This is a genomic window from Microcoleus pseudofavosus SVA1_A4 (assembly GCF_036700565.1).
In the GTDB taxonomy this organism is placed as follows: Bacteria; Cyanobacteriota; Cyanobacteriia; order Cyanobacteriales; family Microcoleaceae; genus Microcoleus.
On sequence record NZ_JAUBPE010000021.1, the window covers coordinates 1 to 91,995 of the forward strand.

Genomic DNA, 91,995 nt, shown 5'->3' on the forward strand with positions numbered 1-91,995 from the left:
GGACTCTAATTTTCTGTTCATTGTTTTTCGTCAACTTTGCTCTCGATCGCTATATCATACATCAATTCAGCAACGCCCAAAAAAATTATGCCAATTGTAGCAGTTAAAACTTACATAGAGTATCGGAATGATGCCTATTGGGTTGAAGGAACTCGGATTTCTCTTGACTCGATCGCCTATGCTTTCCAACAAGGACTATCGCCCGAAAGTATTGTTCAGTCTTTCCCACTACTGACACTGGAACAGGTTTATGGGGCAATCGCCTTTTATCTAGGCAACCGCGCTGAAATCGACGCTTACTTAGCCGCCGAAGAAGCTGCATTTGATGCCATGCCTCAACCTCTACAAACCAGCGATCCAGCTTTGTACAACAAACTGATTGCAGCTAAAGCAGCAAGACAGCAGGTGCGATCGTGAATGTGCGCTATCAAGCTGATGCTGACTTAAATCAGGCGATCGTCACAGGATTACTGCGACGAGAATCTACAATCGACTTTCAAACTGCTTTTGCTGCTGGGTTAGAAGGCGTTAAAGATTTAGAAGTGCTGGCAATTCCAGCACAGCAAAGACGTGTTCTTGTCAGCCACGATCGCAAAACAATGCCATCGGAATTTGCTGAGTTCATTACTACTAATCAGAGTGCTGAAGTCATTATTGTTTCCCGAAAAATACCGATGGAAGCGGCGCACTGAGCGTAGTCGAAGTGTTGTCATCGAAGAACTACTCTTGATTTGGGCAGTATCTAGTGCAGAGGAATGGGTCGATCGTATTGCTAAGCTACCCCTTTGATGCACACTAAAATGGATATCGAAAGCGTTAAGCTAGAAACAGACAACAGAGAGCCAACCTACGCAAAAGGTTAATATCAATGATTGCGATCGCCCAAAAAACCCTTTCCTTCGAGGAATTTCTCAACTGGGATGACGACTCCGGTAGGTCATTCGAGCTAGTCAATGGAGTTGCCATGCCCTTGAGTGAACCCACAGCCAAACATGAGGATGTCGTCGATGGTTTATGTCGTCTCTTGGTGGATCATTGCCAATCCTTGAACCTTCCCTACGTTCCTCGACAAAGTAAACAAGTCAGATTGAACGCTATCCCTGGTGAAAGTGAATCGAGTCGTAAAGCCGACATTGTGGTGTTTGCCAAGGAAGAATGGGTCAGAATGCGTCAAAGTTCTGCCTCTGCTGCTGCCTATATTCCACCTCCGTTGGCGATCGAAGTTGTCAGTACGAATTGGCGGGATGATTACCGCATCAAATTGAATGAGTATGAAACTTTAGGAATCCTGGAGTATTGGATCGTTGATTATGCAGGGTTGGGAGGCGTTCAGTATATTGGCTCTCCAAAACAGTCTACGGTGACTATCAACCGCTTAATCGATGGTGAATATCAGGCACAGCGATATCAAGGAGAAGCCATTATTGTTTCTCCAACCTTTCCTCAGTTGGTATTAACGATCGCTCAAATCGTTGCGATGACACAAGTTTAGTGTTGGCAAATTATTAGACTTGCAATCGTTAGTTGACGAACTGTACGAGCAATTGGGATACAATTATTTCATCGATTACCATACCAATCCACCATCCCCTTGGTTAAAGTCAGAGATAACGGAGGTTTTGTCAATTGATGGGCGATCGCTATTATTTTAACTTGACTGAGATTCTAAGAAACCGGGTTTTTGACAAAATCTGCGGGCTGCAACGAAATATTGTCGTAAAAACCCGGTTTCTGGGGCCCATGATAAGATTAATTCGACTGAATCTGCGAATTCAAAACCTTAGAAATTCGATCGCGCGTTTCCTCCAAATGAGCCCGCGTATAAGCATCCGCATTCCGATCCAAATTCCGAATACTCTTGCTCAAACCCTCCCGCAACTGCCGCAACTCGTACCAAGCCAAACTCCGCGCATCCTCTGGAACATTCGTTTTTCGCAGCACCATTCCGATCAAAATCGCCAAATGTTCCCGCTGCAACGATCGCCTAAAAGTCGAAATCTCCATCTTTTTATTTGTCGGCTGCAAAACCTCTTGCCAAACATCTTTTTGCACGGTATCCAACACTTCCGGCAACTTTAAAGCTGTTTCCGGCGCTGATTTTAACTCCGCATCCCGCAGCCTCGCCAGCCGCACCGGAGATAGCAAAACCCGCAATACAAACCGCTGCAAAAAAGTAATTCGATCGCCGATCGGGTAATCTAGAGGAAACACCAAAGCCGGACTTCCCCAGTGCTCCCAGCGCGAAGGCGCCAATTTGTTGAGCAACTCCGGCGCAAAACTAAACGCATCCGGTGCAAAAACGTACTTATCTAATGTTGCTAATGCTTCTCGCTGCTGAGAAAGTTCGATCGGCACAAACGGCAACTTCGCATTAGTATCCCCAGGGCGAATCCGATTAAACGACTGCCCCCCGACGTACAAAGTCGTATTCATAACCTGATTGACATAATAGCCGAACACCGAATCAAACATTACCCGAAGTTCGTTATAACCCTCTTCCCCAGCCGGAATTCGCTTTTCTAAACGCTTCCACATCGCCCTAGCATTATCCAATTGCCATTGGGAATACTTCAGCATATTGCCGCTGAGATCGAAGGTATTCGCAGCGGGATCGAGATTGTCAACAGCATCCTCATCCGGCGCGTAAGCTAATTGCGGTTCCGCGGCGCGACTGGCAATTTGTTGCAGCGCTGGTAAGTCGCTGTTGGGGTTTACGCCGCCAATAACTTTGTAACCGTACTCGATCGCCCAATCGTCGTAAGGCCCTACAATCGTCGGATAATAGTCGCCCTGTACAGTTCCCGGAGGTGCCAAATTAATCGGCACATAATCCATCACCGACGCAATCATACCTTGCGTGCGAGTTACCTGAGTATTGTTCAAATCCTCCGGTTGCAGCATCGTACTCCCGTGAAAATTGTGCCTCAAACCGAGAGTATGACCGACTTCGTGGGCAGTCAAAAATCGGATATATTCATTAACATAATTGTCAATCGTCCCACTGCTAGGCGCTGCATTTTCCAACAGATCCATCGACATTGCCCCGATCGCAAACTGCCGGCTCGATTCCAACCCAAAACACATATCCGAACTCGACATCAACCGCGATAAAGGCGATCGCTTTTGCTCTTGGTATCTTTCTACCAAAGTCGGCAAATCATCAGCAATTCCACCTCGATCGTTTTCCCCGCTGCTTTTTCCTAAATCTCCATTTTCTAGCACCTGCAAATAGCGAGAATACATCCCGAACTGACAGGGATTGGTATTAGAACCGTTTTGCCCTTGAAAACTCTTAGATAGCGATCGATTTTGTTCCACCAAAGACCGATAGCCCTGTTTGATTTGCCGGACAATATTAGCATCCAAAAGAATGTCAGCATCCAAAATTTCCCCCGTCAGCGGGTTAGTGCGAGACGGGCCGATGCCCGCAAACTCAGGCTCAAAAGAACTCGACCAGCGAATAGTATTGTAGCGAACGTCAGCCGGGTCCCATTTAGCGTTGTCCGGCATTTGTTTGACCTGAATTGCCTCAGTAAAACCTGCTTTTTCAAAAGCTTTGTTCCACTCCAAAATGCCCTCGCGAATTGCGTTTCGGTATTCCACCGGCACATTATTTTCAATCCAAAAGATGATCGGCTGCACTGGAGGCGACATCGGCGCCGTGGGGATTTGCTTTTGCAAATGCCAGCGATTGATATAGCGCACAAAAGGCTCCCGGCTGCTCTTGTCAGAAAAGTCCTTATATGCTGTCAGAAAATAGCCCACTCGCTCGTCCGCAAGTCTGGGGCGGTAGCCGTTATTTAGCGGCACTTCCGAGAAACTGTAGTGAATGCGGAGGTTAAAAGCCCGACTGTCAGGAATCGAAGGTAAATAGTTAACTTCACTGTCATTATCGCTAGAAAAACCGTAAATAGAAGCAATTTCTACATTCAGCGGAAACGCTTTTACATCTTTAAAATAAGACTTGTCTTCATCGATCGAGTAAGAAGCGCCCAAAATCATCGGCAAAATCGCTTTTACCCCCGGTAAATCGCGCTTTTCGCTCATCAGCAAATCGCCTAAATCTATCAGCAGAGTTTGTCTTTGCGGATGAATGCTTTTGAGCGGCAGAGAATAGAGAATCGACTCGCTAAATGCCCTTTCCACCGAACCAGCTTGCGGGTCGCCCGGACTGGTGCGAAAATTGATATTTGGTATCACAAACTGCACGTTATTTTGGACTCGGCGCAGTTGAAACAAGAAATCGCCGATCGGCAATCCGCTAAAAATGCCCCCTTCCCCCAAACCCGAAGCCAATGTCACGAAACACAGGAACTTTTTGTCTAGTTGTTGCTGGGTAATTTCTAGATAAACTTTATTAGTTGCTTGATTGCGGTAAAGGGTAAATAGTCCCTCTAACTTTTGCGCGTCTTTGACAACCTGCTCGAATGGTTCCAAAGCTTGCTGTTCGCTACTTTGCTCCTTGCTGGGCGGCGGAGCTGATAAAGCCAAAGGTAAAAATAAACCTTTATACAAACTAAACAGGAAAAATGCTAGAGATAATATAAAAAATATCAAAGGCAGATTTTTTCGGGGAGTTTTTATCTGTTTATTTTTGCGATTTTCAGGAAATATCAATCTTTTCATTTTCAGTATATAAGCTGTTGTGCATTTAAATTGTCTATTTCAATTCCCGATCGTAACTCGTCAAATCCTGGAACCCTCCCCATCGAAGATAACAGACAATCTAGATGCGCGGCAGCTTAGCGACAGTTCTCAAGGCAGACAGCAGAGGGCAGAAGGCAGAATTAGAAAGTCTCCCACTCTCCCAATCTCCCCCTCTCCCTCATAGAGATTCTTCTACCCGGAAGCGAGTAACTCTACTTCTTTGCCGGCCAGGGAATCATGGGATCTTGAGCCAACCGCTTAGAAACTGCGATCGCCCCGTAGCGGTTGAGGTGGCTAGGATCGGAAAAAGATTCCCGCGCCTTCGGCCACAATAAACTATGATCTTGGAAAATCAAGTTTGTTTGAGCTGCTAATTGTTGCATATATTGCTGGAATTCTTGTTCGTAACCTGTCCGCACCGGGTCCAAATAATCTTCAGTTAGAGGCATATTGACAAAGACGAGATTGATGTTGCGAACCTTGGTAAATTCGATCAGATTTTTGAGTGCTACAGTTTGTTCGCCTATCAATTTAAAATCTTGATAGTCGGAGTCGTAATAGCCAGATACTTTCGGGTGATTCTGAAAGTAAGTATCGGGATTGAAGCGTATATCGATCGGCAAAAAGCCGTTTGGTTGAAATTCGCTGGTTGGTTTACTCGCAGCAGTTGGCTGGGCATTTTCCGTTGTTTCTGGGCCCAGGGCTGCGGTTTGGGGGATCTCGGTTGCAACAGGGGCTGATGGATTGGCGAGCGATCGCAAAAACCCTTTGAGCCGATCGCGCTTTTTATAAGTTGCAGAACCCTCCACCAACTTTTGACTCACCAATTGCTGAACGTTGGCTTGAGTTTGTTCCAAATTGTGCACCAATTCAGTGGCAGTCGCCACCGGATTTTTTGCGCTCGGATTCGATTCCTCGGGTTCTAATTGATTGGTGCGGATCGGAAAACTACCCCGGGCCAATTGCCTGTAACCTTCCGAAGAAGCGATCGCGCTAAAAGTCAAATCCGGCCGCCCGCTGTTGAGAGCCCTCGCCCCGTCCGCCAAAACTAGCAATTTCGGCAATTGTTGCGGCGGCAAAATCCGGCGGACGATCGAATCTACCACCTGGAGAGTAGCTCCGTTAACCCCAAAATTGTAAGCCGTCAGCCCTGGATAGCCCGAAGCTGCCAAAGCTGTTTCCAAAACCGCCGGGTCAATGCCCCGCAGCGCCCTAGAACTGCCGACAATTAAGATATCCGGCGGTTTTTTGTGCTGGCGGATGTACTCTTGGTAGCGCGCAATCTGCTTGTCAAGCTGCTCGCTCCTCAAAGTCGGGAACACGGGAGCAGCAGAAACCTCAGCTACAGGAACGCTAGTATTCCCCGGTTTCGTAAACCCAGAGCCATTGAAAGCCTCTTCCCGATTCGCTTCTGGCGATGGCTGCAACGGAATTTGAGGCAAATTCACCTCCTCAGAAGGGGGAACGGGGTTCGGGGTTTCGTCCGGCAGTCTGGCTGTAACGTCGCTCGGAGGCTTGGGGGATGAATTTTGACAATTTGGGGCGATGCAAACTTCTCCAGCGCTAGGAGCTTGACTGACCGCCGCAGATTGAAGAAATAGACCCAGCAACCAATCGGTATTGAAAGTCAGCAGACAGCCTGCCATCGCCCAAATCAATGCTATTCCCGCCGCGCGATCGGCTCTCACGCCCCCGGGTTCCTCCGCATTCGTTGACAAACCATCGTTGGGAACCAACAAACCCGAAGCGACAAGCGGTTGCACCGCAGCTTGAACTAACTGCTCGCCCAGCTTGTATCCGGGAAGTCTGATTTTGAAGCGCCGCCGCCAGGAGTCGGCCGCCTGCTCGTCAAGCTGCTCGCCCAAACCCGAAAAACTCCCATCTGCCGCCGACGCCGCAAACTCCGGCACCGGTTCCTTTTCCAGGACAGCCAGTTGCGAGGGAGCCGGTGCTGGAGCCGGCGCCGATCGCTCGTCAACCGCCGTTCTGAGGTCGATTCCGTAGCGCCACAGGGGCAGTTTCTGGCCGGCGCGCCGCCCGTAGACTCGCACCCCTGCGACTCCCGGAATTTGTAACTGCCGCAAAAATTTAGCCACCGGTGGCCCTACCTTCGACTGAGAAGGGCAAGTCAGAGCTTCAGTCATGACGTGCAGCACGTCGGCTTTGTGCAGCGCCACAGCCCGAATCCCCCCGGTTTCGAGCTTGCGGTTGAGATTGGGATTGAGCAACCTGTCGAGCAAAAAAGTCAAGGCTAATTGGTCGCCCTGGGCGGCTAATATTCTGGGGCTCGCAGCTAAGTCGGGGTGGTGGGCTGCCGGCAAGTCCACCCAGTCTATCCACACCGGCGACTCCGGCTCAGTCTTGCTGTCGGTGACGGGTTCTACGCCGTAGATTGTAGCTGCGCGGATGCCTTGGGGTGCGAAGGATGCTAACAAAGGGGCGATCGCGTCGGTGGTTTGCTGCTTGTCGGGGTATTCTTGCCGTTTAGGCTTTTGTCCTTTTTTGGCAGTTTTGCTGCAAAACAGGTGGAGGGTTGCTTCTTTGAGGGTTGCCCGCACTTCGACTCTCGATGCCGCCAAGTGTTGGTTTAGCAGTTTGGCGATCGACTGTACATCTCCCCAGCGGGCCCATGCTTTGAGCATTGTGTCCGGCGCAGTCAAATCGACCCGCAGCAGCCAGTCCGGCTTCGCTTCGCCGCTCACTTGGCTGCCGATCACAGCTTCCCGGAAATCCTCTAGTTTCAGTTTCCGCAGCCGGCCGGCGATCGGTTCTGCCAGCAAGGATGGGTCGGGGCTGTAAGCTGACTCGCACAGCACTAGCAGCCTGCGTTCCTTGGACTTGAGATTTTCTGGCGCATTCACGTCGAGGATTTGGCTGCTTTTGAGTTCTTTTTCGCGAATGCTGACTTTCACCGAAACTCCCATCGGCCCGAGGATTTCGCTGAGATAGCTGGCGATCGCATCTGGATAGCCCCGGCGCGCCAAAGTTTCCGCCGAAACCGCCAAGGTTCCGCCGCGATCGCTGTCGCCTGAGCCAGCTTCGGGGGATTGAATCAAAGCTACCGCGCCGCGGTTCGCTCTCTGCTGGGAAGCTGTTTCCTGTGCGCGCTGGGCAACGGGGGGACTGAAAGCTTCCCGCACCGCCGAAGTGTCGATCGTGACGGGGGAAGTTTCAAAAACTTCTGGGTATTCAATGCGGGAGGCGATAGGGAGACTTTCGCAGTCAAAATCGAGTTCTTCCCGCACCTGCGGCGGTTGGGCCGGTGTTTCTACTGGCCCTGGTGTCTGTTTGAGTTTATGGTTTTCATTTTTGAATTTGCCGAAAAATCCGCCTCTTTTATGACTTGCTGGCGGTTCGTCGGGATTCGTTGGCGGCACTTGGGAAAGTTTTGGTTCCGGTTGTTGTTGCTGTCGATCTTTACTGCTGCAATCGAGCCGGACTGTCCAGTCATTTTGTCTGGAACCGAGTTTGCGACCGCACAGAAACAACTGGTAAATTTTAGGTCGATCGGGCAGCAGTCGCGTTAAATCAGTTTGTTCGATCGCGCCCATGAATCTCGCCGTCACCAATTCCTGAGACGGACACTGTGCTGCTTCGCACAAAATATGCAGGTGATTTCCCCGCAAACGCGCTTGTACCTGAACTTCGGGAAGCCCTAAAGCTTCTTGCGCCCACTGCGACGCGGCCGATCGATTGTCTGCCAATATGCTCCCGTTCGCATTCAACATGGGACTTTAAATTTCGTCAAGGCTGGTTTTGTTTTCTACAGATAGCACAATTTACAGGTTTTACCTACAAGTATTTTATTTGCCGAGTTTAACCGTTTGGTGAGATTTAACTGTTGCTGGACTTACTGCGATCGCCCTGTATCCCCTCGGCCCCAATCGTTGGGAATAGTTTTTTGATACTACCTCGAATGTATTTTGGCACACTTAGGGCCAAGTTAAGCAAAGGAAAAAGTCATTAGTCATTAGTCAGTCAAGATTTTTATTTGACCTGTAAACTAAGGATTATGGACACAGGAGGAATTTATGTCGTCGGAAAACCAAGACTTGCCCAAAACTCAAACACCTAACACTCCAAAGTTGCCAGTTCCCTCAGATATTTTATTGAGCTTAGCCGCCTTACCCATGCTGGGCGGGTTGCTGGCGGCCTCTTCTGCTGCTAAGTTTGTGGCGTCGATCGGCGTTGAAAGCGAAGAAGTCTTTCGGGGCTCGCGCCTCCCGGTTCTCAACTTTCCTCAATCACAGAAGTAGAAGCTAATTTTTGTGACCGAAGAACTTGACAATGGGTAAAATCCGTGCAGTTATAATTTGTCTTTCCTTATACCTTGTACATAAGTTCCTTCTACGTTCTACCTTCCAATAAGTCTCAAATTTGACTGCAAACAAAAGTGTTTTAGGCGAAACTAAACCATACAATTTTCACAGACACCCGCAGCTATTGAGGAACAGCCCGATGAGTTCAGTCCTCCAGTCTTCAGAACAGGCTATTGATGCAACATCTATTTCCCATGTTCCCGCTTACTCAAAATCAGACCTGTTTCTGCGCAATCGCCTCAAAGTAGTAGAGGACTTGTGGGAATCGGTGCTGCGACAGGAGTGCGGGCAGGAATTGGTGGATTTGCTCCAACAAATGCGATCGGTCAATTCCGCCGAGGGACAGGCCACTCACTTTCGCGAGTCAAATGTCGTACAGCTAATCGAAAAGCTCGACCTCAACGCCGCCATCCGCGCCGCTCGGGCTTTTGCGCTGTATTTCCAGTTGATCAACATTGTCGAACAGCACTACGAACAGCGAGACCAACAGCTAGCTTACTCTAGCAGTAACGACGCTGGTGGGCGGATGTTTTCTAAGCTGCCCGGACAAGCCGCGGATGCCCCCGATCGCCCGCGGCACAGGGAAGGCCCCGGCCCCACCCAAACGGCTCTGAGCAATGCAGACAGCAGCGAGACGATCGCCCGAGACGCCGGAACATTTCACCAACTGTTCCCGATGCTGCTGCGCTTGAACGTGCCTAGCCAGCAAATCCAGCGCTTGATCGATCAGTTGGACATCCGCTTGGTATTCACCGCTCACCCGACGGAAATTGTGCGCCACACGATCCGCACCAAGCAGCGGCGGATGGCGAAGATTCTCCAACAGCTAGACCAAGTTGACGAGAAATTTCCGGTGTTCGGGGGCGACTCTCAAAGCCCCTACCCGGTTTCTTGCTGGGAAGCGGCCGCTCTCCAAGAGCAACTGATGGAAGAAATTCGCCTATGGTGGCGCACTGACGAACTGCACCAATTCAAGCCGACTGTGCTTGACGAGGTGGAGTACACTCTGCACTACTTCGAGGAAGTGCTGTTTGATGCTATCCCCGAACTCTACCACCGCTTAAAGCAAGCTCTGCACGCTTCTTACCCTTACCTGAAACCGCCTAGTTACAATTTTTGCAAGTTCGGTTCTTGGGTGGGCTCGGACAGGGACGGCAACCCTTCTGTGACTCCGAAAGTTACTTGGCAAACGGCTTGCTATCAGCGCCACTTGGTGCTAGAGAAGTACATCGGCGCGGTGAAGCGGCTGAACGAACTTTTGAGTTTGTCGCTGCACTGGAGCGATGTGCTGCCGGAATTGCTCGAATCTCTCGATCGCGACAGATCGGAATTTCCCGATGTTTACGAGCAGTGGGCGATCCGCTACCGCCAAGAACCTTATCGGTTGAAGCTGGCCTACGTGCTGCAGCGGCTGGAAAATACGCGCGATCGCAATTGGCGTCTCTACAAAGGAGACGAGTTGCAGCGGGAGCGCGAAGCTTTGTCGGAACATCCCGGAATGACCGGGCTTTATCGATCGGGCGCTGACTTTTTGACCGAGTTGCAGCTCATCGAGCACAATTTAGTGGAAACAGGTTTGAGCTGTCGGGACTTGGAAAATCTGCTCTGCCAAGTAGAAATTTACGGGTTTAATTTGGCTTACCTAGATATCCGCCAAGAGTCAACAGTACACTCCGACGCTTTGAGCGAAATTGCTGAATACTTGCAAATTTTGCCCAAGTCTTACAATGAAATGTCGGAAAGCGATCGAGTTATTTGGCTCGCAACTGAACTGCAAACTCGCCGCCCTTTAATTCCAGCAGAACTGCCCTTTTCTCCCAAAACTTGCGAGACGATTAATACCTTCCGAATATTGCGGCAAATGCAGCAGGAGTTTGGCCCGGAAATTTGCGAAACTTACGTGATCAGCATGAGCCACGATGTCAGCGATTTGCTGGCAGTTTTACTGTTAGGAAAAGAAGCAGGACTGTACGATCCGGCGACAGGAATTAGCAGCGTTCAAGTAGTTCCCCTATTTGAAACGGTGGAAGATTTGAAAAAAGCGCCGTTCGTAATGCAGCAAATCTTTGAACTGCCGCTTTATCGGGCTTTGCTAACAGGAGGATACGCGCAGGAAGTAGCGGAAAAAAGCGAAGAAAAGCTGCACTGCCCGATCCACAATATCAAATTGCAAGAGGTAATGCTGGGCTATTCTGACAGCAATAAAGATTCTGGTTTCCTCAGCAGCAATTGGGAAATTCAGAAAGCTCAAAAGGCTTTGCAAAGGGTTGCGGAAAAACACGGTGTGGAGTTGCGGATTTTTCACGGAAGGGGTGGTTCTGTAGGGCGTGGCGGCGGGCCTGCTTACAAGGCGATTTTGGCTCAGCCCGGAAAGAGTATTAGCGGGCGAATTAAAATTACCGAACAAGGCGAGGTTTTGGCTTCTAAATATTCTTTGCCAGAGTTGGCGCTTTACAATTTGGAAACTGTGGCGGCGGCGGTAATTCAAGCTAGTTTGCTGCACACTGGTTTTGACGGCATCGACCCTTGGAATGAGATCATGGAGGAGTTGTCGGTGAGATCGCGATCGCACTACCGCAATTTAATCTACGAACAGCCAGATTTAGTCGATTTCTTCCACCAAGTTACCCCCATTCAAGAAATCAGTCAGTTGCAAATCAGTTCTCGCCCTGCCCGGCGCGGCGGCAAAAAAGACATCAGCGGTTTGCGGGCAATTCCTTGGGTGTTTAGCTGGACTCAAAGCCGCTTTCTGCTGCCTTCTTGGTACGGTGTCGGCACAGCTTTGCAAGAGTTTTTGCTGGAGGAACCGGAAGAACACATGAAACTTTTGCAGTATTTCTACTTGAAATGGCCGTTTTTTAGAATGGTAATTTCTAAGGTGGAAATGACTTTATCTAAGGTGGATTTGCAGATTGCAGAACACTACGTGCGGGAGTTGGCATTGCCGGCTGACAAGGAGCGTTTTAAGGCTTTATTCGATCAAATTGCTGCCGAATTTCACTTGATTCGCGATTTGGTTTTAACTATTACCGGACACCAACGTTTGTTGGACGAAGATCCGGCATTGCAGCGTTCCGTGCAGTTGCGAAATGCGACGATTGTGCCTTTGGGTTTGTTGCAGGTTTCGCTGCTGAAACGCTTGCGGCAGCACGGTAGCGGCGCAGTTGCAGGGGTAATTCACTCGCGTTACAGCAAGGGTGAATTGTTGCGGGGAGCTCTGCTGACGATTAATGGAATTGCTGCGGGGATGCGGAATACGGGCTAGGGAAATAGTTTTGAGTTGTGAATTAGTGGTGAGGTGCGCGGCCCGGCGCACCCTACTACTGGTAGTTTGAGAATTCGCGCGATCGCCCATTGTAGTCACAGCATAGAAAACTATTCGCTATCCTACTAGCTGAGATTTTTGTCATGTCTAAACGCAAACAGTCTCAAGGCTGTCGCCCGATGCTGCGGCGCACTTTTTTATTTTTAACGGGCATAGCTTTGGCGCGGGTTGTGGCTGACTATTTTGCGATCGCCCAAAACCGAGATAGTTTCTTGACTCTCGCGGGTCAACTGTGGCAACAGTCACTCGCTTTTTTATCAAGTATACAATCAAATCAAACTCCTCAACCTCTGCCCAGTAATCCCATCGTTAAATCCGCGAAAACTCCTCAAACTCTGCCCAGCAATCCCATCGTTAAATCGCCATAAACTACTCAAAAAAACGCCACAAATTCTCCTTTTGTGCAGTCTAAACCTCAAATTATCAAACGTTCCGCTAAGCAACTAAAACCTATACAACCTATCGGCTGTTTTGAAGCGATGAATTTGGACGGGGGCGCTTCGGTGGGTTTGGCTCATCACGGGCAGATTTTATTGCCGCCGGGACGGAATTTGACGAATGTGCTGGTGGTTTACGATCGCGATAATCCATATCCTGCTCAATTAAAACAGTCTTGGGAACGCTTCCAAAAGGGCGATCGACCAACGCCTGACAAATCAGTATTTTTTGACTGAATCCGCCATTGCTATAATATGACATAAGCTTTTGCAGGTAAAGATTATGACAGCAACAAGAGAAAAAATCTGGACAGTCGCAGAATATCACCGCATGATTGAAGCTGGTATTCTCAATGAAGGTGATAAGATTGAACTGCTAGATGGGAGAATTGTTGAAATGAGCGCACAAACTCCACCCCATGCTGGTACAACTCAACGCAGCGATCGATATCTACAACACCTGCTAAGAGATTTAGCAGCAATTCGCGTGCAGTTGCCAATTACCTTAGCGACTTCAGAACCGGAACCAGATATAGCAGTTGTTCGTATCGATCCGGGAGATTATCGCGACCATCACCCCAACCCTAGCGAAATCTTGCTGTTAATTGAGGTTTCCTACTCGACATTACAAATTGACCGCCGGGAAAAAGCCCCGATTTATGCAAGAGCAAATATTGCTGAATATTGGATTTTAGATGTAGTTGGACGCGAGGCATATATTTACCGAAATCCTGCACCGGCAGGCTATCAATCGGAGATAGTTGTGGCAGATAATGCTGCGATTATAATGCTAGCTTTTCCTGAGATTGAAATTAGTTTTTCAGAACTGTTTTTGCGTGTTTAGTTTGTGTTTGAGCTTTAACCGCAGATGGAGCCGATAAACGCAGATGGACGCAGATAAAGAGTTAAAACCAAGATGTTTGGGAGTGGTTTAAATCTCAAGGTCGTGGTAAAATGGACAAATGAATTCAATGGCGTTTTATTTCAAATCTTGAATTATTAGGCAAACTTCGGCAGTTATCCCCTGCTGAGAAGTTTCAAATAATGCAGTTCTTAATGGCTGAGTTGGCGAAAGAAGAAATGTTAAAACCATTGGAAAATGGGGCGGATTATCGTGTTTGGTCGCCTTATAATTATGGTGATGCTGCTCAGAAATTAATGAGCTTATGAGAACAAGAAGAAGCCCAAGAAGAAAATGTGAAATGCTATTAGCTGTTGCACCAGAAAGCTCTAATTGAGGAAATTATTTGTAATGTCAGAATTCTCTTTAGAAAATCTTTCCGAAAAAATACATTACGGCCAGACAAAAAATTATTTTCAAGAAGTTCTATCTTCGTACCATAATGGCAACTATCGTTCCGCAGTGGTAATGCTTTGGTCTGTCGCTGTTTGTGACATAGTTTATAAACTTCAATATCTTGTTGATTTATATGAAGACGCAGTTGCAAAATTAATTCTTGATGAGCTTACAACATTACAAAACAGTGATTCCAAATCATCCTTTTGGGAAGTTAAACTGATTGACGATACCCATGCAAAGACAAATCTGTTGGATAACTCAGAATATGAAAATCTGCGATATCTTCAAAAGCAACGCCATTTATCCGCTCACCCTATATTAGACTCAGATAGAGAATTACATTCACCTAACAAAGAAACTGTGAGGGCGCTGATTAGAAATACTTTGGAGGATTTGCTTATAAAGCCACCTTTCTACACGAAAAAAATAACTAAGGAACTTTTAGAGGATATTGCGGAATCAGCGCCAGCACTTAATACTAGACAAAAAGTAAAAAGATATGTAGAAAGTCGATATTTAAGTAGACTTAAACCTGAAGTTGAACTTTCTATTTATAGAACTTTGTGGAACTTGGTATTTAAGGCGGACAACGAAGAGTGCATAAAAAACAGATATATCAATTTGCAAACACTTGAGGTAATCGGAAATCGGAATGCCGGAAGTATTCTAAACATAATAAAAGGAGAGAAAGACTATTATAGTAATGTTTCATCGCTTTCGCAACCTGTGGATTATTTAGTATTTTATTTGTCAACAAATCCTAAAATTTATGATCTTCTTAATGAAGATGCGAAACTTAAAATACAGCATAATGTTAAAACTACTCAGACAAGCAAAATCTGTGGATGGTTTGCGAAGGATAATTTAGAGGGACACTATGAAGACATCTTATCTTTAATAAAAAACGATATTAACTTCAATTTTAGGAAGGGAGAATTAAAATTTTTGCTTGAGACACCTGATACAGAAGAGTGGCAACATTTATTTTGTCGCATACTATCTAGTTATTACTGTGCTAGCAGAACTTATGATGAGGCAAACTCTCGATTTCAGGAAGCCATATCTCCTTACCTTAAAGTCTTTGATAAAGAGGCAATAGTGTTTTTGATTCACCAAATTGAACAAAATGATCAGGTATATGGGCGCCGAAAAGCAAAAGAAGAACACAAAGAAATCCAGAAAAAGCTTTTTCAATTACACGGACAGGAATTCGACTTGAACCGTTACCCAAATTTCCAGAGAAATGTGATGCCAGATGAATGCTAAGTCAGCTAACTAATCAAAAAATCTCCTCATCTGCCTTCGGAGGATAAACCCACGACCCAATCGGCGCGCATAACGTCTCTACTCAATAGTTTGTGGAGAAGTCCCGCATTACCTACGGAGAGTTTTCCCACTCGGCGGTAAGTTTGCGGAAATTGTATTTAGATGCACCGGGGTGACAAGTAACGCAACTGCTGATATTTGCGGGTTGTGACATTTTTACTTTGGGGTGCAGAGCTTTGAAATAGCGAGAACTGGCGACTCGGTAGGCGAGTTCTTCGTCTTTGGCTTCGGAACGGGAAAAAGTTTGCAGGTAGTTCCAGACTAGCAGGCGGGGCGGATCTACTAGCAGTTTGATGGTTTGTCCGTAGTGTTGGGAATCTTGCAGCAATCGGCGCCAGGTTTCTGTTGGTAATACTTGCGGCGGTAAACCGATGTGACAGGTGGCGCAGTTTTCTAGGTACAGTTGCTGTCCGAGTTGGTAGCGATCGGGAATTCGATCGACAGTTCCAGTATCCTCGATCGAAGACACTTGAGCAAGTCGCGCCGGAGTGCGAGAGTAGGCAGTCTGAGCTGCAACCCATCCGCCGCAGGTACAGCAGACAACTATCAACAGTAGCAAAGTTGAATAAAGTCCCCGCCAAACTACTCTGCGACTCTGACGGGGTTTTGCCTGTTTCATAATCAATTGATTTTTTTCCTAAATCACTGGTATGCTCATACCTTCCCGGGCCAAGCAGGCATTCGCGAAAACTTCCTGCACGTCTGCTTCCACCCGATCGAGAAAATTGTCGTCGTGCCCCGGATCGTGGTGAAACATCACGATCTTTTTGACTCCAGCAGCTTTCGCTATTTCTACTCCTGCTTGCCAAGTCGAGTGTCCCCAGCCGACTTTCGGGGTTTTGAAGTCGTAATACTCTTCGTTGGTGTAGTTGGCGTCGTAAATCAGCACGTCGGCGTCGCGAGCTAGGTGGACGACGTTTTCGTCCAAGCGATCGGGGAAATGTTCTGTATCGGTGCAGTAGACGGCTGTGTGCCCCTGCCAGGTGATTCGATATCCGATCGCGGTGTTGGGATGGTTGAGCAGTGCCGTTTCTATTTTTACATCGTCGAGTTCGAGAATATCCCCAGGCGTCAAATCGTTGAATTTGAGGTCTGACTGCATCACCTGGATAGGGACTGGAAAATTGGGGTGGTGCATTTGATCGGCAAGACGCTGTTTGATTGTAGTGCCGTTGGGGGCGATCGCTCCGTAAATGTGAAAGCAGTTCCCCGGGATAAAGGCAGGAGTAAAGAAGGGAAACCCTTGAATGTGATCCCAGTGAGTGTGACTGAAAAACATATGGGCTTCCACCGGCATTTGCCGGAGCAAGTTGAGACCGAGAACTCGCAGACCGGTGCCGCCGTCAAAAATCAGGCGTTTTTTGCCCAAGCGCATTTCTACGCAAGAGGTGTTGCCTCCGTAGCGAATTGTTTTGCTGCCGGGGGTAGCTATGCTGCCCCGCACGCCCCAAAACTGAACGACAAACTCGGTCAAAGGACTATTTTCCATAGTGGCTTTGCGATCGGAAGGCTGTGGATTGGCTTGAGAGGGTACGGAATCTGGCATCTTTTTTAGCTTTGGGCGCAGGAACTTGGGAGTTGATATCTTACTTTTTACTTTTTAGTTTTTAGTTTTTAGCAATCCGTACTATAAAACGCTTTACGGGGAAACCATCCGAGTACCGAACAAGGAAATCTCACTTACCGAACACTTGGGCTGTTAGAAGCCTAAACCGTACCGGGCCGATTGGTGTAGGAAATGTCACGCTTGAGAGATTATTTTTTTCACCCTGCGGGCTGTTGAGCGTGCGGAAGTGTTCTGAGATGAAGATAGCGTTGATGTCACTGTTCGGGTAAAATTTCCTCAAACGTAGAAAGCATTTGCCTGCTTGCTTAGAATTTGCGCTTAATCTTAGTCTACGAGTAGTATTTTTTTCCAGATTGCGGCCGGGACGGCTGTTTGAGGAATTCTGGAGGGTGATACCCTTTTAGATTTTAGATTAAAGAATTGAAGAATTGGGAATGAGTTACTGGATATGGGTTTGGGGCTTGCATAAAGTTGTATTTTTTTTCTGGTATGACTCGGCATTCACCAAGGATTATTTTACATTCTAGCCACCCGCTCCTCGACTGCATTCTCGACGTGCAGCGGTCGCCTTATGTTCGGCCTCCTGAATTTTTAGTCGGGTTGCTGTCGAGGAGTGCTGGCTAGGGGCTTATTTACGATCGGCTGCGATGCACTTTTCCACTAACGCCATTACTTGCTCGACATCTTGCCAGCCCCGAATTTCCGTGACTTTTTTCTCCAAATTTTTGTAGGTTCTAAAAAATTCGGCTATTTCGTCCAAGCGGTGGGGAGCTACGTCTTTGAGGGACTTATAGTGAGCGTAGCGGGGGTCTTTGTCGGGAACGCAAAGCAGTTTTTCGTCCCTGTCGCCTCCGTCGATCATTTCCAGCATTCCGATCGGACGGGCTGCGATTATGCACCCTGGAAATGTGGGCTCATCCATCATTACCATGCCGTCGAGGGGGTCGCCATCATCGGCTAAGGTATTGGGTATGAAGCCGTAGTCGCACGGATATTGGACTGAGGAAGAGAGCACCCGATCGAGAGCAAAGGCTTGCAAGTCTTTATCAAATTCGTACTTGTTTTTGCTACCGGCGGTAATTTCGATGAGGACGTTGAGCAGTCCTGGTTTCGGCTGTGCCGGAATTAGCGATAAGTCCACAACAATATCTCCAAGTTAACAGATGATCGGGATGAGTGCTACTTGCCAAATCCCTTTGATAGCATTTTACGGGCGATCGGGCCCGACGGCTGCATGAGATTGAGAGAAAGCGGTGGCGATCGGCGTTACACAATTTGAGGATGATGCTTGTGGGGTGTCCCGCCTGTTGGGAAAATACACTGGACGGGCGGGACGCCCATCCCACAGGTTGAGGGCGCAAGGCTTTGTTTTGGCGAGGGAGATATTTTCACATCGATATCTTCTTTTTACCGTCTGTCAAAGTTCTTTGAATTTTCAATCCCAACCACTGGCTTAGTTCTGTCGCTAACCACTCGATTTCTGATTCACTTAGTTCCTGCTTCACTCCTAGTTGATATTTTCGATCGCCTGCTTGAACAATCACCTGAGAACCTCTGTATTTAATTTGTTCAATTTCCAACTGGCAAATGTCCTGTCTGGGAGCTGGCCGGGAATAATACCATTTCAATCCGAGCAGATGGCTGCTATAGGAGATTTGCTGGCGATCGATTCTGAGACGCAATTTCCGAAATAGTGCAAACAGAAACATGACTCCTACCGCACATAAAAAACTTCCTGATATTAGTAGCATTAGCATAATAAATTGGTGCTTTATCCCTAAGTTATAGGTGGAAAACAAATTATCCAATAAGTAAATATTCGCAGGTACCGCCCCAGAAAGCAGGGCAATTAAACCAAAACCGATTCCTTGTGGCGGAATTACAATTTCTATAAACTCCGAATTTTTTGTTAGTTTAATATCGCTGCCTGGTGGCGGCTGCACCACCATAGGACTTTTGTGGATAGGGCGGGGATTTTTGAGCGCTCGCAATGCTTCCCCAGCCGAAGATAACCGTTTTTCCCAACTCGGTTCTGTCATCCACTCTAGCCAATCAATTAAATTAGAATTGAGATGCGTTACCCGATCGGCAAATTGAATTCTCAAATCCTGCTGCGGCAGTTCTGCGGGATGCAAACCCGTTACCAAATAAATTAAAGTTGCACCTAAACCGTAGAGGTCAGAAGCCGGAACCGAGCGCCCGCCAAATTGTTCTGGTGCCATATATCCGTAAGTTCCCACTACTGTAATTGTGCCGCCAAATTTTGCAGCTTGGTTCTGCACCGAACCGAAATCAACTAAATAAACTTGTCCCACCGAGTGACCTGATCTGCTGTGCAGTAAAATATTGCTAGGTTTAATATCGCGGTGAATGACAGGTGGATTTTGCTCGTGCAAATAAATCAAAATTTCTAACAACGATTTAGCTAATTCTTTCACCTCATTTTCGCTAAAAGTACGTCCCGACCGCAAATGCTCTTCCAAAGTTTTCCCCTCTACATAAGTCTGTACCAAGGCAAATCCTTTAGTGTCTGGTTCGTCAATTTCCAGGTAGTCGAGGTAGCGAGGAATTGCTGGGCGATCGAGTGCTTTTAAAGTTTCTGCTTCCCGTTCAAATAGCTTGAGGTCTTGCCATTCAAAATCGCTACCGAGGAATAGCTGTTTGATGACAACTAATTCTTGAGTTTGCAAATCACGAGCCAGCAGCGTTTGGCGACCAGTTTGTTTTCCTAGTTGTCGCTGCACTTCGTAGCGTTCTGCTAATATTTTGCTAGTCATGTTTTTTACATTAATTTGAATTTGAGGTGATCATCGGAACCCAGAAACCGGGTTTTTACAAAAATACTTCGTTGCAACCCCAACATTCGCCAAAAAACCCGGTTTATTTGCTCGGAGTGAGCCAGCGCTCTCTAAATTTTAGATTACAGTCCACTTTCTTTTTGATACCACCGGGCAATAGACTTGCTACTTCCCCCCATTGACAGTCCTGCAATTAGTGACGGTGCAAGCACCCCGAAAATCTCACCACCCAAATCATTTCGGTCATTCAAACCCATTATCCGAAAGAAGACGATGCTTGTCGAGGTACAGAGGACGATACTAATTACAGTTAAAACCTGTCGGTGAAGTTTGGGATTAGTTAGGGGAAAAAACCACAAGCGGGTCACAATTCCTACGATTATTCCGTTCACCAACCCCAGCAGCAAGCCGAGAAAAAGACCGATCAATCCTCCGATAATTGTCACCAGTACCGGAAAAAGAAAGGTGCCGTAAATTGCTGCACAAGCTCCTACACCTAGAGTTCCCATCCAAGTGCTGCGCCCGATCGCATTCCAGAACAAGCTAAAGGTATTCACGGTTTTTCCCTGTTTCAATGGTAGGGAATATTTATTTATTGTTTGTGGTTTTTCGAGAACTTCTTTTGCAATCTGAACTGAGGCGGGACGGCGCTCTAAACTCGGATGCGTCATCCACTTCAACCAATTGGTAAAACCTGGACTCAGTTGGGTGACTTGCTCGAATTCGATCTGCAAATCTTTCTGCGGTAAATCGGCTGGATGCTGCTTGGTAATTAAGGCGATTAATGTTGCTCCCAAGCCGTATAAGTCGGAAGCGGGAACGGCTCTCCCGCCAAATTGTTCGGGCGGCATATAGCCGTAGGTTCCGACAACGGTGACTGTTTTTCCTTGTTGGGTTGCTAGGGTTTGAACTGCACCGAAATCTACTAGGTAGACTTCGCCGACGCTGTTACCCGATCGATTTTTGAGTAAAATATTGCTGGGTTTAATGTCGCGGTGAATCACCGGAGGCTGTCGCTGGTGCAGGTAGGCGAGGATGTCTAATAATGCTGTGGCTAATTGTTTGACTTCGCTTTCGCTGAAGGTGCGGCCGTCTGAGAGATATTCTTGTAGGGATTTGGCTTCGATGTAAGTCTGAACTAGGGCGAATCCTTTGCGGTTGGGAGTGTCGATTTCAAAGGAGTCGAGATATCGGGGAATTGCGGGATGGGATAGGGATTTTAAGGTTTCGACTTCTCGCTCGAACAGTTTTAAGTCTTCCCAGTTAAAGTCGCTGCTGAATGAGAGGAGTTTGACTACTACTTGCTGTTGCGTTTTTAAGTCGCGGGCAAGTAAGGTTTGCCGTCCTGCTTGCTTGCCGAGCCGCCGATCGCACTGATAGCGATCGGCTAATATTTCTCCTGACAAATCGCCGATGTTTTGTCCGCTCATGTTCTCCTGCCCTAGAAGCGATTAAATCTAGTTTAGTTGACAAAAATACAATTGTCTGTACTTGTTTAAGCGATTTATCGTTGGGTGGGGCGGGTTTACGAGATGATTGGTTTTAGGCGGAAATTGTTGGTAAAAGCCGCCCCTAGCGATCGAATATTATTGTTTTTTTGGCGCCGATCTACTTAAGGCGATCGCCCACTGCGGAAGACGCCCCTGATTGAAGCTTGAATTTAACTTTGAATTTGCTTGTAAATTGACTGCACTACATCTAGCAGAGTCAAGACTTGCTGCCATTCGGGAGCGTCGGGTTTGTAGCTTTTGGCGCGCTGACTTTTTAAACTCTGGTGCAAAAGGTTCAGCAGCGCGTCTGGAGACTCCAAGGAAGTCTCATCTTCATCTGTTGGGCTGCCGGCTGCATTTTCTTCTATTGTTTCTTTGATGCTTTGTGCCTTATCTGCCAGACTCAAAGCTCGGCCCGCCAGGTTTTGCGGCATTTTTGGCCGCTCCGACAAAGACTCGCCGGTCAGTTCTTCGAGCAGTTGGCGGACTTGAGCCACCCATTCAATATCGTTTACCGAAAAGGAATCGGATTTAAATCCGTGCCCCTGTGGTCTTTGCTGAATGCTTTGTGATTTCTGGATCAGAGGAAGAGACTTTTGAGCGATGTTTTCGGGGATTCTGGGGATATCTGACAGCGAGCTGCGAGCAATCTCTAGTAATAGTTGGTAAACCTGATCTACCCACTCAATATCTCCCGACTGCGAATTCCAATTATCCATAACTGATGCTAGTAGTTTTCTATATCTAAGACAGGAACGTTGACTATCTGCTGAAAGCAAGCTGTTTTTAGGAGCCGCCAAAGTTATTAAGACTTACGCGCGCGGGTTCAAAAACCCGGTTTCTGAGCGGATGTTTCGTCGTCTTTCCCCAAGATTTTTGTCATAAACTGGGTAATGCGGGCGCAACTCCTAACTATTTTTTTAAGCTCTTCTCATGGTAGAAGTGCTTTGTTTGTTGTCGCAGGTAGGGCGAAACGCGGGCATCTGGCGCAAGCGAGTTAGGGAGTTCAAGTCCCCGTTATCTAACAATGATACCTGTTGGAGCTTATTTAAAATTGCTCCAACAGGATATTAAGGTTAATTGGTGGGATGGGAGGCGCACCCCCGATCGCCCGTTAACGAAGCTTGCAGCTATTGGATCGCCCCCGCCCGCCCCCTGTGGCCACCCCGAGCATTGGCTGCGGGCCACTGCTATTTTTCTGTGAGATTCCACACGCCGTCCCAGTTGAGTACGTCTGAAACACTATGCTTAAATAACATACAGCGATCGACGTGCAACTTAGCTGCCTTGTTTTTGGGATCGACTTTCAGAACAGCGTCAAATTCGCGTTTGGCGTCTGTAAAAGCTTGCTTGGCTTTTGGTTCTAAGGCTTTCTTAAACTCGCTCAGCAGTTTTTTTACCCGATCGAGTCCCAGATTTTCAAATTCCTCATCTAACATTTCTGCAACTGTCTCGGAGGCCCGACTTTTAATTTTAGCCTGCAATAGCCGCCTGATCTCTGCAGCTTTCAGCCTTTTGATTTGGGGATTTGATGGTTCTAAGATGTCTGCTTCCAACAGCTTTTTGACTTCGCCTTCTTCCAAGTATTTAATATCGTCTGCTGATAGCGGCTTGATTTTTGCTTGCAGCAGCATTTTGGCTTCGTCTTCGGAGAGGTTTTTAATTCCTTCCAATTTCAGCAGTCGGATTTCTGGCTGCAACAGCACGATGAGTTTGTCTGCTTCACAGAGGTTTTTCGGGTCGTACTCTGACAGCTTTTTCAGTTGATGTAACAGGTTCTTGAGTTCGTGTTCCAACTGTTCCTCGACATTGTATAACAGGTTCTTAATCTCTGCCTCTGGCATTTCGGCGACATCATTTAAGATGTTTTTCACCTCACTTTCTGAGAGTTTTTGGCTGACTGGAGTTTTGTAATGTTCGCGGCCCTTGTTGTAATGTTCTACAATTTTTTGTTGTGTTTCGGTTAGTGACTTGCCCACTGGCGAGTATCCCTCGCGGATGCCGACGAGTTCGTAAACGATTACGGGTTCGCTTTTGCCTTTGACGGTAATAAAGTCGAGTTCTCGCACGTAGAGCCGATCGGCATAATCTCTGTAAGTATTGTCACTGACGATCAAGTCGGTGCCGTACTGTTTGCTGGCGCCTTCTAAGCGAGAGGCGAGGTTTACGCCGTCTCCGATCGAAGTCAATTCCATGCGTTTGCTACTGCCGATGTTGCCGCTGACAACTTCATCGGAATTTACGCCCATACCGATGCCGATCGGCAGTTCGCCATTTGCCACGCGATCTTGATTGAACTCTGCCAGTTTTTCCCGCATTTTCACTGCTGTTTGCATAGCGCACCAAGCATGATCCTCTAGGGGTGCTGGAGAGCCAAAAACTGCCATCAGAGCGTCGCCGATGTACTTGTCGAGAGTGCCTCCGTACTCGAATACGACATCTACCATCACTTCAAAATATTTGTTGAGCATCACTATCACTTCTTCGGGTTGCAATTTTTCCGTAAGTGTGGTATAGCTGCGAATGTCTGAGAACAGCACCGAAACGTTTTTGCGCTTGCCGCCCAATCCTGTATCCCCTGAAGCTAACAGCGCTTCGGCTACTTCTGGGGTCATGTAGCGGTACATCAAGTTTTTGACTTGCTTGGCGCTGCTAATATCTTCCATGACGACTAATGCGCCGTTGACCTTGCTGGGGTCGGTAGCGTCGGTCATTGAGTTAATCGAGAGATTGATACTCTGCGATTTTCCTTCAAAGGAAAGCAAAACTTGATCGGGGTAATACTGCTGGCGGTCGTTATCATCTTCGGGAGACAAAGACGCATCGAACCATTTGGCAAAATCGCCTTTTTCTAACTTAATTAACTCGCGCAAAGATTGACCTTCGGCTAATTCGGCATCGCTGACACCCAGTAATTTTTTTGCACTGGGATTTGTCGCTACTATATGGCCTTTTTTATCGGTAGAAATCACGCCGTTAGTCAAGGCGTGCAGCATATCTTTTTGTCTTTGTTCTTGCTGTTTGACTTCAGCAAACAGTTTGGCGTTTTGCAGGGCGACTCCTGCTTGGATGTTAAACGCCTCCATAAATTCCATGTCGTTGCGATTGAAACTCGCTTTCCACTGTTCGGGGGCGTGCGGCCAATCTTCCGGGTTGTAGGGCGGGAATTCTCCTTGTCGTTTTTTATTAACTAATTGGGTGACACCAATCAATTTGTGGTCGGAGTTAAACACCGGCATACACAGCATACTGCAAGTGCGATACCCCGACTTTTGATCCACTTCTTTGGAAGTTGCAGCGCGGGGATCGTCGTACACGTCAAAGGGAATCAGCAGCGGTGCGCTGGATTGGGCGACGATGCCTGCGAAACCGGCTGTTCTGGGTATGCGAATTTCTTGAAGTTGACCTGCGATCGGGATTTTTGTCCACAGTTGGTTTCTATCTTCGTCAATTAGCCACAGGGTGCTGCGATCGGCGTTCATGAGTTGTTGGGCCTGATCCATCACCCTTTTTAGGGTATCTTCTAAGTCTAGACTGCTCTTAGAAAGAGCGGTGATGGCATTGATCAGCGCCGTGGCTGCCCGCTGTCTCTGAGTTGCTGCGTAGAAAGATTTGGACGATTCTAGAATTAGGCGAATCGAGAGAGCAAATTCTGTAAAAACTTGTTCGTCTTCTTTAGTAAATCCAGCCCGGTCGATTTGTTCGTCTAAAGTGGCGTAATTTTCGTGGTTCGGTTTTAGTTTATTAATCAGTTGAACGACTGCTACTAACTCTTTTGTTTCTTCATTTATCAGGGGCATTGCCAGCATTGTATAAGTGCGGTAGCCCGTTATTTCATCGGTTTTTTTTGCGTTAGCCGATCGTTCGTCGTTGTAAAAATCGTAAGGGATGTTAACCACTTTTTGGAACGTGGCGACCTCTCCTGCAATGCCTACGTGGGCGGGAACTCTGATTTCTAGGTTTTTGCCATTCTCATCTTTAGCGATTCTCGCCCAGAGTTCATTTTTTTCGTCATCTAATAAAAATATCGTGCTGCGATTGGCATTGAGCAATTCCCCTGTTTTGAGGGTAATAGACTCCAACATCTCGTTGAGAATAGCGTCAAATCCCTCACTCTCAAGGATATTGTCGAGCATTCCCAGGGTTTGATTGACAACCTTAAGTTTTTCTTCTACTTCCTTAACTACTACTCCGAAACTTTGCTTATTTAGGAGCGCGAGAATGCTGGAGATGTTTCCTTGGTGCAGGATAATTTCACTGCTCCTCAAGTCCGGGGGAGAATAGTGTTCCTGATGATGATTTTCACCGCCGACAACAGTGACATCTATCACGTTGTCCATAGAAGAGTAATTGGTGGAAGATGCAGATTTCATAGACCTTTACAGAAGCTTAAGTGTAAGGGTTAGTCTCTAAGCTAGGAGAGCGGGCAAGTTGATTAGGGGGTCACAGGTCGCACAATACTTGAGTATGTGTGAAAGTATTTCCCAGTTTACAGAACTCCGGCCACAGAACCGAGGAAATTCAGTTGGATTGCTGGTGAACCGAAGGTGGGAGGGTAACGCTGCTGTGGCATTCCTGCACTCTTTTTAGGGAATGCAAATCCTGTTTAAATGGTTTATTGACTGATTTTGACATTGTGCGTGCCTGGTTTAAGTAGGTTCTGCCTGTCTTCGCTCCGATCGCCCGCAGGAACATGAATGCGTACTGCAGGGAGGACTGCTGAAAGAGGGATGGCTTTGTGGGACTAGCCGCAATTGTGACACCAGCAGTTGCTAGTGATGTGTGCCCTTCTCTACACAATTGTGGTTTTTAACTAGAATTTCTCTCAATTTTGCTGCTCTTAGCTTTCATCCCACTAAATTCACGGGGTTTTCAGCTTTTTTTGTCAAATTTGCGGTTGATATTTTTAGTGTAACCTCCGGCTCTGAAAAAACTCCGCCTTTTAACCCCACGATCGGCTTGAGGGTGCGGTCAGGCTTTGGCCGACTGAGTTTGGCGCAATCCGGCGGCTTCGACGAGCAGGGATTCGGCGAAGGCGATGGCTTCTGTTGCTGAGCGGCCGCTGGCGAGTTGGGCGAGTTCTTCGCGCCGCTGCTCGCTGTTGAGGGCGGCAACTCTGACTACTGTGCGTTCAAGTGGTTCGGAGTCGGCTGCGGGTTCGCCGATACTTGGTTCTGCTTCGATCGTCTGTTTGTTGACGCGAAAATGAAAATCAGCCATCGCGGCGATCAGCGGCTGGTGGGTGACGCAGAGAACTTGGTGTTTGTCGGACAGTTGGTAGAGTTTTTTGGCGATCGCGCCGGCGACTCTCCCGGAGACTCCGGCGTCGATTTCGTCAAAAATCAGCGTACCGGCGCTTTCTATTTGAGAAAAACAGGCTTTGATGGCGAGCAGAAAGCGGCTCATTTCTCCCCCGGAGGCGATCGCGCCCAGGGGTTGCAGCGGTTCGCCCGGATTGGGGCTGAAACAAAAGGCGATTTGGTCGGCACCGGTGGCGGTTGGGGTACAAGGCGAGATTTCAACTTGAAACTGCACTTTTTCCATTGCTAACGGTTTAAGTTCTGCTACGAGGTGGGTTTCGAGTTTGAGGGCTGCTTGCCGCCGCAGGGTTGTGAGGTGGCTGCAAGCGTCTTTTAATTGCTCTAAAGCGGTCTCATATGCGAGTTCTAAGGCTTCCATTGACTCGCCTCCTTCTAAAAGTTCGTTTAGTTCGTTTTGGATGCTTTGGTAGTAGGCGATCGCTTCTTTGAGCGGCCCGTATTTTCGGCAAATTTGTTTGAGTTCGCGAATTCTCTCTTCTACTTCTTCAAGTCTTTCGGGATCTGCTTCTAATTGTTCGCCGTAGCTGCTAATTTGCCTGCTGGCTTCTGTGGCTTGAGCTAAAGCATCGCTGACCATTTCTAGGATTGGTTGCAACTGCACATCGTAAACTGCCATGTCGCTTAAAATTACTTCAGCTTTGCTCAATAAGTCGGCGGCTGATGCGCTGTCGCCGTCGTTTTGGTACAGGGCTTGGTGAACTCGGTAACTCTGCTGCTGCAATTCGACGATGTGGGTGAGCCGGATTGATTCGTGTTCTAGCTGTTCGAGTTCGTCGGCGTCTTCGATGTGGGCTTCGCCGAGTTCTCGGACTTGGTATTCTAACAAATCAAGTCTTTGCAGCCGCTGCTGTTCCGACTGACGCCTGCGTTTGAGGGCTGTTTTGGCGGTGCTGGCTCTAAGCCACGCGGAGCCGATCGTCGATCGCGCTTCAGCGAGCTTTTTGCCGCCGTATAAATCGAGCCATTCTCGCTGGAGGGTTTCTTGTCCGAGGTGGACGGTTTGGCCTTGGGCGGTAATTTCGACGAGCCGATCGCGCAGTTGCTCCATTAACTGGCGGTTGACGAGAATTCCGTTCAAGCGCGATCGGCTCCGCAAAGCACCGCTAGATGCGTTAATTTCCCGGCTGCAAACGGCTAAATTTCCGTCTATGGGTTCGATTTCTTGCTCGCCCAGCCACAGAGCCGCGGATGAGTCCAATTCAAAGGTAGCTTCCAATATTGCCCGCGCTGCTCCGGTGCGAATCGATCGGCGATCGACTTTCCCGCCCAAAACTGCATCGATCGCATCTAGGATAATCGATTTGCCGGCACCGGTTTCCCCTGTAAATACGTTCAAACTCGGGCCAAATTCTAGATCCAGGCAGTCAATTAAGGCAAAGTTTTCTATTCGGAGGGATATTAACATGGGGAATTGGGAATTGGTAATTGGTAATGCGTAATTGGAATTGGGAATTGGAATTAGTAATTGGTAATTGGTAATTGGAATTAGTAATTGGTAATTGGAGGCACAGCCGGGAAAATAATTGGTACCCAATAACAACTGTCAACTGTCAACTGTCAACTGACCGAAAGTAATTAGGTCCGGGCCCCCGGATTCATCCGTGGAGGAAGAAAAAAAGCTCCGAATCATCTTGCGATCGCCCCCGGATTCATCCGTGGGGTCAATTCTAGAATCTAAAATCTAAAATCTAAAATCTAAAATCGATTGACTTCTGCTATAGTTTCAACCACCCAAATAAATCTCCAACCGTCAGCCGCAATTCTGCTGCCCAATCTGGAACCGGCAACAATTCTTCGGGTTTGGCTAAAAGTTCCGGTTGCTTTCCAGGGGGATAAATTAAGATCGAGCGCACCATCGGATCGATCAGCCAACCCATTTTAGTGCCGTTTTTCAAACAGTGTAAAATATTCCCAGTTACTTTAGTTTGACTCTGGCCTGGAGAGAGAATTTCAATTGTCCAATCTGGGTAAGTTTTAAATACATTAGCAACATCCCCATTTTGATCGACAGGTATTCTGTCCCAAGTAAATACTGTGACATCTGGCACGATCGATCTGCCGTCAAAAGTACACCGCAATTCTGGAAAAGCTAAGGCAATTTTCGGCTTTTTAACTACGACATTGATGGCTGGGACTAATTCACCTTGAATCCTGCTATGTTTTCCTTGTGGCATTGGTTTTTGGATGATTTCACCGTTGATATATTCGCTAGCTGGTTCTGTTTCTGGCAGTTTTAGAAACTCGGACAAAGTTAGTGTTTTTGTTTGTATCTGTACCATTTTCTACTCCTTCTCTTCGAGTAAACCTAAGTGTTTCCAAGCAGCCGCTGTGGCAATTCTGCCCCGACTTGTCCGCTGCAAAAATCCGATTTGCATTAAGTACGGTTCGTATACATCCTCAATTGTTTGAGTGTCTTCTCCTGTGGAAGCCGCGAGAGTTTCTAAACCAACCGGGCCGCCGTTAAAGTTTTCGATCATTGCTGTCAAAAGGCATCGATCGGTCCAATCCAAACCTAGCGGATCGACGTTGAACAATTCTAGGGCGACTGATGCCACTTCGGCATCAATTGGCTTTAAATTTTTGACTTCGCTGTAGTCTCTAACTCGCCGCAGCAAGCGGTTAGCTATGCGGGGCGTTCCGCGAGCTCGGCGGGCAATTTCTGTGGCTCCTTCTGGGGTGATTTTAGTGTCGAGAACTTGGGCGGTTCTTTGGACAATTAGACTGAGTTCGTCTATTTCGTAGTAGCGCAATCTTTGGATCAAGCCGAAGCGATCGCGCAGCGGTGATGTCAGAGATCCGACTTTTGTGGTTGCTCCTACTAAGGTAAATGGTTTCAGGGGAATGCTGCGGATTTTGGCGCTTTTTCCTTGACCGATCGTAATATCTAAGCGGCAGTCTTCCATCGCCGGATAGAGGATTTCTTCTGTAACTTTAGATAAACGGTGAATTTCGTCGATAAACAGCACGTCGCCTGCTTTGAGGTTGATCAGCAATCCGACAATATCTCGCGGTTTTTCTAGGGCTGGGGCTGTGGTGATTTTGCATTCAACTTCCATTTCTGCTGCTAGAATTAGCGACATTGTGGTTTTGCCTAACCCTGGCGGCCCGTACAGTAACAGGTGATCCATCGGTTCGCCGCGGGATTTGGCGGCTGCAATTGCGATCGCCAAAACTTCTCTCAAGTCTTTTTGTCCGATGTATTCAGCTAAGCGCTGGGGTCGGATTTTGTCGTCTTGTTTGCTGTTGATTTCGTCGGGTAGTTCTTGCGATTCTAGCAAAGATTCCGCCTGGGGTTTGGCGGCTTTTTTGCGACGGGCTGGGGCTATGTCTTCGGGTAGATTTGGGTCGGGGGGCTGTTGTTTGGAGGAGATAATTGCCATATTTATCTGCGATCGGGCAGCGGGAATTGTTTACAATTGTTAGCAGAATCTTTACAATTATTGAGCTCGTTATGAGTATTCCATCTTCTTTATTAGCATCGGAAAGCATAACTTTTGAGGGGGCGATCGAGCTGACTCAATCTTTATTGTCCCAAATTGAGGCCGATCGACTTTCACAGCCTCTTATCGAGCAAGCTGTGGCTTCTCTGGTGAAAACACAGAACGGCGCTAGGGGGTTTTTTGTTACTTATCTGACGGACGATCGACAGGAGGCAGATCGACCGTCACCCGGAGTAGTCGAGGCGCTGCGATCGGCTCCTGAGATCGTAGCAGAACTGCTGGTGAAAAATTTGGCGATGTCGGCGGCAATGGCCGTGTATCATTCGCGCCATCAAAGCGAGGAAATGGCGGCCGGTTCTGCTAGAGTGCAGGAGCGATCGCGCAATTTAATTCAAATGCTGCAAATGCCCGCCTGTCAAACTATAGCGTCGCAAATGCTAGCAAGTTTGCAGAGTGCCAACGGCGAGTATGAGGAATTTTTCCAGCGGTGGGGCTACGACAGCGAGCAAAAACTAGCGATCGGTTCGGCAGTGCGGGGTGCGATCGGCTAAAATAACATCCTTCGCCAGAGTGACAGATGCTTGATCAAAGCGGCGGGGCTGTGGAATAATTGCGGTTTAGCAAAAGCTGCACAATTGTAGCTTGAGTTGATTTAGGTGTGAAGGTAGTGAACGAGGGCGAAAAAATTGCTGAGAACGGTGAAAGGAGTTGCCCAAAAAGCCCGAAGGGCGGGCGGCAGGCTGCCCGGAAGTACGCCCCGGCGCTGGGCGAAGCTGAATCTGCTGGCAACATTGGTGCGCCGGGACTTGGAAGCTCAATACAAAGGCTCGATTCTGGGCAATTTCTGGCCGCTGCTGAATCAGCTATCGCAATTGGTGATTTACACATACGTATTTTCGATCGTCCTCAAGGTAAAACTCAGCCTTGCAGGCTTCCCGGAAAACAGCGACATTACATTTGGAGTCTGGCTGTTTGCAGGTTTGCTGCCTTGGAGTGCCTTCACCAGCGGTTTGATCAAGTCGGGAGTATCGGTGGTGGGGCAGCCGAATTTAGTCAAAAAAGTGGTATTTCCCCTCGGTTTGCTGCCGCTAGTACCGATTTTTACAGCTTTTATTGAAAGTTCTCTTGGTCTAGCAGCTTTGATTGTCATAGTGGCAGTGTCCTCGCAAAAGCTCAACGCTACTTTATGCTTGCTGCCGCTGGTTTGGGTTCCTCAGTTGCTGCTGACAGCGGGTTTGGGATATTTGACAGCGGGCTTGACGGTGTTTTTGCGAGACATTCCTCAGACATTAGGTGTTATTCTAAATTTTTGGTTTTATTTGACGCCGATCGTCTATCCAGCATCAATCATCCCCGAAGAGTGGCGAGCGTGGATATTTTGGCTGAATCCAATGGCCGCCATCTCGGAGGTTTATCGAGACCTCATACTGCTTGGAGAAGTCAAGCACTGGGGCGAATGGGGTGTCGCCACGCTCATTTCTGCTGCTATATTTTGTGCAGGTTTGGCGGTTTACCGGCGTTTGCGTCCCGCTTTTGCTGACGTGCTGTAAATTTGTTTTAGATATCAAGTCAATCTAAAATCTAAAATCCAAAATCTAAAATCGATGGTGGTGTAAATATGTTTTAGATATAAAGTCAATCTAAAATCTAAAATCTAAAATCTAAAATCGATTGACTGCTGCAAATGACAGAAAATGTAATTTCACTAAAAAATGTTTCCAAATGTTTTAAGCGGTACGATCGTCCAGGAGACCGCTTAAAGGAAATTATTTACCCCCGCAAAAAACTTGCTGACGAATTTTGGGCTCTCCACGACATCAATCTGGAAATTCCTCAAGGACAAACTCTGGGAATTGTCGGTCGCAACGGTTCGGGAAAAAGCACTCTTTTGCAAATAATTGTGGGGACGCTGACGCCTACCGCAGGAAGCGTCGATGTTAAAGGGCGAGTCTCCGCTTTGTTGGAACTCGGAAGCGGGTTTAACCCGGAATTTACCGGGCGGCAAAATGTGTTTTTTAACGCTCAATTACTGGGATTCAATCAAAAAGAAACTGAACAAAAGTTTGACGATATAGCTGCTTTTGCTGATATTGGAGATTTTATCGACCAGCCAGTCAAGACTTATTCTAGCGGTATGTTTGTCAGGCTGGCTTTTGCCGTCGCGACTAGCGTCGAGCCGGATATTTTGGTGGTTGACGAGGCGCTATCGGTGGGCGACGAAGCTTTTCAGCGCAAGTGTTTTGCTCGATTGCAAAGCATTCAGGAAGGTGGCGGAACGATTTTATTTGTTTCTCACGCTGCTACTTCTGTGGTGCAACTTTGTACGTCGGCGATTTTAATGGATAGCGGAGAATTGCTGCTCGCTCACACGCCGAAGGTGGTAATTTCTAAGTATCAAAAGCTGATTTATGCCGATCCGGATCAAGTTCTGGGGTTGAAGTCAGATATTCGAGCCCTGAACCAACTGACAAAACAGGAAAGTCAAGACAAACTTCAGGATGCTAATTTAGAAAGCACAAAGAGGGAAGTTAAACCCGAGCAACATCTCTCCAAACCCAAGGAATATTATGATGAATTTTACGATCCGGGGATGATACCCTCGAATACGGTGAGGTATCCGTCTCGCGGAGCGGAAATTATCAACCCCCGCATCGAGACGCTGAAGGGAAATCTGGTAAATCACTTGATCGGCCGTCAAGATTATATTTACACTTACTCTGTCACTTTCTCGCGGTCAACTTCCAAAGTTAGATTTGGAATGTTGATTAAAACGATTAGCGGTTTTGAGTTGGCTGGTGCTTCTTTGAAGGCTTCTACTCAGTCAGTTCGGTATGTGGAAGCGGGAACGACAATTGTAGTGAAGTTTCAGTTTAAATGTTTGCTGAATCCGGGGGTTTATTTTTTGAATGCGGGGGTTGTGGGAACGGTTGATGGGGATTTAACTTATCTCGATCGCTGCGTTGATGTGGCGATGTTTAGAGTTCAGTCTTGTACTGAGTCTTGCGGTAACGGCATCGTTGACTTGCTGATCGAACCGTGTTTAACTGTTAATGCTGATTCTCTGGTGAAAGAGCAGTCAACCGAGGTTATCTAAAATTCTGTAAAAACAATGAGCGATATCAATTTAGATTTACTCGAAAATCCCGTAATCAAAGCATTTATTCAAGATCGAGCTAAGTTTCCCGAAGCTTTTAAACGGAATATCTGCGAAGACGATGAAATGTATTTGTTCAGCTTGAACAACGTCAAAGACGATCGCGATCGGGCTTTCGTGCGCTATTATGCGATCGGACGCCGCATCCTCGATACCGTTAAACAAGTTGTGGATTGGCATTTTGGGAGTTTTGAAAATGTACCGTCTTTTCTAGATTTTGCCTGCGGTTACGGTCGATTTACGCGGTTTTTGATTCAGGAAATGCCGCCGGAAAAAATTTGGGTTTCTGATATTTATGCTAACGCGGTCAAGTTTCAAACTGAATACTTGGGAGTCAGCGGTATTGTCTCGACGGGAAAACCAGAAAATTATTTAATTGACCGAAAGTTTGACTGCATTCTGGCTAATTCTTTTTTCAGCCATATGCCGGAAAGAACTTTTACGAGTTGGCTGCAAAATTTGTACGATTTGTTGACTCCAGACGGGATTTTGATGTTCAGTGTTCACGACGAGAGTCTGCTGGAATCTCACGTAGAAATGCCGGCAAAAGGAATTCTGTTTAGCGCCGATAGCGAAAGTCAGTCTTTAGACAAGGAAGAATACGGCACAACTTATGTAACGGAAAAGTTTGTTAGAGAAATTGTCGATAGAGTTAGTGGCGGCAAAGCATTTGTGCATCGAATTGAAAAAGGCATATGCAGGTTTCAGGATTTGTATGTGGTTACAAATCAACTGAATAGAGAATTTTCTAGTTTGAAATTCACTCACCACCCGGAAGGATATGTTGATGTTGCTGCTTTAACTACTAAGGATAATTTGTATCTGGAAGGGTGGGCTGCCGATGTGAACGAGGAGGGCCGCATTGAGGAGGTGCAAGTGCTGGTAAACGGCGAATTAGTAGAGAAATGCGAGCCTTTTTACAATAGGTCGGATGTGGCTGGATATTTTAAAACAGATGCTGCTTTGCAGTCTGGTTGGCGCTGTTATTTACCGAAAAACACTGTGACGCCACAGGATGTGTTAATAGTTAAAGCAATCAATAACTACGGTGCGGAGTGGATTATGGAAACTTGCACTGTGAAATCGCTGCTGAGCCAAAGGCAATCGCAGTCTCTTTTGGGGTCTACTCAGACTAAAATCCAACTAATGGAGACTCAGTTAGCTTCGGCTAAAATAGAATGGGAGCAAAGTCAAAGTAAGTTAATGATTACTCAAAGTAAGTTGGAAGAATCTCAAACGCATTTGCAAGAAACTCAAAGTCAATTAATTTCAGTTCACACGCAGTTGGAGCAAACTCAAAATCAATTAGTATCTGTGCAAATGCAGTTGGAGAAAACCGAAAATCAGCTAATTAATGTCAAGCAAGAACTAGAGCAAGCGAACTGTCGGGTTTTGGCAATGGAAAGCAGCAAGTTCTGGAAGCTGAGAACCGCGTGGTTTCAAGTCAGGCGGTCGCTGGGCTTAGCGGGAGAGTAGCGAGTAAATTTGGTGTGGGAATTAGGGGGAGGGAGAGAAATTGTGAGTACAAATGACAGCAAACCGTCGGTTTTTATTGTTACGGGAATGCACCGTTCCGGTACGTCTTTAACAGCTTCTTTGTTTCAGGAAGTCGGGGTTGATATTGGCAAAAAGTTAGTGGGCCCGGCTGACGGAAATGTGAAAGGTCATTTCGAGAATGTTGATTTTGTGGAGTTTCACAAAAGTGTTTTGCGATCGCACGGTATTGATGAACTCGGCTGTACGTTTGAAAAAACGATTCCGGTAGCAGCAGAATACGTGGAAATCGCCAAACGGGCGATCGACCAAAATCAACAAACTCACAAACATTGGGGCTGGAAAGACCCCCGAACAGCCCTTTTTTGGGATTTTTGGCTGAATTTGCTCCCTGAAGCTAATTTTATCTGTGTTTATCGATCGCCCTGGGAAGTAGTCGATTCCCTGTACCGCCGGGGAACCGATGTCAGCTTGCTGCAAAATCCCGAAATGGCAGTAAAAATGTGGATTCACTACAATCAAAAAGTCTTAGAACTTTACGAACGTTTTCCCGATCGCTGTCTGCTAGCAAACGTTTACCCGATCGGCAACACTCCCGAACTTTTCATCGAGCGAGTCAACGACAAATTTAATGTTAATTTAGGTGCGATACCGGGCGACAATTTTGAAGAATCTTTATTAGTCAACGATATTGTCAAAAGTCACAGACCGAGTTTAATAGAAGAATATTTTCCCGAAGCATTAGAAATTTATCAATTTTTGGAAACCCAAGCAGGAAATCTGAGCAGCGAATCGAAATTCGCGATCGATCGAGTGATTCATTTCCCAGCATCTCCAGTCTGGCCTTTTGAAGATTGGCTAAAAATCCGCTTGCTGGAAAAACAGCAAAAAAACAGCAATTCCGAAGTCAAACAGTGGCAAGAACAATTTCACCACGCTCAGGCGAAAGTGTTGGGATTAGAGACAAAATTAGGCGAAACTCAAGTACAGCTTGCAGGGAAAGAATCAAATTTTCAAGAAGCTTTAGCAAAACTGCTCGGATTAGAAACAGAATTGGGGCAAACTCAGGTACAGCTTGCCGGTCAAGAATCGCAATTTCAAGAAGCTTTAACAAAAGTCTTGGAGTTAGAAACAGAATTAGGGGAAACTCAAGTACAGCTTGCCGGCAAAGAAGCGCAATTTCAAGAAGCTTTAGCGAAACTCCTCGGATTAGAAACAGAATTAGGACAAACTCAGGTACAGCTTGCAGGCAAAGAAGCGCAATTTCAAACAGCTTTAGCGAAAGTCTTGGAATTAGAAGCAAAATTAGGGAAAACCCAGGTACAATTTGAAGAAAAAGAATTTAAATTAGACCAAAAGTTAGCTGAGTTATTGTGGTTGGAAACAGTACAAAGTCAAACTCAGGAAAAATTAAAGGAAACTCTGGAAGATTTAGAACAATCGCGCCATGAAACAGAAAGATTCCAGGCAGAAATTGCTGCAATCAAGTCTTCTGGCTGGTGGCAAATAAAAGAACAATGGTCGATTGTTCAGCACATAATTCGCGACTTGTTCCCTAAATTTATTTTTTCGTTAGACCAACCCACTACTTGGCAAGTTTGCGATTCCAAACTGCTAATTGCGGGCTGGGTTTTTAACACAAAAAGACAGATAAAAGCAGTCAGAGCCAGAATTGAGAATAAGAGTTTCTCGGCTGTTTACGGGAGAGAAAGAAACGATATAGCGCCCGCAAAATCTAATATTACCGCTGCAAAAAACTCTGGTTTTACAATTGAATTGGAAGCGCCTGCGGGCCGCCACAAAGTGCTGCTGGAAGCGCAAGACGAGCGAGGTAAATGGCACCTTTTGGCCGCTTATCCGCTGTTAGTTTCAACGATTCAAGCATCGTTAGATGTACCAGTGGTCTGGGAACAGCGTCAGGGTCAAATTGTGTTTGCAGGTTGGTGCTGTCACCACGATCGCAAAATTGCTAAATTAAGCCTTTTGTGCGGCGATACTTCTGTAGAATGCGCCTACGGTTTGCGGCGAAAAGATGTCGGCGAAGTGTTTCCCGACTGGGTTAACAGTTCGGAAAGTGGCTTTGAGGCCCTTGTCGATTTGCCTCCTGGTGAATGGCACGTTTCTCTGCAAGCTGAGTTAGAAAGCGGGGAAATTTTGTATTTTCAAGCGCCAAAAAAATTGACCGTGCGGCGCTACCATATCTGGCAGCGAAGTGCGGATAAATTTGAGGAGTTGTCGAATTTGATAGAGGCAATCCGGCAGCGGGCGAGGGAGAGAAAACAGCGTCTCGGCAGAATTGTGCCGATGCCTTGGGAAATTGTCAGGGTGATTCGCCAGTTGGGGAAGATTTATCGGCAGCAAAAACAGTTTACTGCGCCGGGAGATTTGCTGCCGCCTGCGGGTTTTGTCGTGCCTAAACCTATTGACAGGTATGACGCTTGGCTGGAGGTGAATCAGTGGAACGATCGCGCGCGCAATTATTTGATTTCTAGGTTAAAATCCTGCCGGGAACCGCTGCCAAAAATCTCGGTGGTGATGCCAGTTTACAATCCGCAGATAGATTTTCTTGAAAGTGCGATCGCTAGCGTGCTCAATCAAGTTTATCCAAACTGGGAACTCTGCATTGCCGACGATTGCAGCACCGAATTCACTGTTGCTGAAAATTTGAAAAACTGGGTCCAAAAGGACGATCGTATCCGCATCACATTTCGTACAGAAAACGGCAACATCAGCGCAGCAACCAACAGCGCCGCCGCCCTCGCAACAGGCGACATCATCCTGTTTTTAGACAACGACGACGAACTCACCCCCGACGCATTAGGCGAAGTCGCCTTATATTTTGCCGCGCATCCAGCAACCGATTTTCTCTACTCAGACGACGACAAAATCGACACCAAAGGTCGCAGATTCGCCCCGCAATTTAAACCGGAATGGTCGCCGGAACTGCTGCTTTCCTATATGTATCTCGGTCATTTGTGCGCCGTAAAAAAACACATTTTTGAACAAATAGGCGGTTTGCGACTAGGTTTGGAAGGCTCGCAAGATTACGATTTTGCCTTGAGAGCAACCGAAATTTCTCGCCACGTCGCGCACCTCCCGCTAGTGCTGTATCACTGGCGAACCGCACCCGGTTCTACAGCCATATCTGGGGCCGCGAAACCCGCCAGTTTTGCCGCAGGTCAAAAAGCCATTCAAGACGCACTAAACCGCCGAAAAATTAACGGCAATGTCGCTCAGCACGCATGGGCGATCCAAGAAAATCTGGGCATATTTGCCCAGGATTTCCCGGATAACGGCCCGTCAGTAACGGTAATTATTCCTACTAAAAATCAGCTAAAATTGCTGAAAGCCTGTCTGGATTCTCTAGAAACTACAACATACAAAAATTATCAAGTTGCCGTCATCGACAACGAAAGCGACGATCCGAAAACTCTGGAATATTTAAAGCAATTAACTTGCCAAGTTTTGCGGATCAAAAATCCTGACGGCAAGTTTAGTTTTGCAGCAATTAACAACCGCGCTGCCGAACAAGTTGATAGCGAATATGTATTGTTTTTGAACAACGATACTGAAGTAATTAACCCGCGCTGGCTGAGTCAAATGGTGGGATACGCTCAAATTCCCGCTGTCGGTGCAGTCGGCGCCAGGCTTTTATATCCCGACGGCAGAATTCAGCACGCGGGCATAATTCACGGGCTGCATCACGGTTTGGCGGGTCACGCTTTTAAGCTGATGAACAAGGATAATCGAGGCTATCTTTCTCAAGCGATGGTAACGCGAAATTATTCTGCGGTAACAGCCGCTTGCACGATTACTCCGCGTCAATTGTTCTTAGAATTGGGCGGTTTTGATGAGGAAAATTTTGCTGTTGCTTACAATGATGCAGATTACGGATACCGACTGTTAGAACTGGGTTATCGGTGCGTATATTGTCCCGATGCGGAATTGTTGCACAAAGAGGGAACTTCTAGGGGTTTTACCGACAATCCTCAAGAAGTGGCGGCTTTTAGACGCAAGTATGCGGGAAAAAATGACAGTTTTTACAGTCCTCACTTGTCTTTAGAAGATGAGTATTTTCATATTCAACCCCGACGGGTTTTTATGAAGGAAGAAGGTTCGGCAACGGATTTTGTAAAGGATGTAACGGATGTAACGGATGTAACCAATAAGGAAGAAGTAAAATTTAATAATTCTGGTTTGTTGGTAGCAAAAGCAGAGAATTTGATTCATCCTGTTAGAGTTTTGATGTGCAGCAATTCGCTGGATTTCACTGGTGCGCCGCTGCATCAGTACGAAATTGCGGTGAAGTTGGCGGCTGAGGGTGCGATTGTGCCGATCGTACTTTGCACAACAGACGGGCCCCTGCGTCAAGCTTACGAACAGCAGGGAATTGAAGTAATTGTGCGCGACAATCCTCTCGAACACATCTACCAGCGCGATGCTTATGATGAAGCCATCCGCAGTTTTAGCACAGAAATTGCTAGTTTAAAAGTAGATGCAATTTATGCCAATACTTTAGAAAACTTTTTTGTAGTTGATGCGGCGTCGCAAATCGGAATTCCGGCGGTGTGGAACGTGCACGAAAGCGAACCTTGGCAAACTTATTTTAACAGGTTTGGTTCGGAGATTGCGGCGAGAGCTTTAGAGTGTTTTCGCTTTCCTTACAAGGTAATTTTTGTGGCAGATGCAACGCGAGATAGGTATTTGCCTCTCAACAGCCACCACAATTTTACGGTGATTCACAACGGCTTAGATTTGAGCAAACTGGAAAATTCGGAGAATTCTGAATTGGCTAGAAAAAGTTTAGGTGTTGCAGCGGAAGATGTGGTTATTTTGCTACTGGGAACGGTATGCGAACGCAAAGGACAGCAGGATTTAGTTAAGGCACTTTCACTTTTGCCTGACAAATGGCACAATAAAATTAGGTGTTTTATTGTGGGCGATCGCCCGAGTATTTACAGCAATAAATTAGCCGAGTTGGTGGGGGAATTGCCAGAAGAGTTGCGGCAAAGGGTGACAGTAGTCCCGGAAACTGGAGAGACGGGAAAATATTACAAAGCGGCTGATATTTTTGTTTGCACTTCTCGCGTCGAAAGTTTTCCGAGAGTGATTTTGGAGGCGATGGCGTGCGATTTGCCAATTGTTACCTCGCCGGTTTTTGGGATTAAAGAACAAGTGCGGCCTGGAATTAACGGTTTGTTTTATACGCCCGATCGTCCGGACGAATTAGTTGCAGCTTTGATTAGTTTATTGGAGGATAAATCATTGCGACAGCAGTTAGCTGGAAATGCTAAATATGTCTTGGATTCACTCAATACTTTTGAGGAAATGACTCAAGCTTATGCAGATATTTTCTGCGAAGCATATTTCAGCAGTCATTAATCATGGGGCATGGGGCATGGGGCATGGGGCATGGGGCATGGGCATTCGTAATTGCTAATTGGTAGAACAGGGGAACGAGAAACGAAGACTTGCGGAACATATTGAAAATTGAGCCATCAATACTATAAAATAATCAAAAATGAACGATAAAAAAATGACCGATCGCCCAAGAGTAGATTATGAAAGGGCATGGGACAGTTACGCCCAACAGTGGCAAAAAACTAATGCCGAACTTGCCCATATTGGCGACGAATGGATAGGTAAAGCTGCCGGTGCAGCCAACTCCTTAGCCGAATACGAAGCGCTGATAGAACAGCAATTTATTGCACCCTACATCAAAAAAGAACATAGGGTTTTAGAAATTGGTATCGGCGGCGGAAAAACCGGTTCGCTGCTGCTGAAATATTGCGATCGACTAATTTGTGCCGACATTTCCAGTCAAATGCTGCAAGCCGCCCGATCGCGCTTGGGAGACGATCGCGTTTCTTACGTCAAACTCGACGGTTTAACATTAGACGGCATCGCTCCAGGTTCAGCCGATGTCTGCTTTTGTTACGATACAATGGTACACGTAGAGTCGGTAGATATATTCAACTACCTGACTCGAATTCCCAAACTGCTGCGGGGCGATCGAATTTGCGTGTTTCACCACACAAATATTTTTAGCGAATTAGGGTGGCAAAAATTCGCCAGCGAGTGGGACAAAAACTTGCTAGGGCACAGAGACGGCACAGCATTTTCAGTTATGACTGATACAATTATGGAAAAATTTCTCAACCATTTAAACTATCAAATCATCCTGAAAAATACATCTTCCGTACCGCGAGATTGCGTCTGGATCTGCAAAGCACCAACCCCCAATGAATAAAACCAAAGCTTTTTAGCCACATCAAAATATTTTATTCCAACTAACAACAGTCAACAGTCAACAGACAACAGTCAACAGTCAACAGACAACAGTCAACAGTCAACAGACAACAGTCAACAGTCAACAGTCAACAGACAACAGTCAACAGTCAACAGTCAACAGTCAACAGTCAACAGTCAACAGACAACTGACAATGAAAGCATTATTTCTCCATCCCAACTTCCCCGCCCAATACCGCCACATTATCACGGCTTTAGGCGAAAATCCCAAAAATCAAATTGTTTTCGGCACTAAAAACGAGCGTCCCGAATGGAACATTCCCGGCGTTCGCAAAGCAGCATTTACACCCAGCCGCGAACCCCACCCGCAGACTCACCAATACGTCCGCCCTTTAGAAAGTGCCGTCATCTACGGACAAGCCGTATTTAGAATGGCAGAACAACTCAAAGCCGATGGTTTTGTACCCGATATTATCTGCGGACATTCCGGTTGGGGACCGACATTGTTTGTCAAAGAAGCCTTTCCAAATACGCCGCTTTTGTGTTATTTTGAGTGGTTTTATCATGCTATTGGTTCCGACGCAGATTTTGACCCAGCGGAACCTTTAACAGTTGACGACATGGCTCGAATTAGAATTAAAAATGCGCCGATTCTGATCGATTTATACTCTTGCGATTGGGGTTTGTCGCCCACTTATTGGCAGCGATCGCAATTTCCGCCAGAATTACAACAAAAATTATCCACACTCCACGACGGCGTAGATACAGATTACTTCAAACCAGACCCCGGTGCTAAACTGGTTTTGCCCAACTTAGACTTGTCTGGCGTTGATGAAATTGTCACCTACGTATCTCGCGGAATGGAACCTTACCGCGGCTTTCCAGAGTTTATTGAGTCGATCGCCTATTTGCAAGAACGCCGCCCCAACTGTCACGTTGTAATTGTCGGTTCAGAAAGAGTTTGTTACGGTCGTTCTTTACCCAACGGCGAGTCTTACAAAGACCATATGCTCAAAAAAGTGCCGCTAGATTTGTCGCGAGTTCACTTTGTCGGCCCCCTACCTTACGGACTGTATTTAAAAGTAATTCAAGCATCCGACGTACACGTTTATTTAACCCGACCTTTCGTGTTATCTTGGTCGATGATTGAATCTCTATCCACAGGATGTTTAGTAATCGGTTCCGACACCGGGCCGGTGAGAGAAGTGATCCGGGATGGAGAAAACGGTTTGCTAGTCGATTACTTCTCGCCGAAACAAATAGCCGATCGCATTGATGAAGTTTTAGACCATCCTACCCGCATGGCAGAAATTCGCGTCAAAGCCCGTCAAACGGCATTAGAACGATATAGTTTAGCTAAAATGCTACCGCAACATTTACAACTGATCGAGCAAGTAGCCAATCGTTCCATGCCGCCTACAGTTGGTATGGAACCAGAACGGGAATTAGCAGCCTCTTTTGCAGTGAGAATGTAGCAATAAAGTTGGTCAGGAGGAAAGCCCTCGTCACAACCTCTCCTGTGCCGTGTAGTCGCACAGGAACACCCACTATCCTTCGATCCGGGTAGGGACACGGCAGTGCCGTGTCCCTACTACTTCATAAACCTGCAATACGCTGTATAACCCACAGCCAGGAAACGGCAGTGCCGTTTCCCTACAATTAATCCGGGTAGGGAAACGGCACTGCCGTTTCCTCTGTGTCATCAGGAGTGCAACCGCAATTAATATTAAATATTTTGACAGCAGTCCGTCAATCCCTTCTAGGCTAGTCGAAAACTACTTTCTAGAGCAATAATCTAATCCTCTAAAATCACTTCTGCATCCTGTGTTGCTTGAGAACTTTAGCGGGACTGACAAATGAAATGCCCTGAGAAAAAGAGGTACTAATCATGACAGCTTCAATGACAGGCTCATAAACCGTTTTCTCTGCAACCCACTCCACAATAAAGTTGGCACCTGAGCCTCCACTTGTATCATTTGCTGCAATGAAAAAGTTTGTGGAAGCAAGCGGCTTGAGTTCTACAGGACTCTTAATATCCTGCCTAATCAATTGCCCATCGGTATCGTAGTAACGCACAGAAGTGATAATAATCGAATTTGTCAGATCCGTATTGCGAATACTGAGCGTGGCTGACAATTCCATCACATCATCCTGGCTATTGTAGTGATAAATATGCGAGTAAATAGGGACATATACGGTTTGTCCCATCACAACTTTTGTTTTATCTAACGTGACCGATCGCAGTGAGGTTTCACGTTTTGTATCAGGTTGTTGCCTTTGTGAGGTAGTTTGCTCAGAACAAGAGGTAATGACGATCGCGGCGATCGCCCAACCAACCCAGAAATCATGTTTCAGCTTCATCGGCATTCATCCAAATACACCACATACATTGCAGTTACGTCTAAAGCAGAGTGCACCTTCTCTCTCGTTTGAGGCGGCTTAGTCATAAGGTTTGAGCGGCAGTCCAATCTGAAACGTTGAGCCTTTGCCCACTTCACTCGTCACATGAATTTTTCCACCATGAGCCTGGACAATCTGTTGGACGATCGCTAACCCTAGTCCAAATCCACCACTATCGAGCGATCGCTCAGTGTCCACCCGATAGAAGCGATCGAAAATATAGGGTAAGTCCGCTTCTGAAATACCGATTCCCGTATCGATTATCTGAATCACTGCCAAATTGGAATGAAGAACTAGGCGTATCTTTACAGTGCCGCCAACGGGAGTATATTTACAGGCATTGTAAAGCAAGTTTTCGACTACTTGCCGCAGCAGATCGGGGTCGGCCAATAATTCAATCCGCTGTGCCGGTGATTCGCAGGTAAGTTTGATATTTTGGGGTTCTGCAAGTGCGACAAACTGGGTTGCTAAATTGCTCAGCAACTCGTTGAGATTGATTAACTTGAGTGATTCCGGCGCAAGTCGCCCTTGATGACGAGCCAACAGCAGTAAATTATTCACCAGCGCTCCCATTGATTTTGCGCTATCTACAATGTTTTCTAAGGGAGGATGGTAACGCGAATCATCAGCCGCGATGAGCAACCCAAGCTGGGCATTAGTGAGAATGGCAGAGAGGGGCGATCGCAACTCGTGAGAGGCATCGGCTGTGAACCGTTGAAGCTGTTGATAGGCTTGCCGAATCGGTTGCATGGCCAGCCCGCTGAGAAACCAACCTGTGAGGGCAATTAAGCCCAGTGTCAGCGGGACAGCGAGAGTTAGCACAATCTGAAGCTCAGTGAGCCTGTTTTGAGTTTCTGTCAAGGGAGTTGCAACCTGAAGATAGCCAAGCACCCCGGTTCTGCCTTCGACTGGTAATGTCACCTGACGCAGCCAGATCCCTTTTCCCAAAAGTGGGTCAGTCGATCGAACTGTGAGATAACCAAAGGACGTATTTAACTGCTCTGAAGGAGCACTCCCAAAAAAACGAACTAGCAGCCCTTGCGCGTTATACCACCGCACGTAAATCAGGTCTTCAGCAAGGGGATGCGAACCACTACCTAACAAGGGGACATGACTCAAATCGACCTGGTTCTGGTTGTGGCGAACTTCATAATACACGCTGGCAGCCATGATTCTGCTTTTGTCATAGAGCAGTAGGTCAAGGGCTTCTAGTTTATCTTTTACCTCAATTTGGTAAATCACCCCCGCAAACAGCACGAGAATGCTTCCCATCGAGAGGGTGAACCAACGAGCCAAATTGCGACGACTTTGATTGAACACGGCTTGCTTTTACGATCGTTACTTTTCAGGGGAAGTCAGGCGATAACCCATACCGTAAATGCTCTCAATCCAGTCTGCCGATCCTACAGCCTGCAAGCGTTGGCGGAGTTTGCGAACTAGAACTGCGATCGCATTGCTCTCTGGTTCAGTCCCCCATTCCCACACGCCTTGTTCAATCTGATTCCGAGTCAAAACTTGCCGGGGATGGCGCATAAAATACTCCAACAACTGAAACTCGCGACTGGAGAGGGAAACGGTTGCACCTTGTCGCTCAACGGTAAGAGTATCGAGGTGGAGGTGCAGATCCTCAAGGCTGAGCGTATCTCCTTGCCAAAGGGGTGATCGCCGTCTTAATGCCCGCACTCGTGCCATGAATTCAAGCAAATCTATCGGTTTCACCAGGTAGTCATCTGCGCCTGCGTCCAACCCGGTCACTTTTTCAGGCGTGGTGTCTCTTGCCGTGATCATCAAAACCGGAGCTGTTTTCCCTGCGGCTCGATACTGACGGCAGAGATTTACGCCACTGATATGTGGCAACATCCAGTCCAGGATCAACAAATCATAATCTTTTTCTGATAACAGCCACTGCGCCGTCTCTCCATCTTTTACCCCATCTACACTATGTCCTGCCTGAGACAGCACTGTTTGTAGCGGCATCAGTTGCTTTGGGTCGTCCTCCACAATTAGGATTCTCATAATATTTCCTTAATTTGGCTTATAAACAATGAGAATTGCTGTTATGGCAGAGAAGTTTGAACTGGTTAGGACTCTGGGGTGGACGATGGAAGTGGACAGACTTCCATGGCTTGAATCAAGCCGCGATCGAGGGTGAATCGATGGCCCACGTGCTCATCGACAAGAACTGCTCCAGCCAAGTCACGCACGACCTGATGCACATCGACCAAAATGCGCCCGATCTCCTCCGAGTAAAAGGAAACCGGCTCGACGTGCGGATCGATCTCGCTCCATTGCTCCGTCCAGTAAGCGCGAACTTCTTCAGGCCCACGGACAAAACCGCCTTTGAACGCTTTGGGCCAAGCCACGTCCGCAGTCATGAGGGCAAGGGCAGCGTCAATGTCTCGCGCGTTGAAGGCTGCGTAGGCCGCATGGAGCAGTTCGATTTCTGGTGCAGGTTGATCTGACATAAGTTGATCTGACATAAATAGTGCAAGGGTTTCAAAATGAGAATTGCTGTTGATATGCCGATGGAATTTACCTATTTTAAGTATTAATCTAAAAATGCCAACACTTGCTTTTTTTCTACTTGCAGCTCTCGGAGAAATCTCCGGGTGTTACGCTTTCTGGGCATGGGTCAGACTTGAAAAGAGTATTTGGTGGATTGTTCCAGGCATTTTAGCTTTAATCAGTTTTGCGCTTTCTCTAACTCAAGTCAATGCTTCAAATGCTGGAAGAGTATATGCTGCCTAGGTCGGTATTTACATTCTTACATCTCTGGTTTGGTTGTGGCTCATTGAAGGAGTTAAGCCAGATAAGTGGGACTTGCTTGGTGTTACAATTTCCCTGATGGGAACCGCTGTAATTTTGTTCAGCCCACATCGCTAATCGGTGTGAATATCGAACTGGAACAGTTGACGCATCTCCCTTGAGTAGGATTTCAGTAGAGCGATCGCTGCACTAAAGTGCAAATGGAGCGCGGGCCAAGCGTTTAAAACAAATGGGTGTAGTATGTGGCAGGTTACTAAACGTTGGCTAAAAGCGTCAGGAGTAGAGTTCTGGTTGCCGTTGCCGTTTGTGGCGATCGCGTTTTGGTTGGGCTCCAGTTTTCTGACGGCTCAAGAATTGCGACAACCCCACACAACAGAGAACAAACTTCAGGCAGATACTCAGCTTCAAGCAACTCTGTCTATCAACATATTGCTGATCAATGCGGTCATCAATCGACAGCAAGGAACGACCCAGGTTGAAGTGAAAACAGCAGAACCTATTTGGAAGCGATTGGAATTAGAATTGCCGATGACTGACACAAACCAGATCGAGGAAGCGATCGCTCAAGAACTTCAGTTATCGCGTCAAAATGTTCGGCAGTTAGTACGCTACGAAATTGTTCAATGAGGCTGTTGTGTCAATAAATTATCCCTATTATGTCACTTTGGTCAGAGAAAAAGGCTTTCGCCTTGCGATCTCTGGATTTTAGCCATTCTCAATAATTTAGGCTTCGCAAGGCGAAAGCCTTACAAACCAATAGTTCCAGAAAATTATCTCCCCGAAGTGACAAAAGAGGACTACTGTTCGTCAAAATAAGTAGACAATATCTATAATTCTTGGAAGAACATATATATTGGAGGCGTTATCTGTAGTCGGCATTTAGAGAATTGGTATAAGGCGCGGTTAGTCTTAACTCCAGTAAAAACCCACTCTGAATTAAGTACGAGAAGTAAGTATTTAACAATCTTTTATCTATAGGTGGACAGCTAATGCTGCTACCAGCTAAACCATCGATCGCCTTCTGAGAATCAAAGCAAATACTTAGACTTCTGACTGTCTGTAAAGATACGGCTTCATCAGAGAAAAGGCCGATCAGTGGATGCAAAGCATTTTCTGTTGAATTTTCAACCAATTTTAATAACTCAAAGTTCCACTGTTTATAAGGAATGCGTTCGAGTGAGTAGCCAAGAGAGCGAATGAAATCGCAAAGCTGATTCCAAGGCATGGGGTGAGGGTTAACTAAATGGAAAGCTTTCCCGACCAATTCTTTTTGTTTGGATAAATGAACGATCGCTTGGCTAATATAATCCACAGGAGTCATGTCCACCATGATGTCTAAATCAGGTGTTTTTCCCATTTGAATGCAGCTTTTAAGCATTCTGCGGAGCAGATCGGCAGTATTGCAAATACCCGTTTGGCTGTCTCCTGAGATAAATCCCGGTCTATAAATATAAACGGGTAGCCCTCTAGAATAGGCAGTCATAACTAATTTTTCAGCTACCCATTTACTTTGATCGTAACCTTCACAAAGACTTTCACTATCAGGTAGTTCGTCTTGTTCTCTAACTACTGTATTTTGCTCGTAAGTATCCGAAGAAAATACGCCAATGGTAGAAACGAAATGCACGGGTTTTACTTTGATAATGGAGGCTAATCTCAAAACTTCCTGCGTACTGAGAACGTTTACCGCTTTTAATGCAGAGTATGGATAAATCAGATTTGTTGATGCACCATTGTGGTAAATTACATCTATTTTGCTTGCCAGTGCGCGAAATTCATCTGATGTAAATCCTAAAAATGGTTGAGATAAATCTCCTAAAACTGGGATGATGCGGTTGCTGATAGGTTGGTTATAAAGTAAATAGCGTTCTAGACTTTTTTGGATTTTTTCGATGCCTTGTTCGAGGTTGGATGCTCTTACCAGGCAATAAATATTTGCCTGCGTTTGGTTTAGTAAGTCATTAAGTAAGTGAGTACCCAGAAATCCGGTTGCTCCTGTTAATAAGATGTGAGACGGGTTTTTATCCCATTCAAAAGTAATATTTTCAGCAGAGATTGTAGGATCTAGAATTGCTTCCGCGTTTAGATTGATAATTTCTTTTTGTGGTGATGTAGAATTGAAATCTGGGCGACTAGCGAGAGCGATCGCATCCGCAATTCCAGCAATAGTCGGTGCTTCAAAGAATTGTCTTAGTGATACTTCAACCTCAAAAGCATCTTTCACTTTAAACATTAACTGAGTAACTTTTAAAGAATGCCCGCCTAGATCGAAAAAGCGATCGTAAATGCCAACTCGATCGATACCGAGAATCTTTTTCCAGATTTCAGCTAACTTTTCTTCCACAGGAGTACGAGGCGCAATGAATGCTGTTTCTAGTTCTTCTCGATTTCCTTCTGGCGCTGGTAAGATTCGTCGATTTACTTTTCCAGAAGGAGTTAAAGGCAGTGCTTCTAAAAATACAAAAGCATTAGGAATCATGTATTCAGGCAATTTTTCTTGCAAAAAGTGCCGCAGTTCGTTCGTAGAAGATGCTAACTCTTTGGAGGCAACTACATAAGCAACTAAACGCTTGTCGCCTGGTATATCTTCCCTAACAATAACAACAGCTTCTGCTAGGTTTGGGTGTTGTGCCAAAGCAGTTTCGATCTCTCCTAACTCAATCCGAAAGCCGCGAATTTTTACTTGGTCGTCAATTCGACCCATATACTCGATGTTACCATCTGGTAAATAGCGGGCAAGATCGCCAGTTTTGTACAGTTTTGAGTTTTGAGTTTTGAGTTTTGAGTTTTCTTTTAATTCAGAACTCAAAACTAAGAACTCATCACTATTTAAGAATGGGTTTTCAATAAACCGTTGGGATGTTAAATCTGGTCGGTTGATATAACCATTGGCTAAACTAACACCACCGATGTAAAGTTCTCCGGGAATACCAATAGGTACTGGTTGTAATTGTGAATCGAGGATGTGGATTTGGGCGTTGCCAATAGGACGACCGATCGAGGGCAATTTAGGCCAATTTTCAGATGAACCAGCGAGCGTAAATGCCGTTACCACATGACTTTCAGAAGGGCCATATTGATTGTGCAAAGTGCAATCTTTTAGCTGACTAAACCAATTGACGATCGCTCGACTAATTTGTAACTGTTCGCCAGCCGTCATAATTTCTCGCAAACTATGAGGTACGGTTCCTCGTTCCTCAGCAACCTCAGCTAGATGTTGAAGGGCAATAAAAGGAAGAAATAAACGTTCGATCGCTTCATCTTGGAGAAGTTGCAATAAAGCTACTGCATCTTTCCGAATCATGTCTGAAATTAACACTAAAGTGCCGCCAGAACACCAACTGGAAAAACACTCCTGAAAAGAAACATCGAAACTGATGGGGGCAAATTGGAGAGTTTTAGTAGCAGGAAAAGCGAAATTTTGTAATTGCCAATCGATTAGATTCACCAGGGGACGGTGACTCATTGCTACCCCTTTAGGTTTGCCTGTAGAACCTGATGTATAGATAACATACGCTAAATGGTCAGGTAATACGGCTGTGGAGGGGTTATCTTGCGGGCGTTGGGCGATCGATTTCCAGCCCCGATCTAAACAGATTGCTGGTATCCCATACTCTAATAGTGGCGGCAATAAACTTGCCTGAGTTAGCACTACTGGAACTTGGGCATTTTCCAACATATAAGCGATCCGTTCTTGCGGATAAGTTGGGTCGAGAGGTAAGTAAGCTGCACCTGCTTTTAGGATACCTAAAAGTCCGATCGCCATTTCCAGCGATCGCTCTACGCAGATACCAACTACTGTATCTGGCACAAGGCCTAGCGATCGTAAATGATGCGCTAATTGATTCGCCCGTTGATTCAACTCCCGATAAGTGAGTTGCTTCCCTTCAAAGATAACTGCTACCGCATCGGGAGTTCGTTCTACTTGAGTTTCAAATAACTGGTGGACGCACTTATTATGCGAATAATTTACTCCAGTAGCATTCCAATTTATCAACTGCTTTTGTTCGGCAATTGTTAACAGAGGTAACTTTGAGATAGACCGATCGGGATTGGCAACAATACTCTCCAATAAAGTAATAAAATTTCCAACCATCCGGGAAATAGTAGCGGCATCAAATAAGTCCGTATCGTATTCAAAACGACCGATAATTCCTTCCGGCTTTTCTTCTAATTGAAGAAACAAATCGCATTTTGACGTACCGATATGAATGTCCATCTGGTTGACTTGCCAATCCTTAGAATCCAAGGTTGCAATTGGTGGTTCCAAAATAAACAAGACTTGAAATAATGGATTCTGACCCAGCTTTCTTTCTGGTTGAAGTTCTTCCACCAACTTCTCGAATGGCAATTCTTGGTGATCGTAAGCTCCTAAAGCTACTTCTCTTTCCCTGGAAAGTAACTGTCGGAAACTGGGAAAACCAGAAAGGTCAGTACGCAGGATCAGCGTATTGAGGAAGTACCCAATTAATCCTTCAATTTCCGGTCGGTTTCGCCCACCAGTAACAGTGGCGACGGGAATATCTTCTTGTCCCGAATAGCGGTAGAGCAAAATTTTGAATGCCGCCATCAATGTGATGAATAAAGTCACACTCTCCTGACGGGATAGAACTTTCAAAGCCTCAGTTAAACTCTTGGAAAGTGCCAGAGTTTGCATTGCGCCCCGAAACTTTTGAACTGGGGGGCGTGGATTATCGGTGGGCAAATGTAGCGGGGGCAAATCTGCTAATTGCTGTTTCCAGTAAGCTAGCTGTGGCTTCAGTAATTCTACTTGTAGTTGTTGCCGCTGCCAGTAGGCAAAGTCGGCATACTGAACGGTTAATTCTGGTAGGGAGAAGGGTTTGCGATCGCAAATAGCTTCGTAGAGTGCCACCAGTTCGGGAAATAGCACGCTGTATATAGAAACCGCATCTAAAATAATGTGATGTACGGTTATATATAGTCTGTAATCCGTCTCGCTGAGTTGAATTAGAGTAGCTCTTAGCAACAAATCAGAGGTAAGATTAAAAGGTTGCCGTGCTTTTTCTGTGACTAACCGCAAAGCTTCTATTTCGCGATCGCTTTCTGACGCTATTTCTTGAAGATTAATTAATGGCAGAGGTAAATAGCAACTTGGCTGAACGATCCGAATTGGTTGCCCATCGAAGACAGAAAAATTGGTTCGCAGAATTTCGTGGCGATCGATAATTTGGTTGAAACTTTGTTCTAACGCTAATCTATCGATCGAACTCGGTAAGTAAATTGTAAAGTGTTCGTTATAAAAAGGATTATCCGGTTCCAATTGCGCCAAAAACCACATCTGTTGTTCGCCAAAAGATAGAGGCAAATTCTGGCTGCGGTCAATCACTTCGATTGGAGAAAGTGGCAACCTTGAGTTTGTTTGAAGTTCTGTTTCTATTTGCTGGGCTAATTCGGCTATTGTGGGTGCTTCAAACAAAGAACGCAGAGACAATTCTATTTCAAGCGTATTTCGGATGCGAGAGATAACTTGAGCAGCTAGTAACGAGTGTCCTCCACATTCCCAAAAATTGTCATGAATCCCAACTCGCTCTAATCCTAAAATTTCCGCCCAAATTCTTGCTACCACTTCTTCAACCGGAGTACGAGGAGGAACAAAAGGCATTAACTCAAGCTCTCGTTCCAGTTCTAAAACATCTGTGTTTTCTACAATCTCGCTAACCAATTCAATATTGTTATTTGGCCGTTCATCTATGATTTGTCTCGGTGACGGTAGCGCTTGACGATCCAGTTTTCCGTTGGGAGTTAGCGGCAATTCTTTCAGGACAACAAAGTTAGAAGGCACCATATATTCGGGTAACTTCTGTTTTAAGAAGTTACGGAGGGTACGGGTAACGGTGCGTTGCAAAACTTTCAAAAGTTTCTGTTGTTCTAGGAGATAATTTAAGCTAGCTTGGATGGTAATTTGCTGTGTTGGCGTTAGCTCGAACTGAATCCCAGTTCGCTGTTCTTCTTGCCATACTACTTTACCTTCTACCCACAAAAATTGAGAATTTTCTGGTAGCTGTAGGTGCAAGCGGACGCGACTACCTCGCTCTAAAATTTCTGTCATTCCTACTAAGCTAATACCACCTATTGAAATGTCTTCGGTGGTTACTTCTATAGTACGATTACCATCAAATCCAACCAAGCAAGAACTTTGATAAGGTATCCGTTCTGGGATGAGATTAGAGACGATGTAGGCGACTAAACGCTTGTCACCCGGTACGTCTTCGCGTGCGATCGCAACGGCTTCCCGCACGTCAGGATGTTGTCGCAAGGATGCTTCAATTTCTGCTAATTCAATCCGAAAGCCGCGAATTTTTACTTGATGATCGATCCGCCCTACAAATTCAATATTACCGTCTGGTAAGTAACGAGCCAAATCACCAGTTTTGTATAGGCGCGAACCTGGTTCATTACTAAAGGGATTGGGAATAAATTTCTCTTGAGTAGTTTCGGGACGGTTGAGGTAGCCTCTTGCTAGTCCCACACCAGCAATGTGGAGTTCTCCAAGAATGCCGATGGAAACGGGTTGGAGATGGCGATCGAGAATATAGATTTGAGTATTATCGATCGGACGACCGATGTGAGGCAATGTATTCTTTGTGCCATCGCCGACGACTAAGCCAGAAGTCGTGACTACAGTATTCTCAGTCGGCCCGTAATTATTGACTACTTTGAAGGGAATGGAAGCTGATGGATGCTGATGAAGCTGATCTCCACCCGTCAGCATGATTCGCAAAGTTCCATCAAAAGGCCATTGTAGCGACAACAGCTTTTCTGCTATGGGGGTAGGTACAAAAGTAATTGTTATCTCTTTGGTCAATAGCCAATCGCGCAGTTTTTCTGGAGACAGAAGAATATCAGGAGCGATTAAATAAATACTCGATCCTGATGCTAAATAAGGCCACACTTCCCACACAGAAGCATCAAATGCAGTTCCAGCTAGCTGAGTAGCCCGGTCTAATGATGTTACCTCAAAGGCGCGTTGGTGCCAGAAAACTAGATTTAACAGCCCTGAATGGGGAATCAAAACCCCTTTGGGCTTTCCTGTTGAACCGGAGGTGTAAATGACATAAGCCAAGTTATCGGGCGTTACGCCAGTGGTGGGAGGAAGTTCACTTTCGGTAGAGATTTCTTCCCAATCAGTATCCAAGCAAACTACCCGTGCTTGATGTTTTGGTAACGAGACAATCAGTTGTTTCTGAGTTAATAGAATTGGTAGTTGCGAATCATCGAGCATATAAGCGATGCGCTCAGATGGATAGGCAGGGTCTATAGGGACGTAAGCACCGCCAGCTTTAAGTACGCCCAGGATTCCCACGATCGTATCAAAGGAACGTTCGACGCAGATGCCTACTAACACTTCTGGCCTTACTCCGAGCGATCGCAGGTAATGCGCCAACTGATTCGCTTTTACATTCAGCTCTCGGTAAGTTAATTTTTGTCCTTCAAAAACCACCGCCACAGCATCCGGTGTACGCTCTACTTGAGATTCAAACAGTTGATGAATAGCTCCACCTTTCAAACGATCGGACATTTGATGTTTCCTCTAAGTAATTATACTAAGTGACTGATTGTAAGCGATTATCTAGAACTTTCTCTCTGAAGCAATGCTCAACTAAAAGCCTTTGTGTTTAGCGAAAAGCTTGACAGGTTCGAGCTAAGTTTAAAGCTTACTCTTCTGTCCGCTATTTTTTGGATCGGTGCTACTAAATATAGGTTACTCCAAATTGAAAAAAATCACAAATTTAGGAGCGATCCAAAATTATCGGGACTTAGACAACTTTTTGGCTTAAATGGAACTGTATTCCTTTCTGGGAAGGGGTTTTAGGTCGAAGGGGGTATATGAGGCTCAAACCTAGTCGTAGCCAGAAAAAACACAAATCGACCTAAAATCCCCTTGGTGACTGGGTTTGAGCCTGTTTTTAAGCTAACTTCTGTCTAAGTCCCGTTATTTACTACCTTCAGAATCAACCAAATAAAATCTACACTAGGGAGCTTGACTTTTGGCGATTTTGCTGATTTACGGGAATCTCAATTATGAACTCCGCACCTTGACCTGGTGCTGAAACGCAGTTCAGTTGTCCGCCATGTTTTTCAACCACAATTTGATAACTAATAGACAACCCCAAACCCGTTCCAGAACCAACGGGTTTGGTTGTGAAGAATGGGTCAAATAGTTTAGTACGCACTTCTTCTTTTACGCCAGTTCCATTGTCAGCAATCCGTATTCTTATCCAATCGCAATCTATTACTTCAGTTACGATAAGAATCGTGCTAGAATTTTCCTTCATCTGTGTTTGCGAACGATGGCGATCGCGCTGCTCTAACGCATCAATAGCATTAGCAATAACGTTCATAAATACTTGATTTAATTGCCCTGGGTAACACTCTACTAATGGCAGTTTACCATAGTTTTTAATTACCTGAATTGCTGAATTATCTGCCTTTTTATTCAAACGGTTTCGCAAAATTAACAGCGTACTTTCAATACCCTCATGGATATCTACTGATTTGATATCTGCTTCATCTAAACGAGAAAAACTTCTGAGTGACAAAACGATTTCGCGAATACGGGTTGCTCCCAGTTGCATTGAAGAAAACAATTTAGGTAAATCTTCCAATAAGTATTCCAACTCAATTTCTTCAATATAATTTTGAATTTCTGGTTGAGGACTAGGATTGCTGTCTTGGTAGAGAGCAATTAAATGTAATAATTGTTCGCTATATTCGCTAGCGTGGCTTAAATTACCATAAATAAAGTTGACTGGATTGTTTATTTCGTGAGCAACACCAGCAACTAATTGTCCCAAACTAGACATTTTTTCAGTTTGGATAAGTTGTGCTTGAGCTTGCTTTAGGTCATCCAAAGCTTTTTGTAATTTAATTGCTTGATCTTTTGATTTATCATTTTTTTCGCTTAGTTCAAAGGTGCGTTCTTTCACCTTTTCTTCTAGCGTGCGGCTGTATTCTTCTAAATTTTTATAAAGCAAAGCATTTTCTAAGGAAATAACTATTTGCGTCGAAAGGATTTTAACGATTTCTAAACGAGCAGGTGTAAATGCCCCAACGGTTAAATTATTCTCTAAATAAATTATTCCAATTAGTTTATTTTGATTGATAACTGGAGCACATAAAATGGATTTAACTTGAGCTTTAATGATATACGAGTCTTTGACAAATATTCCCTCTTTTGCGGCATTATTTAAAACAACATTTTCTTTTGTCCTAGCTACGTAATTTATTAAAGAAACTGGTAAATTTGGACTGTTTTCTATAGATATCGATGTCCACAAAGTTATTTGTTCTTGTTCTACAGTACCAGTTGCTTTGAGCGTTAAAATACCATTGGTTTCTAAAACAAGGCAGCTAGTTTGAGCGCCTGCATTTTCCATTAAAACTTTTAGCAATTTGTCCAAAAATTTATCAAGTACAATTTCGCCAGCAAGAGCTTGCGATGCTTTGATTATAGTTGCTAAGTCTAAAACATCGGCTTTAGTTCCGAAGCTTGAAGAACTTGTCGTAACAGTTAGTTCTCGACTAGAAGTTTCATTAGAGGTTAAAGATAGTAATTGCGGGTATTTTGATTCCAAATCTTTAATTTTTGCTATTGCTCCCCAACGAACATAGCAATAGTATGACTCTAGTAAATATGTTTGAGCTATCTTTTCTCTTCCAAGACTACGATAAAATTCTGCTGCTTTTTCATTCGCTAGTGCTTCTTCGTGAATATAACCTTGCTCTTTGGCTCCTTGAATTGCTAGATCGTAATATTCCATTGCTGGCAGTATATGCCCTAAAATTTTAGCCTTTTCTGCGTCTACTAAATAATATTTGTGTTCGTAATTCATGGGAGCATATAACGACCATTTTTTTAATTTAATTTGGTTTGCTTCCACTTGTTTCAGGTTGATTTCTCTATCAATTTCTCCTACAATTGAACATTGTGCAAGTAGAATCATAGAATAGTAAAAATTTTGTTCGCTTGTATGTACCAACCCAGCCGAATAACCAGAATATTGCTCAGCTAGCTTTGCATAACTAACTGCTTCTGCGTAGTTTTGAAGTAAATATAAAAATATTGATTTGGAAAGATACGTAGAAAAAAGTAAAGCACCATTGTTTGATTCAGTAAAAATAGGTAGCATTACTTCTTCATCAAACAAATTACCGATTGCTCTACATTCATTTTCGGTCTTATTTAAAAGTTTCAAAACTAACTGTCGCCAAATTATAATAGCCAAGCTCAAGTAATTTTGTTTTAAATTAACTAATATGTTTGTGTAAATAGTTTGTTTAGCACACACTTCATTTAGATGCTCGCCTACAAAAAAAGGATAAACTGAAGTGTAAATAGCCGCGTAACCAGCATACTCTAAATCACCACTCTCTAAACCATATTGAACAGCTTCTTGTAAAGGTTCTATGGTTTCTCTAACATGGCTTACCCAATGTTTGATATGAACATAAAATAGTTCATACACTTTAGCTTTAACTTCTTTAGCATTGAATTTTTCCACTAAATTTATTCCTAATTTACCGAACTGATATCCACTTTCAATGTTGTCTATTGAAGTACAAAGGAGCAAGCCATGAAAAGTATAAGCGAAAGCAGATAGTGCTGAATTTCCATATTTAATGCAAATATCGATCATCGTAAACACGATCGGTGACAAAAGCGCTGGATTCATTACATAAGCAGGTGTTATCGCTTTAACTAATATTCGCATGGCCGCAAGTTTATCGGGGTCAGTCATTTCTGGTAAGTTGCTTAAATTGCCGATATCTAATTCTTCAGGCAATTTTTCAACTAAAGGTTCTCCTAACATTTCCAGCACTAACAACGATGTATCAAGCGCTAGTTGCATCTGATTGAGAGAAATATAAAATTGAATTTTTATTTCGTATGTTTTGACTTTTTCTAAAAGCGAAGTAGCTTGTTTTAAAACAATATCCCCAAGCAGAGTTGAATTTTCAAAGTTACCATTTAAATATTCTACTTCTACTGCCTCTATATACAGCGACAAAGTTAATTTATAATTACTATACCAGCTATCTTCTGCAAGTAGTTCTAGACCGAAATTTAAGTATCCCTGCGCGAGTTCATAAGCTGCTGCTGCCTTTGCTTTCCGCGCAGACAACAGATTTAACTCAGCTAGCTCTTGTTTAGTTATTTCACTTGTAATTAACTCTATAGCGATATTTAAGTGATTGACAATATCAAAAATTTTCTCTTCTATTTCTGTTGTTTTAGTATTCTTTAGCAATAGTTGACCGACTTTTAAATGAATTTCTTTTTTTTGCTCTGCTGGAATCAAAGAATAAGCGGCTTGTTGAACGCGATCGTGCAAAAATTTATACTCAATATTTAGAGGTAAGCTACTTTGGTTTTCGATTGCTTCAACTAATGGTGATGGGGTATTCAAATCTTCAGCCAGAGGAATTTTATAAGCACCGCTTAAAGGAAAAATAAAATCTTCTTGAAGTGCTTGCCAAAGCTCGTTTGCTGTAGATGATAAAGATTTTTCATTGACTATTGCTAGATCGTTTAATGTAAATGTATTACCAATACAAGCTGCTACTTTTAAAACATTTTGCGTAAAACCAGGAAGTTCTTCAATTTTGTTAACCATTAATTCAACAACATTATCCGTCATTTTAACTTGGTTAATTTGCTGAATATCCCACTGCCAATTACCAGCATTTAGATCGAATGAAAGTAGGTCCTCTTGGTAGAATGTTTTAAGTATTTGAGTTATAAAAAAGGGATTGCCAGCCGTTTTGTTAAAGACTATTTCTGCTAAAGGCAAGGCTCTTTCTAATTCGCAGTGAAGCGTGTCTGCAATTAATTCATTAACTTGAACAGTATTTAAAGGTTGTATATCGATCTGATTTACTTTAACTCCAGCTTTTTGAATTTCATTCCAAAGCAACCTCAATGAATGAGTTTCGTTCACTTCGTTATCTCGGTAAGCTCCAATTAACAAAAAGTATTGACTATCTAATGACATCATTAGTAGCTGGAGTAATTTTAATGAGGCAGAATCAATCCACTGTAAATCGTCTATAAAAAGAACTAAAGGATGTTTTTTACTGGTAAAAACACCCAAAAACTTTTGAAAGACTAAATAAAATCGATTTTGTGATTCTCCAGATTCTAATTGAGGAATAGGGGGTTGCTGCCCCATAATTAATTCGACTTCAGGAATGACTTCAATAATAACTCTGCCATTTGTACCCAAAGCTTTTAATAATTTTTCTTTCCAGATTTGGATTTTTTTTTCACTTTCAGTTAATAGCTGGCGAATCAAGGTCTGAAAAGCTTGAATTAGTGCAGCATAAGGAATACCGCGTTTAAATTGATCGCATTTTCCAGAATTAAAATAACCCTTTCGCCGCACAATTTGTCGATCGATTTCATTAATCAAGGCTGTCTTGCCGATTCCTGAGTAACCGGAAACAAGTATCATCTCACTCTTACCTTGACTGGTTCTTTCAAAAGCAGCGTTTAGGGTAGCAATTTCTCCATCGCGACCGTAAAGCTTTTGGGGTATTTGAAATTTAGCAAAAACATCATGCTGACCGAGAATGAAATTTTCAATTCTTCCATTAGTTTGTAGTTGAGTTAAACACGCTTCAAAATCTGCCTTAATTCCATAAGCACTTTGATATCTATCCTCAGCAGTTTTGGCTAATAATTTCATCACGATCTCAGATACTACTTTCGGGATAGTTGGATCTAGTTCATGCGGTAAAGCGGGTAATTTGGCAATATGACTGTGAACGAGTTCCATCGCATCTGTAGTTTGAAATGGCAACTGTCTAGTCAGCATTTCATAAAATGTGACACCCAAAGAATAAAAGTCAGTACGATAATCAATCGCGCGATTCATCCTACCCGTTTGCTCTGGGGACATATAGGCCAAAGTTCCTTCTAATAGATCGGGATTGCTGGCTAGATATTTTTCTTGCGTAAGAAGTGATGCAATTGAAAAGTCTGCGATCTTTATTTTTAATGTTCGCTCGTTAATAATGATGTTATCGGGCTTGATATCTTTGTGTATAATATTTAGTTTATGTACTTCTTCTAAAGCTTTAGTTAATCCAATTGATATTTGCAAAAATACAGATAAATCTATAATTTTACCAGTTTGAAAAAAGTTTTTCAGTGAATTACCACCAAAATCTTCTAAAACTATAGCTATATAATTGTTAGATTTTTCTATGCTATAAGCTTTGATAATGCCTTCTGAATCTAAGTCTTTTATCAATTCATACTGATGCTTAAATACATAAATGTCTTGACTGGAAGGATATGCCTTTTTAAGAATTTTAATAATAACAGGTTGACGATCTCGAATTCTCCGCGCTCTATAAACTAGAGTTATTAAACTATCGTGAATTTTTTCTAAGTATTCATAACCTGCAATAATAAACATGGCTTTTTCCTGGTTGTCAGCAGAAAGTTTATAATTTTGAGAATCGTAATAGACTTATCTTAGTTTTGCATCAGTAATTTTACGAGTAATTTTACGGTTTCGCTCCTGCAACTTATACCATTTATCTAAAAATATGCTACAGTCCGCATCGTTGACTTTACTACATATAATCAACCAAAAGATTACTACTGTTGCATGACTTTGGAGAACTGGTATTACCCCTCTTTTGTCACTACAGGGAGAGAAAAAGGCTTTCGCCTTGCGCTCGCTGGATTTTAGCCATTCTCAATAATTTAGGCTTCGCAAGGCGAAAGCCTTACAAACCAATAGTTCCAGAAAATTATCTCCCCGAAGTGACAAAAGAGGGATTACCCTATGGCTTGCAGCTACCCAATTTATCTATAATTTGGCGGTTGAAACCGCTACTACACAAACGAAGTGCGCCTACGCGGACTAAAGAATATGGGATATCGCCAGTGGTTTTCCCTCTTCCCTCTTCTTTCTTCTCTCTTCTCTTCCCTAGCCCCTAGCTCTATTTATTTTCAATCTTAGCTCACAAATGCGATCCACAAGCGATCGGTAAAAATTGGGTGTTCACTTTTAGATCACATTTGTCAACGACGCTAGAGAGATAGCGAAACAGGCAACCTTGTCTTACGGCAGTTGTGTTGCTCTTTTATTACAAGTTTGGGGAAAGATACGATGACAGCAATAGATAGCACAAAATCAACGAAACAGCAATGGCATCACCTTTCCAGCGAGCAAGTTGTCCGTCTGCTGAAAACTGATTCTAAGATGGGTTTATCTTTTACAGCAGTAGCGGAACGGCGCGATCGCCTCGGGCCCAATCAACTAACGGCTCAGAAGCAGCAAAGTGCTTGGCTGCGATTTCTTCAGCAACTGAATCAGCCGCTAATCTACATTTTGTTAGCTGCTGGGATAGTAACAGCATTTCTGAAAGAGTGGATTGATGCAGGTGTAATTTTGGGAGTTGCTCTAACGAACGCCACCATTGGTTTCCTTCAAGAGTCAAAGGCAGAGAATGCGATCGCCGCTTTAGCAAAATCTGTTTCAACTGAGGCAACCATTCTCCGCAACGGTCAAAAGCAAGTGGTTCCATCCAGTGAACTGGTTCCTGGCGATCTCGTCTTGCTGTCTTCTGGGGATAAAGTGTCTGCGGATCTGCGGCTGATCGAAGTCCGTGACTTACAGGTCGATGAGTCAGCGTTAACGGGAGAATCTGTCCCGGTTGAGAAGGAATCCCAGGCGCTAGAGGCAGACACTCCACTGGCCGATCGCACGAACATGGCGTATACCGGAAGCCTGGTAACGTTTGGACAGGGACGCGGACTCGTCGTCAGCATTGGTGACATGACCGAGACCGGACACATCTCCCAACTCATGCAGCAAAGTACCACACTGGAAACCCCACTGAGTCGCAAAATTGACAAATTTAGCAAAACCTTGCTCTATGTCATTTTAGGTTTGGCTGCCTTCACCTTTGTCGCAGGCATTGCCCAGAGATTTTCTTGGGTTGAGGTGTTCAAGGCATCTGTGGCGCTTGCAGTCAGCGCAATTCCTGAAGGCTTACCCGCGATTTTAACGGTGACACTGGCGATCGGGGTTTCCCGGAGGGCAAACCAACACGCCATTATTCGCAAACTTCCGGCAATTGAGACGCTGGGTAGCACCACCGTGATTTGTTCCGACAAAACCGGAACCTTGACAGAGAATCAATTGACATCCACCCCGCACTCTCTGTGACGGGGATTCCTAAGACTCACGACTTAGGTTTCTGCTTCATAGCACCAGCCTTCGGAGATTTACTCTCGGAAGGTCTTACAGTCGCTCCACAGACAGTAACCGCAAGCCCTGCGGCCAGAATATTTTTAGCAGCATTAACATCTCGATCGTGATGTGTGCCGCACTTAGGGCAATCCCACTCTCTGGTCTTCAAATGCAACTTATCAACGATATGTCCACAATTTCCACAACGCTTAGAACTGGGAAACCATCGATCAATTTTGACAAAGTTGCGACCATACCAAGCGCACTTATATTCAAGTTGCCTAACCAATTCTCCCCAACTAGCATCGCTGATGGCAAGGGCGAGTTTCCGATTTTTGACCAGATTCTTCACAGACAAATCCTCGACGGCAATCGTTTGATTTTCACGTACCAATCGAATCGTCAGCTTGTGAATAAAATCCTTTCTGGCATCAGCAATTTCTTGATGCACCTTTGCAACTTTGAGCCGTGCTTTGTGGCGATTGTTCGACCCTTTCTGCTTTCGACTCAATGCCTTTTGAGCTTTCTTGAGTTTGTGGCGTTTTGCGTTAAAGCCTTTGGGATTGGCAATCTTTTCACCGTCACTCAAAGCAACCAGACTTGTGACACCCAAATCAACCCCAATCTCATTGGAGCATGGAGGCAATGGTTCAATCTCCACATCCACCAGCAAGGAAACTGTCCATCTTCCAGCAGGCGAGAGCTTCACCGTGATAGTTGTTGGTGTTGCGCCTTTGGGCAACTCTCGACTCCAGCGAATCGGCAACGGCTCAGAACACTTGGCAAGGAACACTTGCCCGTTTCTGAACTTGAATGCAGATTTGGTAAACTCTGCACTCCCACCGTTTCGTTTTTTCTTGAAAGTTGGATATTTCGCCCGTCCCTCAAAGAAATTCGAGAACGCTTTCTGAAGATGTCTCAATCCTTGCTGCAATGGTACACAGCTAACCTCCGACAGAAATTGCAAGTCATCTTGCTTTTTCCATTCAGTCAACAATGCCGAAGTATCGCTGTAACCGACTCGTTTTTTCTCGTCATACCAAGCCTGTGTTCTCACAGCAAGGGCGCGATTGTAGACCAAACGAGTACAGCCCATCGTTCGTCTGAGCAAGGTTTCTTGCTCAGGCGTGGGATAGAAGCGGTACTTAAAGGCTCTCTGTGTCATGTCTCACATTATAGCAATTATTCCGTGAGATATCTAGGTTCTAATGTAAAGCCGTGCTAGAAGCACGGGGTTTCCACCCACAATTTTCGATGACCATCTTGATTGCCGTACTTTTGGCAACCCCGCTACCCATTTTGCCAGTACAAATTCTCTGGCTGAATATGGTCAGTTCAGTTGCGTTGAGCTTACCGTTGGCATTTGAGCCGCCCTCTCCCGATGTCATGCAACAGCCGCCTCGACCTGCCAATGAACCGCTGCTGTCTCGCAGGCTGATCGCCCGGATTCTGGCAGTTTCACTCTTTAACTGGATTGCGATCTTTGGGATGTTTGAATGGATCGTCCAAACCACAGGCAATGAAGCTTTAGCCCGGACGATGGCAATTCAAGCGTTGGTTGCCGCAGAAGCTTTTTACCTGTTAAGCATTAGCCGCTTTGTTCCGGCGATCGTGGCCAAACTGCGCGGTAAAGATGAATCAGTTGGCTATGCTGTGGCGATCGGCATTGGGGCTATTTTCATTCTCCAATTCCTGTTTAGCCAATGGGGCACGATGAATCAGTTATTTGACACTGAAGCTTTGAGCGCAATCCAAGGCTTAATTTGTATCGGATTCGGACTGCCAATGATTGCTTTGTCAGCTTTGCTAAAGCGTTTTGCACCTCTGAACTAAGTAGTTTTTGTGATCTGGCCATTCAAAGCGGCTTTACACACTATTTACCAATTTTGTAGCGTTGAATATTGAATATTTCTCATGAATTACCAAAACCTCAAACGTGCTAGCGGCCTATTTACCGATCGTCGAAACGCAAACCATGCGCTAGTTGAACTAAAAAGCAGGGGCTTCCCCATGCACAAGATTTCAGTGATTGCTAAACCTTCAGACAATGATGATTTGGACTCTCTGGGCGTGCAGCAAATTTTAATGACAAGAGCAGCAGGCGCACAAGTAGGCGCGGTCTTAGGCAGCATACGACTAGGTTCACTAGCCTTAATTGTTGGACTCAGCAGCCTGCTAATTCCCGGTATTGGCCAGGCAGTAGCGGTGGAAAGCATTTTAGCAACTTTCTTTGGAAGTGGGATTGCTGCAACTGCTGGCGGTCTGTATGGCGCACTTCAAGGATGGTTGGTGCCAGAAGAACAAGCAAGAATGTACAATAACAGATTTAACCAGGGAGATTATTTGATCGTCATGGAGGCAAGAGAAAATGAGATCGTGATTGCTGAACCTGTCCTTAAACGTTGGGAGATTCTGACGTGGCGTGTCTGTGATGCTACATAAATTCAAGGTAAGAAAGGACGATTACCTTTGAGGAATTTATTCCCGCAAATCAGAACGTCCAAAACCACTTAAAAATTTGACTGTCGATGGCTTTGGGCGATCGCTCTCCTACTCCTTACAGATGGATCGACAACTTACAGTACCCGCCTTAGCGGCAAGCGCGATCGGGTCGGCAACACTTCAGAAGAGACTGTAAAAAAAAAATTAAAAACCAGCACAATTAAGAGCAATTAGCATCCTGTAAGGGTTTGGAAATCATCCAGATATACCAAAAAAATTGCACTCTAAAAACGCCCCGATCGCCCAACCCACCCAGAAATCCTGTTTCAGCTTCTTCAGCATTCATCCAAATATACCACATAAATTGCAGTTAATTGTACAACAAAGTGAACCGTTTCCTGTAGACTAAAACCGTAGTCAATCTGTCAATTTCTTTGAGGAAAACGAGTTTATGAGAGGAGTATCGGCGATCGAGTCGATTGTAGCGCAAGCACCTCCCTTGGGCAGCAATCCTGCTACAAATAGCCAAACGGCAGGAGCCATTCCTGAATTGGTCATCATCTCGATCATTCTGCTGCTGATTGCAACTTTTGTTGCACTCGTAACCCGACGGTTGCGAATTCCCTATGTGACGGGCTTAGTGTTAGCAGGCTTGCCCATTACGGAGCTCTTGTCGCGTCGAATTGGTTTAGACCCATCTTTAGTATTAAATCTTTTTCTACCAATTCTGATTTTTGAAGCCTCGATCAATACTGATATCAGCCGTCTCCGCAGCACCTTTAAGCCGATCGCCCTGCTGGCGGGTCCAGGCTCGATCTTTTCCTCAGCAATTATCGCTGTTCTGGTTAAATTTGGGCTGGGGCTAGACTGGATTCCGGCGTTGCTGATCGGAGTCATTCTGGCAAACACTGATACAGTCTCGATGATCGCGGTTTTTAAAGAGATCCGCGTGCCTTCTCGATTGTCCACCATCGTGGAAGGAGAAACCCTGTTCAATGATGCGGCTGCTCTAATTTCATTTAATTTGGTTTTGGTTATTTATGCGACAGGATCTCTCACCGCTGTACAAGGCGTGAAGGAACTGCTCGTGGTTGCCTTAGGTGGGGCACTGGTCGGGGGTGTTTTAGGTTACTTGAGCGTGCCGATATTTGTGCGCTTAAACGATCCGTTGAGTAGCCTTTTGCTAACCGTCGCTCTCGCATTGGGAACCTTCCAAATCGGACAATTTTTAGGCGTATCGGGCGCAGTGGCGGTGGTCATCACCGGACTTGTTTTTGGCAACCTCGGGCTGCCTCGCAGTTCGTCTGCCTCGGATCGGATTACCTTGCTGAGTTTCTGGGAATACGCTGGTTTTGGCGTCAATACGTTTATTTTCCTGCTGATTGGAATTGAAATTAACCCGCTGACGCTGTGGAGAATTTTGCCATCCATTTTATTGGTCATTCTGGCCTATCAACTGGGACGGATTCTCTCGGTCTATTTGTTATTAGCGGGGCTGCGCTGGTTCGATCGCCCCATTCCGCTACGCTGGCAGCACATTTTGGTTTTAGGGAATATTAAAGGGTCTCTATCAATGGCCTTAGCTGTTGCGATTCCCTTGACCCTACCAGGACGGGATAACATTATTGCCTTGGTTTTCGGTGCAGTTTTATTCTCCTTGGTCGGACAGGGATTAAGTTTACCGTGGATAGTAAAACGACTAAAAATTAGCCGTGTTTCTGATGTAATGCAGGAAGCTGGGCAGTTACAGATTCAGTTGATCGCTTCCAAAGCGGCTCAAGATGAGCTAGATAGTTTGCTGAAATCTGGCGTGTTGCCGAAGGCAGTTGACGAAGAGTTATGGGCATCGTATCAAGCACGAGTAGCACACTCTGAGCGAGTGCTGCGCGATCTCTACAATAAACATCGGGCCGGTCAAATAGAGGGCGATCGCAGCGGGCTAGATACGATTCGACGGCGATTGCTCCTAGCAGAAAAAGGAGCCGTTAGCGATGCGCTCCGCAAGCGAATTGTTCCAGAGGATCTGGTTCATCCTTACATCAAAGATTTGGATGAGAAACTTCTAACGTTGGCAGATGACTAGCGCGAATGCCGAGGTAATCAATCATTTGGTGAACTAGCTCTGGACGGGTGACGACCAAGATGGTAGAGCCTGCTTCAAGAACAGTATTGCCGTTCGGAATCTCCAGATTGGCGCAGGCATGGCATTGATAACCAATAATCAGCGAACTTGTTGGAAAACGATGGTCTTGAGCAATTTGAGCAACGGTGCGACCTGCCACCTTGCAATCGCCTGGAACTGGCAGCTTTAGCACCTCGACTTGCCCGTGTTCAAAGTGCATCATCGATTCGATTTGGGGATATTCAATCGCATTCGCCATTGATGCAACTGCCAAATCAATCGTGCTGATGATGTGACTGGCTCCGGCAAGCCGATAGGCTTCCAGGAATTCGCGATCGCGCATTCGCACCACAATATGGGAAATGCCATAGCTCCTGGATAGGGTGATCAGCGCTAAATTCAGTGCATCATCCCTCAGTGATGCAATGACTGCGCTTGCTTGTTTAATTCCGGCTTCCTGAAGAACCGTTGTGCTAACTGCACTGCCTTCAAATGCCATCACTCCGATTTTTTCACGAGCAAAGCGACAGGCAAGCGGGTCAACATCAATGATTGCAACCGTATGACCGAGTTTTAATAACTGCTGGGCTAAACTCAGCCCCATCATTCCTGCTCCACCAATTAATACGTACATGACTGAGTGTCACCCCAAGAATGAACATTACAGATTTATCACTATAAAGCTACATAATCTTAGGAACTTTAAAAAACTCCCCATCGCGATCGGGAGCTCCCTCCAAAATACTTTCTCCGTTAGCAAAAGGTTGCAAATCGTCCGATCGCATTACATTGCTAACATCGATCGCCCGCGTTGTCGGCTGCACCTTACTCGTATCCAGTTCGCTCAACTGCTCAAAATAATCCAAAATACCGTTCAGTTGACCGGTAAACTGCTCTTCTTCTTCAGGCGTTAATTCCAATCTCGCTAAATTTGCTACTTTCCGAACTTCTTCTCTGTCAATCATAAAAATCTGTAATTGGGAATTGGGAATTGGGAATTGGGAATTGGAATTGGGAATTGGGAATTGGGAATTGGGAATTGGGAATTGGGAATTGGGAATTGGTTATTTTTTATTAGAAAAACTACTAACTACTAACTATTACCGATTACCCATTCCCCATGCCCTATGCCCTATGTCCTATGCCCCATTCCCCATTCCCCATCATAGTTAAAAATACACATCAATCTGCGATCGCCCTGTCGTCTTCAGCCAATTTTGCACCTCAATGTAATTGTTCGGGGCCAAGCGAATAGCCTCCTTCCAATAATCGGCAGCTTTATCAAACAGCCCTTCCGCCCGTTCAAAATTGCCAGCTTCCTTTTCCTTTTCCCCTTGATAGTGGTAAATCACAGCAATATTATTCAGCGCTTGCGGCATTCTCGGATTGAGCTCTAGGGCCTCGTCGTAATACTCCAAAGCTTTATCGTGTTCGCCGTTGCTAGTATGGATCAGGCCCATATTGTACAAGACATAACTGCGATCGTAAGGATCTTCCTCAAGCTTCAGCGCTTCATGATAATTGTCCAGCGCTTCAGCATACTCGCCATCTGCTTGAGCTGACATACCATCCCGGTAATAAGCAAAAGCTTCCTTCGCCTGCTTTTTCGCCGGCATAATCTTCAGGATGATATCTGCCATTACCGTGAAACTTTTGTCAATAAAGTTATCGTTGCGTTGAGTTCTGGGCATATGCGATTCTTTGGTTAGCGGCTAATCGGAAACATTAGCCTGTAAAGTTTTCCTATTAATAATTGCGCAACTGTTTTAGTTAGCAGTTGTGTTGAGGGCGCTCTCAAAGTCTAGTCGATCGCAAATGCGAACCTTAAAATACGCCCTTGGATCTAACACTCGCGCAAGTTCTATCTATTTTATAGAACTCTTGCAAGACTTGCAAAAAAACCAGATTTCTTTAACCTATCTCTAGCACTCTACACCAAACTTACCAAAACCCCCCCAGAAGGGAAAATTTCTGCAGTAGGGTGTGTGAGCGCTCCAATAGCTGCAAGCTTCGCCAACGGGCGATCGCACCGTACCCTACTAACTCTACCCACAACCCCCCCGCCGTTGCCCCGAGGAGTCAACAGCCAAATACCCTGCCGAGGAGAAAAAGAATCACAAAGTTTTATTAAGTTATGCGGGTTCAGCCAACACTTAAAAGTTAATCGGCCAAACACTAGCAATATTTTGCTCCCAAGTCAAGGGCAGCATCAAAAAAAATCCGAAACCAGGGCGTCAAAACGGGATCGAATTCCCGCAATATATAATAAAAATAACCAGGTAATTTTCACAGAGAGAAACCTATGGCTCCGAATCCCAGCATTATGCAAGCCGTCGAACAACTTGGCTACCGCGTTACGGTTGGAGACGTGGCGGCAAAAGCTGGATTAGATGTCAATTTTGCCCAACGAGAACTGTTAACCCTCGCCTCAGAAGCAGGCGGCAACCTGCAAGTAGCAGAATCCGGCGACATTGCCTACCTATTTCCCAAAAACTTTCGAGATATTTTGCGAAACAAATTCTTGCGCTTGCAGTTGCAGGAATGGTGGCAAAAAATCTGGCGCATTCTATTTTACCTGATTCGGATATCTTTTGGCATAGTGCTGATAGCTTCCATCCTCTTAATTTTTGTTGCTATCACGCTTTTACTCTCCAGCAACAGCAGCGACAATAACGGGGGAGGAGGAGGAGGTAGCGATGACAGAGGCGGCGGCTTTTTCTTTTTTCCCTACTTCTGGAACGAGTTACCCTGGATATTTTACTGGAACCATGACGAACCTTACTACCAGCAGCAATCGCGCTTAACTGGCAAAAAAACCCAGATGAGTTTTCTGGAAGCAGTTTTCTCTTTTATATTTGGAGACGGCAATCCGAATTACAATTTAGAAGAGCGCAAGTGGAGCGATATTGCCGCCGCGATTCGCAACAACCGAGGTGCCGTCGCCGCCGAACAAATTGCCCCATATCTCGACAATCTCGGACAAGGATACAGCCGAGAATACGAAGAATATATGTTACCAGCCCTCGCCCGTTTTGACGGCAGACCCGAAGTCAGTCCCGAAGGGCAAATAGTCTACCACTTCCCGCAATTGCAAACAACAGCCACCGAGAGAAATTCTGAACCAGTAGCAGCTTATTTGCGAGAAATGCTGTGGCGTTTCAGCAACGCCAGCTCCGGCCAAGTCATGCTCGCAGCAGGGTTAGGATCCCTCAATCTGGTTGGTGCATTAGTTTTAGGAAATTTATTAGCTAAAAGTGCGATCGCAGGTGGATTTATCGGTTTCGTCAGCGCTATTTATCCCATGCTCCTGATTTACGGCGTCGGATTTCTCGCAATTCCTTTAATTCGCTACTTCTGGATTCAGTGGAAAAATAGCAGGATAGAAGCCCGCAATCAAGAGCGGCAGCAGCGAGCCATGTTATTAAACGAACCCGATACTAACTTGCAGCAAAAATTGGCATACGCCCAGGAATTTGCAGCAGAAAACGTTCTGACTGGAGAAGACTTAGCTTATACAACAGAAACCGAATTAACCCAACAAGAACTAGAACAGTCAGCAAAAATAGATGCCGAATGGCAAAAGCGGATCGATCGATCTTAGATTTTATATTTTAGATTCAAGAATGAGCGGTTTTGAGCCAAAATCTAAAATCCAATCAACTTTGTAGTGAGGACTGAAGTCCTCATAAAATTTCGAGGACTTCAGTCCTCACTACAAACAAGTTTGATTGCCAGTTTAATTGAATTCGAGCGCTCGAACATGATATGAAATTTAAATTTTAGGCACCTGAGACTCTTTCGTATTCCTAGTTTTTTTAACAATCTTAGGGCGTTTAAAAATCAAACAATTTTGGTCGTACTTCGAGTCGTGGCGCAGAGCCACAAGTTCCCACCCCTCCTCCCCCAACTGATTGACAAATAGATGCAGCGAGCCTTGTTTCCAATCTCGCTGTTCTTCACCATTTACATATAAACTAATCAGCTTATTTCCAAAAGGATACATATTCGCATCCACAAATAAATAATCCCACTTTTGCATAGCCATCCTTAATGTAGTTAGTAGTCATTAGTCAGTTGGCGGTTGACAGTTGACAGTTGGCTGTTGGCTGTTGGTTATTGGTTAGTTCTTATTGGTTATTTGTTATTTATTACCAATGCCCAATGCCCAATACTTTTCGAGCCAATTACCAATTACCAATTACTGAACAGCAATCCTAGCCAAAGTAGTGCCCCGGTAATAGTGCAACAAAATCTGCTGGTAGCCGTATCCCTGCCTTGCCAAATTGTATGCCCCCCACTGACTCATTCCCACAGCGTGACCGAAACCTTTGCCAGCAACTTGAAAACCCGTAGGAGGCCGCCCGCTATTTCTCCCACTAAAAATCCCGCCGTACTGAGGAATCACAGTAAAGCGGGTACTCCTCAAATTTAGAACCCGACGCAAATCGGCGCCGCTCATGACCCTAGAACCGCCATCTCCGACTACTTTCATACTAAGGACACTTCCATAACGGGTAGTGCGTTCAGGCTTCATCGAGATCACATTTCCGACCCCAGAAATTTTGCTGCTGATTTGAGCCCGGGAAAAATTTTCTTTCCACTGGTAAACCGGCGCCCCTTGGTCGAAGTCAGGAACACCGCGCAGGTAAGGCAGGGGTTCCGTCCAAACATCCTCGACATTTTCAGTATGTCCCCCAGACGCAGAGTGGAAAACGGCTAAAATAATCTGACCGTTGTAAGCCAGAACTTGACCGGCGGTTGCATCGACTGCCAAATAAGTGCCAGAAGATTCTGTTTGCAGTCCTTTGTAAACCTGCGAAGACTGAGTATTGTCCACGTCGTAAAGCTCGGTTTCGCTTTTGAGGCGCTGGTGGATAGCGTAGGAACGGGCGGCGACTGCTTGGGCTTTCAATGCCTCAATAGGCCAATTGCTACTCATTTCGGCGCCGAGAACGCTGTAGAGATATTGTTCGATATCGACGTAGTTGACGGCAGTCAAGCCTCCTTTTTGGGGAACTAGAAGCGTGCGTCCCCGATACCAACGATCGCCAATCCAAACATAACCGTTCCCCGTCGGCTCGATCCAAACTTGGTTGGCGGCCCAGCGACCGAGCGCCACTGTTCCCGATCGAAATTGAGCCGACTGAGAACTGTTTGCGGGCAGTTCGCCCAAATTGCGCCCGCTGCCGTCGCGGATTGCAGCCTTAGTAGAACTGCCGACTTTTACCTGACTTGCCCCGTCTTGTACCGCAACTCGCAAGATCAGCGCGGCCTGTGCTGGGGCTACCATTACCAGCCAAAACAACAGCGAAATCCAAAAGTAGCGTTTTTTTAATGTCGAAAGAACGGAAACAAAGAATACTCCTGGCTGCATTTGAAAATTTTCCTCCTGTGCTGTACGAGTTTGAGAATTTTTAAGGGGAAGGGAAGGGAGGGGAAAAAGAAAGGGGAACGGAAGAAATAAAACGTTAGAATTGGGTCGATCGCTCTGTGCGCTTGTCAAAAACGATTTTAGCGACTAGATGTTCGCAGGAACAACGATTTATCCCGGTTCCTGCCTGCGACTATTTCCTTTATGTCGGATTGACCGCACTCTGGATATATGTAACATATTTTTTAAGACTTAATTGAGGTGATTTGACTCTTGCAGATTACATTTCTCGGAACTAGTTCCGGTGTCCCCACGCGATCGCGCAACGTTTCCAGCATCGCCCTCCGGTTGCCCCAGCGAGCGGAACTCTGGCTGTTTGACTGCGGCGAAGGAACTCAGCACCAGTTTCTCCGCAGCGACCTAAAAGTCAGCCAACTGAGCCGCATTTTCATCACTCACCTGCACGGCGACCACATTTTCGGCTTAATGGGTTTGCTGGCTAGCTGCGGTTTGGCGGGGAATGTCAAGCGCATCGATCTTTACGGGCCTCCGGGACTTGAAGAATATTTGCAAGCTGGCGTTCGCTATTCTCAAACTCATTTTTCTTATCCGGTTAAGGTACACAAAATTCACGAGGGAGTCATCTATGAAGATGACGAATATATTGTTAGCTGCGGCCCTTTGAAGCACCGAGTTACTGCTTTTGGTTATCGAGTAACTGAGAAAGACCGTCCGGGACATTTTGATGTAGAAAAAGCCAAGGCTGCGGGTATCCCTTCGGGGCCGCTTTACGGTCAATTAAAGCAAGGAAAGACCGTAAAGTTATCGGACGGGCGACAGTTTAAAGGTACTGATTTTTGCGGCCCGGATCAAATCGGGCGCAAGTTTGTGTATTGTACTGACACGGTTTTTTGTGACGGGGCGGTGGAATTGGCGAAGGATGCTGATTTGTTGGTGCACGAAGCGACTTTTGCTCATCAAGATGCTCAAATGGCCTTCGATCGCCTGCATTCAACTTCGACAATGGCGGCTCAAGTTGCTTTGATTGCTGGGGCTAAACAGCTAATTATGACCCATTTTAGCCCGCGTTACGCTCCGGGGAATGCGATCGTCCTGGATGATTTGCTCAAGGAAGCGCAGGCAATTTTTCCCAATACGAAAATGGCCTATGACTTTTTGACTTACGAAGTGCCCAGGCCTGTTTAAAACTAGGGTTTATCTGGCGTGAGATGTGACAGCTTTTTCAATAAGGGCGATCGGGGCGGGCTCTTCGGCCCGTTCAAAACTTACGCATTGGCTGTGCTGTGTTGGAGTGGTGGAAATCTCAAGGTCATGGTAAAATGTAAAAACTCATTCTATGCCGTTTTATGTCAAATCTTGAATTGTTAGCCCAAGTTCGGCAATTGTCTCGTGCTGAAAAGTTTCAAATGATGCTGTTTTTAATAGCAGAATTGGCGAAAGAAGAAGGAATTTTAATGGGTAATGAATCTGCTGAAATTATATATTCAGTGCATACTTCTAATAGTGCAGCAGAGCAATTGACGCAGTTACTAGAAATAGAGCATAAACAAACTCAAAATGTTTAATAGTAGGCGATATCCTTTTCAACCTAAACGAGATGGAATGGGTGTTTTAGCTGATGTTCCGTATCTGCCTTTAACACTAACTTATCAAAATCGTTCTGTTGAGGTTATGGGTTTACTGGATACAGGCTCTAGTGTAAATGTTTTGCCCTATAATGTTGGGGTGCAGTTAGGGGCAATCTGGGAAGAGCAAAGATTTTCTGTTACTTTAGCGGGGAATTTAGCGAGTGCTGAAACGAAAGGGTTATTAGTCTTGGCAAAAGTAGGGGACTTTGAGCCAGTTCAGTTAGCTTTTGCCTGGACTAGGGTGAATAATATTCCGATTATTTTAGGGCGGACTAATTTTTTTACTGAGTTTGATGTTTGTTTTTATGGATCGCAATTAGCGTTTGAAGTGTGTCCTAAATTTAGAGATAGTTGAGATTATCAATGTAGGTGGACATAAACATAATCATGTTCACCAACTTAAACACAAATATTTAAAATTACCATGTCTTGCTGCTAACTCTCGAAGATGAGGATAAGTGGGTGCGTCGTAAGGCAGTAGAAGCCTTGGGTAGGTTGGGTCTAAAATCTAGTGAGGTTTTGCCTGCTGTCGTCGTGCAATGGATCGATCGCCCTCAAGATACAGCATACGTCGGTTCAGGTATTGATATCTAGTGGGATTTGGTGGCAAGTCAGGGAAATTGATCCAGAAATTACGCACTCCGACTCAAGAAACCTGGTTTTTCATCAAATCTGCTGGTTGCAACGCGTCTTGTCGTAAAAAACCCGGTTTCTGGCCCCATGCGTCAGTCATATCAAATCCGGTAGCATCGGAATTAATTATTAGTGGCCGAAATTAGGAGACGGCAGTGCCGTGTCCCTACAATATTATTTTCGGTAGGGACACGGCACTGCCGTCTCCTCCATATCATAAGGAGTGCAACCGGAATTGATATCAATTCTTCAATCGAAAATCCCAAATCCCCAATCCCCAATCGGTCGATCGCCCCCAAAGACACCTTCGACTGCTTAGCAGACCCAATGATTGCTACAATCGGGGAGGGTATATGTTGTGGCTAACACTACAGCCCGTAACCCCGAAAGCTAATAGCTAAATTATTAAAAATCTGCCTCTCCTGCCATGTTTAAAAATCTGCTAGGCGATCCCAACGCACGCAAACTTAGAAAATTTCAGCCTTGGGTAGCTGATATCAATATCTTGGAAGAAGACTTCCGCGCACTCTCAGACGACGGCCTCAGAGGGAAAACGGCGGAGTTTCAAGAACGTCTGGCAAAAGCTAAATCTCTCAACGAGGAGAAAGAGATCCTAGACGAAATCTTGCCGGAAGCTTTTGCAGTGGTGCGGGAAGCGGGACAGCGGGTTTTGGGACTGCGCCACTTTGATGTCCAACTCCTCGGCGGCATCATTCTGCACAAAGGCCAAATTGCCGAAATGAAAACCGGTGAGGGCAAAACTCTCGTGGCGACGCTGCCGGCATACCTCAACGCCCTCAACGGTAAAGGCGTACACATCATCACCGTCAACGATTATCTCGCAAGGCGGGACGCGGAATGGATGGGACAGGTACACCGCTTCCTGGGACTGACTGTGGGACTGATTCAGCAGGGCATGGATCAGGTGGAACGAAAGAAAAATTATAACTGCGATATTACCTACGCGACTAACAGCGAAGTCGGCTTTGACTATTTGCGCGACAACATGGCTACTGTCATGGAAGATGTAGTGCAGCGTCCTTTTAATTTCTGCGTGATTGACGAGGTTGACTCGGTGCTGATCGATGAAGCGCGGACGCCTCTGATTATTTCGGGCCAGGTGGAACGCCCCAGCGAGAAGTATATGCGGGCGGCTGAGGTAGCTGCTGCTCTGAGAAAGGAAAATGAAGAACATTACGAGGTTGACGAAAAGGCTCGGAACGTGCTGTTGACCGATGAAGGGTTTGGTGAAGCTGAGAATTTGTTGGGCGTTACTGATTTGTACGATCCGGCTGACCCTTGGGCGCATTACATTTTTAATGCGATTAAGGCGAAGGAATTGTTTATTAAGGATATTAACTACATCGTCACTCCCGATCGCGAAGTCGTGATTGTCGATGAGTTTACGGGCCGGGTGATGCCCGGAAGGCGCTGGAGCGACGGTTTGCACCAGGCGATCGAAGCCAAGGAACACGCGGAAATTCAGCCGGAAACTCAGACGCTGGCGACTATTACTTATCAGAATTTCTTTTTGCTTTATCCGAAGCTGTCGGGGATGACTGGGACGGCGAAGACTGAGGAGACGGAGTTTGAGAAGATTTACAGTCTGGAAGTGACGCTGATTCCCACTAACCGGATTACGAGCCGCACTGACCTTTCGGATATGGTTTACAAGGCAGAGGCCGGTAAGTGGAATGCGATCGCCCAAGACTGCGCGGAAATGCACGAAATCGGTCGGCCGGTGCTGGTGGGCACTACGAGCGTGGAAAAATCCGAGTTGCTGTCGCGGCTGCTGCTGGAACGCAAAATTCCTCACAATTTGCTCAATGCTAAACCGGAAAATGTGGAGCGGGAGTCGGAAATTATCGCTCAAGCCGGACGCAAGGGTGCTGTGACGATCGCCACGAACATGGCCGGACGCGGTACGGATATTATTTTGGGCGGTAATTCTGAGTACATGGGCCGCCTGAAGTTGCGCGAGTATCTTATGCCCCGGATCGTGCGGCCCGAGGATGAAGACGGGTTTTCGCTGGTGCAAGTACCCGGTATTGGCGGCCGCCCCGCACCTCAAGGTTTTGCTCCGACTGGGAAAAAGGTCAAGTCTTGGAAAGCTTCGGCGCAGATTTTCCCGACGCAGCTATCGAAAAATGCCGAGCAACTGCTCAAAGCCGCCGTGGAATTGGCGGTGAAGGAGTACGGCGAGCGATCGCTCTCGGAATTGCAAGCCGATGATATCGTGGCTATAGCTTCGGAAAAAGCACCGACCAAAGACCCGGTAATTCAAAAATTGCGGGAAGCTTACAATTTAACCCGCAAGGAATACGATGCTTTTACCAGCACCGAACACGATGAAGTCGTGCAGTTGGGAGGCTTGCACGTCATCGGTACCGAACGCCACGAATCGCGCCGGATCGACAATCAGTTGCGCGGCCGGGCTGGACGCCAAGGAGACCCTGGTTCTACGCGGTTTTTCTTGAGTTTGGAAGACAATTTGCTCAGGATTTTTGGCGGCGAACGGGTTGCCAGTTTGATGAAGGCTTTCGGTGTTGAGGAAGATATGCCGATCGAGTCTGGAATGCTGACTCGTTCCCTCGAAGGCGCTCAGAAAAAAGTCGAAACCTACTATTACGATATCCGCAAGCAGGTATTTGAATACGATGAAGTGATGAACAATCAGCGTCGAGCAATCTATGCGGAACGCCGCCGAGTATTGGAAGGTTTGGACTCCAAGGAACAGGTAATTAAGTATGCCGAACAGACGATGGACGACATCGTGGGAGCATACATCAATCCCGATTTACCTTCGGAAGAATGGGAACTCGACAAACTTGTGAGCAAGGTGAAGGAATTTGTTTATCTGTTGGCTGACATGACTCCGGATCAATTAGAAGATTTGTCAGTTGAGGAAACTAAAACTTTCTTACACGAACAAGTCCGCAATGCTTACGATATGAAGGAAGCCGAAGTTAATGCCATCCGATCTGAATTGATGCGCGATGCTGAGCGGTTCTTTATTTTGCAACAAATTGATACTTTGTGGCGGGAACACTTGCAGCAAATGGATGCTTTGCGCGAGTCTGTAGGGCTGCGCGGTTACGGACAAAAAGACCCGTTAATCGAGTACAAAACTGAAGGTTACGAGCTGTTTTTGGACATGATGACGGATATCCGCCGCAATGTGGTTTATTCGCTGTTCCAGTTCCAGCCGCAGCCGGCAATGCAAGTTTCACCAGAGATGGTTTGAAAATAGTTACCGGAAATCAGGACACGGCAGTGCCGTTTCCCTACAATTAATCGCGGTAGGGACACGGCACTGCCGTGTCCTCTATATCATTTACAAGAAAATAAACAAACGCTATTGGAGGCTTGGTATGGGTATTTTGGCGATTCGAGCGGACGAGAGAGTTAAGCACATTCATTTTACAGAAGAAACCATTAGTGTTGATTTGATGGATGGACGAATCATTACCGTGCCTTTAATTTGGTATCCAAGATTGTTTCATGCAACGCCCGATCAAAGGGAAAAATGGGAAGTATGCGGAGGAGGCTATGGCATTCGCTGGGAAGAAATTGATGAAGACCTCAGTACAGAAGGAATGCTGCGAGGTGCACCTGCTCCGAGGCCTAAAATTACTCATTAATTTCGATCGCTAGTTCATATCAATTCCGGCTGCGCCGGAATCATATAGAGGACACGGCAGTGCCGTTTCCCTACCGCGATTTATTGTAGGGAAACGGCACTGCCGTGTCCTGATTTCGGGTAATATTAATTTCGATTCAACCGGAATTTGATATTGCAGATTTGAGATTAAAGCCAATCTTCTTGATCGCTTTTTTGTTTCCTGTAAACTTCACCTTTGGCGTGAATTTTACGGGTTTGTTCGTAAAGACTTTCTTCCGTATAATTCCATTGTTGCAGGACTTTTTTTAAGTCTGATTGAATATCTCTAGCGCCGGGAAAGCCTCGGTAGCGAATTATCAATCTTGCTAATTCCGATAAATTGTATTCGGTTGCTTCTCCTGCTAATAAAGTATCGACACTGGCTCGATCGCGCTTGTATTGCGGATGCTGCTGATCTTGAGTTTTTTCTACTGAATCCATACTATTTATATTTCCCAATCATCTGAAAATGTTGCTACAAGCAACCGCCACCCAAAAGCGCGGACATAAATAACCTAATGAATAGAGTCTTAAATCAGCGCTTCATAAACGGTTTGATTCGGGTATCATAACAGTCAACAGTCAACAGTCAACTGTCAACTGTTCAGTCATCCCCAGAAATTTTTGTGTTTGTTGAGTAATACCAAATAGTCGATCGCCGTGACAAAATATTTCCCAGGCGCGAATTCCCATAAAACCAATACCTGCAACCGCCAAGGGCATCGCTGCGGCACCTAAAACCGCGGCAATGGGAGGAAATATCATGCACAGTGTTAACAGAATGCCAGTAATAACACCGCCAGCAATGCCAGCTTTGGCGGTGGCAGTGGCGACTTGTTCGACTAATTCTGATTGGGTAATTTTGCCTTCAACGCACAATAGCGAGTTTTCTAAGATCGAAAATACTAACTCAATTACTGCTGCTGCGATCGCCCCTTTCATTGCAGCCCCAACAATTTCGGCAACTGCTGCTTTAAACGCTGCATCCGCTAAAACTTGCTTAGCGACTGCTAATTCTGCGGCAGTCATGTCTGCACCGCCGCGGGCGCGATTCACCCGAAAATATTCAAAAATCCCGTTAGCAGCTTCGCTTCCGCCTCCATTGACGTGTGCTTGGATGTGACTCCAATCTTTATCTTGACAGAAGTTGCGAATTGCTTCCGGCCCTTGGGAACGAATTTGGGCGGGTATGGATTCAAATACTTTTGCTGCTTCTTGAACGTTTCGGATGCCGTCACGCACCCCAGCCCTAGCAAATTTGAATTGCAGATTAGTTGGCAGGTTCTCAAAACGGATGTTATGTGCTATTTTAAAAGCTTCTTGAGTGGCGATCGCGCCAGCACTCACAATTGAACTTGGCGCTGATTGTACCCACGCCGTTACTACAGTTGCACTTTCCTCCACTTTTGCAGCAATTTCGTTGGCTAATTTTTGGGTATCGACAACAGTTTCTTGTACTTTAGCCGTTAGCAATTCGAGCGGATTCTGGTTAATTTCCATTTCGATCCAGCTTGCATCGTTAATGATTGAATTATTCTGACTATAACATTCCTCTTCAGTAAGTGTTGTTTTTTACTGAATTGCTTCTAACTCCGGCTGTAAATCAAGAGCTTTTTTTTGATAAAATAAACCTTCATTCGTTCGCCCTTGCTGTTCCAAAACTTTGCCTAAATTCCAATAAGCGGCGCCTAAATTCGGTTGAATAGCAATAGCTTTTTGATAGTACATTATGGCATCATCGAGCAGGACTTGTTTGTAAAACATACTGCCCAAATTAACATATGCTTCGACAAAATTAGGGTTGAATTCGATCGCCTTTGAGTAAGCGCGTATCGCCGCGTCTGTTTTGCCTTGGGCTTGCAGGATATTGCCTAGGGTTTTGTAGGCGGCGGCGAAATCTGGTTGGTGGCAAAGTGCTTGGTAACAGGAGGCGATCGCCTCAGCAAATTTTTGTTGAGCATAATAAATTTCGGCAATCTTGTTAAGTGCGATCGCCTCATCAAAATTACCAGATTGTTTGAGTCGATCGCCCGCTTCTAAATGCTGCGATACTAACTCGGAATTTACGGTCATAGATTTTAGTTGGACAGGCGATATCACTTTAGCATAAACAGGACTTACCCAGAAACTTTATTTGTAGGTGCGCCGAAGAACACCTTACTACACTACTATAGATAGTGTAAAATCGGTAAGAGCAATCTAAAGTTTCAAATCTAATATCTAAAATTCCATGACATCACTAACAGGAAAAGTAGCAATTGTGACCGGTGCATCGCGGGGAATAGGACGCGCGATCGCCCTGCGATTATCCCAAGAAGGCGCATCCGTTGTCATCAACTACGCCAGATGTGCTGAACAGGCTAAAGATGTTGTGTCAACGATTGAAGCAGCAGGCGGCAAAGCATTGGCCGTGCAAGCCGATGTCAGCAAAACCGCAGAAATTCGCGATTTGTTCGATCGCACTCAGGAAACCTATTCACAAATCGATATTTTAGTCAACAATGCGGGAGTAAATCTTTCCAAAACTGTAGCGGAAGTTACCGAAGTAGAGTTTGATAATCTTTTTGCAATTAACGTCAAAGGCACGTTTTTTGCTTGTCAAGAAGCTGCTAAACGCATGGCAGAGGGAGGAAGAATTGTCAATTTTTCCAGTTCGACAACGGCGATGCTACTGCCAACTTACGGGGCTTACGTGGCGACAAAAGGCGCGGTAGAACAGCTAACTCGATCGCTGGCCAAGGAATTGGGCGATCGCCAAATTACAGTTAATGTGATTTCTCCGGGTCCAACGGATACAGAACTTTTCAATGTCGGCAAAACCGCCGAACAAATCCAAAGATTTACACAAATGACTGCTTTGGGAAGACTTGGAAAAGTTGAAGATATTGCCGATGTGACGGCATTTTTGTGCAGCGAACAAGCCCGGTGGATTACCGGACAAAATATCCGCGTTAACGGCGGAATTGCCTAAATATATACTTTAGTCAGCTTGGAGCGGATAAAAGTTTTTATATAGCAATCCTAAATGATTTGAAAAATAGTACGCGAGCAAGATGCTCGCACTACAAGGATTCTGATCTCGATCGATTTTGCGACTGATTTAGGACTGCTATAGCAGCGATTTCAATCGCCGATTATAAGAATCCCCAACCAGAATCTTTGATTTTGGTTGGGGATTCTTATAATTTTATAGCGCGGGCGATCGCCCAAATCAAGGAGACAGCCGCCACACCTTAATCGTGTCGTCAAAACTGCCGCTGATCAGAGTCTTGTCTTGAGGATTAAAAGCCAATTCCACCCAAGTAGAATGACCCTTCAGCGTACCGGGTTCCCCGCCATCCATCGCCCACAGCTTGATAGTCCCGCTCAAATCGGCGCTGGCTAGCGTCTCGCCGTCGGGACTGAAAGCTAGAGACTGAATTCGATCGGCATGACCCCTAAAAGTCACCTCGCCCGAGGGCTGCGGCCCGTGTTCCGTGGTGATATCCCAAATCCTCACTGTATTGTCCCAACCGCCGCTGCCCAAAATTTTACCGTCAGGGCTGACAGTAAGAGCCGAAACAGCATCGACATGACCCGTGAGAGTCGCTTGGAATTCCCCAGTCTTCCAATTCCACATCTTGATAGTACCGTCGCCGTTGCCAGTAAAGAGAGTGTCTTTATAGGGACTGAAAGCCACCGAATGCACGGCGTCAGGAATCCCTTTGAGAGTTTCCAACTCGGCCCCGCCTTCCACTTGCCACAGCTTCAAAGTTTTGTCCTTACCGACACTGGCGAGGGCTTGGCCGTCGGGACTGAAAACCACCGAGAACACGCCGTCTGTGTGTCCGTCCCAAGTCCGAATTAACTTGCCAGAATACAGATTCCACAATTTAATCGTACCGTCAGCGCTGCCGCTGGCGATCGTCCTGCCGTCGGGACTGACGGCCACCGACCACACGGGCCCCAAATGTCCTGCTAAAACCTTGAGCAGCTTGCCGTGACGCTTGTGCAACAGGTGAATTGTGCCGTCGTTATTCCCGCTGACTATGACGCGGCCGTTGGGAGTGACTGCGATCGCCCAAACCGGGTTTTTCTCTTGATCCGCCAGAGTGCGCACTGCGGGCCCTTTTTGCGATGCGTCAGCTTTGAAATCCTGCATCGGGGGCGGATTGAACCGAATTTCGGGAATGCTAGAAGCGGGCTCGCCAGAAGTGAAAGCCTGCGGTGCAGGAGATTGCAAGCCAGAACCCAGCACTGCCGACAGCAGGGCAACCGCCGCTCCTCCCCACAAAGCCAAAGTCCACTTGGGTTTGCTGAGAATCACGTCTACCGGTGCCGGGCCGTATTTCATGTCTGTGAGAATTGCCTCGGTCGATCGATAGCGTTTTGATGGTTCTCGCTGCACCATTTTATCCAGAATGCGGCCGAGTCGCGCCGAAACTGGTACTTTCAAATAATGCCTCCATGCCCAACTGTCGGCTTTGATGTCAAACAAATCAAAGGGCGACATTCCCGTTAACAAGTGAATGCAAGTGACGCCCAAACTGTATATGTCGCTGCTCTTAATCGCTTGACCTTTAATTTGTTCTGGGGCCGCGTATTCGGCCGAACCCGTCACCGCTTCTGTTTTGAGCGGCCCGCTGTTTGCCGGAATTGCCGCGCCGAAATCGACTAAAACTAGCCCTCGACCACTTTCCTGGGACAGGGGATGCAGATCCTCTTTCCCGGCCATTGCTGGGGATGCTTGGGGAGTTTTGCGGTGAATAATATTGGACGGTTTGATATCTCGGTGAATCAGTTGATTTTCGTGAACAAATTGCAGGACTGGCAACAATTCGCTCAGCAGATACCAAATGTGAATTTCTTTAACAACACCTTTTTCTGAAAGCCGATCGGCCAAATTGCGGCCTTCGATGTATTCTTGCACTAAATACTGGCAGCCTTCGACTTCAAAAGATGCCAGCAGTTGCGGTATTTGCGGATGTTTCCCCAACTCGTCTAGAACTGAGGCCGACCCGCGAAATGTCCGGTTTTGCTGGTTTTGACCGTCTGCGGCTGCTGTCGGTCCGCAGAACTGTTGAATGACGCAGCGGGGTTGCGAAGGTTGGTCTTCATCGACTGCTAAGAAGGTGCGGCAAGTGAGACTTTGACCGAGGGTGTGAAAGACTCGGTAGCGACCTTTTAGCAGCAAGTTCGACTCGCAACTTTTGCAGACTGTCGCGCGATCGAGATTTTGGGGATTCTGGCAATGGGGATTGGTGCAGTAACTCATTTGTCTTTCCGCTGGAGACCCCCGTCCGACTTACAAAGTTGGTGGGGGAGGAAAGCGGGGCGGTGCGTGCCGCTTCCTGTGGACAAATTAAATAATTGGAATCTTTGCTTGATCATAATTGTTTCCCAGATTTTCGCCACAATTCCTGCGGTCGATCGCGCGTAAATTATTGCTGACTTTCCTGCGAGGGATGTTTAATAGGTCGATCGCGCGGGCGATCGTTCGATTGTTCGGCGGGATTCGCTGTTACCGAATTACGTTATACTGTCATTGCGAATACTGTAATTGCGATCGAACCAAAGTAAAGCAATCGCGAGGCATCGCCTAAAATCCGCGATCGTCTGTTCTCTCTAGTCAATCTAAAATCTAAAATCCACAATCTAAAATAGGTTTACTGATTGAAAACTTAGCCAAGTTTTGCCAAACTAACTACTAACTTTTAACTATTACTTATGCCGTTAATTCGCGTACCCAAATCTTGGGAAATTCTCAACCCACAAATTACCCCAGAAACAGCTTTTATCAACCGCCGCCGCTTCATGACAAATTTAATTGGCGCTGGCGTGAGTGCTTCACTCCTCCCACTTGCGGGCTGTAAGAGCAATGGTGCATCAAACGAAGCTTTGGATAAAACCGCAACTGTAGCATATTCCGGCTTAATCCGCAATCGGGCATTTGCGAAAGTCGATCGGGCGATTACCGACGAAGCTTTAGCTACAAAATACAATAATTTTTACGAATACGGCGGCACAAAATCTATTTGGCAAGCCGCTCAAGCTTTGCCAACAGAAAACTGGAAAGTAGAAGTAGCCGGTTTAGTAAAAAATCCCCGCATTTACGATATTGACGACCTATCCAAAAAATTTCCCATCGAAGAGCGAGTTTATCGATTTCGCTGCGTAGAAGCGTGGTCAATGGTAGTTCCTTGGGTCGGATTTCCCATGAAATTACTGATGGCTGATGTCGAACCGCAATCCAATGCTAAATTCGTTCGCTTCACATCATTTTACGACCCCAAAATCACCAAAGGTGCTAATGTATTTTCGCAATTTTATCCTTGGCCGTACACCGAGGGAATGCGAATTGAAGAAATGGCCAACGATTTAGCATTTTTTGCCACAGGTTTGTACGGCAGAAAACTACCTAAGCAAAATGGCGCGCCGCTGCGGCAAGTGATTCCTTGGAAGTACGGTTTTAAGGGCGCAAAGTCGATCGTCAAAATTGAATTTGTCGAACAACAGCCCGCCACTTTTTGGAATACAATCGGCCCCAACGAATACGCTTTTGAAGCAAATGTCGAACCCGACAAACCGCACCCCAGATGGTCGCAGGCCAGCGAACGAATAGTCGGCCCCGGTAACAGTTGGTCGTGGGAAACTCGCCCGACTTTGCCCTATAACGGTTACGGCGAATATGTCGCGAGTTTGTACAGTTAATTAAGTACGCGAGATGTAATTTGAGGAACAGGCTTTTCGGCTTCTCAAATTATTAATTTCTCTCTTTTCTCTTTCTCTGCGCCCTCTGCGTTCTCTGCGGTTAATTAAAAAAATATTTTTTGTTCGTTTCAAAAAAATGAAATACAGGACACGGCACTCCCGTGTCCCTATGTTTGTAAGTTTTACCTTAAATTTGCAGTCGCTCGACTACAATAAAAATTGATGAAGCTACCAAGGAATTGTTAAATGGTAACAACAACATCAACTCCCGTCGAACAGCAAACTACCCCAGAAAACCGAGTTATTTTAAAAGGTGTCAGTTGGTCAACTTTTAAAGCATTGCTGGCGGATGTTGGGGACGATAGAGCTTGGAGAATTGCTTACGATGGAGGAGTATTAGAAATCAGAATGCCACATCTAGAACATGAAGTTCCGAAAGGACTGATAGAAAGCTTTATTGAAGCTACAGCAGACGAGCTAGAAATCGAAGTGATGAAAGCTGGTTCGCTGACTCTCGAACGGGAAGATTTAACTCGTGCTGTCGAACCTGATACTTGTTTCTACATTCAAAATGAAGCCAGCGTCAGAGGTAAAAGAGATATCAGCCTCCCAGAAGATTTGCCGCCAGATTTAGCGATCGAGTCAGATTACACGAATTCTTTTGTGAATAAGTTTACAATTTATGCTGCTATTGGTGTTCCCGAACTTTGGAGGTACCGGCGGCACTCTCTGCAAGTTTATCAACTTGTAGATGGGAAATATGAAATGTGCGATCGCAGTTTAGCTTTCCCCTTTTTACCCGTTCCAGAAATTCCGGGTTTTATCGAACAAAGCAGAACTATCGGACAGCGGGCGGCTGTGCGTTTGTTTCGGCAAAGAATTAGAGAAATTTTGCCGAGTCAAAGTTAGCATCATGTTAGATTAAGTTTTTGTGTGTTTAAATATCGCAGATATTTTGCAGATCTCTTATGAACAGGCAAGATGCCTGTTCCACAAATTTTTAAATTTAAAATCTAAAATCAATTGACAAATTCTTGCACTCTCTGCCAAACTCGCTCCAACAAATCCGGTGCGCTAACATCAAACCATTCAATTTCAGGATAAGCTCGAAACCAAGTTCCCTGTCTCTTCGCAAATTGCCGGGTGTGCAAAATTGTTAATTCTTTAGCTTCTTCAAGCTTAATGTCGCCCGCCAAATATTGTTTGATTTCCTGATAGCCCAGCGTGTTCAATAAAGGCAAGTCGCAGCCGTATTTTTTACACAAATATTCTACTTCAGCAATCCAACCGCGTTCTAGCATTTGTTCGGTGCGCTGTTTGATCCGATCGACCAAAACATCGATCGCGCAATCCAACCCTATTTGTAAAATAGGATAATTGGGAGGATTTTCGCCCTGCTGTTCGGAAATAGAGCGACCGGTGACATAAAATACTTCTAATGCCCTCAAAGTTCTTACTGGGTCATTGAGGTGAATTTTGTCAGCGGCAGATCGATCGACCTGCTGCAACATGGCGTAACATTGAGATTGCCCGAGTTCTGCAAGTTGCGATCGCAATTCTGGCATTGGTGCAACTCTCGGCATTTTCAAACCGCGGACGATCGACTTAATATATAAACCAGTCCCTCCCACCAACAACAAAGGAGAATCCACAGCAGCTATTAAATTTTGAGCTTGCTGCTGGTACTCGGCGAGTGTTAGAGTTTCCGTCGGATCGCAGATGTCAATTAAGTGATGGGGTACAGCAGCGCGATCGACCGCCGTCGGTTTTGCCGTTCCGATGTCAAATTCGCGGTACACTTGACGCGAGTCCGCACTCAGGATCGATGATTGCAGTCGCCCCGCCAAAGCCAAAGCCACTCCCGACTTCCCCGTCGCCGTCGCCCCACAAATCGTAATTAATTTAGACATAGCTTACTTCCTTGCGGGCGATCGCACCCAAACTCCTCTAGCTGACAACAAACACTCCTCCCCGATCCAAGCCATCCATCCCCTCAATAAATTTCCCTTCAGAATGCCCTAGCATCGCCATTAACCGTTTTGTGTTAGAATTTTAGAAGTTTTCTCATTTTAAAAGCTTTTGGGGCTTTAGCCTCATTATTGGAGCTATTGTTGTATGACGGGCAGCTACAGCGCCGACCAAATTCAAGTTCTCGAAGGTCTCGAAGCAGTCCGCAAACGACCGGGGATGTACGTCGGCAACACCGGCCCGCGAGGACTGCACCATCTAGTTTACGAGGTTGCGGACAATTCGATTAATGAAGCGCTGGCCGGTTACTGCACTCGCATCGAAGTTGACCTCAACGCTGACGGTTCCGTTACCGTGAAAGATAACGGCCGGGGAATTCCCACCAAGATTAATTCCAAAACTGGCAAATCGTTTTTGGAAGAAGTTTTAACGGTTCTTTGTGCGGGTTACAGGGCTGGCGACAGCTACAAGGTTGCTGGAGGTATCCACGGAGTTGGGATAGTAGTTGTCAATGCTTTGTCTCAATGGTTGCAGGTAACTGTTTGGCGCGAGGAGCAAATTTACAGCCAGCGTTTTGAGAAAGGCATCGCTGTTACGCAACTAACAGCTAAAACCAGCCCTGAAAACCGCACGGGTACGTCAATTTCTTTCAAGCCAGATGTGGAGATTTTTAAGAATGGCATTGAGTTCGATCGCGCTACTCTTGCCGGTCGCCTGCGGCAGCTTGCTTATCTCAACCCCGGTTTGACAATTATTTTCACTGACAACCGCTTGGAAATGCTTGGCAGTAGTTCTCCCTCAATTGAAACTTATTGTTACCCCGACGGCATCCGGGAATATGTCGCCTACCTGAACTCTGATGTCGAACCGCTGCACGAAGATATTATTTACATTCAGGGCGATCGCGACGACGTACAAGTAGAAATAGCCTGTCAGTGGCACCTTCTGAATCAAGATAATTCCTACAGCCGACTGTTTGGTTTTACTAACTGCGTTCGGAATATCGATGGTGGCACTTACATTAACACCTTTCAATTGGCAGTGAGGCGGGTGGTAAGTGCGATCGGCCACCAACTGGGCAAACTCAAAAATACAGACCCAGTTTTAATGGGGAATGAGGTTTTAAAGTGTGGCTTCACCGCCGTCATTGCCGTTAAATTACCGAATCCCGAGTTTGAAGGCCCGACGAAAAGTCGGCTGGTTAACCCGGAAGTACAAGAAATCGTTAAATCTTTGGTAGAAAAAGAGTTGATGGAATATTTGACAGCCCGCCCGGAAGTTGCAGGGGCGATCGTCCGACAGGCGATCGAGGCCCGCGACGCAGAAGCAGAAGCACTCAAAGCGCGGGCATTGCGCCGAAAGCAAGAATTACTGGAATACAATAACTCGCAGTAAACTGCCACGGGCGATCGCGCCGCAGTCTCAAATCTCGTTTAAAATCTAACATCGGGCGATCGCGCCACAGCTCAAAATATCAAATCTCCAATCCAAAATCTCAAATCTCAAATCCAAAATCTCAAATCATTCGCCTAGCAGCCCTCCAAGCAAATGTCAATAGCTCCTCAAGGAAAACTGCGTGGGGTGCATACCTCAAAAAATTTCGCTTCAGAATGCCCTAACATCGCCATTAACCGATTCGTGCTATAATTTTAGGAGTTTTCCTATTTTATAAGCTTTCGGGGCTTTAGGCCTCATTATTGGAGCTATTTTTGTATGACCAGCAGCTACAGCGCCGACCAAATTCAAGTTCTCGAAGGTCTCGAAGCAGTCCGCAAACGACCGGGGATGTACATCGGTACCACCGGCCCGCGAGGACTCCACCATCTAGTTTACGAGGTTGTGGACAATTCTATCGATGAGGCGCTGGCTGGCCACTGCACCCACATCGAGGTTGACATCAACGCCAACGGTTCCGTCACCGTGACCGACGACGGACGGGGCATTCCGACCGGCATCGTTGCCAAGACTGGCAAATCGGGAATAGAAACAGTAATGACTGTACTCCACGCCGGCGGTAAATTTGGCGGTGGTGGCTACAAGGTTTCTGGAGGATTGCACGGTGTAGGTATTTCGGTTGTTAACGCGCTGTCGGAATGGGTAGAAGTGACAGTTTGGCGCGACCAAAAAGAACATTTACAGCGCTACGAAAGAGGCAATCCTGTCACCGAACTTAATGCCAAGCCCAACAAAGGCAATCGCACCGGCACTTCAGTTTCTTTCTTGCCAGATACTCAAATATTTAGCACTGGCATTGAATTTGATTACACTATACTCGCCGGGCGCTTGCGAGAATTGGGTTACTTGAATGCGGGCGTGAGAATTACGTTTAGCGACCACCGTTTGGAACTGCTCAAAAGTAGCGAACCTCGCATCGAAACATACTGTTACGAGGGCGGAATCAAGGAATACATCGCCTACATGAACCGCGACAAGCAGCCTCTGCACGAAGAAGTGATTTACGTGCAAGGCGAACGCAATAACGTACAAATAGAAGTGGCTTTGCAGTGGTGCGTTGATGCTTTTAGCGATAATGTTCTCGGTTTTGCTAACAACATTCGGACGATCGACGGTGGGACGCACTTAGAAGGTTTGAAGGCTGTTTTGACGCGGACGATGAATTCGATCGCCCGCAAGCGCAATAAAATTAAAGAACACGAACCCAACCTCGCCGGCGAAAACGTTCGCGAAGGTTTGACAGCAGTGATTTCTGTCAAAGTCCCAGACCCGGAATTTGAAGGCCAAACTAAAACCAAGCTAGGAAATACAGAAGTTCGGGGAATTGTCGATTCCTTGGTAGGCGAAGTATTGACAGAATATTTGGAGTTTCGCCCCCAAGTAGCCGACGCTATTTTGGAAAAAGCAATTCAGGCATTTAAAGCCGCTGAAGCCGCCCGCCGCGCCCGCGATTTAGTGCGCCGCAAATCAGTCCTAGAATCGTCTCCTTTGCCTGGAAAATTAGCGGACTGTAGTTCCAGAGACCCCGCCCTGTCTGAGATATACCTGGTGGAGGGGGATAGTGCTGGGGGCTGTTTTTATTCTTTTCAGGAAATATTATTAGCTGACGGTACGACAAAAACTATCAAACAGATAGTTGACGAACAAGCAGAAGGCAAAGAACACTTTTGCTACACCATTCGCGAGAGTGGAAACATCGGGTTTGAGCGAATAACTAATGCTCGGATGACTAAAGCAAATGCTGAAGTTGTCAAACTGACATTAGACAATGGGGAGACAATAACTTGCACTCCCGACCATCCATTCATGTTGCGGGATGGCACTTACAAAGCAGCAGCCATGCTGACACCGTTCGATTCATTAATGCCGTTCCACAGCAAGTTGTCGGAAAAAACCAAACAGGGTCAGGGACTTAACGGTTACGAAATGGTTTGGAATCCCAACAGTGACAAGTGGATTTACACCCATCTTTTATCGGATTTTTACAACCTAAAACACGGGGTTTATCTAGCATCTGAGGGCAATCACCGCCACCACGTTGATTTCAACAAACTCAACAACAATCCGACAAATATTCAGCGATTGCCTGCTGAGGATCACTTGGCTCTTCACCGCGCGAACCTTGAGAAAACCTTGCACAGGCCGGATGTCATTGAAAAGAGCCGTCAAGCTCACATGACCGATGAATTTCGGGCGATGATGAAAGAGCGGATGCGGCAGCCCCAAACGCGACAAATTCTCTCGGAACAGGCGAAAGCTCAGTGGGAAGATGAAGAGTATAAAGCTTACATGACGAGCAAGTGGCGGGAGTTTTACGATACTGATGAAACTTATCGCCAGCAAAATAATGAACTGCTGAACCAAGCGCAGCAAGAGTATTGGAGTTGCGAAGAAAACCGTTTGGCTCAGTCGGAACGGGTGATCGATCATTTTGCTAACAATCCTGAAGCGCGGGAGACTAATTCTCAACTTGCTAAAGAACAGTGGCAAGATGAGAATTTGTTGGACTGGCGGCGCGAAAAAACTAAGGAACAGTGGACGACGGAGTTTCGGCTCAAACGCAAAGCGACTTTGAAGGAAACTTATTACCGCAAGACGCTGGAAGCTTTGAAGACAGTCCACCTGAAAGAAGGTTGGATGGATGTAGATGCTTACAATCTTTATCGCCGCGTGAAGGGTGATAAGACTTTGTTGAAGTTTGAGACGTTTTGCGATCGCTACTTTAGTGGTGATGCCGTATATGCTCGCCAAGCGATTCGGAATTACAACCACCGCGTTGTGTCGATCGAACATTTGGAGGAGCGGTACGATGTCTACGACATCGAAGTGCCCAACAGTCACAACTTTGCATTAGGGGCGGGAATTTTTGTCCATAACAGTGCCAAACAAGGGCGCGATCGCCAATTCCAAGCAATCCTGCCTCTGCGCGGTAAAATTCTCAACATTGAGAAAACCGACGACGCCAAAATCTACAAGAATAACGAAATTCAGTCGTTAATTACAGCCCTGGGTTTGGGCATCAAAGGCGAAGAATTCGATCCGGGGCAATTGCGGTATCACCACATCGTAATTATGACTGACGCTGACGTAGATGGTGCCCACATCCGCACGCTGTTGCTGACTTTCTTCTACCGCTATCAGCGCGCACTTGTGGACCAAGGTTACATCTACATTGCGTGTCCTCCTTTGTATAAAGTAGAACGGGGACGCAATCACTACTACTGTTACAGCGAACGCGAAAGGAACAATCTGATCCGCAATGAATTTCCGGCGAATGCTAACTACACTGTCCAGCGGTTCAAAGGTTTGGGCGAAATGATGCCGACGCAGTTGTGGGATACCACGATGAACCCGGAAACTCGGACGCTGAAACGGGTGGAAATTGAAGACGCAGCAGAGGCCGATCGCATCTTTACGATCTTAATGGGCGATCGTGTCGCCCCCCGCCGCGAATTCATCGAAACCTACGGCCCCAAACTCAACCTCCTCGACTTGGACATCTAAGTTAGTTGACAGTTGACGGTTAACAGTTGTTTGCTGGCAAGGATGAGTCATGAGTCATTAGTCATTAGTCATTAGTTAGTGGCTGATGACTACTGCCAACTGCCAACTGACTACTGCCAACTGCCAACTGCCAACTGACTACTGCCAACTGCCAACTGCCAACTTTTGTTATAAAAATTAATACAATCTCTCATCAAATCGATCTAAGGTAAATGCTTAGGTAATTTTTAGATTTTTGGCGCATCCATCAGCTACCACAAAAATAGAAGGTTGGACAATATAGCATGAGCATCAATTTAGCGACCAAATTGCGTGAGGGAACGAAAAAGTCCCACACAATGGCAGAAAACGTCGGTTTTGTCAAGTGTTTTTTAAAAGGCGTTGTAGAAAAAACTTCTTACCGGAAGTTAGTAGGAAACCTCTACTTTGTCTACTCGGCAATGGAAGAGGAAATGGAACGCCAAAAGCAGCATCCGGTTGTTTCAAAAATTTACTTTTCTGAGTTGAATCGCAAACAAAGCTTAGAGCAAGATTTATTTTACTACTACGGTGCGAATTGGCGCGAACAAGTAGCCCCGTCAGCGGCAGCTAAAGCTTATGTGCAGCGCATTCGCGAAATCTCGGCGACCGCACCGGAACTGTTAGTAGCTCACTCTTACACTCGCTACCTTGGCGATTTATCCGGCGGACAAATCCTGAAGGGAATTGCCCAGCGCGGGATGAATCTTACCGAGGGAGAAGGCACTGCTTTCTATGAATTCCAGGATATTCCTGATGAAAAAGAATTCAAAGCTAACTACCGTCAAGCAATGAACGAACTGCCGATTGACGAAGCAACAGCAGAGCGAATTGTTGATGAAGCTAATGCAGCTTTTGGCATGAACATGAAGATGTTCATGGAGTTAGAAGGCAATTTGATTAAAGCTGTCGGTCAGATGCTTTTCAATACCCTGACGCGGAAGCGCGGCGGCGCCAGTACCGAATTGGCTACTGCTGATTGAGTTAAAGCTCACTGGGGATAATTTGAGCCTCGTTTAAGAGGAAAAACTTAAATCCTGGGGGTTTGATGGCTGCTTTTACAGTCACCAAAGCTCCGGGATTTTGCATGGTGCGCGATCGACTTTTTAACTCATATCAAATCCGGTAGCATCGGAATTATGTAGGGCTTGCTGAATCAGTGAGAAAAGTAAACAGTGTATGGGTTTTCCGACCAAAAAAGTAGTAAGGGTGCAAGAAA

General features: G+C 45.8%; 64 protein-coding genes and 1 pseudogene. 35 read left to right on the forward strand and 30 right to left on the reverse strand.

Going from position 1 to position 91,995, the window contains the following annotated elements; translation table 11 throughout:
* Window positions 1–87 precede the first annotated feature (87 nt).
* From QUA02_RS11345 to QUA02_RS11355, 3 genes are all read left to right on the forward strand, one after another.
* Complete coding sequence (locus QUA02_RS11345; RefSeq protein WP_333027636.1) at window positions 88–417, forward strand: DUF433 domain-containing protein; 330 nt, start codon at window positions 88–90, stop codon at window positions 415–417.
* On the forward strand, window positions 414–692 hold the full coding sequence (locus tag QUA02_RS11350) for a DUF5615 family PIN-like protein (RefSeq protein ID WP_333027639.1): 279 nt from the start codon (window positions 414–416) through the stop codon (window positions 690–692). Before QUA02_RS11345 ends, QUA02_RS11350 begins: the two co-directional genes overlap by 4 nt.
* Window positions 693–868: 176 nt before the next feature.
* Complete coding sequence (locus QUA02_RS11355) at window positions 869–1,492, forward strand: Uma2 family endonuclease (RefSeq protein WP_333027642.1); 624 nt, start codon at window positions 869–871, stop codon at window positions 1,490–1,492.
* A gap of 257 nt (window positions 1,493–1,749) precedes the next feature.
* Here the strand turns inward: QUA02_RS11355 and QUA02_RS11360 are convergent, their stop codons facing one another.
* Window positions 1,750–4,626 (reverse strand): zinc-dependent metalloprotease, encoded by a 2,877-nt coding sequence (locus tag QUA02_RS11360; RefSeq protein WP_445305162.1) that lies wholly within the window; start codon window positions 4,624–4,626, stop codon window positions 1,750–1,752.
* A 233-nt stretch (window positions 4,627–4,859) separates the two neighbouring features.
* The gene (locus QUA02_RS11365; protein ID WP_333027646.1) at window positions 4,860–8,375 is read right to left on the reverse strand and encodes a hypothetical protein; all 3,516 of its coding nucleotides are present in this window, start codon (window positions 8,373–8,375) and stop codon (window positions 4,860–4,862) included.
* Window positions 8,376–8,678: 303 nt separating this feature from the next.
* Between QUA02_RS11365 and QUA02_RS11370 the strand changes: the two genes are divergently transcribed.
* The 6 genes from QUA02_RS11370 to QUA02_RS11395 all read left to right on the forward strand — a co-directional run bounded on the left by QUA02_RS11370 (window position 8,679) and on the right by QUA02_RS11395 (window position 15,294).
* The gene (locus QUA02_RS11370; protein ID WP_333027648.1) at window positions 8,679–8,903 is read left to right on the forward strand and encodes a hypothetical protein; all 225 of its coding nucleotides are present in this window, start codon (window positions 8,679–8,681) and stop codon (window positions 8,901–8,903) included.
* A gap of 202 nt (window positions 8,904–9,105) precedes the next feature.
* Window positions 9,106–12,231, forward strand: a complete 3,126-nt coding sequence (gene ppc, locus QUA02_RS11375; RefSeq protein WP_333027651.1) for a phosphoenolpyruvate carboxylase — start codon at window positions 9,106–9,108, stop codon at window positions 12,229–12,231.
* A 143-nt stretch (window positions 12,232–12,374) separates the two neighbouring features.
* Window positions 12,375–12,659, forward strand: coding sequence for a hypothetical protein (locus QUA02_RS11380; protein ID WP_333027654.1), 285 nt, complete (start codon window positions 12,375–12,377; stop codon window positions 12,657–12,659).
* A gap of 33 nt (window positions 12,660–12,692) precedes the next feature.
* The gene (locus tag QUA02_RS11385) at window positions 12,693–12,965 is read left to right on the forward strand and encodes a hypothetical protein (RefSeq protein ID WP_333027657.1); all 273 of its coding nucleotides are present in this window, start codon (window positions 12,693–12,695) and stop codon (window positions 12,963–12,965) included.
* Window positions 12,966–13,011: 46 nt separating this feature from the next.
* Window positions 13,012–13,572, forward strand: coding sequence for a Uma2 family endonuclease (locus QUA02_RS11390; RefSeq protein WP_333027658.1), 561 nt, complete (start codon window positions 13,012–13,014; stop codon window positions 13,570–13,572).
* A gap of 408 nt (window positions 13,573–13,980) precedes the next feature.
* On the forward strand, window positions 13,981–15,294 hold the full coding sequence (locus QUA02_RS11395; RefSeq protein WP_333027660.1) for a hypothetical protein: 1,314 nt from the start codon (window positions 13,981–13,983) through the stop codon (window positions 15,292–15,294).
* Window positions 15,295–15,406: 112 nt separating this feature from the next.
* On the opposite strand, the gene QUA02_RS11400 is transcribed toward QUA02_RS11395, so the two are convergent.
* The 10 genes from QUA02_RS11400 to ruvB all read right to left on the reverse strand — a co-directional run bounded on the left by QUA02_RS11400 (window position 15,407) and on the right by ruvB (window position 29,910).
* Complete coding sequence (locus tag QUA02_RS11400; protein WP_333027664.1) at window positions 15,407–15,973, reverse strand: diheme cytochrome C; 567 nt, start codon at window positions 15,971–15,973, stop codon at window positions 15,407–15,409.
* An 18-nt stretch (window positions 15,974–15,991) separates the two neighbouring features.
* Complete coding sequence (locus tag QUA02_RS11405) at window positions 15,992–16,900, reverse strand: MBL fold metallo-hydrolase (protein ID WP_333027666.1); 909 nt, start codon at window positions 16,898–16,900, stop codon at window positions 15,992–15,994.
* 649 nt (window positions 16,901–17,549) lie between these two features.
* Window positions 17,550–18,062 carry an inorganic diphosphatase gene (locus QUA02_RS11410; protein ID WP_333027668.1) on the reverse strand — a complete coding sequence of 171 codons (513 nt, stop codon included), beginning with the start codon at window positions 18,060–18,062 and terminating at the stop codon, window positions 17,550–17,552.
* A gap of 247 nt (window positions 18,063–18,309) precedes the next feature.
* Window positions 18,310–19,698, reverse strand: coding sequence for a serine/threonine protein kinase (locus QUA02_RS11415; protein ID WP_333027671.1), 1,389 nt, complete (start codon window positions 19,696–19,698; stop codon window positions 18,310–18,312).
* A gap of 143 nt (window positions 19,699–19,841) precedes the next feature.
* Window positions 19,842–21,149 (reverse strand): serine/threonine protein kinase, encoded by a 1,308-nt coding sequence (locus QUA02_RS11420; protein WP_333027672.1) that lies wholly within the window; start codon window positions 21,147–21,149, stop codon window positions 19,842–19,844.
* A 230-nt stretch (window positions 21,150–21,379) separates the two neighbouring features.
* Window positions 21,380–21,928, reverse strand: coding sequence for an inorganic pyrophosphatase (locus tag QUA02_RS11425; protein WP_333027674.1), 549 nt, complete (start codon window positions 21,926–21,928; stop codon window positions 21,380–21,382).
* A 471-nt stretch (window positions 21,929–22,399) separates the two neighbouring features.
* Complete coding sequence (locus QUA02_RS11430) at window positions 22,400–25,582, reverse strand: GAF domain-containing protein (RefSeq protein WP_333027677.1); 3,183 nt, start codon at window positions 25,580–25,582, stop codon at window positions 22,400–22,402.
* A 598-nt stretch (window positions 25,583–26,180) separates the two neighbouring features.
* Window positions 26,181–27,935, reverse strand: a complete 1,755-nt coding sequence (recN, locus tag QUA02_RS11435) for a DNA repair protein RecN (RefSeq protein WP_333027679.1) — start codon at window positions 27,933–27,935, stop codon at window positions 26,181–26,183.
* Window positions 27,936–28,245: 310 nt separating this feature from the next.
* Window positions 28,246–28,809: a Uma2 family endonuclease gene (locus QUA02_RS11440; RefSeq protein ID WP_333027682.1), complete on the reverse strand. Its 564-nt coding sequence runs from the start codon at window positions 28,807–28,809 to the stop codon at window positions 28,246–28,248.
* Between the two features lie 3 nt (window positions 28,810–28,812).
* Window positions 28,813–29,910, reverse strand: a complete 1,098-nt coding sequence (ruvB, locus tag QUA02_RS11445) for a Holliday junction branch migration DNA helicase RuvB (protein ID WP_333027683.1) — start codon at window positions 29,908–29,910, stop codon at window positions 28,813–28,815.
* A gap of 71 nt (window positions 29,911–29,981) precedes the next feature.
* Between ruvB and QUA02_RS11450 the strand changes: the two genes are divergently transcribed.
* The 7 genes from QUA02_RS11450 (at window position 29,982) to QUA02_RS11480 (ending at window position 42,342) form a co-directional block, all read left to right on the forward strand.
* Window positions 29,982–30,521 carry a sll1618 family protein gene (locus QUA02_RS11450; protein WP_333027684.1) on the forward strand — a complete coding sequence of 180 codons (540 nt, stop codon included), beginning with the start codon at window positions 29,982–29,984 and terminating at the stop codon, window positions 30,519–30,521.
* 147 nt (window positions 30,522–30,668) lie between these two features.
* Complete coding sequence (locus tag QUA02_RS11455) at window positions 30,669–31,520, forward strand: ABC transporter permease (protein ID WP_445305163.1); 852 nt, start codon at window positions 30,669–30,671, stop codon at window positions 31,518–31,520.
* Between the two features lie 134 nt (window positions 31,521–31,654).
* Window positions 31,655–33,064 carry an ABC transporter ATP-binding protein gene (locus QUA02_RS11460; protein ID WP_333027686.1) on the forward strand — a complete coding sequence of 470 codons (1,410 nt, stop codon included), beginning with the start codon at window positions 31,655–31,657 and terminating at the stop codon, window positions 33,062–33,064.
* 15 nt (window positions 33,065–33,079) lie between these two features.
* The gene (locus QUA02_RS11465) at window positions 33,080–34,600 is read left to right on the forward strand and encodes a class I SAM-dependent methyltransferase (protein ID WP_333027688.1); all 1,521 of its coding nucleotides are present in this window, start codon (window positions 33,080–33,082) and stop codon (window positions 34,598–34,600) included.
* Between the two features lie 42 nt (window positions 34,601–34,642).
* Window positions 34,643–40,000, forward strand: coding sequence for a glycosyltransferase (locus tag QUA02_RS11470; RefSeq protein ID WP_333027690.1), 5,358 nt, complete (start codon window positions 34,643–34,645; stop codon window positions 39,998–40,000).
* Between the two features lie 139 nt (window positions 40,001–40,139).
* Complete coding sequence (locus tag QUA02_RS11475) at window positions 40,140–40,868, forward strand: class I SAM-dependent methyltransferase (protein WP_333027693.1); 729 nt, start codon at window positions 40,140–40,142, stop codon at window positions 40,866–40,868.
* Between the two features lie 193 nt (window positions 40,869–41,061).
* The gene (locus QUA02_RS11480) at window positions 41,062–42,342 is read left to right on the forward strand and encodes a glycosyltransferase family 4 protein (protein WP_333027695.1); all 1,281 of its coding nucleotides are present in this window, start codon (window positions 41,062–41,064) and stop codon (window positions 42,340–42,342) included.
* 334 nt (window positions 42,343–42,676) lie between these two features.
* On the opposite strand, the gene QUA02_RS11485 is transcribed toward QUA02_RS11480, so the two are convergent.
* The 4 genes from QUA02_RS11485 to QUA02_RS11500 form a co-directional block, all read right to left on the reverse strand.
* Window positions 42,677–43,228, reverse strand: coding sequence for a DUF3124 domain-containing protein (locus QUA02_RS11485; protein WP_333027697.1), 552 nt, complete (start codon window positions 43,226–43,228; stop codon window positions 42,677–42,679).
* Between the two features lie 78 nt (window positions 43,229–43,306).
* On the reverse strand, window positions 43,307–44,587 hold the full coding sequence (locus QUA02_RS11490) for a sensor histidine kinase (protein ID WP_333027700.1): 1,281 nt from the start codon (window positions 44,585–44,587) through the stop codon (window positions 43,307–43,309).
* Between the two features lie 18 nt (window positions 44,588–44,605).
* A complete protein-coding gene (gene rppA / locus QUA02_RS11495; RefSeq protein WP_333027702.1) occupies window positions 44,606–45,283 on the reverse strand; it encodes a two-component system response regulator RppA in 678 nt (225 codons plus the stop codon).
* A gap of 65 nt (window positions 45,284–45,348) precedes the next feature.
* Complete coding sequence (locus QUA02_RS11500) at window positions 45,349–45,732, reverse strand: nuclear transport factor 2 family protein (RefSeq protein WP_333027705.1); 384 nt, start codon at window positions 45,730–45,732, stop codon at window positions 45,349–45,351.
* A gap of 94 nt (window positions 45,733–45,826) precedes the next feature.
* Here QUA02_RS11500 and QUA02_RS33620 point away from each other — a divergent pair.
* Together QUA02_RS33620 and QUA02_RS11505 are read left to right on the forward strand one after the other, a co-directional pair.
* Window positions 45,827–46,150 (forward strand): annotated as a pseudogene (locus QUA02_RS33620) (YnfA family protein).
* Between the two features lie 123 nt (window positions 46,151–46,273).
* On the forward strand, window positions 46,274–46,660 hold the full coding sequence (locus QUA02_RS11505; RefSeq protein WP_333027707.1) for a hypothetical protein: 387 nt from the start codon (window positions 46,274–46,276) through the stop codon (window positions 46,658–46,660).
* Window positions 46,661–46,895: 235 nt separating this feature from the next.
* Here QUA02_RS11505 and QUA02_RS11510 read toward each other — a convergent pair whose 3' ends face one another.
* Both QUA02_RS11510 and QUA02_RS11515 read right to left on the reverse strand, forming a co-directional pair.
* Window positions 46,896–53,573, reverse strand: a complete 6,678-nt coding sequence (locus QUA02_RS11510; RefSeq protein WP_333027708.1) for a non-ribosomal peptide synthetase — start codon at window positions 53,571–53,573, stop codon at window positions 46,896–46,898.
* Between the two features lie 448 nt (window positions 53,574–54,021).
* Entirely contained in the window at window positions 54,022–59,475 is a 5,454-nt protein-coding gene (locus QUA02_RS11515) for a trifunctional serine/threonine-protein kinase/ATP-binding protein/sensor histidine kinase (protein WP_333027711.1), read from the reverse strand.
* 702 nt (window positions 59,476–60,177) lie between these two features.
* Here QUA02_RS11515 and QUA02_RS11520 point away from each other — a divergent pair.
* Window positions 60,178–61,239, forward strand: a complete 1,062-nt coding sequence (locus tag QUA02_RS11520; RefSeq protein ID WP_333027713.1) for a cation-translocating P-type ATPase — start codon at window positions 60,178–60,180, stop codon at window positions 61,237–61,239.
* A 16-nt stretch (window positions 61,240–61,255) separates the two neighbouring features.
* Here QUA02_RS11520 and QUA02_RS11525 read toward each other — a convergent pair whose 3' ends face one another.
* Entirely contained in the window at window positions 61,256–62,428 is a 1,173-nt protein-coding gene (locus tag QUA02_RS11525) for an RNA-guided endonuclease InsQ/TnpB family protein (RefSeq protein ID WP_333027714.1), read from the reverse strand.
* 89 nt (window positions 62,429–62,517) lie between these two features.
* Here QUA02_RS11525 and QUA02_RS11530 point away from each other — a divergent pair, with 89 nt between their 5' ends.
* Together QUA02_RS11530 and QUA02_RS11535 are read left to right on the forward strand one after the other, a co-directional pair.
* A complete protein-coding gene (locus tag QUA02_RS11530; RefSeq protein WP_333027717.1) occupies window positions 62,518–63,096 on the forward strand; it encodes a cation transporting ATPase C-terminal domain-containing protein in 579 nt (192 codons plus the stop codon).
* An 81-nt stretch (window positions 63,097–63,177) separates the two neighbouring features.
* The gene (locus tag QUA02_RS11535; protein WP_333027720.1) at window positions 63,178–63,705 is read left to right on the forward strand and encodes a hypothetical protein; all 528 of its coding nucleotides are present in this window, start codon (window positions 63,178–63,180) and stop codon (window positions 63,703–63,705) included.
* 220 nt (window positions 63,706–63,925) lie between these two features.
* Here the strand turns inward: QUA02_RS11535 and QUA02_RS11540 are convergent, their stop codons facing one another.
* On the reverse strand, window positions 63,926–64,066 hold the full coding sequence (locus tag QUA02_RS11540) for a hypothetical protein (protein ID WP_333027723.1): 141 nt from the start codon (window positions 64,064–64,066) through the stop codon (window positions 63,926–63,928).
* Window positions 64,067–64,204: 138 nt separating this feature from the next.
* Here QUA02_RS11540 and QUA02_RS11545 point away from each other — a divergent pair, with 138 nt between their 5' ends.
* On the forward strand, window positions 64,205–65,788 hold the full coding sequence (locus tag QUA02_RS11545; RefSeq protein ID WP_333027725.1) for a cation:proton antiporter: 1,584 nt from the start codon (window positions 64,205–64,207) through the stop codon (window positions 65,786–65,788).
* Here QUA02_RS11545 and QUA02_RS11550 read toward each other — a convergent pair.
* The 3 genes from QUA02_RS11550 to QUA02_RS11560 form a co-directional block, all read right to left on the reverse strand.
* The gene (locus QUA02_RS11550) at window positions 65,745–66,461 is read right to left on the reverse strand and encodes a potassium channel family protein (RefSeq protein ID WP_333027728.1); all 717 of its coding nucleotides are present in this window, start codon (window positions 66,459–66,461) and stop codon (window positions 65,745–65,747) included. The genes QUA02_RS11545 and QUA02_RS11550 overlap by 44 nt on opposite strands.
* 49 nt (window positions 66,462–66,510) lie before the next feature.
* Complete coding sequence (gene gatC, locus QUA02_RS11555; RefSeq protein ID WP_332978921.1) at window positions 66,511–66,792, reverse strand: Asp-tRNA(Asn)/Glu-tRNA(Gln) amidotransferase subunit GatC; 282 nt, start codon at window positions 66,790–66,792, stop codon at window positions 66,511–66,513.
* Window positions 66,793–66,996: 204 nt separating this feature from the next.
* Window positions 66,997–67,518, reverse strand: a complete 522-nt coding sequence (locus QUA02_RS11560) for a photosystem I assembly protein Ycf3 (protein WP_333027729.1) — start codon at window positions 67,516–67,518, stop codon at window positions 66,997–66,999.
* A gap of 611 nt (window positions 67,519–68,129) precedes the next feature.
* Here QUA02_RS11560 and QUA02_RS11565 point away from each other — a divergent pair.
* Window positions 68,130–69,428, forward strand: coding sequence for a hypothetical protein (locus QUA02_RS11565; RefSeq protein WP_333027730.1), 1,299 nt, complete (start codon window positions 68,130–68,132; stop codon window positions 69,426–69,428).
* Window positions 69,429–69,599: 171 nt separating this feature from the next.
* On the opposite strand, the gene QUA02_RS11570 is transcribed toward QUA02_RS11565, so the two are convergent.
* Window positions 69,600–69,866: a hypothetical protein gene (locus QUA02_RS11570; protein WP_333027732.1), complete on the reverse strand. Its 267-nt coding sequence runs from the start codon at window positions 69,864–69,866 to the stop codon at window positions 69,600–69,602.
* A gap of 159 nt (window positions 69,867–70,025) precedes the next feature.
* Complete coding sequence (locus QUA02_RS11575) at window positions 70,026–71,201, reverse strand: SpoIID/LytB domain-containing protein (RefSeq protein ID WP_333027734.1); 1,176 nt, start codon at window positions 71,199–71,201, stop codon at window positions 70,026–70,028.
* A 270-nt stretch (window positions 71,202–71,471) separates the two neighbouring features.
* On the opposite strand from QUA02_RS11575, the gene QUA02_RS11580 reads away from it, so the two are divergent.
* The 6 genes from QUA02_RS11580 (at window position 71,472) to QUA02_RS11605 (ending at window position 77,121) form a co-directional block, all read left to right on the forward strand.
* Entirely contained in the window at window positions 71,472–72,404 is a 933-nt protein-coding gene (locus QUA02_RS11580; protein ID WP_333027736.1) for a ribonuclease Z, read from the forward strand.
* Between the two features lie 161 nt (window positions 72,405–72,565).
* Window positions 72,566–72,784 (forward strand): hypothetical protein, encoded by a 219-nt coding sequence (locus QUA02_RS11585; RefSeq protein ID WP_333027738.1) that lies wholly within the window; start codon window positions 72,566–72,568, stop codon window positions 72,782–72,784.
* Between the two features lie 37 nt (window positions 72,785–72,821).
* Window positions 72,822–73,202 (forward strand): pepsin/retropepsin-like aspartic protease family protein, encoded by a 381-nt coding sequence (locus QUA02_RS11590; RefSeq protein ID WP_333027739.1) that lies wholly within the window; start codon window positions 72,822–72,824, stop codon window positions 73,200–73,202.
* Between the two features lie 74 nt (window positions 73,203–73,276).
* A complete protein-coding gene (locus QUA02_RS11595) occupies window positions 73,277–73,441 on the forward strand; it encodes a hypothetical protein (RefSeq protein WP_333027742.1) in 165 nt (54 codons plus the stop codon).
* A 466-nt stretch (window positions 73,442–73,907) separates the two neighbouring features.
* A complete protein-coding gene (secA, locus tag QUA02_RS11600) occupies window positions 73,908–76,724 on the forward strand; it encodes a preprotein translocase subunit SecA (RefSeq protein ID WP_333027745.1) in 2,817 nt (938 codons plus the stop codon).
* Between the two features lie 127 nt (window positions 76,725–76,851).
* Window positions 76,852–77,121 carry a DUF2442 domain-containing protein gene (locus tag QUA02_RS11605; protein ID WP_333027746.1) on the forward strand — a complete coding sequence of 90 codons (270 nt, stop codon included), beginning with the start codon at window positions 76,852–76,854 and terminating at the stop codon, window positions 77,119–77,121.
* 167 nt (window positions 77,122–77,288) lie between these two features.
* Here the strand turns inward: QUA02_RS11605 and QUA02_RS11610 are convergent, their stop codons facing one another.
* The 3 genes from QUA02_RS11610 to QUA02_RS11620 all read right to left on the reverse strand — a co-directional run bounded on the left by QUA02_RS11610 (window position 77,289) and on the right by QUA02_RS11620 (window position 79,214).
* On the reverse strand, window positions 77,289–77,582 hold the full coding sequence (locus QUA02_RS11610) for a DUF3288 family protein (RefSeq protein ID WP_333027748.1): 294 nt from the start codon (window positions 77,580–77,582) through the stop codon (window positions 77,289–77,291).
* 141 nt (window positions 77,583–77,723) lie between these two features.
* On the reverse strand, window positions 77,724–78,641 hold the full coding sequence (locus QUA02_RS11615; RefSeq protein WP_333027751.1) for a hypothetical protein: 918 nt from the start codon (window positions 78,639–78,641) through the stop codon (window positions 77,724–77,726).
* A gap of 72 nt (window positions 78,642–78,713) precedes the next feature.
* Window positions 78,714–79,214, reverse strand: a complete 501-nt coding sequence (locus QUA02_RS11620) for a tetratricopeptide repeat protein (protein WP_333027753.1) — start codon at window positions 79,212–79,214, stop codon at window positions 78,714–78,716.
* Window positions 79,215–79,371: 157 nt separating this feature from the next.
* Here QUA02_RS11620 and QUA02_RS11625 point away from each other — a divergent pair, with 157 nt between their 5' ends.
* A complete protein-coding gene (locus tag QUA02_RS11625) occupies window positions 79,372–80,112 on the forward strand; it encodes an SDR family oxidoreductase (protein WP_333027754.1) in 741 nt (246 codons plus the stop codon).
* 240 nt (window positions 80,113–80,352) lie between these two features.
* On the opposite strand, the gene QUA02_RS11630 is transcribed toward QUA02_RS11625, so the two are convergent.
* Window positions 80,353–82,395, reverse strand: a complete 2,043-nt coding sequence (locus QUA02_RS11630; protein WP_333027756.1) for a protein kinase domain-containing protein — start codon at window positions 82,393–82,395, stop codon at window positions 80,353–80,355.
* A gap of 452 nt (window positions 82,396–82,847) precedes the next feature.
* Between QUA02_RS11630 and msrP the strand changes: the two genes are divergently transcribed.
* Together msrP and QUA02_RS11640 are read left to right on the forward strand one after the other, a co-directional pair.
* A complete protein-coding gene (msrP, locus tag QUA02_RS11635; RefSeq protein WP_333027758.1) occupies window positions 82,848–83,831 on the forward strand; it encodes a protein-methionine-sulfoxide reductase catalytic subunit MsrP in 984 nt (327 codons plus the stop codon).
* Between the two features lie 246 nt (window positions 83,832–84,077).
* The gene (locus QUA02_RS11640; RefSeq protein WP_333027760.1) at window positions 84,078–84,740 is read left to right on the forward strand and encodes a Uma2 family endonuclease; all 663 of its coding nucleotides are present in this window, start codon (window positions 84,078–84,080) and stop codon (window positions 84,738–84,740) included.
* 110 nt (window positions 84,741–84,850) lie between these two features.
* On the opposite strand, the gene miaA is transcribed toward QUA02_RS11640, so the two are convergent.
* The gene (miaA, locus tag QUA02_RS11645; protein WP_333027761.1) at window positions 84,851–85,741 is read right to left on the reverse strand and encodes a tRNA (adenosine(37)-N6)-dimethylallyltransferase MiaA; all 891 of its coding nucleotides are present in this window, start codon (window positions 85,739–85,741) and stop codon (window positions 84,851–84,853) included.
* A gap of 205 nt (window positions 85,742–85,946) precedes the next feature.
* On the opposite strand from miaA, the gene QUA02_RS11650 reads away from it, so the two are divergent.
* The 3 genes from QUA02_RS11650 to QUA02_RS11660 all read left to right on the forward strand — a co-directional run bounded on the left by QUA02_RS11650 (window position 85,947) and on the right by QUA02_RS11660 (window position 91,759).
* Window positions 85,947–87,194, forward strand: a complete 1,248-nt coding sequence (locus QUA02_RS11650) for an ATP-binding protein (RefSeq protein WP_333027763.1) — start codon at window positions 85,947–85,949, stop codon at window positions 87,192–87,194.
* A 318-nt stretch (window positions 87,195–87,512) separates the two neighbouring features.
* Window positions 87,513–90,758, forward strand: a complete 3,246-nt coding sequence (gene gyrB, locus QUA02_RS11655; protein ID WP_333027766.1) for a DNA topoisomerase (ATP-hydrolyzing) subunit B — start codon at window positions 87,513–87,515, stop codon at window positions 90,756–90,758.
* A gap of 284 nt (window positions 90,759–91,042) precedes the next feature.
* Window positions 91,043–91,759, forward strand: coding sequence for a biliverdin-producing heme oxygenase (locus QUA02_RS11660; RefSeq protein WP_333027769.1), 717 nt, complete (start codon window positions 91,043–91,045; stop codon window positions 91,757–91,759).
* Window positions 91,760–91,995: the final 236 nt, after the last annotated feature.

Coding starts and splice junctions, on each gene's coding strand:
- QUA02_RS11345 (WP_333027636.1), top strand. CDS start 88: ATGCCAATTGTAGCAGTTAAAACTTACATAGAGTATCGGAATGATGCC.
- QUA02_RS11355 (WP_333027642.1), top strand. CDS start 869: ATGATTGCGATCGCCCAAAAAACCCTTTCCTTCGAGGAATTTCTCAAC.
- QUA02_RS11360 (WP_445305162.1), bottom strand. CDS start 4,626: ATGAAAAGATTGATATTTCCTGAAAATCGCAAAAATAAACAGATAAAA.
- QUA02_RS11365 (WP_333027646.1), bottom strand. CDS start 8,375: ATGTTGAATGCGAACGGGAGCATATTGGCAGACAATCGATCGGCCGCG.
- QUA02_RS11370 (WP_333027648.1), top strand. CDS start 8,679: ATGTCGTCGGAAAACCAAGACTTGCCCAAAACTCAAACACCTAACACT.
- ppc (WP_333027651.1), top strand. CDS start 9,106: ATGAGTTCAGTCCTCCAGTCTTCAGAACAGGCTATTGATGCAACATCT.
- QUA02_RS11380 (WP_333027654.1), top strand. CDS start 12,375: ATGTCTAAACGCAAACAGTCTCAAGGCTGTCGCCCGATGCTGCGGCGC.
- QUA02_RS11390 (WP_333027658.1), top strand. CDS start 13,012: ATGACAGCAACAAGAGAAAAAATCTGGACAGTCGCAGAATATCACCGC.
- QUA02_RS11395 (WP_333027660.1), top strand. CDS start 13,981: ATGTCAGAATTCTCTTTAGAAAATCTTTCCGAAAAAATACATTACGGC.
- QUA02_RS11400 (WP_333027664.1), bottom strand. CDS start 15,973: ATGAAACAGGCAAAACCCCGTCAGAGTCGCAGAGTAGTTTGGCGGGGA.
- QUA02_RS11405 (WP_333027666.1), bottom strand. CDS start 16,900: ATGCCAGATTCCGTACCCTCTCAAGCCAATCCACAGCCTTCCGATCGC.
- QUA02_RS11415 (WP_333027671.1), bottom strand. CDS start 19,698: ATGACTAGCAAAATATTAGCAGAACGCTACGAAGTGCAGCGACAACTA.
- QUA02_RS11420 (WP_333027672.1), bottom strand. CDS start 21,149: ATGAGCGGACAAAACATCGGCGATTTGTCAGGAGAAATATTAGCCGAT.
- QUA02_RS11425 (WP_333027674.1), bottom strand. CDS start 21,928: ATGGATAATTGGAATTCGCAGTCGGGAGATATTGAGTGGGTAGATCAG.
- QUA02_RS11430 (WP_333027677.1), bottom strand. CDS start 25,582: ATGAAATCTGCATCTTCCACCAATTACTCTTCTATGGACAACGTGATA.
- recN (WP_333027679.1), bottom strand. CDS start 27,935: ATGTTAATATCCCTCCGAATAGAAAACTTTGCCTTAATTGACTGCCTG.
- QUA02_RS11440 (WP_333027682.1), bottom strand. CDS start 28,809: ATGGTACAGATACAAACAAAAACACTAACTTTGTCCGAGTTTCTAAAA.
- ruvB (WP_333027683.1), bottom strand. CDS start 29,910: ATGGCAATTATCTCCTCCAAACAACAGCCCCCCGACCCAAATCTACCC.
- QUA02_RS11450 (WP_333027684.1), top strand. CDS start 29,982: ATGAGTATTCCATCTTCTTTATTAGCATCGGAAAGCATAACTTTTGAG.
- QUA02_RS11460 (WP_333027686.1), top strand. CDS start 31,655: ATGACAGAAAATGTAATTTCACTAAAAAATGTTTCCAAATGTTTTAAG.
- QUA02_RS11465 (WP_333027688.1), top strand. CDS start 33,080: ATGAGCGATATCAATTTAGATTTACTCGAAAATCCCGTAATCAAAGCA.
- QUA02_RS11475 (WP_333027693.1), top strand. CDS start 40,140: ATGAACGATAAAAAAATGACCGATCGCCCAAGAGTAGATTATGAAAGG.
- QUA02_RS11480 (WP_333027695.1), top strand. CDS start 41,062: ATGAAAGCATTATTTCTCCATCCCAACTTCCCCGCCCAATACCGCCAC.
- QUA02_RS11485 (WP_333027697.1), bottom strand. CDS start 43,228: ATGAAGCTGAAACATGATTTCTGGGTTGGTTGGGCGATCGCCGCGATC.
- rppA (WP_333027702.1), bottom strand. CDS start 45,283: ATGAGAATCCTAATTGTGGAGGACGACCCAAAGCAACTGATGCCGCTA.
- QUA02_RS11500 (WP_333027705.1), bottom strand. CDS start 45,732: ATGTCAGATCAACCTGCACCAGAAATCGAACTGCTCCATGCGGCCTAC.
- QUA02_RS11505 (WP_333027707.1), top strand. CDS start 46,274: ATGTGGCAGGTTACTAAACGTTGGCTAAAAGCGTCAGGAGTAGAGTTC.
- QUA02_RS11510 (WP_333027708.1), bottom strand. CDS start 53,573: ATGTCCGATCGTTTGAAAGGTGGAGCTATTCATCAACTGTTTGAATCT.
- QUA02_RS11515 (WP_333027711.1), bottom strand. CDS start 59,475: ATGTTTATTATTGCAGGTTATGAATACTTAGAAAAAATTCACGATAGT.
- QUA02_RS11520 (WP_333027713.1), top strand. CDS start 60,178: ATGACAGCAATAGATAGCACAAAATCAACGAAACAGCAATGGCATCAC.
- QUA02_RS11525 (WP_333027714.1), bottom strand. CDS start 62,428: ATGACACAGAGAGCCTTTAAGTACCGCTTCTATCCCACGCCTGAGCAA.
- QUA02_RS11530 (WP_333027717.1), top strand. CDS start 62,518: ATGACCATCTTGATTGCCGTACTTTTGGCAACCCCGCTACCCATTTTG.
- QUA02_RS11535 (WP_333027720.1), top strand. CDS start 63,178: ATGAATTACCAAAACCTCAAACGTGCTAGCGGCCTATTTACCGATCGT.
- QUA02_RS11540 (WP_333027723.1), bottom strand. CDS start 64,066: ATGTGGTATATTTGGATGAATGCTGAAGAAGCTGAAACAGGATTTCTG.
- QUA02_RS11550 (WP_333027728.1), bottom strand. CDS start 66,461: ATGTACGTATTAATTGGTGGAGCAGGAATGATGGGGCTGAGTTTAGCC.
- gatC (WP_332978921.1), bottom strand. CDS start 66,792: ATGATTGACAGAGAAGAAGTTCGGAAAGTAGCAAATTTAGCGAGATTG.
- QUA02_RS11560 (WP_333027729.1), bottom strand. CDS start 67,518: ATGCCCAGAACTCAACGCAACGATAACTTTATTGACAAAAGTTTCACG.
- QUA02_RS11565 (WP_333027730.1), top strand. CDS start 68,130: ATGGCTCCGAATCCCAGCATTATGCAAGCCGTCGAACAACTTGGCTAC.
- QUA02_RS11570 (WP_333027732.1), bottom strand. CDS start 69,866: ATGCAAAAGTGGGATTATTTATTTGTGGATGCGAATATGTATCCTTTT.
- QUA02_RS11575 (WP_333027734.1), bottom strand. CDS start 71,201: ATGCAGCCAGGAGTATTCTTTGTTTCCGTTCTTTCGACATTAAAAAAA.
- QUA02_RS11585 (WP_333027738.1), top strand. CDS start 72,566: ATGTCAAATCTTGAATTGTTAGCCCAAGTTCGGCAATTGTCTCGTGCT.
- QUA02_RS11590 (WP_333027739.1), top strand. CDS start 72,822: ATGGGTGTTTTAGCTGATGTTCCGTATCTGCCTTTAACACTAACTTAT.
- secA (WP_333027745.1), top strand. CDS start 73,908: ATGTTTAAAAATCTGCTAGGCGATCCCAACGCACGCAAACTTAGAAAA.
- QUA02_RS11605 (WP_333027746.1), top strand. CDS start 76,852: ATGGGTATTTTGGCGATTCGAGCGGACGAGAGAGTTAAGCACATTCAT.
- QUA02_RS11610 (WP_333027748.1), bottom strand. CDS start 77,582: ATGGATTCAGTAGAAAAAACTCAAGATCAGCAGCATCCGCAATACAAG.
- QUA02_RS11615 (WP_333027751.1), bottom strand. CDS start 78,641: ATGGAAATTAACCAGAATCCGCTCGAATTGCTAACGGCTAAAGTACAA.
- QUA02_RS11620 (WP_333027753.1), bottom strand. CDS start 79,214: ATGACCGTAAATTCCGAGTTAGTATCGCAGCATTTAGAAGCGGGCGAT.
- QUA02_RS11625 (WP_333027754.1), top strand. CDS start 79,372: ATGACATCACTAACAGGAAAAGTAGCAATTGTGACCGGTGCATCGCGG.
- QUA02_RS11630 (WP_333027756.1), bottom strand. CDS start 82,395: ATGAGTTACTGCACCAATCCCCATTGCCAGAATCCCCAAAATCTCGAT.
- msrP (WP_333027758.1), top strand. CDS start 82,848: ATGCCGTTAATTCGCGTACCCAAATCTTGGGAAATTCTCAACCCACAA.
- QUA02_RS11640 (WP_333027760.1), top strand. CDS start 84,078: ATGGTAACAACAACATCAACTCCCGTCGAACAGCAAACTACCCCAGAA.
- miaA (WP_333027761.1), bottom strand. CDS start 85,741: ATGTCTAAATTAATTACGATTTGTGGGGCGACGGCGACGGGGAAGTCG.
- QUA02_RS11650 (WP_333027763.1), top strand. CDS start 85,947: ATGACGGGCAGCTACAGCGCCGACCAAATTCAAGTTCTCGAAGGTCTC.
- gyrB (WP_333027766.1), top strand. CDS start 87,513: ATGACCAGCAGCTACAGCGCCGACCAAATTCAAGTTCTCGAAGGTCTC.
- QUA02_RS11660 (WP_333027769.1), top strand. CDS start 91,043: ATGAGCATCAATTTAGCGACCAAATTGCGTGAGGGAACGAAAAAGTCC.